This window comes from Enterococcus sp. DIV1283b (assembly GCF_051710965.1).
GTDB classification, from domain to species: domain Bacteria; phylum Bacillota; class Bacilli; order Lactobacillales; family Enterococcaceae; genus Enterococcus_B; species Enterococcus_B lactis.
Genome location: NZ_JBIOLR010000001.1, coordinates 1738774 through 1854116 on the forward strand (window position 1 = coordinate 1738774; position 115343 = coordinate 1854116).

Genomic DNA, 115343 nt, shown 5'->3' on the forward strand with positions numbered 1-115343 from the left:
TTTTTCTCCATGTCTGACTCTCCTTTTTATTTACATTGAAAGCAAATACATCGATTTTTGTTCGTGTTTTCACTTTGAATTTTAACAATCATCTTTTTAGAAATCAACATAAATATGTACATTAAAGGCATTAGATTCTTTTAATGTTCGTGTTTTGTTGCAAGTGTAAAAATCCCCTCATCAACAAGCGTTTACATTTATATATAATGATGGTATATTAAAATTAACTAAAAATTTGGATAACTGGATCGAGGAGGCACTTGCCGATGGAAGATGCAATAAAACAAGGTCAGCTTTTTTTATCAGAATTAACGGCTGAAGAACGTTCCTGTCTATATAATGATTTGTTGTCAATCAAAGACGTTTATTTATGCAATAAAGATACTAGTTTTTATACCTTTCGGAAAATCCGCCGAGCAGCTAAGCGTTGCGCTGAATGCCGTAAAAGGACTTTTAGTTATCGGACAGAACACAAAGGCGAACTTTTAATCAGTCAGATCCACGAGCAGAAACGTTTCAAAAATCACTATCGTATCCAGATCTTATTTAATGGACAAGAGATGGAATATACTTTTCTCGAAAATTTGCTGCAATATCTCCATAACCAGCATTTTAGTTATAATAGCCAAGCCATTTACGCTTAATTCCTCTATTTTTTGTATGTAAAGAGGTAGTCGCTTTTAAAATCAGGTTCCTATTATCGATAAGAAAACATAATAAACTAAAAGAAGCAGAACCGCTAACGGATCTGCTTCTTTTTTGGTTATTTTTACTATTCTATTTTAATTGAATTTTGCAACTCACTCTTCTTTATTCCAAACCTACTCGTTTGAATATCACGTCAACGTTTTTCAAATGATGATGATAATCAAAGGCATCGTCTATTTCTTCTTTAGATAATACCGATGTGATGGTTGGATCTTCTTCTAACAGTGGGCGGAACTGAACTTGATTGTCCCAAGCGTACGCAGTTTTTGGCTGAACAAGATCATAAGCTTCTTCTCTTGTCATTCCCTTATCGATCAATTTCAGCATAACGCGCTGGCTATAAATCAAACCAAATGTTGCAGACATATTCCGCTTCATGTTTTCAGGAAATACCGTTAGATTTTTAACGATATTGCCAAAACGATTTAACATGTAATTCAATAAAATCGTGGTATCAGGCAAGATGATTCGTTCTGCTGAAGAATGAGAAATATCTCTTTCATGCCATAATGTGACATTTTCATAGGCAGTGACCATGTGTCCGCGCACCACTCTGGCTAGACCAGCCATATTTTCTGAACCGATCGGATTCCTTTTGTGTGGCATAGCAGAAGAACCTTTTTGACCTTTCGCAAAAAACTCTTCTACTTCACGTGTTTCAGACTTTTGCAATCCGCGTATCTCTGTTGCAAAGCGTTCAATACTTGTAGCAATAAGCGCCATCGCTGAGAAATATTCAGCATGGAGATCCCGAGGGAGAACTTGAGTAGAGATTTCTTGCGGACGGATCCCCAATTGTTTACATACATACTCTTCAATAAATGGCGGGATATTTGCGAACGTCCCCACTGCTCCTGAGATTTTTCCTGCTTCTACTCCTTTTGCCGCATGTTCGAATCGTTCAATGTTCCGTTTCATTTCTGAATACCATGTAGCAAGTTTCAATCCAAAAGTAGTTGGTTCAGCATGGACACCGTGTGTTCGCCCCATCATCACTGTATATTTGTGTTCTTTTGCTTTTTCGCCAATGATTTCCGTAAAACGTTTCAAGTCTTCCCGTAAAATATCATTTGCTTGCTTGATGAGATAGCCATAAGCAGTATCTACGACATCCGTACTTGTTAGACCATAATGGACCCATTTTCTTTCTTCTCCCAATGTTTCAGAAACCGCTCGTGTAAAAGCAACGACATCATGGCGTGTTGATTTTTCGATTTCCAAGATCCGATCGATATCAAATGATGCATGCTCACGGATTTTTTTCACATCTTCTTGCGGGATTTCACCAAGTTCTGCCCAAGCTTCATCTGCTAAAATCTCGACTTCGAGCCACGCACGGTATTTGTTCTCTTCCGTCCAGATATTCCCCATTTCAGGGCGTGTATAACGTTCTAACATGTTTTTTCTCCTCTAATCCCAAATATTCGTTTGTTTGATTTCTTCCAGCGTTTGCTGGATGTCTTCTGTCAAGATAGTGATATGTCCCATCTTGCGACCTTTTTTCGCTTGTTTTTTTCCATAGAAATGGAATTGCCAGTCTGGCTTATTCTCAATCAAGCGATAGCTTTCCAACAGTTGTTCTCCCAAAACATTGACCATCACTGCATTGCTTGTCAGACGCACTTTTTCTCCTAACGGCCAGCCGCAAATACCTCGAATATGGGCATCGAACTGACTCATAGAACAAGCTTCGATAGAATAATGTCCAGAATTGTGAGGACGAGGGGCTAATTCATTCACATATAGCCCGCCTGTTTTTGTTAAAAACATTTCTACCCCTAAAGCACCTGAAAGGCTTACTGCTTCTGCAATCACACGGGCAATACGCTCAGCCTCTTCAATCACATCCTGAGCAATCGCGGCTGGAGCAATCGTTTCGTGCAGAATGTTGTTTCGATGGATGTTTTCCACGACCGGAAAAGTTGTGAAATCTCCTTGTCCATTTCCTGCCACCATGATCGAAATTTCTTTTTCAAATGGGATCCAAGCTTCTAAAACACAGGTTCCTTCTCTTAAAAGATCCATTGCTGGGGCCAAGTCTGCCCGACTTTTCAAAACATACTGCCCCTTGCCATCATAACCGCCTCGAGTGGTTTTCAAAACGCAGGGATAACCGATCCCGTCAATCGCATCTTGGATATCTGTCGGACTGACGATCGTTGCATAAGGAGCAATCACGATGTTGTTCGTTTCCAAAAAAGATTTTTCCAATAGGCGGTCTTGCGTAATCGCAAGCAAGTCTGTCCCTTGGGGAATAAATGACATGGGTAAGATCGCATTTAGCGCCTCTACACTGACATTTTCAAATTCATAGGTAATGACATCTGTTCTTCTAGCAAGCTCTTTCAGCGCAAAGGTGTCATCATAGACACTTTCAATGTGCCAATCTGCAACTTGTGCGGCTGGACAATCACTTACAGGATCCAGCACACCTACTTTAAAGCCCATTTCTTTTGCACTAATCGCCATCATACGACCTAATTGACCGCCGCCGACGATCCCGATCGTTGAACCAGGCAACAAAGGTTTAACCAAGTTGATCACTACTTTCTATAACAGTTTTAGCCAACATTGAACGTCTTTCAGCCAATTTAGCCTCCAATTCTAAATCATACATGGAAAGCATCTGTATCGCAAGTAGTCCAGCATTAATTGCTCCAGCTTTTCCGATTGCCGTAGTAGCCACAGGCACGCCTCCAGGCATTTGAACAATCGACAGAAGCGAATCTAAACCATTTAATGTTCGTGATTGGACCGGTACGCCGATAACCGGCAAAGTTGTTTTTGCCGCAACCATCCCCGGTAGATGGGCGGCTCCACCTGCTCCTGCAATAATGATTTTGATTCCTTTTTCTCGAGCGCTTTGTGCATATTCAAACATCAAATCTGGCGTGCGATGAGCAGAAACGACTTTTTTTTCATAAGACACACCGAATTCTTCCAATATTTGACATGCTTCTTTCATTGTTTCCCAATCTGAAGTACTCCCCATAATCACAGAGATTTTTGCTGTCATTGTTTTTCCTCCCAGTTTTTCTACACCCATATTTTAACAATCGTATTTTTTGATGTCAAAGAAATTTCGAATATTAATAAAGAAAATCATTTTATTGTTCGTATTTATCCAATACATAAAAAAGGACGTGACAAAAGTGATGTCACATCCTTTTTTAGTATAAATGGTATTCAATCAGCTGACCCTCGATATTCACTCAAAACGCTGGTTTCACAACTTTTCTTTTACTTCATTATTTTTTGAAGGCTTCTTCTACTATTTCTTCATCTTTTTTTAAACCATTAAAGATCAGATTCAATATGATAGCCGTAATACTACTCATTACGATGCCATTGCCAGTGAACATTTGCAATGTTTGAGGCATTTGACTGAATAACGTCGGCGTAATATTGAAACCTAGCCCAAATCCAACAGAAACAGCAACAATCAATAGATTTTTATCATTGCTGAAATCAACTTCCAACAGCATACGGATTCCTTGGACTGCCACCATCCCGAACATGACTAACATTCCTCCACCAAGTACCGGCTCAGGAATGATTTGTGCTAGCGCACCGATTTTAGGGAATAATCCTAAAACAATCAAGAAGAACGCAGAGAAGTAGATAGGTTTTCTCGTTTTGATACCCGAAAGTTGAACCAATCCGACATTTTGAGAAAAGCCTGTGTAAGGGAATGTATTAAAAATACCGCCTAAGATAACGGCAAGTCCTTCTGCACGATATCCTTTTTTCAATTCTTCTTCTCCAACATTCTTCCCAGTAATGTCACCAAGCGCAAAATATACACCCGTTGATTCTACCATGCTGACCATAGAAATGATGATCATCAGTAAAATCGACCATACATCAAAAGTTGGCTTACCAAAATAAAAGGGTTGTGGGACATGGAACAACGGTGCATCTCCAATCGCACTCAGATCGATCATTCCCATGAAAGCAGCTAAGATGCTTCCACCGACTAAACCAATCAATACCGCGATGGAACGAATGAACCCTTTTGCCAACATTTGCACACCTACAATGAGGAGAATCGTCACAAATGCAAGTAGTAGATTTGTTTTGTCACCAAAATCAGCCGCTGTTGCATTACCGCCACCCATTTTTTCAATTGCTACTGGAATCAATGTCAATCCAATAACGGTGATAACCGTCCCTGTTACTAAAGGCGGGAATAATTTCTTGATTTTAGAAAAGATACCTGAAACTAACACAACAAAGATACCTGAAGCGATAATAGATCCATAAATAGCTCCTACTCCTTCATTAGTTCCGATCAAGATCAGCGGAGCTACTGCTTGGATTGCACATCCCAAAACAACAGGCAAGCCAATTCCGAAAAATCGGTTAACGGTCAATTGCAATAATGTTGCTAATCCACACATAAAGATATCAATTGAAATCAAGTAAGTCATCTGTTCTTGATTAAAGCCTAGTCCTGTACCGATCAAAAGAGGCACCGCTACTGCTCCTGCATACATCGCTAACAGATGCTGCAGCCCTAAAACCGCGGCTTTTCCATTTTGTGTTTCTTTTTCCACGATTATGCGTCCTCCTCAAGAAACTCAACTTGTCCATTCGTCAAGGAAGCGATACGTGCAAGAGAAACGACTCTCAATCCCATTTCTTCAAGCAACTGACGTCCATCTTGGAAAGACTTTTCAATGACGATCCCGATTCCTTCTACTTGAGCTCCAGCTTGCTGGCATAATTCAATCAATCCTTTTGCCGCTTGTCCGTTTGCCAAGAAATCGTCAATAATCAATACTTTATCTTCTGAAGATAAGAATTTACGAGAAATAGAAATCGTACTTGTCACTTGTTTCGTAAAAGAATAAACAGAAGCCGTCAATAATTCTTCATCCATCGTCAAGCTTTTTGCTTTTCTGGCGAAGATCATTGGAACACCTAATTCTTTTGCAGCAAATAAAGCTGGTGCGATCCCAGAAGCTTCAATGGTCACAACTTTCGTGATTCCTTGTTCTTTAAATACTTCTGCAAACCGTTGTCCCATTTGTTCCATCAATACAGGGTCTACTTGGTGAGTGACGAAACTGTCGACTTTTAGTACGCCCTCGCCTAATATACGTCCGTCTTTTTGAATACGTTCAACTAATTCTTTCACTTTATTTGCTCCTTTATCATTTATTAATACCAAAAAACCGCTTTTGTGCAAAAACCTACTATGTTTCTGTTAAAGAAAAACACCCTCCACTTTATCATAAGAAAAGAAGGGTGAAATAGCCAATCTTTTACTTATAGTCCAGCATTTACGGTACTGGCTAGAAACTGTCATCCATATTATGACGATATATAAGTAGGTATGTAAAACTAATAATAGTGTAAAATCATTTTCTTGCAACTGTTTTGCACGTGAAGGCAGTTTGACATATTTGAATAAAGAATGTTGTTTCAAATATTGAAAATAGTCTAACACTACTTTCTGAAACTGACAACGTGGTTTACTTATTTTTTTGTAAAATCTAATGATTTTTAATGCATTACTCCTTTTTGTTCGGGTTTAAATAGTTATTTTTATTTTCACTTATCCAAAAATTCTATTCCACACAAAAAGGATTGTGAAAAAAAACGTGTCACAACCCTTTTTTCGAATAAACAGTGTTCCAAAGACAATCTACGGCAATAGCGCACAGATTTATAACGTACGGGAAATAATTTTCGTAAATTCCTTCTTATTCCTTGAAGCTGACAAGTTCATCAATCGCCACTGCTTTTCCTGAAGCAATAGAGTGGTTTGCTGCAATTCCTGTCAAGATCGACAGGATACCATCTACGTGAGTTGCTGCTCGATTCCACGGATCTTCTTCCTTTACTTCGCCAAACAGATCATCCAACAGACGTGGATCTCCTCCGCCATGTCCGCCTGCTTCTTGTTCAACGATTACCTCATAGGGTTCACCGAACATCGGATAGACCTGGATGGACTGAAGAACGGCTGCTCCCTCATCTTTTTTATCTCCACCAGCGTTGATATAGGACTTTTCGATCACTTTCATTTCGATCCGTCCTTTGCTGCCATTAAAAGAAACATTGAATCCTTCCCACGGCATATACGCATTTAGCGAATACGTCAATATCGTACCAGTCTCGTATTTGACCGTCACTCCTAATGTATCTTCAATAGCGATATCATCGGAAAATACACTGCGATCACGAATGTATCCACTGTCTTCTTCTGCTTCCAAATACATTTCTCGTAATTCCTCATTGGCTGATAGATCTATAGCAAATGGATCATTTTTGGCTAGTTTGCTTCCATAGCATCGACTGTAAAATGTTTCTACTCCGCGTTTTTCCGCATTATGCATTCCATAAAAATTCAATCCACCAAATGCGAATACCTTTTTTGGATGGCTACTCAACCAAAAGTTCACCAGATCAAAATGATGGGTAGATTTGTGCACGAGAAGTCCGCCACTATTGTGTTTATTTCGATGCCATCTTCTGAAATAATCTGCCCCGTGCTGCGTATTCAGCAACCATTCAAAGTGGATAGAGAAAACATCGCCGATTATGTCTTTTTCCAGCAGTTCCTTTATCTTCGTGTGATATGGCGCATAACGATAATTGAAAGTGACTCGCAGATTCCTTCCCGTTTGTTTTTGAACAGTTATTATTTCTTGCGCTTTTTCCTCATCGATAGTCAGAGGTTTTTCGCAAATAACATCATACCCTTTTCTCATTGCACGGATGATATAATCATGATGCGTTCGATCTACTGACGTAATAATGACTTCATCTGGCCGTACATCATCCAGTAGCTGTTCAAATTGCGATGGCATACATGTCTTTACTTTCTTCTGTCCATACTTGTTCACAAGTACTCGATTTGCATAATCCATTCTTGTTTGAGACACATCACAAAAACCGACCAGTTCACAAGTTTGATGATACGTAGAGGCAATTGCCTCATAAAAAAAGCGAGCTCTTCCGCCAAGACCGACTTGTACATATTTTTTCTTCATTTAAACTCATTCTCCTTTTCTTTTAACCAGCATGCTGTGACAAATGGCAGTCCAGGATACAGCAATGCAGCAAGTAAAAAATCATACTGTATACACCAATACAGCCCATACAAAAGACAGAAATACCACAGAAACCCTTTGACATTTCTTGACAACAGCCAGATATTCCTTTTGATCAAATAAATAAGACTATCTGCTTTCTCTTCTTTGCAGACATCAATTAGCGTACTAAAAAAACCATGGGATACAAAAAGCAACAGACACAATAGAAAAGGAATCAGATACCAAGCATCAGCCTTTTCTATGAACAAATACCAATCAGCTGCAAAAATAAGAACGAACAGCTGAAACAACGCAACAATGAAACATAACCTTTTGATTTTTTCTTTCCGCCAACCTACCTTCTTTTCCGCCAAATAATGGGCAGATAGATAATAAGCAGGATACATCATCAAAAAATAAATCAGATAGACAATAGGAGCAGAAAGCGTTAAGCCTAAAGTAAAAAAACATCCTAGGAAAAAAGCGAAAAGACCATGACTGATAAGACTGGTTAAAAAAATCCGACAGAAATAGTAGTTGATCTTGTAAAGAAACATCTCCTCTATTGGCTTTTTCATATTCAGCCTTTCAAGCCGCTTGTACTGATTCCTTGGACGAGATATTTATTGAAGAATAAGAAAATCAGAAAAACCGGCAGCAAAGACAGCGTAGACATCGCAAACATACTGGCGTAAGTCGTGCTAGATCCAGCATCTGCAAATAATTTGATGGCAATCGATACGGTATAAGATCTCGGCTTGTTCAAATAGATCAGCGGTCCCATAAAGTCATCCCATTTCCAATAAAACTGGATAATGATCGTGGTTATGATCGAAGGTTTTAGCAAAGGAAAAATAATTTTGGTAAAGACACTATATTTGCTGCATCCGTCAATAATCGCTGATTCATCTAACTCTTTAGGGATACCGACCATGAATTGCATGATCTGATAAATAAAAAATGCTTGTCCAAAAAAGTGCGGTAAGATCAGCGGCACATACGTACCAACTAAATTCAGCCGATTGTAAATAATAAACTGCGGAATCAAAATCACTTGTGCAGGAATCATCATCGTTACTAACATGACGACGAACCAGAACCTTTTTCCTTTGAAATCGATCCTCGATAATGCGTAAGCAATACAAGTCGAGCTCAACACTGTCCCGATCGTTGATACCGCAGAGATGACAAACGAATTCTTAAAGAACGTGAAAAATGAGATTCCAGCAAAACCTGCCCATCCTTCTGCGTAATTTTCCCATCGAAAAGTTTCTGGAATCAAATTCAGTGAACCACTTAGAATCTCTTGATCCGTTTTAAAAGAACCTGCGATCATCCACAAGACTGGATAAATCATGACTAGACCTAATAGCAAAATAAACCCGTACTGGAACCATTTCATTACTGTTTTATTCATTTTTTCCTCCTCCCGTTCACACAACGACCCATTTTTTTGATGATTTGAAAATCAGAAAGGTAACAGCGCCCATGATCAACAGCATGATCCACGAAATAGCACTAGCATACCCCATAGAATTAAAAGAGAATGCTTGGTTATACACATAAAGAGCATAAAAGTTCGTGGCATCATTCGGACCACCTTGGGTAATGATGAACGCTTGCGTGAAAGTCATAAACGCTGCAATCGTCTGCATGACCAAGTTATATAAAATGATTGGCGAAAGAAGAGGTAGCGTGATCTTGTAAAACGACTGCCATTTGTTCGCTCCATCGATCTCTGCCGCTTCATAATACGAGGCTGGGATCTCTTTGATACCTGCAGCAAAGATGATCATTGCCGAACCGAATTGCCAAGCAGACATCAAAACAAGAGGGATCATGACCAATTTTTGATCGCCAAACCAGGAAAGTGCTGGTGCGCCTAGTCGTTCTAGAAAAATATTCACTAACCCATTTTTAGAAAACAATTCCCGCCACACTAGAGCAATAGAAATACTGCCGCCAATCAAACTAGGTACATAATACAAAGAACGAAAGAAAGTCGTCCCTTTGATATTTCTCGTTAAAAGATAAGCAATCAATAGACCAAAGATCAGTTTCACAGGCACAGAGGCAAATACATAGAGAAAAGTAACTCGAATGGAGTTCAAAAAACGAGCATCACTTAGCATTTTTATATAATTATCCAAGCCGATCCATGAGACTGGATTCCCCAGACGATAATCGGTGAACGAATAATAAAGAGACAAGATCATCGGTATTACCGTTATCAATAGAAATCCTAGAATAAATGGAGAAGCAAATACGTAACCGACCACGTTATCTTGATTCATGAATCGTTTTAGTTTTTCTTTTTTCATGCTTTCCTCCTGTTACTATTCCAGAATGTTTGAAGCAAACTCATAAAGACTCTCTGCTGCTTCTTCTGCCGTCATTTCTTCATAGATAACTTTTTCTACTAAAAGATTGTATTGATCTTGGATTTCCGGATTTAAAGCGCTATCAAAAACGTTTACTTCACCGTTGTCCATATCGGAGATCATTTCTAAATAGTCGAATGTCGCTTGTAAAGTTGTATCATCTGTCTGAGCGAGTTGTTCTCGAATATTGGACATGATTGGTACACCGCGTTCTCCTTTTAAAATCTCATTGGCTTCTTCACTGTTTTGGAAGAAATCAATAAATTTAGCCGCTTCTTCTTTGTGCGCTGAATTTTTTGCCATACTCAGCATTTGCGAAGAACGTAAAGGAATACCAGATTCTCCATCTGATTTTCTGCGAGGGGGATTAATCAATCGAATTTCCATGTCTTCAGGAGCGCCTGACAAAATTTCTGTCAACTGGTTACTTGATAGAAAAACCATCGCTGCTTCGCTATCTCTAACTGCCTGAAAAGACAGATCTGTCGTACTTGCAGCTCCACCACCCGGTTCTGGATGGGCACCTTTATCTACCAGATTTTTACGCAGCTGGAAAAAATCTGGTAAATAGTCTGGATTTTCGAATCCTAAACTGTTAGATAAATCCTTCTGATTATAAAAATTCAATCCTTTTTCAACTTGCGGTATTTGAATAATACAGCCAGCTATAAAATCTTCGAACCTTGAAATAGCATAGATCCCTAATTCTTCAGTAATTTGATAGCTGATTTGCTCAAATTCTTCCCATGTCCAATTGGAAGCAGGTTCAGGGATACCTAATTGTTCAAATATATTTTTATTGTAAGCAATCGCAAACGAGTTCACCCCGTTGGACAGTCCAACTAATTGCCCGTCGTAAATCGTCGTTGCTAAATAGGATTCATCCGCATTAGAAACATCAATTATCCCTTGCTCCACATATTCATCTAATGGTTCGATCTGATTGATGTATTGAGGAAATTGATTGTTTAGTTGGAAAATGTCCCAGATATCATTTGATGCTGCTAGCGTACCTAATTTTGTGTAATATCCTTCATAATCATAGAATTCATACTCGATCGTTACATGAGGATTTTTTTCTTCGTAAAGCTCGATTACTTTTACCGTTGCATCGTGTCGAACTTGTGAACCCCACCAAGCCATGTTCAACGTGATTTTTTCGTCATCCTCTTGCCCACAAGCCGTCAAGAATAATAACATAACACTTAATGCTAAGATGATTCTCGTTCTTTTCTTCATTTCCTACACCTCTACTTCCATTGACATTTTTCAATATACTGTATTTTTATACAGAATATATTTATAAAACCATCTTTTTTAAAGGCGAATAAAAACCAAGGCTTGCCTTTTTGTTCTGCCTAGGATGAACAACTCAATACTTTCAAGGAAAATTAGATAGTGCTGATTCTTTTTCCATTGCTACAAATACTTCTTGCTTCAATGATGGGAGGATAATTGCGCAAAGAAAAAAGGATATCAGACAACCGTCCAATATCCTTGACATAGCTAAATAAGCGTGCCACTCTGCGTATATTATTCCCTAAAAAATCAGAAAAAATAACTAGTAATTCTGTATGAAATTAGGTACAATATACACGTCGATGCACAAGCATTGACTATGGCAACTTGATTGGTCAGTTCCCGCTGACTTTTCAAGCCCCGGTGATTTAGCTGCTACTAAATTGCCGGGTGCCTTTTTTAGTTTTTATTCGTTTTTCATTCTATAGAAAGCGCTTCAATAAATCAAGACATTTTTTTGACGTAAAGCTAATAATAACAACAGATTTCGACTATTTATATGTACATTACAGATAAAAAAACAAAAAAATCTTCTTTTATTTCTGAATTTCGAACAAATAGGACCAAGTATAAAAGAGGTCGTGAGCTTGCCGTTCAGCTCCGATTCACAAGGAACAATTTTAAAAAAACAGCTTCCCATGTTTGATGAATATTGTAACTTGTGACCGAGGAGTTGGTAGGAGAACACCGTTTATCCGGAAAAAGAGCGTGGGACAAAAGTAAATAACACTTTTGTCTCACGCTCTAAACACGTATAAACGGCGGAAGCAGAAGCAACTCCTTCTTACCTGTTATTCATGTTTCTTTTTTTCAGTTTCCCGATATTTTTCCATTTTACGACTAAAAAGCTCTCCGCTACTTGGCGGCGTATACGTGATGGCATTTGCTCCTGCTTGAATGGTCTCAGCAATACTATCTTCCGTTGGTCCGCCTGTCGCAATAATAGGAAGTTCAGGATACTTTTTATGAAAATGACGTACTGCTTCTGCAGTTTCTTTTCCCGCACTGATATTGATAATCGAAATACCAGCTGCTAACTTTTCATCAATTTCTGTATATTTCGATGTTACCGTACTGATAACTGGGATATCAACTACTCGACATACTTCTTTCACTGTCTCTAAAGGCGTAGGACCATTCAAAACGACCCCTAAAGAACCTTGCGCTTCTGCAAACATGCTCATGTAAGAAGAACGAGCACCTTGTGTCAATCCGCCTCCTACACCGGAAAAAACTGGAATATCAGCTGCCTCAATGATACTTTTAGTAATTGCTGGATGTGGTGTAAAAGGATACACAGCAATTACTGCATTCGCATTTGTATTTCGTATGATTGCGATATCCGTAGTAAAGATGATCGAACGAATCAATTTTCCAAATATCTTGATCCCGCTTGCTTCTAAAATGATTTCCGGTACTCTTACGATATCTTTTCTCAATTCCGTCATGATTTCCGGCGTAAATTGTTCTGCCATCAGCCACTTCTCCTTTGCTATCTCCGGTCATACTGATTCAACTGGTACGTCTCGATGACCTGGATGATTTTTTGCGCATAACCGGGGTCTGTCGCATAACCTGCATCTTGCAATGCTTGTGCGGCTTCCTGATAATTGGTGGCCGTAATCACTTTTTCATACAGTGCAGGATTCCAATCTACTCCTTGGACGAACAGTTGTGTATGGTCATCCATGGACTGTTCCCATGAATCATACACTTTGAAGTCTCCTTGGATAGTTATCCATTCTTCGTTAACAAATTCCTTTGTTTCTAGGCTTACTTTCTTCTGATCCCCATAAGCCTTGATCCCGAAAAGATTATTGTATTTGCTAGCCAAGGTACTTTTTCCCCAATTCGATTCTAATATAGCTTGTCCTAAAATGATACTAGGAAGCACTCCATAACCATCTTGTAGTTCTTGGGCATGTGGAACAAGCCGTTCAATAAATTGCTGATGGGATTGCGCTTCATTTTCTTGCTGATTATCAGTAAAAGGAGAAGACAGATTCTTCAAGGAAAAAACAAAGGCTAGGAGTATCACTACTACACCGGCAACCACTGCTGGCCAACGGATATTCTTGCGCTTTTGCTTTTTCCACTTTTTTTTCGCCATGATCAATTCCTACTTTTCATTTAATTCATTCAGATATTCTTCTAGCGTCAATTGGTGTTTGGTGATATACTCAGCATTTTCTTTACCGACATAACGTAAGTGCCAAGGTTCATATGTGATTTTAGTTATATCTTCGCGTCCTTTTGGATAACGAACGATAAATCCATACTGGGCAGCATGATCTGCGATCCATTTAGCTCCAGGCTGATCTCCGTAACTTGCATCCAATACAGTAGAAGGATAACTGTTGTACCAGTTTTGATCGACGACATCGACTGCCAGACCTGTGTGGTGTTCGCTGTATCCTGGCTCCGTAATCGTTTCTTTAGTGATTTTTGTCGCCTCCTCTTCTGATACACCTTGACGACTCATCACATCTTGGACATTTTGTTCGAAAACTTGTTGTTGGGATGATACAGACCGGTAAGCTGAGACCATAACTAACGGAAACCCAGCTGTTTCGGCAGCTTTAGCAAATGCTTCATATTCCGGAGCAATGCGTTTGTCGATCAAATATCCATTACTCAATGATGCCAATTGAGTAGACTCATCGATTTCTTTTTCTAATTTGTGATCTGGACCAACCAAAACTAGTTGCCAATCGTCTGTTTTAACATCTGGTAATTGTTTGGATGTACGATCTTGTGTTTCTTTGTCCTTTGCCTTGCTGCTTGTTGTTTGACTGTTTTTTTCTTTACTAGCAGTTGTTTTGGTGCTTGTTCGTTCGACCGTTTGATTGCCGGCTTGAACATGCGCGTCATCATCGCTAAAAATAACATAGCCCATTGCTGCGATCATAATCACAACTGCTCCAAATCCTAAAAATTTATTCACTTGAAAAATCCTTTCGTTGTTCTTCACGTTCCCCGTTCGTATCATGAACGTAAGTTTCTTCCAGATTTTCATTCACCCAATCAAGAAGTTCGATTTTTTCTCCTTCAATCTGTTTTTGAACATCTGCTGGCAAACGAAAATTCAAAATATCATCATAGCCCCATTCATCATATTGAATACTTACTTTCAAGTCAAGGTACCTACCAGCCTGCTGATTGTTTTTCAAAGGGATCAGCTCGACTTTTGCTGCTTTGCTGCTTAGCCATTTTTGCGCGATACGTGTTTTAATTTGTTTATACTCTGCAACAGCAATATTTCGTTTCTCGGGAAAAATAATCGTTTGACGCAAAATCTTTTGCGTAAGCATCCATTCATAATCAGTGAAAAGATTTTTTACTTTCTGCATCGCTTCAGAAGGCAAATTTTTCTCGCCATCTTTCCATTTTTGCCATTGTTCTGGGCTGATCAGCAAGTATTCATCTAAAAAGTTTTTTTCAGTTTCAAACTGTTCCAATAATACACTCATAATAAGATCAATATATACTTGATGCACGTTTATCCCCTCCTTTTAACTATTCTACTTAAGTTTTAGTCAAAAAGCACCTGTTAAATCGCTGCTTTCATTTTTTTTAATGTTTCAAGTCCTCTCCCCTTCATTCTTCGTGATTTTTGTTATAATAATAGACAGAAAAGAATCTCAATCCAACTATGAAGGAGCGTTTTCAGATGAAAAAATATCAATGGGGAATCGTTGGTCTAGGTACCATCGCACATGAGTTTGCCGAAAGCTTCAATCAAGAGACAAGTGAACTAACAGCGGTTGCTTCCAGAACTTCAGAAAAAGCGGAAAACTTCGCACACCGTTACAATATTCCAAAAGCTTACGGAAGCTATCAAGAAATGTTAGACGATGCTGAAATCGACATCATATACATTGCTGTACCAAATAAACAGCATATCGACCATATCTTGGCAGCATTGGAAGCAGGCAAACACGTCTTATGCGAAAAAGCCATCACGATGAACAAAAAAGAACTGGCTGATGCTATGCGTTTAGCAGAAGAAAAGAATCTGATTTTAGCAGAAGCCATGACCATCTTCAACATGCCGCTTTATCAGCAATTACACTCAATAATGGATACAGGAAAACTAGGGGCTTTAAAAATGATCCAAGCACCTTTCGGCAGTTATAAGGAACCAGATCCAGAAAACCGATTCTTCAATCCTGAATTAGCTGGTGGAGCTCTGTTGGATATCGGTACGTATGCGGTATCTTTTGCTCGTTTCTTTTTGAGTTCTCAGCCTGAAGTAGTTGCCTCTACAATGATCCCTTTTGAAACAGGCGTAGACGAGCAATCAGTCACTATTTTGCGCAACAAAGAAAATGAACTTGCTGCTGTCAGCTTGACTTTTCAGGCAAAAATGCCAAAAGTCGGTATCGTTGCCTTTGAAAACGGCTATGTGACGATTGCTGATTATCCTCGTGCTGATCGTGCGGAGATCCTATTTACAGACGGTACGAAGGAATTCATCGAAAGCGGGAGTACTTCTGAAGCCATGAATTACGAAATAAACAATATGGTACACATGATCGAAGGTGACTTGCCCAATCGTTCTCTCTTCTTGACAAAAGATGTCATCGACATCTTGGATCAAATGCAAGTTTTATGGAAAAATATGTAATTTTAAAAGGTCGTGAAAAAGCTGGTCTGCATCAAGTAATAAGAACAGCCAAACAAAAATAGCTCCTCCTATTTTTCGTTTGGCTGGACTTATTCCCGCAGATGCAAGCTTTTGAACACCGTTTAAAGAAGAGGTTGTGAAAAAGCCGCTTAGTTTCGAGTATTAAGAAAAATTTTGTGAAAATGGCTTTCCACATTTTTGCATAAATTTGGCTTAATACCGAGAAACTGGCTTTTGAACACCGTTTATACCAAGAGGTCGTGAGCCTGCCGTTCAGCTCCGAGTCGCAAGGAGCAATTTCAAAAAACAGCTTCTCATGTTTGTTGAATATTGTGACTTGTGACCGAGGAGTTGGCAGGAGAACACCGTTTAAGGAAGAGGTTGTGAAATCAGCTTTTTGACCTGAGTATTAGCTGAATTCAAAACCTCTAATTTTTGATTTTTTGTTGGGAGAATTCTGCCTTGATTTCAATAAAACTTTTAAAAGACTGCAAAAACTGGAACAATTCTGCTCGGTCCTCGAATTCAGGGCGGCTAGTCGGCAGAGGCATTTGCCGATACAATACATAAACTTCTTCAATACGTGCTAAGATTTGTCTGCCATCATTTGACTCTGAAAATGTTTCTGCCGTATAAATCAATAAACCGTAGATATGTTTTCCATAATAAGCGGGTTGTTGGATCCGCTCTAGATTTTCCAACATGTCTTTAATCACATTGACCTGTGCTCGTCTCATAGAGAAGTAAGTTTCATAGTATAGCGGCTGTCTGAGCCAGTAGTTTTCTTGATGTTCTCTGGCATCTTCTTGGCTTTCGCGAATGAATGTCAGCAAATGTTCGCATTTGATCTGCACATCTCCTTTATTTTCCGATAAAAGAAATTCTGCCATTTGTCTCAAGATATTCCGAAATTCTTTTTCGATCTGTATTTGGTTTTCCTTCAGCTGCTTCGTACGATCTGGCATATAGACATTCGCAAGCAAAGCAAATACTAATCCAATCGCCATTAATCCCGCTTCATTGCCGATCAGCTGCCAAGACATGTTTTCCTCCACTAAATAATGAGTAACCAAAACCGAATTTACGACGATTCCTTCAGTTAATTTGAAGCGAGAGGCAAGCGGGATGAACAGGAATAAAAAAAGACTGAAGCCAAAAATAGTATACCCAACAGCAAAAAAACTGAACAGCGCTGTTGCCGTAGCTAATATAAAGGCTGCGATTCGATTCATCCCTGTACGCAATGTAGAGCGTTTTGTATTTCCCACACTCAATAATGCAATGATTCCTGCAGCTGGCCAATACAATAGCGATAAGCTACCCGCTGTGACCATTGAAAAGAAGACACTGATCACCGTTTTGATTGTTCGCATTCCTATACGCATTTACTCCCCCCTTTTTCTGTTTTAATTATACTTGAATAATGAAAAACTAGCTATCAGACAAAAGTTTAGGTATGATGGTAAAAAGAACAAAAAGGAGAATCTCTATGCAATTTGGCCGTTTTCGACTAGGTATGCGTACGATCAAAAGTGCCTTAGCTGTTTTTTTATGTATCTTGTTTTTTCATTTGACTCAACGAGGAATCCCAATGATTGCTGCATTATCTGCTGTTTTTTCTTTGCGTCAGGACTTGACTACAACCGTTTCTTTTGGAAAATCTAGGATCATTGGCAACACATTAGGTGGTACACTAGCTATCATTTATTTTTTTGTCAAAAGCTATTTTCACAATGATTTTTTGGTAGAATTGATCCTGCTTCCTATTCTAGTAATTATTGTGATTGTCGTGTCAGACGGCATCAACAATAATTCCGGCATCATTTCCGCAATCGCTACGTTATTGCTGATCGCATTGAGTATCCCTCAAGGTGAATCTGCTTTGTACGCGATCCAACGAGTACTAGATACTTTTATAGGAACATTCATTGCAATCGGTATCAATTTCTTTCTTCGTCCGCCTGAAACAGAAAAGAAGGAAGAACTATCAGAAGATTTAGTCGAACTCCAAAAGAAAGAACAATTGCTGCGAACAAGTTTACAAGAGATAGAAGCTAAGATCCAAAAACAAAAGAAAAATAGCGAGGACTGATTTTCTTTTGAAATAACATAAAAAAATGGAGAGAAGAACTTGAAAAGTCTTCCTCCATTTTTTATTGATCGGTGAAGTATACTACTTTATTCTTCCTTCATCGAGTGTTGTTCTGCCTCTTTTGGTGCTTCATACATATTTACTTGGCTAGTAGTCCCACGTGTCGACAAATTCTCTACGATTTCCTTCAAGTCAAGTCCTGTTGTCGCTTTTAATGTTTCTTGAGTAGTAGAAAGCAAGTTTGTGGCATAATTTGTCACTCGGTTCGCTCCACTGGTTTCTCCTGAGCTGCTTCCTGTATCGACAACAGAGATTTTTTCGATATTTCCTAGCGGCTGTGCTGCTTCGCGCATCAATTGCGGTAGCATATCGATAACCATACTCAAGACAGCTGCTTCGCCATATTCCTTGAAGGCATTGGCAATTTTTTGTTTTGCTTCGGCTTCTGCTTTTCCTTTTGCTAATGCTGCTTCTGCTTCTGCCTGTCCAGCTAACCTTGTCTTATTGGCTTCCGCTTCTGCTAGTGCTTCCACACGGAAACGTTCGGCTTCTGCTTCGGTCACTTCTTTGACTTTTTGAGCTTGTGCTTCTTGTTCTTTAGCGTAACGATCGGCATCTGCTTTTTTCTTCACTTCCGAATCGTATTGCTTTTCTCGACGTGTAATTTCTTTTTCTTCCAATTCGATTTGTTTTTGACGCTCTATGATTTTGATTTGCATTTCTTGCTCGATTACTTGTTGTTGTGCTCTGGCGCTTTCCAAGTTGTAGGCCTGGTCTGCTTTCGCTTTAGCAACATCTTGTTCTTGTTTGTAGGTTGCTAGTTTCAATTCTTTTTCTTTCAATGATTCTGCGATTTCTGTTTGTCGTTGTAATTCAGCTGCTTGTGATTCTTTTTCTGCTTGAGCTTTTTTGATACGCGTTTCTTTTAAAGCTTCTGCTTCTGCTATATCTGCATCTCTTTTGACTTGGGCGATTCTTGGTTTCCCTAAAGAGTCAAGATAACCATTTTTGTCTCTGACCTCTTTGATAGTGAAAGAAACAATGATCAATCCCATTTTTGCAAGGTCTACAGAAGCGACTTCCTGTACGCTTTGACTGAACTTATCACGATTTTGGTAGATTTCTTCTACAGTCATAGAACCTAGAATCGAGCGTAAGTGACCTTCCAATACTTCTCTTGCTTCATTCTCCAATTCTTCTCTAGTCTTACCTAAAAACTGTTCTGCTGCTGTAGCAATCTCTTCTACAGAAGAACCAATTTTAATGATCGAAGTACCGTCACACATCACCGGTACGCCTTGTTCTGTATACACTTCTGGAGTAGAAACGTCCAATTTGCTGGATAATAGACTGATTCGATTCGAACGTTGGAAAACCGGCAAGACGAACGCTCCGCCTCCTCGCACGATTTTGATTTTGTTGTTACTTTCATCTTTGTGTACATTTTTGCTTCCTAAATAACTTCCACTGATGATCAACGCTTCATCTGGTTTTGCTGTTTGGTACTTCGCTACAAAGACGATCAGCAGCATCAGCAAAATCAACGCTGCGATTGCGATCGCGATAAAAACAACTGGTATTCCCATTTAACACACGCTCCTTTAAGCTTTTATCATGCTTTCATAAGGCATGACATAACAGATTCTTTCCTTGATCTCAATGATCAATACTTTCGTTCCCCGCTCCGCTATCTGTTCTTGGGGGCTGTAAAAACAAGCTGGACGACTAATGGAACCAGTAACACTTTTTAATTGGATTTCTCCCATGCCCCGTACAGGGATTGGTGTGATCACAACAGCTACTTGCCCTTCCAAAGTCTTTTCAGAAGACGACATCGTTGATTCGGCATGTTTCATCGGCATCAATAGATAGAAATTAAGCAAAAATACCAAAACTGTCGATATGGCTCCACTGGCAATAAATAAAAATAAAGAGGATTGATCCGTTAGACGCTCACCAAGAAAACCAAACAAACTTGTAAAAGTTAGCCAAGGGATAACAAGCATTGGATCAAGTGGGCCATCAAAGTCGAAGACATCTCCAAAAATAATCAAAAGAACTGCCAACCCCGCACAAATCAGCAATGTATACCAATAAATCGTCTCAAGTGCGATTCCCCCTATCATATACACGCCTCCTTCCATTTCTACGTCTATCATACCAATGTTTGAAAATTCTGTATAGCTTCTTTCACCGATTCAAAGGTATTTATTCATAGAAAGCTTCTATTTATCAATGCCAATTTGTTAATTTTCGTTTTTCATGTTAGAATTTTCACAATAAATTCTTTCGAGGTAGCCTATGTTTCCTTTCCTTAAGAAAAAACCATTAAAGCTCCAAAATACGATCATTCTTGTCGTTTGTTTCTCCACATTCGTTTCTTTGATTGTTTCTGCCATATTGATTAGGAATTTTATTCTTTCGATGAACCGATCTAGTGTGTCAGATAGAATCTCTAGCATCGCTAAAATCGTTGCCAGCGATAAACTCATCCAAAAAAAGCTTCAGACTGGTGATCCGACACATGTGATTCAAGGAATCACGAATGAAATCATGGTGGCATCGAATTTAGATTTTATTGTTGTCATGGACCCTGAAGGCATTCGGTATTCTCACGCAGATCCAAGTTACATCGGTCTTCCTTTCTCAAGTCATGAAGATGTGAAAAAAGTGATTGGAGGACAAGAATTTTTCTCTGAAAAAGAAGGAATGTTAGGGTTCGGCTTCCGCTATTTCGTCCCTATTTATTATGATCAAGAGATTATTGGTGCAGTTTGTGTTGGCTTGACGAACAACACGATCGACAATCAGGTCAAAGATGGACAAAAAATGATTGTTTTTTCATTAATCATCGGACTTAGCGTAGGCATCATAGGCGCCGTTTTTCTTGCCCAAAAAATGAAAAAAGTACTGCTTGGACTTGAACCACAAGAAATAGCGGAACAGTTAAGTGAAAAAACGATTATCGAAAATGAAGTAGATGAAGGAATACTGGCCATCTCTTCTGATAAAACTATCCTCTTGATCAATACACCTGCAAAAAATATTTTCTATCAAACAAAACGGCTGTCGGATTTCGAAGTAGGAAAAAAAATCAGCGATAATCTATATGACGTATTGTTTAAAGAGACAATCGAGCATCAAACGACTGTTCGGACTCAATCCATGTATTTAAATGGGATAGAAACTATTTCTAGCGTTACACCTCTTTTTAGCAATGACCGTTTTTTAGGAGCAGTCGCAACTTTACGAAATCGATCAGAAGTAATGAAATTAATGGAGGAGCTCGGAGGGACGAAACAATATATAAACTCTATGAGAGCTCAAACTCATGAATTTATGAATAAACTTCACGTCATTTCTGGCTTGATTGACTTGAAGAAGTATGAAGAAGTCACCCATTTTATCCAACAGCTAAATCAAAATTATAAAAAAGAGATTGGTCAAGTCTCAAATCTGATCAAAGTCCCTGCGATTGCCGGTTTTTTATTAGGCAAAATAAACGAAGCCAAAGAACAATCTGTTGAAATGTTGTTAGAAAGTGATTCTTTTATCCCTAAAATGGAGATGGACGACTCCATCCATTCACTTTTGCAAGTGTTAGGGAACTTACTTGATAATGCTAAAGAAGCCGTACTTCAAATGCCTGAAAGAAACGGACAGGTTCGGCTCCATTTAAACTATGACACAGAAGCGGAAGTATTCATCGTGACCGTCTGCGATGACGGTGTCGGAATATCAGAAGAAATCTCAGAAAAAATATTTACGCTAGGTTTTTCGACGAAAGGAATCAATCGTGGATATGGGTTGAATATCATCCATTCAATTGTCAAACGTCACGGTGGGATCTTAGAATTTTCCAAACAAACAAATGGCGGTACAATCGTCTATCTAGAATTACCAAAAAAGGAAGATCAAAATGATGACAAATGTCCTAATAATTGAAGATGATCCAATGGTTGCAGAATTGAATCGTACGTTTGTGGAAAGTATACCTAATATGAACGTAATCGAAAGTTTCAGAAATGTAGAAGAAGGAAAAAAATATTTCAGACAAAAAAACGCAGATCTGCTGTTGCTTGATGTATATATGCCTGGCGAAAGTGGTATCCATTTTTTATCTTGGCTGAGACAGCAAGGAAACGATATCCCAGTGATCTTGATAACCGCTGCAGATGATATCGAAACCATAAAAAATGTGATCCGATATGGTGCCTTAGATTATTTGATCAAACCCTTCACTTTGCAACGTTTCCAGTTGGCGATTGAAAAATACCTTGCTTTCTCTCAGACGATCCAAACGACTGAAAAAGCAGATCAGAAATTGATCGATCAAGTATTCAACCATACTACTCCCATTCATGAAGCACCTTCATTCATTGATTTGCCTAAAGGTCTGTCAAAACTGACTTTAAAAAAAATCAGTGCATCTATCCTAAAAGAAGAGACTATTTTTTCAACAAAAGAACTGGCTCAAAAAAGTGCACTTTCACGTATCTCCGTCAAGAAATATTTAAATTTTTTGGTGGAACAAGATATACTGAAGGAAAGAATCAGATATTTGGAGATTGGTCGACCACTAACCTGTTATGAATTGACAAAGAATGGGCGAAAAAAACTCACAGATTATTGTTAAGTCATCGAGTTATCTAATACTAAATAAAGGCTGTGACAAAAGTCTTGTCTACAGTCTGAAAGTAGAAAAGTATACCAGTATACTTTTCTACTTTTTTAATTAATTTTAAAAGAAGTGTGTTAACAAATTACTTTTATACTCCTTGATTTTAGGAAGTAATTGCTGAATGCTATGTCTAAAAGATTTATCTTCCTTTTTTCATATATCTTTTTAAGCCTAGAGACAACCAGGCGATCTGCATTTTCTATTCTGGCCATTTTAAAGGAGTATTATTGGCCCAAAAAGCCGGCCGATATAATGTCTGTTTGTTTTTTTACAAAAAAATCTAGGACCGACAGAAAATTCTATCAGTCCTAGAAATTATAGAGTCAGTATAACTCATTTGTTTAAAAAATATACCCGTGATACGAGGTTATATTACTAATGTTATATATCTTTATTCTACCTCAATTTCCCATGGTGGTAGAACGTCATATGGTAAAAACATCTAAATAATCCCCCTTTCAATTGTTTTATTTAGATATAGTATAATTTCTACCAACGTTATATAATAAAACGTGTACAAAAATGCGTCTAAGAAGGTGAAAGAACATGAATCAAGCTAATTTATTTAAAAAACTAAGGATAGAACGAGGATATACACAACAAAAACTATCCGAAGGTGTTAGTTCAAGAACTACTCTTTCTTCATTTGAGAACCGAGGTACAGAGTTGTCTAGTAATACCCTATTTCTATATTTGGACAAGATGAATATTAGACTAGAAGAATTTCAAATAATGTTAAACGATGGAGAGTTTACTAAAAAACGACAGTTGGCTTACCGCTTTTCAAAACAATATTATAAAGATGTCATAGATAATAATTTAATTGCTGAAATTGAAGAAATATACCAAGAAACACAAGATATTTACTATTATGTTCTATGGTTTGAAGCATTGACTATGTTAGATTTCAAAAAAGATAATTTTTCACCTAATAAATATAAAAAAGAAATCTCTATTATTTGTGACTACTTATTTAAAATTGAAAAATGGCAACATTTTGAACTAACAACTTTTATGAATTTAATGTTCGCATTTTCTGATGAAATGATTATTGCATTGTTTAATAGCTCCAAAGATATTATTTTAGCCAATTCCTCTAATCCTTATTACCAGTCCTTGATGACAAACTTCTTTTTAAATGGTACGGTACTTGGTTTTGAAAGACAGAACAAAGATATTATCAACTTATTTTTTAACGGATTAAAAAAAATTGCTGAGTTTCCCCAATGTATTTATGGAAGAATCATGGTTTTGTACTTTGAAAATCTCTTAGAAACTATTGAAGGGCATATTGATGTAAATTTTGATGATTTTTATTCACTTTTAAAGATATTGAAAATGGAAAAAAAGATTATCGAACTAAAAGAATTTCAACTTAAGATTCTACATAAGTACTAGTTTTTTCAGTTATGCCATTTAATTGTGGAAAGATAGAAATATTGTAACTCTATAATAAAAAAAACAAAAAGATAATAGTAGCCTGAATATGTGATGGTTTCAAACTGGAAGCTTCTGAAGTTGAAACTGTAATTGCTAAATAAAAAAGTTATAGTTTTAATATTTAGAAAATACATTAACTCTAAACTAGACTTAATATGCCTAGTTTTTTTGCTATATATACCCGTTTAATTAGAATAGATATTTATTATATTACATAATTAGAATACCCGTGACGCATTTTTGTTCATTTAATCCAACACATTTTCTTAGATAGTAAACTTAGTTTAACAAAATAAATGAAAGGAGTTATGAAAATGTAACCTTATACATGGTAAGTTAATCTGTTAGTGTAGCATTGTTGTAGCAAAATATAAAAAATATGGAGGAACAATAAAATGACAAAAATTTTTGAACTGAAAAAAGTTGTTAAAATAATGCTGGTTACTATTTTACTGGCATTAGCACTACCTGTAGCAAGTAATATTGTAAATGCTGAGGCGGTTAAACCAACAGAAGGAGTAGCAAGTAATGGTTCTAAAAAATTAAATACTTCTTTTGATAAAATGCAAAGTATCGCTAATCGTTCACAAGAAGTTACTGATCCAGCAATTGTTACAGCGACAAGAAATCTAGCAATGAATAAAATCAATAGCAAAAAAATAATTATTAATGGTGAAAATACTACTCTAGCTTGGAACGACTCAAAAGTGTTATCAATTGAGAAAGATGGTATGATATTCAAATCTATTTCTGTTCCAGTAGAAGGAGAAAAATATAGTTATTTTAGTAATTTAACAATAGTATTCGATAAGAATGAAAATGTAGTAACTTATTCTGAATCTTTAATCACAAAGAGCAAAAACAATAAGTTTGTTATTAGTTCTTATATCGAAGGTAATAAAACAAGTACCCAGCAAACAGACCTAGATTATGTAGATAATTCTGCGTTAGAAGAAGGTCTAGTTAGCCTTAAAGAAAATGTAAGAGAAAGTAGAGAAGTAAATGATAGAGGTATTGGAGCAATTGCTGGGTGCATAGCTGCAATTGCTGGTATAAATGCAACAGTTGCTTACTTAATTGCTGGAACTTGTATAGCTGCTTGTCCTGCTGTAGCACCTATTTGTGCTGCTTGTATTGCTGGTGTTTGTACGATAGGTGCTGCAGATATTGCTGGTGTTATAGCTTGTTTTAACTTATAAAAGGGAGTACGTTTATGATAGTGAAAAAAAAAAGTATTATTTTTATACTAACACTTACTATTTTAATAAGTAGTATACTATTTTTCTATTGTAATCAAAAAAATTTCGGACCTTTAGTTAACACAAACAATGAACAAATTCAAAAGTTAATTGATAATAAAGGCAGTGGCTATGTATATGTAGGTAGACCTTCATGTGAAGAATGTCAAAAGTTTCTTCCAAATTTAAAATCAGTGTTAAATAGTAGGAAAGAAACAATACTTTATTATGACACTGATAAAGCACGAAAAGAAGATCAAGATAAACTAGTGGAGGAATTAAATAATTTAGATATAAAAGTAGTACCAGCAATTCTTTATGTTGAAAAAGGAAAAGTTAGTAAAAAACAAGAAGGCACAATTAGTAAAAGCCAGATAGAAAAATTTTTATCTAATGGTTGAAATTGAAACTTTATTATATGGAGGCACTAGTTATGAAGAAAAAAGCATTTGGAGTGGGAATAGTCAATTTTTTATTAGCACTATTTATTTTAATCTCTAAATTTAATCACATGCACCCATTATATATTTTTATTATTGGATGGCTTCTTGTAAATACTATTTTTCTCTTTACTATTTCTGATAAAAGGAAATTCGAAAAAGACTAGTTATAGCCCGTTCCAAAGTTAGATTTTTAGCGTAACTTTGGGGCGGACTATATTTTTTTAGTTTCTACATTTTAGTTCGTTATATTACTACGATTCTATAATACTGTACATGTTATATACTTTAACTCATATTGCTGAATTATGTTCATTCTAAGTGACTCCATTTATATTCCTGGTAAAATTCGATATGACGTATTTCGTCGTAGTGAACTTTGTTTTTTCCAACATAGATCCCTAACTCATCACTACCTAATATCTTTCCAATAATATCACTTGGATAGTATCCTTCAGCATTTCGTTCTTCTTTTTGAATACATACAGACCTATTTTTTGTAACAGCAGCGTTTAGAATTTCCGCAACCTCTTCAGTTGTCATTTTCCTGGATCATTTGAGCCAGCTTCTTTCTCCGTTGACTTCTTGTTCCTTCAATCGTAAAAAGATTCAGTGATCGAGTCACTTTTAGGATCGATTCATCGATCGAGTAAATCAATAAATCTTCGTCTGCTACATATTTTCTAAAGATATTGTTTACCTGCATGTTTCGCTTAATATAGAGATTCATGCGTGGTGAGACGACATGTAACGTTTTAGGAAATGGCTGCGGTAGATCTCTTGGTCTACTGACATTAGAAATACCATATTTTTTCTTTGCAGCTGGTGAAGAAGCTAAAATCAACCCTGATCCTGTATTATCCGCTCGACTCATAACAACAAGTTCTGTTGTCAATGGATCTAAATTTCTCTCTACACACTCAACGCTTGAGTAAAAAGCTTTTCATATCGATTAAAAAGTAATCATTTACTGGCTCTTTTGAATAATCCATCATAAATAACACTCCATTCTTCTATATTATACAAACGTATATTCGCTTTTGTAAAGAAAAAGAAGAAAGATGTGTAAAAAAAGAAACAAGGTAGCTCTGCTACATTATTTCTTTTGCCTTGGATTATTCATCATAAAAAGTTCTTTGACTTCTCTATCAGTTGTTTTTCTTTTACGACAAATCTAGTTCCATATTTCTTTAAAATTATTCGTTGTTCCAACGTACATCGAATAATTCGTACTAGATACTTATTTCGTTTACGTCGTGCTAATATTTGTACTTCGAATGTACCTTTTACTTTTGAGTGGGTACAAAAATATATCTGTCCAATCTCAATATCCCAGTTGGTCCAAACTTCTTCAACTACAGGTTCTTCTGGTACGACTTCCTCCACTACCTCGGTGAGTAAGCTACCACGTGCTAAAATTTTAAAATCACTTTCTTTCAAAATTTTAGCCTGTTCTGCCGTACAATCTATTACTTCGACAAGAAAACCGCTGTACTTCATTCTCTCAATCACTTTAACGGTAAATACACCATTTATACCAGGTTGTTTATAGGAGTAAATATCTCCAACTTCAATAGTCTTCAACAAAACTCCCCACTTTCTTTATTCAGTAAATGAATGATTGTGTTGTAAAACTATTACAATTCTAGCACAATTAATGATCAATTTTGATAATTTTTATATTTTATGCTTGAAACTGGCAATACTTATTTTAATTTGCTGAATACAGTAACGAGAAAACTTGTAAAAGAACTTGTTCAACTAATCATGCACAAAACAAAGTTTAAACGCCTTAGAATCATTCTTAACTATCAGTTAGAATATATAAACTTTTGCCAGGGCGGATCATTACACCAAATTTACGTTTTTGTGCATCGACATATTCTAGAGTAACATTACTTATATCTAAAGATTCTAGATTTTTTAGGAGCAAACCTTTAAGTTGCTCTTTCCCCTATTCAAAACTCCCCACTGCTTTTTGACCCATCACAGACCAATTCTTATCTTCGACAACAAAAAATTGGTTCGCTTTTTCTTTTTTGCCTGTTAGTTGTTCCATGCCCAAAGAAAAACACAATAAAAAAATGCCTAGAGAAGTGCTAGACATTTCGAATAGACTAAATTTTTATATACTATAAGAAAGTGAATACAATAAAAAAGGGGATACTAAAAATTAAGGGGTATAAAAAATAATTTCGTTCATAGCTTCTAGATCCTGTTGATTGATTCGCACGCATTCTATCTCCCGAAACAGCCGTTCCAGATAACCCTATTCCAAACAATAAAGCTCCAATCCAAATATATTGCAATATATTTTTTTCTAGAAATATATTAAAAACAATTGCAATTATGCTCGCTATTAAGAAAGTCATCATATACTTTTTCAACTAGTATCCCACCTTTTTTTCTAGAATGGTGACACTGTAACGCTTACGTTATCAGAACTGCCATCCATAGTGTATGTTGCATATGTCGTTACTCCTAATGCTCCATAAATTGCCGATACTCTTTCTGCATCACTAATCCAACTTGGCTGATATGAAATCCATTGATAATTTGTTGCACCTGGATATTGATCCCTAGCTAAATTTACTGACCCTGACAACGGGTTCTGTCCTTGTTGACCATAATGAATTCTTCTACCACTCGTAGAGGCAAATTGTGAAGGATAGTATCTTCCTTCAGCAAAATTAATTCCATAATAGGTAACCCCACTGCTTCCAATTGTGTTATATTCATACGTTACTCTTGCGTCAACAACTCCTTTTGCCGTACCTGAACTATCTTCTAAAGAACCAGTTCCTCGTAGAAAATAATCATTTCTCTTTTTCATTACTTCATTTACAGACATAGAATATACAGCTGCGCTTTTTTCTTTTGTTACTTCTTTTGTATTTTTTAAAGCGTTGTTTTTTAATGAAGGTGTAGTTTTCTCTAACGAAATTAAAGTTTTTTGCTCACCATGTTCATCAACAACTGATTCAATCTTACTATTTTCAGAGTAAAAAATTTCGTTTGCTTTATTTTTAAAATTCGAATTTTCATTTACTTTATCAGCATTTACAGTACTTCCCATCCCGATTAAAGACCCTGATACTAAACCTACAGACAATAAACCATAAATAAATTTTGATTTCAAAATAATCCCTCCACCATAATTTTTTAAAACAAGAAAACGTTTTCTTTTAACAATGTAACATTTTTTTATTGTTATTTTTAAATTATTCACGTTATCTAATTTAACTCGTTTAAATTATTATCTAAAATTAAGGAATTCGGGATATATAACTTTTTTATATATAACTTAAAACTTTTACTACTAAGAATGCTTAAAATAATCATTCTAAGTAACTCCATTTTTTCTCCTGATCAAATTCAATATGACGTATTTGTGGACACTGGAATATCCGTACAGAAAATAGCAGTAAGAAAAATAAATTAGATTCTAAATACACATTTCTAAAACCTACTGCTATTTTCTGTTTAGTTGTTTCATATACCTCTAGCACCACGTAGCTGATATATAGCGTACAAAGGACATATAAACGAAAAGTTGCGATAAGACCTTTACTGAGCAGACAATTTTTCTTCTTTTTCCTATTTTTTGATTCTTTTTAGTGTAGACAGTGAAATATTGGTTTTCTTTTCTACTTCTCTCATGCTGTTTGTCTCCATTAATTCTAATGCATGTTTGTATCGATCATTTAAAACCCTTCTTAGACGTCCTTCTCGATAATTTTTATATTAATATAAATCTCCGTTTTTGTTTTTTTGTGACTTATGTTTTTTGTTAAAATAATAGCACACCACTCAAACCCTATGAATCTTTTCCAATATTCTTTTTGACAAAAAAGGCATGCAATTGCATGTCAGACTGTAGACAAAAGTCTTGTCACAGCCTTTTTTTCCGAATAAACGGTGTTCCAGAAGTAGCTTCTTCGAAAAATAAGCCGAAATTTCACAAAAATTTGAGAAGCAATTTTCGTAAATTCCTTCTTATTTCTTGAAGCTGACCACTTCTGTCACAACCTCTATTTTTAAACATATTAGTGATGAGTGCCCATGTTTCTTTACTTTAATTGACGCGCTTTAGGAAGAGATACCTCATTTTTCGTTTTTCCAGTTTCGATTATTTCGCGGAAGTTCTCGAAGCTTGTCGAAATCATATTTGACAATGCCTCATCTGTATTTGAACCTACATGAGGGGTTATAAGAACTCTAGGGTACAATTCTACTAGTTGCTGGATAGCAGGATCTGGAATCGTCTCCCATGGCTTGAAAGATCGGAAAAAGACATCTGTTTCATTTGCAAAAACATCGGTTGCAAAACCAGCTAAATGATTGCTTTTCAAAGCTCTTAAAATAGCTTCATTATCTTGAAGCTCTCCACGAGCCGTATTGATCAAGATACTGCCTCTTTTCATTTGAGCCAAAAATCCTTCATTGATCATTTGATCGTTTTCACCTGGGATATGAGGTACATGGATACTGACGATATCGCTTTTTGCTAACAATTCTTCGAGTGAGTGAAACGTCAATACTTTTTTAGCAGCTTCTGTCTGATGGATATCATAACCGATCACTTTGGCTCCTAGCCCCTTAAACAAAACCGCTTCCGTCAATCCTATTCTGCCTGTTCCTATGATACCTACTGTGCAATTTCTGATTTCACGGCTAAACATTTGTTCATCCACTCGAAAATCTTTGAAAGATGTTCGGATCGTCGTATACGCTGTATTTCTCAAAAGCATCATGGCAAAAGTCAAAGATAATTCTGCTATAGCATTTGGCGAATATGATGGTACACGGGCTACTGTCATACCAAAATCAGCTGCCGCTTGTAGATTGATATGATTGACTCCCACAGTCCGGGTAAAAACATAGCGAATCCCATATTTCTGCATTTTTGCAAGATTGATCTCATCTGCTATACAATTTCCTCTCAGCAGGACAGCATCATGGGCCTTAGCTGATTCAATATTGTCATGCGTCAGTAGTTCTTCATAAAGACTCAGTTCATAATGGTAAATATTCAATTGCTCAAAAAAATCGATCTCATTCGGACGAACACCATAACATGCGATTCTCATACTTTCCTCCTCCATTTCCTATCAAAACAAACCTATGCTGTGAATCATTTGCAATACAACGATCCATACAGGTGTCAGTACTACAGCAAAAATAGTTGACAGTAAGGATGCATTAGAGGCTAAAAGTGCCTCCCTATCAAAACTGATAGCATAGGCTGCTGCCACAGTTGCGGCTGGTGTAGCCATCATGATAACAATCGTTGCCAGTGCTTCAAAATTGACCGGTAGAATATTTGTTGCCGTCAAAACTGCTAAAATCACGATATTCAACGCAGGCACAAATACCACTTTGACTAAACTGTAATACCATGATGTTTTTTCAGAAGCAGCTTTTTTGAAACTTACTTCACCTAATGTTGCGCCGATTGCTAGCCATGCCAATGGCGAACTTAAACCAGCTAAATAATCCATTAGCTGAAATAGCCAAGGTGCTGTCTGGTCAATTCGCAAAAACGCTACTTGGCTTATCTCTCCTTCTGCACCTGTAACTGACACTTGTGGAAGATATCCTTGGAACAGCCAAATGAAAAGGCCGGCAAAAGTAGCGATGATGATTGGATTAACGAACATCGCTTTGATATTTTTGGCTTCCATCTTCAAGCCACTCATTTTTATGTATCCATAAGAATACAAAAAGATCCGATAACCAATGTTGAAAATCGAGGAATACATCACGCCGACCGGTCCATAAATCGCACTGACGATCGGTGTCCCGAAAAAGGTCGTAGAACCAAAGATTGTCAGGACACGCAACGTTGATTGCTTATCCCCTTTATAACTTAAGAAAAAAGGTCTTGAAACTAGAATAAGAATAATATAAATAACTAACCCCCAAATCAAGACATTGATTCCTTGCATCAATAGTTCTGTATTGATATCTTGCATGAAAGCTCGAAATGCAAGTGCTGGCAGAGCAACTGTTAAGACAACTTTCGATAGGATTTTTCCAACAGATTCAGAAAAAATTTCCTTTTTTCTACAAATAAACCCTAATAATATAATAAAAACTGTTGAAGTGATTGCACTAACAATCGACATATCTGTCAAAGTCGATCGGAAAATATCAAATAAATTCATCTTTTCCCTCCTATTAATGTTCATTTATTCACAATAAAAAATACTTTTATTTAGCTAATACGTATTAACATTTTTTATTTTATCTTTATATTGTTAACTATTGAACAATAAGGAATTAAAGAAACTTTTGAAACTTATGTAAAGTAATATTCGTTAGAACACAAAAAAACCTTAAAACCAAACTTGAGAAGTTTCGTTTTAAGGTTATCTTGGATTATATTATGCGTGGAAACGTTCCACTCCATCTAGATAAGTTGCTTCCAATGTCATATCAGGGTTCAATACGATAAAGTCTGCGTCGCGTCCTTGAGCGATTTTTCCACATGTGTCATCGATTTTACAGCTGATTGCTGGAATCAGACTAGCCATCATGACTGCTTGTTCTGGTGTTGCTAGTCCCCAATCCACGACATTCTTAATTGCTTCTTTCAATTTCAAGATACTTCCAGCTAAGTTGCCAGATTCCAAACGTGCCGTTCCTTCTTTTACTACTACCGGAAATTCACCTAAATTGTAATTTCCATCAGGCATCCCACCGGCCATCATACAGTCTGTAATTAAAGCGACATGCTCATGTCCTGCTTTTTCCATTAGGATTCCTGCCGCATTTGGATGTACATGATGTCCGTCACAAATCAATTCAGAAAAGACATGTTCTAAAGATAATAACGCACCCACCATACCTGGTTCGCGATGATTCAATCCGCGCATCCCATTGAAAGCATGGACAAACACGCTGGCACCTGCTTCAACAGCTTTTTGCGCTTCTTCTAGCGTAGCGTTACTGTGCCCTAGAGAAACAACTACTCCTTCTTCAGTCACTTGTTTGACAAACTCTTCTACGCCTTGACGTTCCGGTGCTAAAGCAATTTTTTTGATCAAACCGCCTGAAGCTTCTTGCCATTCATGGAAAGTATCCAAATCAGGATCACCGAAATAACTTGGGTTTTGTGCCCCTTTGTGTTCTTCTGTGAAGAAAGGACCTTCAAAATAGATTCCTTTGATTTTAGCTCCTGGTGCTTCCTGATACATTTTGCCGATTGTCTCAGCTACATCTTTTAAACGTTCTTTGCTTGACGTCAATGTTGTTGGTAAAAATGAAGTCACTCCACAAGATAATAGACCTTCAGACATCACTTTGATACCTTCTGCATCGTTGTCCATTACATCATGATTCATATAGCCGTGAATATGTGTATCTACCAAACCAGGAGCAATCCATTTGCCGCTTTGGTCAATGATGTTGACTTCTCCCTCAGGTAGTTCTTTGGTGTATTCACCAAAAAGTCCATCGGTAATTTCAAGATAGCCTGCATTTTTGACGCCTGACGCTAAAAAGAATTTGTCAGCATAGATAAAAGTTCTCATTCTATTCTCTCCCTTTGTTTTTCTACCTCTAAAGTACTCTTATTTAGAGAAGAAGTCAAGAATGGTCTACACCATTTATAGATTTTTTGAAATTTGTTTCACAGCTTGTGCCAATCCTTCATAAAACGCTGCTCTTTCTGGTTCTTCTTTACGCTTATATATCAAGCTCTTAAGCACAAATAAATCATTGAGATAATAGTAACTATTTTTCTCTTGAGCCCAATAGATTCCTTGGTTCACCTGCTCTAGTGCTTCGTCAATTTCATTTTGATGGAATAAGAAATTTCCATAATTATAAAAAATTTGCGAAAATTCACTTTTTGATCGTTCATCAGCTGATTGATGCAGCAGTTGGATGCTTCGACTCAAATAGTAGCGGGCTTCAGCAGTTTTTCCTGCCACACCATATATTTTTCCGATACAACTAATCAGTTGTATTTCTGTGTCAGAGACATGGATTCTTTCTTTTTGGCTAGAGTAGCTTAATGCTTCTTTTAAATAATAAAGAGACTGAGAAATATTTTGACGCAACGTGAATTCACAAACACCGAGATAATAATAATATCGTTGAAAGTCAGCTGCTTGATACAGATTCTCAGAAATATCAGAAGATTTTAGTACTTGTTCTAACTTGCGATAATCACGTTTTTGGAAACAACTATCCAACAGTTCAAATAATTTATCGTTTGTCCGAGTAGTTTTTCGAGAGAGATTCATCACATGATCAATCGTTACTCCTAGCCGTTGACAAATCTGCATCATCACCAATACATTCGGCAGTTCCTCATTATTTTCGATCCGGCTTAGTACACTTTGTGAACAAATATCTTGCGAAAGCATCTTTTGCGTCATTTTTTGTTCTTTTCGAATCTCTTTAATGATCGTGCCAAAGGACTCGATTAACGTTTCCATAAGTATCCTCCCCAAAATATGCGTATTCGCATTCTATCCGTATTTTACTTTAGGAAGTCGCAAACTTCAAGAAAAGACTTGCAACTAAATAATATGACTTTAGTTATTTAAGAGATCCCCATTAGAAAGAGAGCCTCAGTATATTTGTCTGTGGCTCTCTTGCTGGAAAATTTGCTTTTTTTAAAGTCACTTTTGTCGATATGTCGCTAAAAATTCTCTCATTTTCTTAGCCGTTTGTTTCAAATCATCCATTTTAGGAAGATAGACGATCCGAAAATGATCTGGCTGGTTCCAATTGAATCCGCCACCGTGTACGAGCAGAATATGATGTTCATGTAAAAAATCCAAGACGAATTTTTCATCATCCAAAATATTGAATCGTTTTGTATCGATTTTAGGGAATATATAAAAAGCAGCTTTTGGTTTTACAGCTGAAAGACCAGGAATATCATTGATTGCATTATAGATATATTCTCTTTGCTCATAGATCCTTCCGCCTGGCAGGAGCAGCTCATCAACACTTTGATAACCGCCTAGCGCCGTTTGGATGATTTGCTGAGACAAGACGTTGGAACACAAACGCATGGAAGACAACATATTCAGCCCTTCTATATAGCCTTTGACGTGTGATTTATCTCCGCTTAGGACCATCCAGCCGACTCGAAAGCCTGCCACACGATGAGACTTGGATAGACCGTTCAGCGTAACAACGAACAAATCAGGCGCTAATGTAGCAATCGGAATATGTTCTAGGCCATCCATCACTAAGCGGTCATAGATTTCATCAGAATAAATAATCAGGTTGTTTTGTCGGGCTACTTCAACGATTTCTTCTAATAATTCTTTTGGATAAAGTGCCCCAGTAGGATTATTAGGATTGATGATGACGATCGCTTTTGTCCGACTCGTTATTTTTGATTTGATATCATCAATATCAGGATACCATTCTGCCTCTTCATCGCAAATATAATGAACAGGTGTACCTCCAGCTAAAGAAATCGAGGCAGTCCACAACGGATAGTCCGGCATTGGAACCAGTACTTCATCTCCATTGTCTAGCAACCCTTGCATACACATCGTGATCAGTTCGCTGACTCCGTTTCCGGTATAGATATCATTGATCGTCACATTCGGAAAATGTTTCAGTTGGCAATATTGCTCAATTGCTTTTCTAGCAGAAAAAATTCCCTTGGAGTCTGAGTAGCCTTCCGAATCACGAGCATTCATGATCAAATCACGAATGACTTCGTTTGGTGCCTCGAATCCAAAAGGTGCGGGATTTCCTGTATTCAATTTTAAAATACTGATGCCCTCTTCTTGCATCCGCTCTGCTTCTTCTAGAACCGGACCGCGAACGTCGTAACTAACACCTTCTAATTTGTTGGATTTTTCAAATTCTCTCATCACTTAGCCAATCCCTCATTTCAAAAAGTTAGAACTTTCCAAATTTTTTGTTATTTACTATTTCAATATCATACTCCATCCTAGAAAAATTTGCCACTTATTTAGGAAAAACATAAGTATCAGAAAAACGCTGAGAAGCGCTGAGAACTTACTGGTCATGATAGTCATTCCATAGATTTGCTGCCCAATCCATTGCAATCCCACAAATAATTCCCAGCATCAACCCAAATAGAAAACGACCAAATGCAAGGCCAATCAATATGCCTAGGATCATCCCCAGTCCTGAAAATTCTCCGTCATATTTCTCCATCTTCATAAGACCTCCCACTTTTTGAGCTTGACAACTATGTAAAACCTCGCTATCATTATTGTGTTATTATTTATGCAGACGTGATGGAACGGCAGACATGCAAGATTGAGGGTCTTGTGAGCGTACGCTCGTGTGGGTTCAAATCCCATCGTCTGCATTTTTCTTTCAAAACAAGCGGCTAGGACATTTTTGTCTCAGCCGCTTTTCTTTTTCTCGTTCATTCTTTCATCTTATTGAACCTTTTTTCTTGGGTATAGACTTTTCTCATATTCTACCACAATTTTTGGTTTTCCTAACACATGATAAGATCTCACAACGAATTGTTTTCTATTATTGTAATATCCTGTAACAACTAGTTTCATCCCTTCGTCTACTTCAGCTAGGAAGTTCAAACTATGGGAAGCAATTAAACAATTGACCTCATTTAAGCTAAAACGAATCAGTGGTCTGGCGCTGATCTGCAACGTACGGATCTTATCTACTGTTCCATATTTTTTCTCCATTGCCTTCACCTCATTACTATTATACGAACATACATTCCCTTTTGTAAAGAGGAAACACTCTTTATCTTGCGATTTTTTATCCAACTATTTTTCTTAAAGAACATATAACTTTTCTTACAACGATGAAGGACCACTTATTAACAAAAAAGCGGCAACAGCATAAATTGCTGTCGCCGCATTGCTGATCAAGGGTTACTTATCGTAAAAGATTATTTACTCAAATGTTCTTCAACGATTTGTTGAGATTTATCAGCTGTATCTTCCACTTCGCCTTTTGCTTTTTCTAACTTTTGAATATATTGTTTCAAACTTGTGTTTTCAGCAGTTGCTTCGTCTAATTTTTTTTGCGTATCTGCTAACTGAGTTTCTAAATTTGCTTTTTCTTGTGTCAGTGTTGCGATTTGTTGGTTCAAACCATTTACAGTATTTTGTAATTCTGAAAGTTTTGCTTGTGCTTCTTGTAGTCTTGCAGTCCAATCTGCATTCAAACGATTGATTTCATCATTTTTTTGGTTGATTTCGTCTAGTTTCGCATTGATTTCATTTTGTTTGCTTTGTAGTTGTGCATCCTTGCTGACTAATTGACTTTCTAAGTTTTGTTTTTCTGCTGCCGATTGATTTTTTTGGTTTTCTAATTCATTTACTTTTGTTTGGTATTCTTGGACATCTGTCTTTGAATCTTGCAATGTCTGTTCTTTTTGTGCTAGTTGAGCGGTAAGATCTGTAATCGTTTGCTCTTTATCTGTCAACGTATGGTCAAGCTGTGTCAGATTCTCATTGATTATATCGATATCTGTCTCTCCACCCCACAAAATAATTTCATTTGCGTAACGCGTGCCTGTATAGCCAATTAGACATAGAAATGCAACCACGATCCCACCAGCAATAATTTTCTTTTTCATTATGTAGCTCCTTCATTTAATATTTTTACACACTAAAAGTAAGTGATTTCACATGCAATGTCAAGCACTTTTAAATTACAATTGTAATTTTAATAGAAACGCTATTAAATTCTCATTTAATCTTCCTTTTTTATGTATCTGAAAAAACTTTTCATAGAGAAAAATATACCTTAACACTTTCTTAAATATAGATGTATGGTAAAAATAAATGAAAAAAACTAGTTTTTCTTAAACGTAATCCTTTTCATTTCATAAATTACTGTGTTTATTACAAAAAACGTGGATTTGTCATAAATTGTCATGCTTCTTTTACCTATGAAATATTTTCACGTGTTAAAGTATTCCTCGTTGAACACAACAAATAAAACTTTTTAACGAATAAAGGAGATTTTTCATGACATCACTTAAAACTTTACTTTTTGGAACAACTTTGGCTGCCGGTGCTGCATTCTTCATGGGAACGACTGCTCATGCGGACGAAGCTTATACCGTTCAATCAGGTGATACTCTATCAACGATTTCTCAAAAATACGTTGGTGACAACTCCTTGGTCAATGCCATTGCAGAATCAAATTCAATTTCTGACATTAACCTGATCTACTCAGGACAACAATTAACGATTCCAACAGAAGGCTCTGCACAAGCAGCTGCTGAACCTCAAGCAGCCGTTCTAGAAGCACCAGTCCAAGCTGAACCTGTTCAAGCTGAACAACCTGTTGTACAAGAAACGGTTCAAACGGAAACACAAGCAGCACCTGTTGCTGAAACACAACCTGCTCCTGCTGCAACAGAAACAGCTGCGGCTCCAGCAAGCACAAGTTCTGCAAAAGAATGGATCGCACAAAAAGAATCAAGCGGTTCTTACACAGCAACGAACGGACGCTACATCGGACGTTACCAACTAGATTCTTCTTACTTAAATGGTGACTACTCTGCTGCGAACCAAGAAAAAGTGGCAGAACAATATGTTACTTCACGTTATGGTTCTTGGGAAGCTGCGAAAGCATTCTGGGAAGCAAACGGTTGGTACTAAGATTCATTTATTAATCGAACGGTTTACTTTTATACAAAGAAAGCCAAAAAGAGGTGCGACACTAGTTGTGTCACACCTCTTTTTTATTTACCTAATCTAATGAAACGTTCCAAGTTTTGATAAGTATTTTTCTTAACTTCTTCAACTGATAGCTCTTTGATTTCAGCGATTGTCTTTAACTGTTCTTCAAGCAGTGAGACATAATCTTTTTCTGAAAAACGATCCCCTAATGCCCACTCTGCTGCATGTAGTCCATCCGTTTCAATAAGTAGGTGGTCGATTGGGACTGTTTTAGCTAGTTGCCAGACTGCTGGGTTCTTTTTCAAATCAAGACCAATGCTGAAATAACAGCCTAAATCAATATAGTCTTGTTGATAGTCCAAAGAAGAATACCAATGAATCAAATAGTGATTAGGGTAAGCTTGGATATAGCTTAAGATCTCTTTTTCGCATCCTTTTGTATGCAGTACAACAGGTTTCTTATTTATGGCTGCAAAAGCAAGCTGTTGCTCAAACACCCTTTTTTGTGTAGGCAGCGGCACATTCGTCCAGATATTGTCTAACCCTATTTCACCGATGATCCTTGCTTTTTTCAAAAAAAGCTCAACTTGTGCAAACGTATAGCTATCCGCTTTCCAAGGATGGATACCGTAACTTAAGACTTGATTCTTGCTTGTTGCAAGCCGTCTGTTTTCCTCCCATTCTTCTGGCGAATCACAATTAATGATCGTCAAAATCGTGTGTTCCTGCTGAAGGAGCGCTAAACTCTGACTCCCATCTAAATGGCAATGAGCATCACTTAACATCTAATTCACCTGCCAATAACTGATAAATCGTTTGCTTCAACTTTGATTGCTGCAGTAGCCATTCACGTGACCGTCGTTTTTCAGGCACTTGAATCTCAGCAATCACATGTGCCGGACGGGCGGAAAGCACAAGAATCCTGTCTGATAAATAAATTGCTTCTTCAATATCATGTGTCACGAGCAAAGTAGTCCGCTTTGCTTTTTTAGGCAGTTTCAGCATCCAGTCTTGCATCTGCCCTCTAGTCATAGCATCTAACGCTCCAAATGGTTCATCAAGAAGCAAGTAAGAAGAAGGATTCATGATTGTTCGTAACAAGGCCGTTCGCTGCTTCATCCCGCCAGATAATTGTTCCGGCAAAAAATGTTCATAGCCGTTTAACCCAAAGATATCCAAATAATCCCTTACTTGTTCTTCATTGATTGCTAGATGATTGATTTTTTGATATAACGTAACGTTTTGATAGACGCTCAGCCAAGGAAGTAACATATCTTCTTGCGGCATATAACTAAATGCTGTATGGAGACCAGTTACTTTTTGATCGTCTACTTTGATCGTTCCAGAAGTCATAGGCTGGACTCCTGTTAAAGTTTTCAGCAATGTTGACTTACCGGCTCCGCTTGGCGCGACAATCGATGTAAAGGTATCTTTAGGGATAGTGAAATGGATGTCTTCTAATATTTTCAGGTTTTCAATGACTACATTCAAGTGGCTGATTTGGATTGACATATCTATCACTCCTATTTTATAAACTGATTAGTGAATAGTTCTTGCAAAGGTACATCTTGCTTGATCAATCCGTTTTCCTGCATAAAAGCTGTATAATTGCGCCAAACTTTTTCTTCCATCAATCCCCAATTCTCAGGATCATCCGTATAATTTTTTGACAAGAATGCTTGTGATTCTTCTAAAAATGTCCAATCATTTTCTTTTGCATATTTTTGCAACAGTTTAGCACTGTCATTTGGATCCTTAATAGCTTCCTGATAGCCTTTTTTCGTAGCATCCATAAAAGACTGTACCAATCCTGGATCATTTTTGATCAGTTGATCATTCGTAATAATTACCGGAGTATAGTAATCTAACCGTTCATCTAATTCTTTCAATGGGATATAGTTTAGTTCAATACCGGCTTCTTTTGCTTTGATCATATCCCAACCTTCAAAGTACCATTGGATATCTGAGGATTTTCCTAAGCTTTCTGGCCCTTCTCCATTGCTTCCTACCATTGTCAGTTTTGAAAAGTCACCGCCGTCTTTTTCCATCACAGCTTTTAAGACAGCTTCTTCACTTGGACTTTGCCAACCTGCATATGTTTTTCCTTCAAAATCTTTTGGTGAATGGATGTTACTGTCTGATAGGGTGGCGAATCCAGAAGTATTATGTTTGATCACTGTAGCAATTGCTTTGACTGGTATATTCTGTCCATCTGCGTGAGCATAAGTGACATCTTCTTGATAACTTACACCAAATTGTGCTTTGTCCGCACCTACTAGACCAATACTTGTCGAATTATCTCCTGGTTCGATGATTTGGACATTTAAACCAGCCTCTTTATAATAGCCTTTTTCTTTTGCTAGGTAGATGCCAGTATGATTAGTATTCGGTACATAATCCAAAACAAGTGTCACTTTTTTCAAATCCTTCGTTTCTTGTTTGCTACTTGTTTCCTTTGCAGTGCCACAAGCGGATAAAAGCAACAGTAGCGGTAATAAAAGCCATATTTTTTTCATTTGATCCCCTTCTCTTAAAAAATATAAAGCATACGATAATACCCTTTTTTCAATAATGAACAAGCGCCATTCAGCAATAAACTCAATAGAATGACACAAATGATCGCAGCAAAAACTTTATCGATCTGGTAGCTGTTTTTTACGCGTATCATGTAATACCCTAAGCCTGCTTGAGCGCTTAGCCATTCTCCAACGACTGCTCCGCTGACACAATAAGTAGCAGCCACTTTTAAACCGGAAAAGAAGCCGGATAAACCCGCTGGTATTTTATATATTCGATAAATCTTCCCTGTATCTGCCCCCATCGTTTTCAAAAAGATGATTTGCTCTTTTGATACTTTCCTCAATGTATCCGAAAAAGAAACTACGATCGGAAAATAGCTTATCAAGACAACAAGGATCACTTTTGGAAGCATACCGAAACCAAACCATAGGGTAAGTAATGGCCCTAACACCATGATTGGCAACATTTGAGAAATCACTAATAATGGATAAAAAGACATTTCTAAGAACTTCCAATAATCCATTGCCAAAGCAGTAATAAAAGAAAGAACGCTAGCTATTGCCAAACCAATCACTGCTTCATTTAATGTTGTGACAGAATGGGAAAGCAATACGTGTGCATCTGCTGCTAACGCAGAAAATACAGCAGCAGGTCCGGGTAAAATAAAAGCGGGTATTTTCCAAACTAAGACAACGATCTGCCAAATAATTAAAATGAATGCCATACTGACTGCTGGATAAAGATTTTTCTTCATTTAGACGCCTCCTTTCTTCTAATATGGATAACAAAAAACGCTTGAAATGGGCACGACATAGTAACCCGCTTCAAGCGTCTGCTATGTTTCTCCCTTCACCAGTATTAACTGACAGGTTCAATGGGTCTAAGTTCACAACTTACTCTCATGTCGTCTACGACATCCCCAGAAACAGGTATTCATTTTTTAAAGTGTAGCACAAGAAGGAAAAAGCAACAAGCGCTTTAGTTATCATGCTGATTATTTCAATAAATAGGAGAGATCACTTGCCAATGTCGGATACCCCATGATATAGCTATCCAACTCTTTTTTAGTCAATTTTTGATTGATGACTAGTGTCAAATCATCGATCAATTCGTCTGCTTGCTCGCTAATCACTGCAGCACCAATCAAATAATTTTGCTGGTCAAAGGTCAATTCAGCCTTAGCAACTGGTTCATTGACACGATGATAGGTGAACCAACTAGTAAGATCCATCTCCACCACTTGATCTGACGAAGAGACGTGACTTTTTGTAACTCCTACTTCAGCAAGTTTAGGACTAGCGTAGACGATCGTGGGTATAATCGGATATTTGATAGGGTCGCTTGTTGCATCCGTTATCCGCTTAGCTACATAATTTCCTTCAAAAGTGGCTACTGGTGTCAATTTGGGTGTTTTCCTTGAAACAATATCTCCACACGCAAAAATTTTTGGATTGCTCGTTTGCAAATAATCATTGACCTCAATCCCGTGTTTATCAAAGACGACATTCGCTTGTTCAAGTGCTAAAGATTCTGTATTCGGCTGTCTCCCAGTCGCACAAAAAATCATATCTGCTACTAATTCCGTCTCTTTTCCGACTAAACGATATCGAGTTCCTTCCGAGATGATCTTTTGGGTTTCAACATCAAAAGCAAACTGAATGCCAGATGCTTCCATTTGATGGACGGCTTCCTCTACCAAAGACGCCTCAAATTCTTTTAATGGTCGTTGATTATGATGGACAATGGTTACTTTACTCCCTACAGCATTGGCAATCGTAGCCAGTTCAAAAGCAATATATCCGCCGCCGATAAAAATAATTTCTTTAGGCAGTACAGGCAATGATAAAAAATCTGCACTAGTCTTCAAGTATTCCTTTACTTCCACTGGTAAGATCGTGGGTCTTTGTCCTGTTGCCAGAACAAAGTAATCTCCATGAAAAACTTCTTCATTGACTTCAATAGATGAGTCGTCTAAGAAACGAGCGGTCCCTGAAAGATGATCGATTCCAGCTTCTGCCAATTGTTTTTTCCGATTTTCTGGAACTGGATCTGTGAATGTGCGTTTGAATTTTTGGAGTTCTTCCCAATTAGCGGTTGGGATCTCGTTAAATCCTTTTCCATTCAATTGTTTTATCCGATTACGGGCTTCTACTGCACTCAACAAGACTTTTTTAGGATCACATCCACGGTTAGGACAAGTCCCGCCCCATAGATCTTCTTCGACCACTAGTACTGTTTTACCTGCTTCTTTCAATCCATAAGCAGCACTTAAGCCGCTCACACCTGAACCGATGACGATTGCCTCATATGTTTTCATTTTCTTCCTCCTCTCTACTTAAAAAAGTAAAGACTTCTTTACTTGTCAGTGAACCAATATTTTTTCCTTTTTCTACTATCACAATGTTTGGGTACACTGAAAGAAGTGAATACACTTCTTTCAGAGGCGTATCAAGGCAAACTTGTTGATGACTGTTTTTTGGTACTTCTTTTAAAAAATATCCATTGACGACTAAATCTTCGACTCGCCATTCTTTCGTCTGTTTCGGTTCATCAAAGAAATGCCGTACATATTCATTTTTAGGATTCATCAATAACTGTTCTGGTGTGTCGCATTGGATAATTTCTCCATCTTTCATAAACGCAATACGATCTCCTAGCTTGATTGCTTCTTCCATATTATGCGTAACGAAAACGATGGTCGTTCCCAGTTCTTCATGTAAAGATAAAACTAATTCTTGTAATGAATTTCTTGAAATAGGATCTAATGCGCTAAATGGCTCGTCCATCAAAATCACATCTGGGCTTGCAGCAATAGCTCGGATGATTCCGATTCGTTGCTGTTCTCCTCCAGACAACTCTCTAGGCATACGATCTCGATAAATATCAGGAGATAAGCCAACTTTTTGAAGAAGTTCATCTACACGGTCTGCTCTTTTCTGCTTTTCCCAACCTAACATTTCGGGGATGACTTCAATGTTTTGCTTGACTGTCATGGTCGGGAACAAAGCGATTTGCTGCAGCACATACCCCATATCCCACCGCATTTTCTGCAGATTATATTCATTTAACGATTTTCCTTTGAAGTAGATGTCTCCTGCTGATGGTTTAGATAATCCATTGATCATTTTCAAAGTAGTTGTTTTTCCACTACCAGAAGGCCCAACCAAAACAAAGATTTCTCCTTCGTTGATTGCAAGAGTTAGGTCATCAATGACATATTTTCCATCGTACTTTTTTTGCACATGTTTGAATTCGATTAATTTAGTCACTGATCTCCCTCCTTTAATAATCCTTCGTTTTCCAGGAAGGTTCGTGCTACTTCTGCCGGTTTTTTCTTTTCGACATTGACTTGATAGTTCATATCGATCATTTGATTTTCTGTTATTTTTCCGCTTAATTTATTCAGCGCTTCAACGATTTCAGGATGGTCCTTGGCGAAATCTGTTTTCATCAGTGGCGCGCCTTGATAAGCTGGGAATAGCCCTTGATCATCTTCTAGAGTGACTAGATCATACTCCTTGAGTTGGCTATCTGTGGAATAAGCATCCACAATATTGACATCTCCATTATTGATTGCTTGGTAACGCAAACTTGGTTCCATGCTTTGTACACTTGAAAAATTCAATCCATATGCTTTTTGAATTCCTTTATATCCATCGGAACGATCAATAAATTCCAGTGTGAATCCCGCTTTGATCTGATTAGAAACTGCTGCTAAATCGGAAATCTTTTTAAGTTGATGCTCGTCTGCAAAAGATTTCTTGACCGCCAAGGCATACGTATTTTGATAAGCCATTGGTTTCAATAATGTCATATCGAATTGTTTGTTCAATAATTCTTCTGCTTCGTCATATGTTTTTTCTTTTGTCAAATCAGCACTTTTCATTGCTTCAGGTACCTTCACCAAGCTTTCTAGGACAGTCCCTGTGAATTCAGGATAGATATCGATTTGCCCTTGATCCAAGGCATTGAACAAAAAACTAGTCTTGCCAAAATTCGGTTTTAATTCAACTTCTGTTTTTGTGTTGTCTTCAATCAATTCTTTGTACATTTGGATCAGGATTTCAGGTTCCGCTCCTAATTTTCCAGCAATCGTGATGGTTTCATTTTTAAACAAGGCAGACTGATATAAAGAAACGCCCCCAACTAAACACATCACGGCTGCTAAAGTAATGATAGAATATCGAGGTTTCTTATGCTGCAACCAGCGAATCAATCCGCTGAATATAATGGCAAGCAAGGCAGAACTGATTGCACCAATCAATGTCAAAACTGGTGTGTTGCGGTCGATACCTAATAAAATAAATGTTCCTAATCCACCTGCTCCGATCAATGCCGCCAAAGTAGCCGTACCGATGATCAAAACTAAGGCAGTTCGGATACCTGATATAATAACAGGCAATGCGATGGGAAGTTCTACTTTCAGCAAGCGTCTCATTCTGGACATACCAAATGCTACCGCCGCTTCTTCAATAGACGGGTCAATCTCAGCTAGACCAATATACGTGTTCTGGAAAATCGGAAGCAAAGCGTAAATAACAAGTGCAATCAATGCTGGAATAGTTCCGATCCCTACAAATGGGATAAGTAACCCTAATAAGGCAAGTGAAGGAATCGTTTGAAGCACACCCGTGATCTGCAATAAGACTTCTGCCATTTTTTTATGATTAGCTGCCCAAATCGCTAGAGGAATAGCAATCAGTGCTGCAATCAGCAAAGAAATGAGAGAAATAGACAGATGTTGAAATGCAGCTTCCAGCAACTCACCTTTTCTTTCACTTAATGTTTGTATAAAATTATTCATGCGACCTTCCTTTCTGTTATTCTTTAAGTATAAACATTTCTTTACATTTTCCCAACTAACTTGACTTGCCTTAACCCTACTAGGCGTCAGTAATTAATAGAAATATCACCTCTAAATATGCGGATAAAAAAAGAATCCGAGCAGCAAAATCGTATAGATTTATTGGTTTTCGTTTCTTCACAACGAAAATCCAATACATCTATACGAAATGATCACTCGGAATCAACCGTATCTTTTTTCATATACAACTTTTCTTTTAAATAAAAAGAAACAGCCAATAAAGTAGAAATCTCGTGGGGGAGAACACCTTTATTGGCCTGTTCAACAAGTATTATACTGCATCATGACACTTTTTTGCCAAAAATGTAAAAAACGGTTGTTTTGGCATCATAAACGTCTTGTTTTCTTATTTTTACTTATATCACCACTTTATTTTCTATCTCTTTCACTCCATAAAGCGGAATGAGTTCTTCTTTTGACTGATAATAAACAGCTTTTTCACGGTTCTTCATCAAAAAAAGAAAAATCTCTTTCATAGCAAGTGGTGCTTTGCCTTGTTCAAACACAAAGATGAATTGATACGATTCATTTATCTGGATTCTTGTCACAGGAATCAGTTTTTGGTCTTGAGCCAAAAAAACACCTTGATAATCTGTTTTTTTGGGTGATTTTGTAAGAATTGTCAATAAGTCTGCTGCTCGCATTTTTCCACTCCTTTTTGATAATTTGGAAGAAACAACCAAAAATAATTTTTTTTCATTTTCCTCTTGAAGAAAGAGTATAAGTCAGTATAATGAAGAGGTTGCTGAAAATTTTCAAAAGAAAAGAGGCTAGAAATGAAAAAATTAAATTTAATGACAGAATTGTGCGGAATCATTTTAGGCGCAGGGATCTATGGATTGGCTGTGACAGGCATCAATATTCCATCTAAACTGGCAGACGGTGGTGTTACTGGTATTGCTTTGCTCTTGCATAATCTTTTTGGATTCGCGCCTTCTATCACTTCGCTGCTTTTTAATTTACCTTTACTGCTTATCTCATTGTTTCTTTTTGGAAAACACGCTTTTCTTCGGACGATCGTCGGAACATTTGCGCTGGTTTTCTTTTTACATTTATGGGAAAGCCTTCATATACATTTTGCTGTAGATAGTCTACTGATCAATAGTTTGATGACCGGGATTCTTTCTGGCATTGGTTGCGGTCTCGTCTTTCGATTTGGCGGAAGCACAGGCGGAACAGATATCATTTATCAAGCCATTGAAAAATATTTTCATATTAAGATTGGCAAAAGTCTTTTCTTGATCACTTTTGGTATTTTAGTTGTCTCCTTGCTTTATTTGGATCTCACACATTTTCTGTATACATTGCTTAGCTGTTCTATTCTATCTTATACATTGAATAAAGTGAAGTATCTGGAAATTGGACCTGTTTTGCCCCAATTGGAAGCAAAACAGACCACAGAAACATTTGAACCACTTGATCCTCTTGAACAGTTAGAGCACTGATTCTTATTTTTACTATTTTATTCACTTTACTGAAAAATCATTATGTAAACCACAACGTATATTCTTTCAATAAAATTTTTTATAAAAATATGAAAACAGACTATTTTTGCAGACAATCTGTGAAAATAGTTTGTTTTTTACTCTTCACCCTTTCTCCTCTTGCTCACGGCAGAAAACATCAGCTAAGGAAAAAAAAGATTAGATTACGATATAATCTTTCGAGTAGAGTATAAAAAAAGAAACGCCGCAGCGTTTCCTTCCTCACTATAACATAATACAAGGTTGTCTTTGTCTTATTTAAAATAGCTATTCTCTCCTAAAGAATTTCCCTGATCGTCAATCAGCCCTTGCAGTGAACGTTCTAAGATACCATGGCTTTTTTTCGATTTTTTTTCTTCTGACTGCTTTGTTTCTTCTAATGTTTTTGTTCGATTGAACGTGCGTACAGACGGCTCATCATTTCTTTTTTCTTGATAAGGCGTTGGTTCTGTATCAAACAACAGATAAGAGTCATCTGTTTTTTTCATTGATTCAATCAAATGCTCTTCAGAAATTTTACTTTCTCTAGGGTCTGGAATAATGGATGCAGGTACATATTTAGGAACAAAATAAGAACGTTCCCGTACCTTTGTGTCCACAGATGAATTTCTCATAGTATTTCGAGACTCTGTCCTCGTTTCACTTTGCCTGACAGGACGAGAAGACTCACCAAAAAGTTTTTTCCGTCCAGTCGACGTGAGTTCTGATTGATGATGTCCAGTATAATCCGGTAATTTTTCTTTATGCTTTTCCAAATTTTCCTTACGCGGAGCTGACTTCAATCCATTTGTTGCACGGCGCTTGCGTCGGACCTGTTCAGTGTTTGTGTTCGTGAAATGGAATTCTTTCATTTGTTCAAACGGGTGCTGATTCTGTTCAGTCAAAAGATCTTCCTGTCCGTCAAATAATACCCGCTTCTTCTCGCTGGTTAATTTTACGCCTAACTCGTCATCGTACGCAGGAAAACGGAAATGTTTTCGTCTGATTTCTTTCATTCAAACCATCCTTCTCAAAAATGGAACTTTTCTCAATAATAGCACAGATTTTTTGTTTTCAGTAGCAATGCGCTGATTATTTTAAGAAAATAGCGATGAATTTCATAAATATATAAAAAGTAACGAGGCTTAATTTGTCGTTTCTCTGATGACTAGTTCAGGGAAAAAACGACGATAACCTTGACTTGCCCCTTTCTCTTCTATTTTTTTCAGCAACATTTCCCCGCATACTTCCCCCATACGGATAATATCTTGCTTGATCGTTGTCAATTTAGGCGAACTGATTTGGTCTAAAAACACACCATCAAAGCCGATCACACCAAATTCTTCCGGCAAGCGCCCACCAGCATTTACAATTCCTCTTACCGCTCCTAGTGCCAGTCGATCTGAGCTGCATACAAAACAAGTTTTATCGGTGAAACCTGCCCAGTTTTCTATCATATATCTTTCTACTTCTGTCGAATGATTTGGAAATCGCAAGATCTTACTTGGAAGATCAGCTTCCTTCATCACAGATAAGTAACCAGCTTCCCTTGAAAGCTCAAACGATTCGTCCACTTCGATCCCGATATAAATAATTGTTTGGTAATCTCTTTCTAAGGCATATTGCGTTGCTTTTGCTGTACCATATTCATTATCGCTGTCTACATAGTCATATCCTTCACAATTTTCTCCAAACAAAACAACTGGTTTTTCCAAGCGGTCAATCCAATCGAAGTCTTTTTTTCTGACACCTGTGATGATGTATCCATCACAAGAACCGACATCGAATGCGTCATTTGTAACTAGTTGGAGAGAATAATGCGCTTTTCCGATCCGTTTAGCGATCCCCATCAGCAAATTCATGTAATATGGCTCAGTGGTGTCGATTTCTTCCAGTATAAATAATTTGATGATCTGTGACCGATTCGTGACAAGTGCTTTTGCAGCAATATTTGGGCGGTAATCCAGTTCAGCCATTGCTGAGAAAACTAACTCTTTCAATTCATCCGTCACCTGTTCCGGATGATTGATGACTCGAGAAACCGTCATTTTTGAAACATTGGCACGTTTTGCAACATCTGCTAAAGTGGGCATGCTCTCTTCCTTTCTAACATGTTGTCGTTCTTACTACCAATTATACCAAATTTTCCTAACAGGGTTCATTATAGCCCAAAAGAAAAATCAGAAAATCTCCTATCCTCCTTAAGTGATTTTCCGATTCAGCTATTTCTATTTTTTTATCAAATTCTTTGCTAAAAAAGCGGAAGCTTCCTCCATCAGTGGTATTTGTACCATGTGTCGCTGTGTTTTGGAGGAACGAAAAACAATTTCTTTTCCGTAAGGCTCATGTCGGTTTTTTTCTACAAATATTTCCGTTTGTATATAAGGAATCTTTTCATCTGCTTGTCCATGCCAAAAGAACAGAGGGCGTCCAGCTAACTTTTCCGGCTGCAATGATAAATCATAACTCTTGACCCACGAGATCAAATCAAAATAGTCTTTTGGCAAGATATAATTGTATTCTGACGCTCTTCTTGCGATTTCTTTCCCATATTCCAGAGGTGCAGGAGAACCCATCAAACATACACCTGCTGCTATATGAGGATGCTTAGCTAGCAACGCGCATGTTGTCATTCCACCCATCGAAACCCCGCCAACTGCAAGCCGATCATGTAAAAGATCTCTTTTTTCTAAATGCTTGATAAGCGTGTCAAACTCAAACAAGTTCCCGTAGATACTATCCCAAAATGTATAGGATGGAATAGAAGAAATTGGCTGTTTGCGTTCCCCATGATTCATCGCATCTGGCAGGATCACACGAATACCTTGCTGTGCAATTTTCCTTCCTTGTGTCAAAACTAACTCCTTACTTGTCTGCCATCCGTGATAATAGATAACAACGGGAATCCGTTCTTCTCTTAATTCTTTCAGGACAACCTCTAACACTGGAATTTGATTGACAGAACGTTTCAATATAATTGGATTCAATGGTTACTCACCTATTTTCATTAAATTTCCTGATCGCCATAGCAACCATGATCCGACAGTCGTCTGGAACAGGTTCAGTATACCAAATAATATAAATGCAGGACTGAATGGCTCAGGAAATAAGAATAGGGAACAAAGCCCCACCACTCCTAATGCTAGCGAAAGGAGAGGATAAATAGAGAAATTCAAAAAACTGGCAACGCTACCGAAAATATTACCAATAAATAGTATCAAAAAGAAAAAAACGCTTAGAATCAAACCATCTGTCAGCGACATCTGAAAAACAATGTTCTCTACATCAATTGGCTGTTGAATCGCATAGACACCTAAGTATATACTGAGAAGGAGACTGAGCACGTGGCTGGCACAAAACACTCGATTGACCGTTTTCATTTTAATCACCTAACCTATCTTTATAATTCTATTATAATCATTTTATCATTTTTTGGTACCAATAAAGTTTCAATTTTTCTTCACTTACGATTTTTTTTGATATTGTTGTTATACAAATGAAAGGAGTTTTACAAATGATTGATCCTAAAATGTTGGGGATGATCTTCCTCATCAATTTTGCTTATATCACTTTGAACACGTTACGTTTTATGCTGACAATGAAAGGCTACCGGCTGATTGCTCCCCTTGTCAGTATGGTTGAGATCACGATCTATATCGTGGGGCTATCTCTTGTATTGGATCGTTTAGATAATCCGCTGAATTTGTTTGTCTATGCGTTAGGTTACGCAGTAGGTATCAGTGTTGGGATTTTGATTGAAGACAAGCTGGCATTAGGATACATCATGGTCACAACGATTTTGCCAGCAAATAGCGCGGAAGATAAAAGTTTGCCTGGTATACTGAGAGAACACGGTTACGGTGTGACACAAACTTCTGCAATGGGTCTAGAAGGCGAGCGACTGGTCCTGGAAATACTTTCTCCTAGAAAAAGCGAACGTGAACTGTATCGTCTGATCAAAGAAATTGAAGAGCGTGCTTTCATCATCTCATATGAACCAAAATATATTTCAGGTGGTTTTTGGACTAAAAAAGTAAGAAAAAGACAAGGAAAATAACTCACAAACTAAAAAACTGTCGAACATATAAATTAAATTTTAGATGTTCGACAGTTTTTATTTATAATTTTGATTAAAAAACATCGACATATACTCATTGATTTGTTATTATACTTTATATACTTATCAATTTAATTTGGAGATATTATGGAAATTCAACGTAAAACAACTAATTTTTTACATTTAGGCTCTTTTTTTGCAACTTTGACGATTTTATTTTTTCTATGTTATTCGTACGTTAAGACCTCACATGCGCCTTCTAGTGCATTAGGCTGGTTGCTTTTGGATCATTCTGATATTACAGAAACCGAAGAAAATCCGTTTTTTTTGATTCTATCTTCTCTATGCGGCTTGATGTTTTCTGTGTATTTCGGTGCCTATTTTTTTCATCGACATCCTGGTACGTTAAATGAAGCTTCAGGTGTATTGATTGCATTTAAAACGTTTTCTTTTTTAGCTATCCTTTTTTATTCGTTTAATCACAATACGCTTTTCTTCTTTATCATGAATGGTTTAGTCGTGATTTTATCTATTTTCACCTATTTTATTTTTTCACTAATTTTTAGCCAATTGAAATGTCCACTCTTCTTTCGATTAGTTCCTGTCACATGTTTTATCTACAGCTTGTTTTCCTTTTTTGTCCTTGCTTTGATACCATTGGCCAACCCTTCGACGATCCAAGTCGCAGGAAATCTGTTGGATATGCTCTTCATCGTCAGTCTAGGTGTATTTATGTGGCAAAGAAAAAAGAAACAAAATAAAAAGCATTTTGAAGCCTGACTATTACGACTTCATAAATGCTTTTTTAGTTTTAAACACTTCAATCTAAAAAAATACCCAAGATTGGATAGATGATTAATAATGACTTACCATTCGTTTCTGAGTGATTCTGGATCACCAAATGGACTTCCTAATCTAATCGGCTAGTTCTTCCCTTAGAATGCCATACTTGACTGAATCATAATATTGATTATTTAAAAACCTAACTTTTCTTATGACTCCTTCCTTTGTCATTCCACATTTCTCACCAATTTTTTGCATTCCTTTGTTTCCAGACCATGTAGTGAATCCAATATGTGGTAGATAGGCAAAATACTCAAATAATTCTTTTAACCATAAAGAAAGAGAAATACTTCCGATTCCCTTGCCCCAAATGCTAGAATCATATATCGAGATCCCAACTTCTAACCATTGTTTTAAATTAGAATCAGCCCAATAGGAAGTAACCAATCCTACTATCTTATGATCAAACATTATAGCCTTGCTCATTGGACTATTGATAAGTGATCGCCCATATCCTGTAGAAAATTCTGTCCATGTTTGTACTGGGTCTTTAAAATAGGGGCCGTTGAACTTCATCCATTCCAAATCTGCTTTTGGTCCAAAACTGATTTCCCAAATATCTCTCAAATCTTCTTCTGAAATTGTTTTTAAAGATACACTCTCTCGCATGTTATTCTCCTAAATTTATAGTTAGTCTACTGATCAATCAGAGGTCTCAATTGATCAACAATTATCTTTTTTTAACTTTTTTGCTTGTCGCTATAAGAACCTCTTTCAAAAAACTGTCAATTCTCATGTATTATAACACTTGTTATGATAACTGAAAAACATTTCCCGAATTTAAATAATAAAATAACCCTTATCACTTTTTCTGTGTAGAAATAGTAGCCTTCACCAATAACTCACATAAAAAATCAATTTGTTTGAATCAAAGTTAATTTCTTTTTTCACTTAAAAATATAACAAAATATAATTCATCTATACGAAAAACAATTTAAGTTGTATAGTAAGAAATAGTTATTCTAGAAACAAACATGTTCATCTATCACTTGGAGGGAAAATAATGAAAAAAGTAATCATAACTGGAGCAGCTGGTGGAATCGGCCAAGCACTTACGAATCGTTTGTTAAAGGCTGGTTATCAAGTTATTGCTGTTGATAATAATAAAGATAAGCTAGGGAATTTTTCTTCCCATCCAAATCTTACACTCGCTTGCGTTGATGTGACTGATTATCAAGCTGTAGAAAGTTTTTTTACAAACATTTCGGCTCAATCACTTTACGGCTTAGTTAATAATGCAGGTGTATACAATGCATTAAGTTTATTGGACTACGATGAATCTGCGATCGATCGAGTTTTACAAATAAATATTAAAGGTGCTACGATATTCTCAAAATTTTTCATTCAGCATCTTATAGATAAAGAAACTCAAGGGAGAATAATTAACATTTCTTCTATCTCTGGCCAAGAAGGTAGTTCAGATGCCTTATATGGTTTATCCAAAGCAGCTTTGCTTGGTTTGACTAAAAGCTTGGCTTTACGCTTTTCTCCACAAGTTTTAGTAAATGCTGTTGCTCCCACAATGGTAGATACAGAAATGATGGCTACCATTCCAGAATGGCGAAAGAAAGAATACCAGCAGCACCATCTAATCAAAGATCCAGTTTTACCGTCAGATGTTGCTGATACTGTCCATTTTTTACTTTCAGAGGAAAGTTCTCATTATACCGGTGCTACTTTCGACTTAAATAATGGCGGTTATTTACGTTAAAATAGTTGGTCTACTATAAGTCTATCTCAATGTACAGAACATGAAACGATCATACTGTTATCATTTGATCATTCATTTTACAGCAATAGTTGATGCTCTAGAAAATATTGTCTTAACCTGACTAAAAAGAGGTTGTGACCGAAGTGGTCAGCTTTAAGAAATAAGAAGGGACTGTGACAAGTCTTTTGTCACAGCCCCCTCTTATATGCTTACCTGTCATTTTCTTTTTAAATGGCCGATTTTTTATCTTTATATGGTAATAAAGTAATTTTTGTTAAGTAACTAGAAAATAATATTTGTTAACTAGAAATTGTTTGATTAATTAATCGTAAAAGTTCTTGGCTAGCTTCTTTAATCTTATTTTTAGCTAATATAGCTGAAACAACCGCAAATCCTTGGATGGGAAAGTCTTTAAAATACGGAATTGTTTGCTGGTTTATTCCACCAATTAATACAATAGGAATAGAAACTTTTTGACAAATCTTTTTTAGTTCATCATTTGTTACTTGAATCGCGTCTTCTTTAGTAGTTGTAGGAAACATTGCACCAATCCCTAGATAATCTGCACCGCCGTTTTCTGCTTCAATTGCTTCTTGAAGGGTTTGGACAGAAACACCGATTATTTTATCTTTTCCAATTAGTTTTCGAACGATTTCAATGGGCAAATCAGATTGACCAATATGAATCCCATCAGCGTCACACGCTAAAGCGATATCTACACGATCATTGATAATTAAAGGAATATTCTGGCTTTTTGTTAGTTGTTTGATTTCTAGAGCTTCCTCATAAAATGGGCCGGAATCCAATTCTTTTTCTCGAAGTTGTACTAAAGTAACACCACCTTCTATTGCTTGTTCAATTGCTTCAGTCAATGTATTGGTGCTGAATAAGTGTGGATCAGTTACTAAATACAAACGATAATCAATGTTTAGTTTCAAAATATTTACCTCGCTGTACTAGTTTCTGGTCGCTCATTTTACTGATTTCATCAATAAGATTCATTCGAAAGCTACTTGTTCCTAATTCTTTTGATTTTTCATAGGATAATTCACCTGCTATGCCCATTGCAATCACTGCACTTGTCGTTGATTCAAAAAGAGAATTAGGACAGCTACCGCAGAAACTCGCAATCAAAGAAGTCAACATGCAGCCAGTTCCTGTAATACGGCTCATTTCAGAACAACCATTTTTAACTTGAATGGTTTGAATACCATCAGAGACAATATCTGTTTTACCTGTAATGGCTGTAATACATTGATGAGAAGAAGCAAGTGATAAAGCAAGTTCCTCAACTTCGTTTTCTTTTCCTATATCCTCAAGTGAAGCATCCACACCTTTAGTGTTACTTTTCAATCCAGCTAAAAAACACATTTCAGATATATTTCCTCGAATAACTGAAAAATGAATATCATTTAATAGTTTTTTTACTGTTTCATTTCGAAATCGAGATGCTCCCGCTCCAACAGGGTCAAGTATGACTGGAATACCAAATTCATTCGCTTTTTTTCCTGCAAGAAGCATAGAGACAATTGTACGTTCATTTAATGTACCGATATTTAGAACTAATGCATTTGACATCGTAGTTATTTCAAGCACTTCCTGTGCATCATCTGCCATGATAGGAAAAGCACCAATTGCTAAGGTGATGTTAGCACAATCATTGACCGTTACATAGTTTGTTATGTGATGAATCAAAGGAGCGTTTAATCGAACTTTCTGGATGGCAGTTTGCATAAATGTATTCATTTGCTCATTCCTCCTTCAGACCGTTTTTATATAGTGAATAAAAATGATTGGTTGGGCCGTGACCTTGGCCAATTTCTAAGGAATGCTGAATTGCAGTCGTGATATATTTTTTTGCTTGTTGTATAGCTTGGTCCAACGATTTTCCCAAAGCTAGTTGAGCGGCGATAGCGGAAGAAAAGGTACAGCCTGTACCATGAGTATTTTTAGTATTGATTCGTTCAGACGTGTAGTAATAGTACTGTTTCCCATCAAAAAGAACATCAGTTGCTTCTCCTATTTTATGTCCGCCTTTAATAAGAACAGAAGTACCACAAGTTTCGTAAATGATCCGTCCAACTGATTCCATATCAGTTACTGATGAAATTGAGTACCTAGCTATTTTTTCAGCTTCTAGAATATTCGGTGTGATTAGGGTAGCTGAAGGAAGAACTGATTCAATCAGCGTATTAATTGCCTTTGGTTCCATTAGAGCATCCCCATTTTTAGCATACATCACTGGATCAACCACAATATTATGAGGGTGCCATTTTCTTAATCCGGCTGTAACAGCAAGCATTGTTTCCTCACAAGAGAGCATGCCAATTTTTACAGCTTCTGGGAAAATATCTTCAAAAACAGCATCCATTTGTTCATTAATAATTTGCGGTGAAATGTTTTGATAGGAAATGACTCTAGCCGTATTTTCAGCAACTACAGAAGTGATAACAGACATACCATAAATACCATGCGCCGAAAATGTTTTTAAATCGGCTTGTATACCAGCTCCCCCACTACAATCTGATCCTGCAATACTAAGTACTTTTTTCACTACTTTTCCCTCCTTAAAAAGTAAAAAGGCATTCTTCAAGTAAGAAGAATGCCTTTTGTATCAACAAAAAAGACATTTGCTCCCTACGCTGGTATCAACCAACAGGTTCAAAGGGTCAGGTTTTACCTTCTCAACGCCATAGCGTCCCCCTGCAAATCAAACATATTTAATTCTTATATCATTGTAGATGAAAAGGGTATCATTTTCAATAGGTTGATCAACTTAAAATGTATTTTATAAGTATAAACACCTGATTTTTGCTTACTGCTCTCTTAGATTCTACTCACCAAAGCTGTTCTATATTATTCTATATTGCTCCATATTCTTTGATATAAGAAAATGCATGCAGCATAAATTTCTTGCTCAGCTCAGAAAAGATTTGTCGTTTAAGAAAGGCCGTTTCCTCCATTGTCAATGAAGGATCCAATGTTGGAAATTCGATCTCAAGATTGTTTTTTTCGACAATAGGCAATACTAGTGTAAATGATTCTTCTTCCTTTATGGTATCCGTCACAAGTAGTGACTGATGGAAAATACTAGGCCGACGATTTTTATATTTATTTTTACGTATCCTGTCAACGATAACTTCTATTTGATCAAAAAAGTACGCTTCATTTACATCTCCAATAAGTTCGGCTAATTCTTTGAATGCCTTCGTTACAGGAAGCTGATTCTTTTGTATAAAAAAATAATTAGCCAACGTAAGCGGAAAGTGTTCTTTAGAGGAAAGTGTAATAAAACGGTACTTCTGATTTCCAGCAGTCGTTCTCAGCAATTCTGTCTCTCGGCTGTTTCTTACTCCATAAAAATACGCTTCTTTTCGTTCATCTTCAAAACAATACGCCCAAATAACTTCTCCCATCGCTAATTTTTGTTCAGCAACAGAGAGTCTCTTCAATTGGTCGGCTATGGTTTCAGCAGCCGAAGTGGCTTGTTGCAAGTAATCGTTGGGATCAAATATTGGAAAGTTCAAATGATATCTTCGTTCTTCTCTCTTGATTAATCCTGCATCGATCAATAAATCAAGAAAATGAGAAAATTTGTTTTGCGGAAATTCTTTTTTCAATTCTCTTAGAATCGTTTCTTTTTCTCGATGTTCATATAGATAATCGGTCAATAAAGAAAAAAGCGGATCACCGGTCAGTTTTTGATAAAAATTTTCCTTATTTTTTGAATAATAATAGTTCATATATGTTCTCTTTTCTATCCATTTTATTTTACTTAAAAGGCTTTTACATAAAAAGGAGGAAGAACAAGAGTCATGTTTGACTGTTATTCTCCTCCATTTCTTAGACTTTTAGTATGTTCTGTGTTTCTTTTTATTCAATCGCTTATCCCATTCACTTTGAATGCTTCATCCTACCATTTGATTAGCTGAATACAGCCGTCAACTGAGGTACGACTTGTTTTTTACGTGAAACGACACCTTTAAGCAAAGCTCGGTTATTGGTCAAAGTTGTTTGGAAAGCTTCTTCTACTTTTTCTTTACCTTTACCAGCAACAAGTAATTCTGAATCGCTGTCTAAGATATTTGTGACAACTAATACGAATAAATCGTAGCCATTTGCTTTCATTTCTTCTTCCATCGCTGCTTCTAGTTCTGCTTGTCGATCCATCACTTCATTCAGGTCCACTGTATTGACTTGAGCGATACGCACATTGGAACTGCCCATTGGGAAACTTTTTGCATCCAAATCAAGAAGGACCGCAGCTGATTTATCACTTAGATTCGTTCCGGCTTTCAACATTTCAAGACCATAGGCAGTTAGATCTACTTCAGCGATTGCTGCAAGTTCCTTTGCAGCTGCTTCGTCTTCAGGCGTACATGTTGGCGATTTGAATAACAATGTATCTGAAATGATAGCTGAAAGCATGATCCCAGCAATTTCTTTAGGGATCGTTACTTGGTTTTCTTTATATAGTTTTAAAATGATCGTACTTGTACATCCAACTGGTTCTGCACGATAGTACAATGGATTAGCTGTTTCAAAGTTTGCAATACGATGGTGGTCTACTACAGCCAAAATATTTACTTCGCTGATATCTGAAATACTTTGTTGGAATTCATTATGATCCACAAGCATGACATCGGCATTTTCTGCTTTAGCTGACTCTACTACTCGTGGTGCAGATAGTTGAAAGTGGTCTAATGCGTATTGTGTTTCTTCGTTAGGTGTACCTAAAGCAACTGCTTCTGTTTCGTTACCTAATTCATTTTGCAAGTGTGAAAAGGCAATGGCTGCCCCAATTGCATCTGTATCTGGATTTTGGTGACCAAAAACTAAAATTTTTGACATGTCATTCGCTCCTTTGTGATTTCTCCTATTTAATAATAGCAAAAAAACGGAAAGAAGCAATACTTAACTTCTTTCCGATGCGTTCTATCGCGTTAAATATTTTGTATACTCTTCTGTATGAAGCAATCGTTTAGCATTTTCGACACGTTCTTTTGTAGGTGGTTCGATCCCTTCTAATGGATATTTCAAACCAAGTGTTTCCCACTTGTATTTTCCCATCGTATGGTAAGGAAGGATCTCTACCCTGTCTACATTTGACAAGGTTTGGATAAAGTTGTCTAGTCGGATCAAATATTCATCATAATCACTTCGCTCAGGGACTAGTACATGGCGAATCCAAACCGGTTTGTTGATTTTTGACAAATATTGCGCCATTTCTAAAATATTTTCATTGTCCCAATGCGTTAGTTTTTTATGCTCTTCATTATCGATGTGTTTGATATCAAATAACAGTAAGTCTGTATACTTCATCAATTCTTGAAAACGAGAGAAGAAGGGTTCTTCATACGTAAAAGGTTTTCCGCATGTATCCAATGTAGTATGCATTTCCCGCTCTTTTGCTTTTTTAAACAGTTCGATCAAAAAATCGATCTGCAATAGAGGCTCTCCGCCACTAACAGTAATACCACCTTTATCTCCCCAGTAAGGTCTGAAGCGTTCCGCTTTATCTAAAAGTTCATCTGCTGAGTACTCTTTCCCTCCGCCAATATTCCAAGTATCAGGATTGTGACAGAATTGGCAACGCATGCGGCATCCTTGCATAAACACGACAAAGCGCAGTCCAGGGCCGTCTACTGAACCGAAAGTTTCGATAGAATGAACATAGCCGATTGTTTTTTCTTCCATTTAAATTCACATCTTTTCTTTGATTTCATTTTAAGTACAAGTTAGCTGTCGAAGCGAAGCTTTTTGAACAAAATTTTTCGCAATCACCGCTTCGTTATGTGTAAAATTTACAGGGACGGAACATACATGTCCTGCCCCTGTAAATCGTGTCTTTCAAATAAGCATACTGATCATTCGATTATGATGCGAAGGATATCTAACGATCTTTCGGCACTGAGTCGAAAGGCTGTTTCACAAACTTTTTACATTCTGTCGTGTGAAGTTCTCATCAAGACATCTAGTTGTTGTTCTCTTGTCAAGTCACGGAATTTAACTGCATAACCAGATACCCGGATCGTCAAGTTCGGATATTTCATTGGATTTTCCATTGCATCACGTAATAGATCATTACTGAATACATTGACATTCAAATGATAAGCGCCTTTTGAGAAGTATCCGTCTAAGACATTACGCAAGTTTTCGATTCTTGTATCTTGTTCTTTTCCAAGACCAGAAGGATTGATTGTTTGGGTATTTGAAATTCCATCCAATGCACAACCGTAATTCATTTTAGCTGTTGAGTTCAGGCTGGCTAATAACCCACTTTGTTCTGCATTGTAACTTGGGTTTGCTCCTGGCGCAAGTGGTTTTCCAGCTTCACGGCCATCAGGAGTATTTCCTGTATTTTTACCGTAAACAACATTTGAAGTAATCGTCAATAATGAAGTTGTTGGTTTTGAGTTGCGGTAAGTTTTATGACGTTTGATTTGTCCCATGAAGTATTCCAAGATCCATGAAACTAATTCATCTGCACGGTCATCATCATTTCCGTATTTAGGAAAGTCGCCATCTACTTCAAAATCAACTGCTATTCCTTTTTCATTACGGATTGCTTTTACTTTTGCATATTTGATGGCTGACAAGCTGTCTGCCGCATGAGAGATTCCAGCAATACCTGTAGCAAATGTGCGTTGCAAGTCAGAATCCATCAAGGCAAGCTGAGCTGCTTCATAAGAATACTTATCATGCATGTAATGAATGATGTTCAACGTATTGACATATAGTTCTGCTAACCAATCCATCATGTTCATGAAGTTATGTTTCACTTCTTCAAAATCTAGTACTTCTGATGTGATTGGACGATATTCTGGTCCAACTTGGGCGCCAGTCACTTCATCGACCCCACCATTGATAGCATATAATAGTGTTTTAGCCAAGTTAGCACGAGCACCAAAGAACTGCATGTCTTTTCCAACAACTGTTCCTGATACACAGCAAGCAATCGCACAATCATCAGAACCCCATTGTTCACGAAGCTGATTGTCATTCTCGAACTGAATCGAAGAACTTTCGATAGCGATTCGGCTCGCATATGTTCTGAATCCTTCTGGAAGGTGTTCAGAGTACAAAACAGTCAAGTTTGGTTCTGGTGAAGGTCCCATATTTGTCAATGTGTGAAGCAGACGGAAATCATTCTTCGTCACTAATGAACGACCATCTAAGCCCATACCAGCAATGGATAAAGTAGCCCAGATAGGGAATCCTGAGAATAATTGGTTGTATTCAGGTGTACGCGCGAATTTGACCATACGTAATTTCATTACTAAGTGATCGATCAATTCTTGCGCTTCTTTTTCTGTGATTACTCCATTATCCAAATCACGTTGGATATAGATATCAAGGAATGCTGAGATACGTCCGATTGACATCGCAGCGCCGTTTTGTGATTTGATTGCTGCTAAATAACCGAAGTATAACCATTGGACAGCTTCTTTTGCATTTGCAGCTGGTTTAGAGATATCATAGCCATATTTTGCAGCCATTTCTTTCATTTGTGCTAATGCACGATATTGTTCAGTGATTTCTTCACGTAAACGAATCACTTCTTCACTCATCGTATGATAACCAGTCATATCATGATCTTTTTTCTTTTGTTCCATCAAATAGTCGATTCCATACAATGCCACACGACGATAGTCGCCGATGATACGTCCGCGACCGTAAGCGTCTGGAAGCCCTGTAATGATTTTGTTTTTACGAGCTGCACGCATTTCAGCAGTATAAGCATCAAACACCCCTTGATTATGTGTTTTGCGCCAGTCAGTGAAAACATGTGTTAATTCATCGTTTGGTGTATAGCCATTGCTTTTCAGCGCATTGTTAGCCATATTGATTCCACCGAACGGCATGAATGCTTGTTTCAAAGGTTTGTCTGTCTGTAGACCGACGATTTTTTCCAAATCTTTATCCAAATAGCCTGCATCGTGGGAAGTAATGGTTGAAACGATTTCTGTGTCCATATCATAAACACCGTTACGTTCGAATTGGATATCATTCAGCTTTTGCAATTCATCCCATAATTTTTCTGTTGCTTCTGTTGGGCCTTCCAAAAAGCTGTCATCACCGCGATATTCAGTGTAGTTGTTTTGAATAAAGTCTCTAGTGTCTACGCCTTCTTTCCATTTGGTACCTTTAAATCCATTCCATTGCTCCATTGTATGGACCTCCTAAATTTCTGTTTTATGTAACAGTTTTTACGTGATTAGTATAACACAGCACCTTATCTTTGCAAGGGTTTTCTTGTTTTTTATTTAACAATTTTTATGTTTTATCTATGTATATTTCAAGTAACGTTGATATACCAATATTTAAGCATTGTGAACACTTTCATCTTTTTTTACAAACTGATGAAGTTTTATTAAAAAGGAATGAAAAAGAGGCACCATCTGTATTAATACAGATGGTGCCTCTTCACTAAAATACCATAACAGTTATGATTCGATGAAAATCTCAGGAGCATCGATAACTTCGATGACTTCTCCACCTTTTTTCTCGTCCATAGCAAATGAACCATTCGATGTTCGATCACCTATAGGAAAATCCGTTGGATCAATCGTTATTTGTTGTCCTTTTTGATTCATCAAGGTTATTTCTTTTGATCTTCCTTCCGACATATAGATAATACGGTGCGGATTTTTTTTCAGCTCACGCATGACCGTCACTCCCCGCTTCGCACGTGAAGTTTGACTGATTTCTTGAGCAAGCATGCGTTTCACGGCTCCTCGCTGAGTAACGATTACGATCGGCGTATCTCCCTCTGCTAACACAAGCAGCCCATTGACAATCCTATCTCCATCTTTCAAATTCATAGACTTCACTCCAGCTGCCTTTGCTCCAACAACGGGAACATCTGTTAAAGGATAGCGCAAGCCCATTCCTTGATGCGTTACTAAGAACACATCTAAGCCTGGCTGATCTTCTTTCAGATATACAGCAATAAGTTCATCTTCTTCCGCCTTTAGCTTCATACAGCTAAGCGGACGGCTCTTGTAGGTGCGCCATGGCTCGAACTCTGTCATTCGTGTTTGCTTGATCAATCCATTCTTGCTGATGAATACAAATGTTTTCTCTGCTTGGATTTTTTGATATGGGAAAACAGCTAAGATCGATTCATCTACAGACAGATTGGAGATTGTTTGAGAAATGTGTTCGCCAGCATCTTTCCATTTCAAATCGGGTAGTTCATGAACAGGACGGTAGATCACATTTGCTTTATTCGTAATCAGAAGAACATGGTCCAATGTGCTCAATTCACCTGAGTACAGCAAGTAGTCGCCTTCTCGCATCCCGATTTCTTCTGGTTTGGAAGCACTATAAGAACGAAGGCTTGTTCGCTTCACATAGCCTTCTCGCGTCACACTGACGATTACGTCTTCTTGCGCCACTAAAACTTGCGTATCGATTTTGATTTCTTCGATTTCGTCTTCGATTGTCGTCAGACGAGCGGAAGAGTAATTTTTTTTCACTTCCCGCAATTCTTTTTTCATAACAGAGAAAAGCTCTTTGTCGTTTGAAAGGATTTTATTCAACTCTGTGATTTGTGCAATCAAGCTTTCAGATTCCTTTTGAAGCTCTGTGATATCTGTGTTCGTCAAACGATATAGTTGCAATGTGACGATTGCTTCTGCTTGTTCTTCTGTAAATTGGAAGACGTCGACTAAATTCTTTTTGGCGTCTTTTTTGTCTTTACTTTCACGAATCGTTGCGATTACTTCATCCAGAATCGATAAAGCTTTCATCAGGCCTTCTACGATATGCTGTCTTTTTTGAGCTTTGGCTAAATCGAATTGGCTGCGTTTTGTTATGACTTGCTTTCGATGCTCGATATAACTTCTTAAAATGTCTTTCAGTCCAACTTGATGCGGAGTCATATGATCGATAGCGACCATATTGAAATTGTAATTGATCTGTAGCTCAGTGTTTTTGAACAAATAATTCAAAATTCCTTGAGCATTGGCGTCTTTTTTCAATTCAACGACAATTTGCAGACCAGTTCTATCACTTTCATCTCGTACTTCAGCTATTCCATCGATTTTCTTATTCAAACGGATCTCATCCATTTTTTTCACCAATGTCGCTTTATTTACTTCATATGGGATTTCAGTGATCACGATTTGCTGTTTATTGCCCTTCATTGCTTCTATCTTTGTTTTCGAACGAAGAATAACTTTTCCTCGCCCTGTTTCATAAGCTTTTTTGATTTCATCTTTTCCTTGCAAGATCCCTCCTGTTGGAAAGTCAGGTCCAGGAATATATTCCATCAATTTTTCAAGGCTCGCTTGTGGATGATCGATCATATAGATTGTGCCGTCGATCACTTCAGCTAAGTTATGAGTCGGGATTTCTGTCGCATATCCAGCAGATATACCTGTCGATCCATTGACTAGAAGGTTTGGGTATCGAGCTGGAAGGACTGTTGGTTCTTTTTCTGTATCATCAAAATTCCACACGAGATCGACTGTTTCTTTTTCGATATCTGCTAGCATCTCTCCACTTAACTTGGATAATCTGGCTTCAGTATAACGCATCGCAGCAGGTGGATCACCGTCCATACTCCCGTTATTCCCGTGCATTTCGATCAGTACTTCCCGCAACTTCCAATCTTGGCTCATTCGGACCATCGCTTCATAAATACTGCTGTCACCATGAGGATGATAATTCCCCATGATATTTCCGACAGATTTTGCTGATTTACGGAATCCTTTGTCATACGTATTGCCATCTTTGTTCATGGCAAATAATATCCGGCGTTGCACTGGTTTCAATCCATCACGGATATCAGGCAGTGCACGTTCTTGGATAATATATTTGGAATAACGTCCGAAGCGGTCACCCATCACTTCTTCTAAAGTTAATTCTTGTACTTCTTGTCGATTTTCCATCAGGTGACCTCCTATTCTACTTCAAATAACTGATTGTCTTCGTTTTTATCTGCTCGTTCTTCATCTAATAATTCATTAGAAACTGAAGGAGAGATTTCAGCATCCTCTTTTTTATCTAAGATACTGCCATCTTCTTCCAACGTAAATTGTACGTGATTTTCGATCCATTTTCTTCGAGGTTCTACTTTGTCACCCATTAGTGTGGTTACTCGACGCTCAGCTTGCGCAGCATCGTCGATACGAACGCGGATCAACGTACGGGAAGTTGGATCCATCGTTGTTTCCCACAATTGTTCTGCATTCATCTCTCCAAGTCCTTTATATCGCTGTAGCATATATCCTTTGCCGACTTTTTTAATCATTGATGCCAATTCGTCATCTGTCCACGCATATTCAATGACTTGCTTCTTCCCTTGTCCTTTGGATACTTTATATAAAGGCGGTAACGCGATATATACTTTCCCAGCTTCAATCAGCGGTTTCATATAACGATAAAAGAAAGTAAGCAGTAATACTTGAATATGGGCGCCGTCTGTATCCGCATCGGTCATGATGATTACTTTGTCGTAATTACAGTCTTCGATAGAAAATTCAGGGCCGACTCCTGCACCAATCGTATAGATCATCGTATTGATTTCTTCATTTTTCAAGATATCTTGCATTTTAGCTTTTTCGGTATTGATGACTTTTCCTCGTAAAGGTAGAATTGCTTGGAACTTTCTGTCTCTTCCTTGTTTAGCAGATCCGCCGGCAGAATCCCCTTCGACTAAATACAATTCATTTTTCTTAGGGTTTCGGGATTGTGCGGGTGTCAATTTTCCTGAAAGAAGAGATTCGCCTTTTTTACGCTTCTTCCCATTTCGGCTTTCTTCTCTGGCTTTACGTGCTGCTTCTCTCGCTTCTCTCGCTTTGATTGCTTTACGGACCAACATCTGGCTCATTTCGCTATTTTCCTGCAAATAAAAGCCCATTTGTTCACTGATGACGTTATCTACTACGGTACGAGCAACTGGCGTACCAAGTTTTTCTTTCGTTTGGCCTTCAAATTGCAGAAGATTTTCAGGTACACGGATAGAGAGAACAGCAGCTAATCCTTCTCTGAAATCACTACCTTCCAGATTCTTGTCCCGTTCTTTCAGCAAGCCGACTTTTCTCGCATATTCGTTATAAGATTTCGTCATTGCCGCTTTCATTCCAGCTTCATGGGTTCCACCATCTTTTGTTCGAACATTATTGACAAAAGATAAGACATTTTCTGAATACCCGTCATTGTATTGATAAGCGACCTCTACTTCGATACCTTCTTTTTCTCCTGAAAAATAAACGACCGGTGTCAATGTATCTTTTTCTTCATTCAGGTAATCAACAAATTCTTTGATTCCTTCTTCATAATGGAAAACTTCCTTGACTGGTTCTTCTCCCCGAAGATCAGAAAGTGAGATTTTAACGCCTTTTAGAAGAAAGGCAGATTCTCTTAACCGTTCGGCTAAAATTTCATATGAAAATTTCGTTGTACTGAATATCGTATCATCTGGTAAAAAATGGACAATCGTCCCGTTTGCTTTTTTTGTTTTTCCTATCTTTTTCAACGTACCGTCAGGTTTACCGCCGTTTTTAAATTTCTGCTGATACTCTACGCCATCTCTAACGATTGTTACAGTCAGCCATTTCGATAAGGCATTTACCACACTGGCTCCTACACCGTGAAGTCCACCAGAAGTTTTGTACCCTCCTTGGCCAAACTTTCCGCCAGCATGCAGCACAGTAAAAATCACTTCAACTGTAGGGATTCCGGAAGCATGCATCCCTACAGGCATCCCGCGTCCGCTATCTGCAACAGTTATACTATTGTCTTCATGGATGGTCACATCAATCTCACTGCCATATCCTGATAATGCTTCATCAACTGCATTATCGACGATTTCATAGACTAAATGATGCAAGCCTCGGCTGTCAGTGGATCCAATGTACATCCCTGGTCTTTTTCTAACTGCCTCTAATCCTTCCAATACTTGGATGGACGAGTCATTATATTCGTTGTTTACTTTTTTTGCCAAGGCAAACGCTCCTTCAATAATACTTTGCGGCAAAACCGCACCACGATTATCATACTAGAAAAGGTCGTGAAAAAAAAGAGGTTAGATGAGAAATCAATTTTAATTATCTCCTAACCGCTTTTTCGACATTCCTCTCTATCGATCATCTCTTCTTTGTGGTCATTTTTATTTTTGGTTTTCTTTCAACTTACCAAGTTCAATCTTGATACAACGATCCATTACGATGTCTGTGCGTCCTGCTTTTCTTAGCATCTCATCTGCTTCTTCGTTTTCGATCCCTAGTTGTGCCCAAAACACTTTAGCATCGGTTTTCAAAAAATCAGCTGCTACTTCAGGTAAAAATTCGCTCCGTCTAAATACATCTACGATATCGATTGGATCATCGATTTCTGTTAAATTTGCATAGACTTTCTCTCCTAGAATTTCTTCACCAGCCAATAATGGATTTACTGGTATGATTTTATATCCATTGTCTTGCAATACCTGTGCAACCATGTAACTTGTTCGCTCTGGTTTATTGCTCAAGCCTACGACGGCAATATTTTTTGCTTCTTTCAAATAGTTAAAAATCGTTTCTTGTGTTGGATTTTTTATAGACATTTCTGTCACCCCTTGCTTTTCTTTTTATTTCATCTATTATACTTCTATCTTTCATTTTTTCAATTGTTCCTGTTACCTATTCATGCTAAAATAAAGGATAGTTTTCAACTTGAGAGAGGGTAAAAAATGAAATTGATCTTATTACTTATTTTAGCATATCTTTTAGGTTCTATTCCTTCCGGTGTCTGGATCGGCAAATTGTTTTTCAAAAAAGATATCCGGCAACATGGGAGCGGTAATACTGGAACCACCAATACATTTCGAGTATTAGGCAAAACCGCCGGAATCGTTGTCCTTCTTATGGATATTTTAAAGGGTACATTGGCTACTTGTCTGCCGATGATTTTTCACCTTTCTGGGATTAACCCTCTTTGGTTTGGGGTATGTGCGATTCTTGGTCATACATTTCCGATATTTGCTGGGTTTAAAGGAGGAAAAGCTGTTGCGACAAGTGCAGGAATGCTTTTAGGATTTAATCCTGTATTTTTTGTTTATTCCTGTATCATTTTTATCGTTAGTCTATTTTGTACAAGTATGGTGAGTTTGAGCAGTATGATCAGTGCAGCGTTGATCACTTTATCCACGATCGTCCTTCCTTATGTAGCTCCTGTGATTTTGGCTAAGCCCAATTGGTTGCTGACGATCATTGCCTTTTTAGTCTCTTCCTTTATCTTCTATCGTCATAAAGACAATATCAAGCGTATCAGAAACCATACGGAAAGTCGAATCCCATTTGGTTTGAACAGTAGCAAGAAAAAATCCTGACACTTTTTCAGTCCAAAGAGATAAAACAGGAGTGTGACAAATCCATGTCACACTCCCTTTTTTCGAACAAACGGTGTTCCAGAAGCTGACCACTTCTGTCACAACCTCTTATTACTTGATGTAGAATAGCTTTTTTACACCCTCTTACTTCACTGTGATCGAATATTTTGTCTTGAAGATTTCATGGGCACCTAGTTGATTGATTCCTACTTTTTCCATCAAGTTTCCACTGCTATTCACCGTGTCAGCAATTCCACACCATGGTTCGATACACACGAAAGGGGCTTCTTTTGGATAAGGAGACCAGATTCCTACATAAGGCATATCTTTATAGCTTAAAGTTATGCTATGGTAAGATTTTTCACTCCGAATGGCGTACGCATTTAGTCCTCTTGTTTCAAAGACCAATGCATCTTGATCAAAAAGTTCACGATTCAAAGCCAGATTCGTATTTGTCTGTCCTAACGTCTTTTGATCCATATCAATGAATGGGCCTTTCAAAGGCAGGCGTAATCTTGATTTCAATGGAGAAAATGCTAGATAAAAGTCTTCGAATGACAATCCTTCTTCTAGAGGTACATTGAAAGCAGGATGTCCACCGATAGAAAAGAACATTTCTTCTTCACCTGTATTTGCTACTTGGTAATGGACCGTGATACCGTCTCCTCCTAATTCATAACTAATCACTAATTCAAAATCAAAAGGATATTTTTCTAATGTCTCCGGTGTACTCCGCAAGATGAAACTAGCCATTTCTTGTCCATGTTCAATGACTTCAAAATCCATATCTCGGGCAAATCCATGTTGTCCCATTTGATATGTTTTCCCTTGGTAAACATACTGGTCATCTTTTAAACGTCCAACAAAAGGGAATAAAACTGGTGCATGTCTGCCCCAATACGCTGGATCACCTTGCCAGATATACTCTAAACCGTGTTCTTTTGATTTTAAACTGATCAATTCCGCACCGTGTTCAGCGATTTCAGCGATCAGCTGGTCATTTTGAATAATAACAGTCATTGCCATTCCTCCAACTTCGACTTACTTTTTAAAATGGGAAGGCTGGAGCAAACATCTGTATCCGCCCCAGTCCCCTTGTTTCTAATAACTATGTTTTGCCAATTCGTCTTTAAAACGGGAATTCAATACTTTTAAATAAGTTCCCTTCATACCTAACGAGCGAGATTCAATGATTCCAGCTGATTCCAATTTTCGTAAAGCATTGACGATCACAGAACGAGTGATTCCGATGCTATCGGCGATATTAGAAGCAGTCAAACGTCCTTCATCTCCATCCAATGCTTCAAAAATGGCTTGTACAGCCTTTAACTCGCTGTAAGACAATGTGTTGATTGCCATTTGAACAGCCGTTGCACTCCGTACATCAGCTTCGATACTTCGAGACTTCTGATAAAGGATCTGCATACCGACAACCGTAGCTCCATATTCTGCTAAGACAAGATCGTCATCTGCAAACGATTGTTCCATGCGAGATAAAATAATCGTCCCCAGACGTTCGCCAGCTCCAAAGATTGGAACGACAGTCGTCAAACCAAATGGGTATTTTTCTCTTGACTCTACCGGAAACGCAGTAATATCACTTGTAATCGGGATATTAGCTTCAGTTTTCATCAGCTGTGCCACTGTATCAGTGTAAGATTCAGGGAATTGTTTCTCAACAAACATTGTTTTGATTCGTTCATTATTCACATCGTGGCGTTCATTATAACCTAGTAATACTCCGTCACTTCCTATGATATAGGTGTTGCTGTCAAGAATACCACCTAATGTGACAGCCATTTTATCGTAAGGCAAATCTGCTTGCATGTCAAAAGTATTCTTTTGCTGCAAAAGTGTGTTTATCTTGCGGGTTTTCGTTAGCAAGTCTGTCATTGTCGTCCTCCGATTTTATAAAATATAGCGACTTAAATCTTCATTTGCCGCAATTGAGCCAAGTTTGTCATCAACGTATGCTTCTGTAATCGTTATTTCACCCATTTGCATATCTGGTGCTTCAAATAATAGGTCTTCTAATAGTTTTTCCAAAATAGTATGCAGTCTACGTGCACCGATATTATCTGTGTCACGATTGACATCGAAAGCAATTTGAGCGATCCGTTCAATTGCTTCTTTTGTAAATGTAACTGACACATTTTCTGTACCAATCAATGCTACATATTGTTTTATTAAAGCATTATTCGGTTCAGTCAGAATTTTCACAAAATCTTCAGCTGTCAAATCATCTAATTCTACCCGTATTGGGAAGCGTCCTTGAAGTTCTGGAATTAGATCACTTGGTTTAGACAAATGGAAAGCTCCTGAAGCAATGAATAGGACGTGATCTGTTTGGATGATCCCGTATTTTGTGTTTACTTGTGAACCTTCGACAATTGGCAATATGTCTCTTTGGACGCCTTCTCTGGATACTTCTCCAGATTGCTGTGATTTAGAAGTAATCTTATCGATTTCATCGATAAAGATAATCCCGCTGTCTTCCGCTAATTTGATTGCCTCACTATGGATATCAGCATCCTTGACTAGTTTTGCTGATTCTTCTTTGATTAATAACTCTAAAGCTTCTTTGACTGTTACCGTCCGTTCCACTTTTTTCTTCGGTGTTAGAGCACCTAACGTTTCATTTAGGTCGATCCCCATTTGCTCCAATCCATTGTTCATCATTGGTGCAGGTTTCTTTTGATCTTCGACTTCAATGGTTACTTCACGATTGTCCAGTAATCCCTTTTGTAGTTGTTCCAAAACTGTACGGCGGTTGATCCGAATATCTTCTGTCACTTCTTCTTGTGGTTCAACGTTGTTTTGCTGACTAGCATTAAAAAGATTCATCATTTGTTCAAATTGATTAGTGGATTGTTTTTGTTCTTTTTTTATACCAGGCACTAAGATTTTTACCAAACGTTTTTCAGCATTTTTTTTAGCACTTGTGTATACACGGCTGTATTGCTCTTTTTCTACGATTTGGATCGCATTTTCTACTAAATCCCGGACCATTGATTCTACATCTCTTCCAACATAACCGACTTCAGTAAATTTTGTTGCTTCGACTTTGACAAATGGTGCATTGACGATTTTGGCCAAACGTCGCGCGATTTCTGTTTTACCGACCCCTGTAGGTCCGATCATCAGCATATTTTTAGGTGTAATATCTTGTTGCATTTTTTCATCTAACTGCAAACGGCGGTAGCGGTTACGCAAAGCGACGGCAACAGATTTTTTTGCTGCATGCTGTCCTACGATGTACTCGTCTAATTCACTTACGATTTGTCTTGGTGTTTGTTTCAATTCATACATATTTACTCACCTCTTACAGTTCTTCTACGATAATATTATGATTAGTAAAGATACAGATGTCTGCGGCAATATTTAACGCATTTTCTGCAATTTCTTTCGCGCTCATGTCATTTTGAGCATAATTTTTCATTGCTCGGGCTGCGGCCAACGCAAAATTCCCGCCTGATCCGATAGCTAAGATGCCATCATCTGGCGTAATCACTTCTCCTGTACCTGAAACAAGAAGCATTTCTTTATCATTCATTACGATCAGCATCGCTTCAAGTTTTTGCATAGATTGCTGTGTCCGCCATTCTTGAGCTAATTCAACAGCTGCACGTTGCAGATTTCCATTGTATTCGTTCAGTTTGCCTTCAAATTTTTCTTCTAAAGTAAACGCATCTGCGACACTTCCGGCGAAACCTACAACGACCTCTCTATTGTAGATACGTCGTACTTTCTTTGCTGTACCTTTCATGACAACAGATTCACCCATTGTTACTTGGCCATCTCCAGCCATGGCAAATTTTCCGTCTTTTTCGACAGCACAGATTGTGGTTGAATGAAATGGTGATTCGACCATGTTTGTTTCCTCCTAAATTTGTTCTTTTCCTTATTTTACGCTCTTGGATGGAATGAACGATAGTTTTTTTGTAAACTTTCTTTTGTTACATGGGCATAGATCTGGGTAGTTGATAAATTGGCATGTCCTAACAATTCTTGGACTGTCCGCAAATCTGCCCCATTATTTAATAAATGAGTGGCGAATGTATGGCGCAGCATGTGGGGATGGATATCGCTATCCAAGCTACTTTTTTTGATCATCTGATTCAAGACATATTCAATACCAGTAGGCGTGATTGGTTTTCCATGATGATTCACAAAAACAATATCATGCTCTTCGTGATATTTTGTCATCAATACCTGACGGCCTTCTGTGAAATATTCTTGTAGAGCATCTTGGGCAAAAGAACCTAGAGGCGCGTATCTCTCCTTGTTTCCTTTACCATGAATCAACATGACCTCTGAATCAAAATCAATGTCTGATACCAACAGATTACTACACTCGCTTAAACGGATACCAGATCCGTAAAGGACTTCCAGCAAAGCGCGGTTCCTCAAATCTAGAGGACTGTCTCCTGCTACGCTGTCAAAAAGTGCTTGCATTTCATTTTCATAAAAAAAGCGTGGCAATCTCAAATTTTTCTTTTTGAGATGAACGTAAGAAAATGGATTTTCTTTTATCACTTCTTCTTTGAGAAGGTACTGATAAAACGAACGTAGGCTAGCTATCTTGCGACTGATAGAATTTCTGCTATAGCTGGGGCGATGATCAGCTAATGCACTCAAATAGACACGAACCGTAAAGTATTCCGCCTTCAGCAGATCAGCGTCTCCAGATTCCTCCAAGAAATGTTTAAAATGGAGAATATCTTCTTCATATGCTTCTTTCGTTTTTTCTGAATATCCTCTTTCGACAATCAAATAACGCAAAAATTTTTGTTCCCACGTGGCTTCCGTCATTTTCTCACCTTCCTTTTGTCCCAGAGAATAATTTAGCACAGCGTCTACAAAAAGACAAATAAATTGTCAGAATTTAACCAATATTTCTAAGTTTGTTCACAATTAATGCAATTCCTCACATTTTGTTTGAGAAATCCTTAAGAAAAACGCAAGAAAAAGAGCGAGACTATCCGTCTCACCCTCTTCATCGAGTTTGCTCACTCATTTGGGACTGCTGTTTTTTCTAATTCTTTTTTTATTGTCTCATTCGCTTTTAAAGCGCGTTGGGCAATTGCTTCATATCTTGCTTTTTTGTCTCGTATGCGTTCTGGCAATTCAGGAAACAGACCGTAGTTGGCATTCATTGGCTGGAAATGTTTTCCTTCCGCATGAGTAATGTAGTAAGCCATGCTCCCAATAGCTGTTTCTTGTGGAAACTCGACTGGTTCCATTTCTTTTGCTAAGCGTGCGGCATTGATTCCAGCAAGTAATCCGCTTGCTGCACTTTCAACATAGCCTTCTACACCAGTCATCTGACCTGCAAAGAACAAATCTTCGCGTTTCGTTGATTGATACGTCGGTTTCAGTAATTCTGGCGAATTCATAAAGCTATTTCGGTGCATAACACCATAGCGAACGAATTCAGCATTTTCCAATCCAGGAATCATCCGAAAAACACGTTTTTGCTCGCCCCATTTCAAGTGAGTTTGGAAGCCCACGATGTTGTATAAAGAAGCTGCAGCATTGTCTTGACGTAGCTGGATAACAGCATAAGGACGTTTGCCAGTTTTAGGATCTTCCAATCCAACTGGTTTCATAGGACCAAAAAGCATTGTTTTGAATCCACGCTGTGCCATTACTTCGATTGGCATACATCCTTCAAAATATTTTTCTTTTTCAAAAGATTTAAGTTCTGCCACTTCGGCATTGATTAGTGCCTCATGGAAAGCTTTGAATTCCTCTTCTGTCATCGGACAGTTCAAGTAAGCTGCTTCTCCTTTGTCATAGCGGGACTTCAAATATACTTTATCCATATCGATCGTAGCTTTGTCTACGATCGGTGCAGCTGCGTCATAGAAATAAAAACCATCTGAACCATTGAATGCTTTGATGCTTTCTGCCAATGGATGAGAAGTCAACGGTCCTGTTGCTACTACGGTGATTCCTTCTGGTATTTCAGTAATTTCTTCGTTTATCACTGTTACTAATGGATGCTCTTTGACTTTTCGGGTAATCGTTTCAGAAAAAGAATCTCGGTCAACAGCTAAAGCACCACCAGCTGGCACTGCTGTTTCATCTGCTGAAGTGATTACTACTGAATTCAATCGGCGCATTTCTTCTTTCAATAATCCTACTGCGTTAGCCAAACTGTTTCCTCTTAGTGAATTGGAACATACTAGTTCAGCAAAATTACTTGTGTGATGCGCCTCAGTCGATTTGACTGGACGCATTTCATATAAACGGACAGGTACTCCTGCTTGTGCGATCTGCCAAGCAGCTTCACTTCCGGCAAGTCCTGCTCCAACAACATTTACCATTTTCAATGAAAGAACCTCTTTTCTATTATTTTTGGATGTCTTCTTCGTAGTCTCCATTTACACAGACTACTTGTTTGCCACCTTTGACTTTCTTCTCAACCAGATATCCGTCACATTTTGGACAATTTCTGCCCACTGGTTTATCCCAAGAAGTGAATTCACATTCTGGGAAACGAGAACAACCGTAGAACAGTCTGTTTTTCTTAGATTTTCGTTCGATGACTTGCCCTTCATGACATACTGGACAAGTCACACCGATTTCTTTTACGATCGGTTTGGTATTCCGACAATCAGGAAAATTGCTACAAGCATAAAACTTCCCGTATTTCCCTAACTTTATCACCATCGGATGTCCACAGACATCACAATCGAATCCTGCTGGTTCATCTTTGATTTGGATTTTTTCGATTTTTTCTTCCGCATTCGTCAGTTCTTTTTCAAACGGTTTATAGAAACGATCGACTACTTTGACCCACGCTTCCGTGCCTTCTTCGATTTTATCCAAATCTCCTTCCATTTCTGCTGTGAAATGGATATCGACGATTTGAGGGAAGAATTCACAGATCAGCGAATTGACAATCTCTCCTAATTCTGTCGGCTCAAATCTTTTTTGTGTCAATTTTACATAGTAGCGTCTTTGGATCGTATCAAGTGTTGGTGCATAAGTGGAAGGTCGCCCTACCCCGTTTTCTTCTAGCGCACGAATCAACGTAGCCTCACTGAAACGTGCAGGTGGTTGAGTAAAATGCTGTTTTGGTTCAATATCAACAGATTGGACGACATCGCCTTCTTCAAGTTCTGGAAGAATATTTTCTTTCTCTTCTTTGCCGTCATCTCTACCTTCCACATACACTTGCATGAATCCTTTGAATTTGATTTTTGAACCGTTCGCAATGAAGATCACACCATTTTGTTCTAATGTTACTTTCATCGTATCTAAAATAGCCGGTGTCATCTGACTAGCCACAAAACGTGACCAGATCAATGTATAAAGTTTCAATTGATCTTTATCTAAATATTGTTTGAGTTCATCTGGTGTACGAAGCACACTCGTTGGTCGCACAGCTTCATGGGCATCTTGTGCGCCTTGAGCATTTTTGATCTTTCGGTGATCATGTCTAGAAAATTCTTTTCCATACGTATCTTCAATAAATGCTGCGGCCTCTGCTTTTGCTGTATCGGCAATCCGGGTAGAATCAGTACGCATGTATGTAATCAAGCCGACTGTTCCTTGTTTACCCAAAGTGATTCCTTCATATAACTGTTGTGCTACCATCATGGTTTTTCTTGTTCGAAAGTTTAATTTACGGGCAGCTTCCTGTTGCAGGCTACTTGTAGTGAAAGGATTCGCAGGGTTTCTTTTGCGCTCTTTCTTTTCTACTTTTTTAACTTCGAAGTCTGTTCCATCAATTCTAGCAGTGACTTCTTTTACACTTTGTGCATCTGGTAATTTCTTTTTCTTACCGTCGATTCCCCAGAAATTTGCTTTGAATTTCTTGCGAGCTTTTTTAAAATTACCGTCGATGCTCCAATATTCTTCTGGAACAAATTCTCGGATCTCTTTTTCACGGTCAATAATAATTTTTAAAGCGACAGATTGGACACGTCCTGCACTTAACCCTTTCTTGACTTTGCGCCAAAGAATAGGGCTGATCGAATAACCAACGATTCTGTCTAAGGTACGACGAGCTTGCTGTGCATCTACTAAATCTACATCGATTGTTCTTGGTTCCTTAAAGGCTGCTTTGACTGCATCTTTTGTGATTTCATTGAAGACCACCCGATTTTTTTCTTTCAGATCCAACCCAAGTAGGTACGCTAAATGCCAAGCAATCGCTTCTCCTTCTCTATCCGGGTCACTTGCCAAGTAAACTTTTTGAGCTTTTTTTGCTGCGGCTTTCAGGCTTTTGATGACATCGCCTTTTCCGCGTATAGAAATATAATGGGGTTCATAATTGTTTTCAAAATCGATACCCATTTTACTTTTCGGTAAATCTCTTATATGACCAACACTGGCCATTACTTTATAGTTTCGTCCAAGATATTTCTCAATCGTCTTGGCTTTTGCAGGTGATTCTACAATCACTAAATATTTATACGCCATTACTGAATGGACTCCTTTCCATTGTCGTGTTCCTACTATTTAAAAGAGGATTCATACAAATCGTAGCTAATCATATCCATTCAGAAAACGTTTGTCAAGAAAAGCAAATGAAAAGTATGATGTTATTCTTTAAATTCTGCCAAGATATCTTCACCCGAAACCGCGCAAACTGCACCGTCTTGGATCAAATGATGACATCCGGTAGAATGTTCTGTTAAAATATTTCCTGGAACAGAAAAAACTGTTCTTCCAAGATCCAATGCTTGCTGTGCTGTTATCAGAGAGCCGCTTTTTTTCTTGGCTTCAAAGACACATGTTCCTTTAGACAAAGCTGCGATAATACGATTTCTCATTGGAAAACGATGCTTTTTCGGGCCGGATTGAGGAGGATATTCACTCAAAAGAAGATGATCATTTGCAATCACCTCTTGCAAGTCACGATTTTCAGCAGGATAGACTTGCTCTATCCCTGTTCCAATGACCGCGATTGTCCGTCCACCATGAGAGATTGCTGCTCGGTGACTGTATGTATCTATCCCTTTCGCGCAGCCGCTGACGATCACATATCCAGCTTCTACCACTGGCCTTAGTAAATAATACACTGTTTTTTTGGCTAAAGCAGAAGTACGTCTTCCACCAACAACGCTTAACATATTACAAGAAAGTAAAGATAGGTCACCACTGTAAAACAGGACAATTGGCGGATAGGTCAAGTGAAGCAACTGAGGGGGATAGTTGGGATCAAAGCAAGTAATAAACGACTGTTTCGATTGGATTTTGCCCCAATTATTGTGGATTTCTTGCCAACTTGTGCGGAACAGCTCCCGATGTGCGGTGATTTTTCCTATCTTAACGATGTCTTCAAATCCGATTTCTTTGTAAGGATACTGCATTATCCAGTTAGCAAGTGCCCATTTCCCTTGGCTACTGATTCCTTTTGCGTAAGCAAGTTTCAATAAATTCTCTTCTATTTGATACATCATAAAACCGCCTTTCGTCTCTCTTTTTAATAAGATACGTAAAAGCGGCTGTTTTTTATTGTAAATATTTTTTTACAGGTGCAAAACTTTTGCGATGGATTGGCGTAATCCCTTGTCTTTCAAGTCCTTCTAAGTGTTCCTTTGTTCCATAGCCTGCATTATGCGAGAAACCATACCCAGGATAAAGCATGTCATATTCTTTCATCAATTGATCCCGATATACTTTAGCAATGATACTTGCAGCCGCAATCGACACAGATCGTGCATCCCCTTTGATTATTTTTTCCTGCTGTATAGGCAAATCCAAGGTCATCGCATCGATCAACAAGTAGCTTGGTGCAATAGACAAGTTTTCTACTGCTTGGATCATCGCCAATTTACTTGCTTCATAAATATTCACTTCATCGATTGTCTGCTGATCAATGATTCCGATCCCGATGGCCAAAGCTTTTTCTTGAATTTGTTGAGAAAGAAGTTCTCGTTTTTTCTCTGATAACTGTTTTGAATCATTCAGCCCTAATATGATCTCATTTTTCGGCAAGATAACTGCAGCTGCCACGACAGGTCCAGCTAACGGTCCTCTTCCTACTTCATCAATGCCGGCAATCCATTGGTGACCTTGTGCGTACCCTTGTTTTTCAAAGCAAAACATTTCTTCATATTTTTCCTTGATCAATGCCTCTTTTTTCAATCGTCGTTCAAAAGAAACTAGCGCTTGCTGTACGCCTTTGCGTGGATCGTTTCTCAATGATTCTAGTGTAGGATCATCTGTTTTCTGTATGCTTTTCAATCGTTCTTTGATACTTTGGATGGATTCAGTCATCGCTTTTTTGCTCCATTTCTTCGCAACGATCCAATGTGTATCGACCAAGTTTTCCTTGACGGATATCATGCACGACTAATTCGCTGCCGCGATCATAGTCTTCTTTATACCCACGTTTTGCTGTGATATCCATCAGCAATTCCGGTGCCAATTTTTCTTCTTGCTCGATTGGCAAACCATAACGATCGCTGATTCTTCCTGAATAATATCGGGCAAAAAAATCCAATCCGTAAATCGCCAAATCATCTAAATGGACAAGTTGGTCTTTGATGGCGCCTGTCAGCGCTAGTTTTTTGCCGATTTCTTCATCTTCAAATTTGGGCCATAAAATCCCTGGTGTGTCTAACAATTCCAACTCGTTACCCAAACGAAGCCACTGCTGACCTTTTGTTACACCTGGTTTATTTCCTGTCTGAGCAATTTTTTTGCCTACTAGTCGATTCATCAACGTAGACTTTCCAACATTCGGAATACCCAACACCATTGCCCGAATAGCGCGAGGCTTGATCCCGCGAGCAGCGTCTCTTGCTCGTTTTTCTTTCAACGCTTCTTTAGCTGCAGGTACTAGCCCTTTGATTCCTTTACTTTCTTGTGCCGTGATAGCTAACGCAAGGTGGCCTTGCTTACGAAAATATTCTTGCCACAGCTTTGTCTGTTGTGGATCTGCCAGATCCGCTTTATTCAACAAAACAAGCCGAGGCTTTTGCTGAATGATCTGATCTAGCATTGGATTACGAGAAGATAAAGGTAAACGTGCATCTACCAATTCAAATACGATGTCCACATATTTCATTTTTTCAGAAACTTCTCGTCGGGCTTTTGCCATGTGTCCTGGAAACCATTGGATGGTCATTGTTCTCTCCATTCCTTTCATATCGGAATATTCTCCGACTTTACTTGTTTTTTATTTTTCAATATATATTCACTTTTTTCTATTATAAAAAAATCCTATCTATTAGTTAAGTGAAAGTGAACCAGTCCTCATTCTATCACATCTTCTCTTTTTTGATGATGTAAATTTTTTATTTTGATCTCTGTATACGAGCCTAATTTTTTGACAGCGTTTCCTAAATAAGAGATGATAGACGGACAAAGCAGAAAGGAGACGAAACAAATGAATAGTATGGTTTTTGTTAATTTTCCTGTTGCCGATGTCAATCGTTCCGTTGCTTTTTATGAAAAGCTTGGGTTTAAAAAAAATGAAGAATTCTCTACTGAAGAAGCTAGTTCAATGGTGTGGGATGACACTTTTTGGGTGATGCTCCTCTCTCATGATTTTTATAAAAAATTTATAAAAGATAAAGAAATAGCCGATAATAAAAAAACAAGTGGCGCTTTGATTTCGTTTAGTATGGACAACGCGGATAAAGTAAAAAAATTCGCTCAAACTGCAAAAGAAAATGGTGGTACTTTCCACGAAGTCGATATGGGAATACCTGAAGAAGAAATGTTTTCATTAGAAGTCCAAGATTTGGATGGAAACACATTAGAACCCGTATGGATGAAGATGTAAGCAGATAAAGAAACTGACATTTTTATAACAAAAAAATAGAGATGGATGATACGATAAGTATTCTCCACCTCTATTTTTTTCGATCGTACAATTGCCTTTTTTACAGTTTATAAAAGCAGTCTTCTTCTCCTTTTATTAGTCGTTGGATGGTCATTTTTGTAAATTACAAAGGTGTCATGACACATCAGCGATTTTATGGTATCCTTTTCTTATTAACTGACAAAGGAGAGAATATTTTGAACACTTTGATTGCAAAAGACGTTTTTAGATTGCCCGAAATGAATGCAAGATTGTTATCGACTTCTGCCCTTTTATTAGCCCTTGATGTCATCTTATACAAGATAGCGATTGGTCCTGCTTATTTTCAAGTCACATTCGGATTTTTAAGTATGGCGCTTATGGGTTATCTATATGGGCCGATTTGGGCTGGTTTGCTTGAAATGTTGTCGAACACTTTGAATTTCACAATATTTGGTTCAGGTACATTTCAAGCTGCTTTTCTTATCACAGCATTCCTTGGTGGGTTTATCAATGGCTTATTTTTATATCATAAAAAGATAAATCTGCTTTCCGTCATCGCCGCCCAACTATTGATTATGATTCCAGTGAGCCTCTTTATCAATTCTTGGCTGATGTCTGTTTTGTTTGGTGCAGATTTCAAAGTGATTTTTCTAGGTAGGGTTATCAGGAATATGATCCAGATTCCTATTCAAATAACGGTTGTTTATTCATTTATCAAAGCTTTAGAGGCTAGAAAAGTGTTTAAACGAGCTGTTTGATTTTATGTACTAAGGCAATAAGCTGATTTTGGACCAAACAATAAAGAGGTTGTGACAAAAGAATGGTCACAACCTCTTTATTGTTTCTCACTGGATCCATTTTATTTCATCAAGCGGATAATAAACGAATCTTGCTTTACCTAAAATATCCGTTTTATTGATCGTACCAAATGAGCGGCTATCTTTTGAAACTCTTCGATTATCTCCAAGTACAAAATAACTATCTTCGGGAAGCTTCGATTGTCCCGTCAGTTCTTGTAGTGTGAAGTCCGTCGTATAGGATGCATTTGCATGATCTGACTTCATGTTTTTAGTTAGATAAGGCTCCTTCACTACTTTTCCATTGATCTTCAATTGATCATTTTGGTAGCTGACGTTTTCTCCTGGAAGCCCAATCACTCGTTTGATATAAATCGTCCCATCTGCTAATTGAAAAACAACAATATCAAATCGTCTGATCTCCGAAAATTTTTCCATCACAACCATGTCGCCTTGTTTCAAGACATTTTCCATTGAATTGCCTTCTACTGGTACAGGGATGAACAAAAATCCCCGCAACATAAACGCAATGAATACAGAAACAAGTAAGTATTTGAATATAAGCCAGAAGCGATCAATATAGCGTTGTTTTTTTGTCAATCTCTATCAATCCATCCCTCGTTTTTTCATTCTTTCTTTATTATAAGAAAAATATCAAAAAAATGCGACTAGATAGCTGAAATAAAAATAATTCTTTCTATCAAGCTGTTGGACAAAAAACGCTTGGATCATAAATGGAAAGTCAATTTTTATAAGTCATGATTGTTCTCTAAATATTTTTCCCAGGCTTCGTCAAAAATATCCATGGATGGCAAATAGTCGACATTCAATTCTAGATAACTAGAAATTTCTTCGTAGCTAGAGCTATGCTTAGGGAATTGGATATCTTTACCGGCTTCTGTAGCAAAAATAGATAAAGTATCGTGTACACCACCGCCTCGCAGTGTCATTAAATAGTGAAAAAAGCTTCGATTCACCCTTCGTTCCTCCAATTTTCTTCAATAAAGGCAGCCCGGCGTGCATGGTTTCTTTTAAAATTTTCAGGATGCTTTTTATAATACTCTTGATGGTCTTCTTCTGCTAGATAAAATGGTTGGGCTGGTTCGATTTTCGTAACGATTGGCTGTTCGAAACGTCCACTTTCAGCTAACTGTTTCTTACTTTTTTCAGCAATGATCCGTTGTTCTTCTGTCAAATAAAAGATGACCGGACGGTAATTGTCGCCGCGATCCTCAAATTGTCCGAAAGCATCAGTCGGATCCGTTTGCTGCCAGTAAAGTTCTACTAACTGTTCATATGAAATCAATGTTGGATCATAGATAATCTCCACGGCTTCTGTATGTCCAGTCGTTTGGCTTTTTACTTGTTCATAAGTTGGATCTGGTACATGTCCTCCAGTATATCCTGACATCACTGTATGAATACCAGGAAGCGTATCGAAAGGTTGGATCATACACCAGAAGCAGCCTCCTGCAAATATTGCTCGTTCCATTATTATTCCTCCTCTAATACTATTCATTTGATGTTTTTTTGTTCTCTTTTGTCTTGCTTTCAGTACTGCTGTTGCTAGTTTTGTTTGTATTTGAGTTATTTGAAGCATCAGAGGTATCTTTTGGCAAATATAGACTAAATCGGATGTCATCATTTACTAAGTCGATTTTATCTGCTTTAATATACATCCCGTTTTGCATTCGGAATTGATCCAATCTAAGCATGATAGTCAAATCATCTGTATTAACTTCGATCCAATCTGGCAATTTATAGTTTCTCTTGATCATATTCATCACATCTTTAATTGGCAAACTTAATGTTCCAATAGAAAGACTTCTAGCTTTTAGTTGGACATTTCCATTTTCCATCACATAAGGATCAAAATATAAATAGAAATTGATAGGAAACCCTAATACTTCGAAAGTACCATTGAGCAGTGCTTCATTTTCCAAATAGAATTTATATTCGATATCACTATCTTTTTGATACTCACTAAGGAAAAAGCTAATGATTTGATTGACTTTTTCTTTATTTGAATTGATCGTGAGGACAGGATCGCCTTGCCTTTCCGTGAGGGCAGGTATTTCTGGGAGTTCTGGTTCCCGATTAGCAAAAATACGGCTACCTAAAAATACTGTCGAACCGAGTACTACCCCAAGAAGGATAAGAAAGGCGACTTTCCAGTAATTCGTTTTCTTTGCTTTGTTTGAAGTTGCTCCAGATCTTGTTTTCATGTTTTTTTAATCGTCCTCCTTCTCTAGCCATTGGTTTTGTGTCTCGATCAGCTGATCTCTCACTGCATTTGCCATCAATTGATAACCTAAATTATTCGGATGGAAATGATCTTCTTCGTAAAGCACATTGTTTTTGATGCCATTTAGATTTTCTGTCGTGCTAGTTGTTTGATCTGTGCCTTCTTCTGTGACACCTACTTCTTGATTCAATCCTTGATAAAGCAAGTCGTTGATTGGGATAAAGTAGCAGTTCGGCATTTTTTTCGTCACCGTTTCTGTTCCTTTGTTCCAATTATTAACGATGGTCTGCATGTCAGTGATTTCAGGAAAGTTCAAATAAAATGGATTGTAGATGCCTAAAATATAAATTGGCGCGGTTTTATTGAGGGATCGAAATTCTTCCAATAGTTCTGTGACATTTTCCTGATAGTTTTTCAGCGGTTTTTTAAAGGAATTGACCGTTAACCCGAATAAATTATTTTGGATAACTTTCATCAAATCATTTCCGCCAACAGTCAGCGTGATAAAATCAGCTGTTTTGATATTGTTTCGAATTTCTTCTTTTGTTTTTACTCGCTTTAAGATCTGGTCACTTCGTTCACCATTTACACCATAGTTTTCTGTTTCAACCGCAGTCAAATTATAACGGTCTTTTAGATCATTTGCGACAAGGGGAACGAAGCCTCCTTGTTTGGTTTGATCTCCTACTCCTTCAGTCAGCGAATCCCCGATAGCTATGTAGTGAAGTTTTTCTTTTTTATTTGGATCTTCTCTCACAGTAGTTACTGGTTTCATTAGAGGGCCAGCTTTCGGTATGGAAGCAGCTAGACCTGCATAGATGATGATCGCAATTAATAATGGGAACAAAACGAGGATCAAATGTCGTTTCGTTAATTTCATCTTTTCACCTCTTGTATTCGATTGGTCTAATGTTATCAAAAATTTTATCAAAAAGGTAGTCTTTATGAAAAAAGAAAATAATTATTTTCCTATTTTTACAAAGAAAAAGAGAATAAGCTAAAAGCCTTGCAGGCTGAGGGCTTATCCTCTCTTTGACTAGTCTACGTAATACATGATTGCAAACGCGTCTTTACCAGTATGCGTAGCGATAACCGGATTCGTATGCAGTACAGAGATATGCATATCAGGAAACAATTCTTGCAGACCTTCTTTGAATTCTTGTGCCAGTTCTTTTGCATCCGCATGTGAGATGCCGATTTGCCGCACATTTGGCAATTCTTTCAGTTCGTTTTTCAAATTATTGAACCATTTGTCGAACGTTTTCTTTCCTCGCCCCTTCGTTACAGGGATCAATTCAGAGTGGGCGAAATTCATCACCACGCGTATGTTCAAAACACTAGACAATAAACCAGTCGTCCGGCTGATTCTTCCACCTTTTACCAAGTTGTCTAGTGTGGAAATTCCGATGTATAATTTTGTATTATCTTGTACTTTTTTGACTTCTTCAAGGATTTCCTCTACTGATTTACCTTCTTTTGCTAATTCAGCTGCTCGAATTACCTGAAACGATAAACCTTGGTCAGTGGTATCACTGTCGATAACCGTTACTTTTGTTTTTGTTAAATTACTAGCTTGTCTTGCTGCTTCTACTGTTCCACTCAAGCCTTTTGTCATGTGGATCGAAATCACTTCACTGCCGTCTTCTCCTAACTCATCATACATTGAGATGAATTCTCCAATCGGTGGTTGGCTGGTTTTTGGCAGATTTTTTGCTTTCGCCATCATTTCCATAAATCTTTCACCGTCTAATTGGTCATCATCCGCATATACTGTTCCGTCAATCATGATGGATAGCGGCATGACACGAATGCCTAAAGCGTCGCGTATGTTTTTTTCCATCGTACATGAAGAATCTGTTACGATTTTTACGTTTGTCATTATTTTCTCTCTCTCTTTCTTTAACAAGATGCCTTATTCATGTTAAACTACATGTAAGACAAATTCTATTTTTAGTATAACAGACAAATAATGATTTTTCATTAATTACACCTAGTAAAGGAGCCGTTTTCATGGAAAAAACGAAATTTAATCGAACGTATGAAATATTAAATGAAGTGTTTAATGCAGTTACCCATGGAATTGGGACTGGATTGAGTATCGCAGGACTAGTGATTCTTTTGGTAAAGGGTGTCCACTTACATTCCTCTCTCCATATTGTCTCTTATGCTATCTATGGATCGATGATGATTCTTTTATTTTTAACGTCTACTTTGTTTCATTCATTGATTTTTACAAAAGCAAAAAAGGTGTTCCAAGTATTTGATCATAGTTCGATTTTTCTTTTGATTGCAGGAAGTTATACTCCTTTTTGTTTGCTGAGTATCCGAGGATGGCTAGGTTGGACTTTATTTGTATTGATCTGGTTGTTTGCGATTCTTGGCATTATATATAAAGCGTTGACGTTGCATAAACGGGAGAGAGTATCAAAAATATCTACGATCATCTATATTTTTATGGGGTGGCTCTGTGTCGTAGCTGCTGTTCCTCTTTATCACTCTCTTGGAATGACTGGTGTTATTTTGATGGTGGCAGGCGGCCTTTCTTACACGATAGGCGCATTCTTTTATAGTTTGAATTCTATCCGCTATATGCATGTTGTTTGGCATTTGTTTGTTATGTTAGGTGCAGGTTTTATGTACTTCTCTGTTTTATTCTTTACTTAATAAAAAAAGCTATTGATGGGTCAGCTCTAAATAAAAGCTGTTCCATCAATAGTTTTTTTATCGTCTATTCGCCTGTCCCTTTTTTTAAAGGATTCTCATTACGCTGATACGTTTCAAATTGATGCGGGTAACGATTTTTTTCGTCTATTTCTCCTTGACTCGTATTGATCAGTGACCAATCAGACCAGTCAACAGGTGGAAAATAAGCATCTCCATCAAATACATGATGGATGACTGTCCGGTATAATATCGTACAAAATGGTAGAAATTCTTGATAAACAGCTGAACCTCCCGCGATGAAAAAAATACCGTCTGTTTCTTTTTCCAAGGCAAGCACTTCTTCTACACTATGCATAACATGCACGCCTTCTGCCGTATAGGAAGGATCTCTAGTCAAAACAATCGTTTGACGATTCGGCAACGGACGGCTGCCCATCCCTTCGAAAGTTTTACGTCCCATCACTAATGTATTTGCTTCTGTCATTTGTTTAAAGAATTTCAGATCATTTGGCAAACGCCAAGGAAGACGGTCTTCTTTTCCAATCAATCCGTTTTCGTCCTGTGCCCAAATTGCAGCTAACATTTTCTCATCCTTTCTGATTTTAAACAGCGATAGGCGCTTTGATCGTTGGATGGGGGTCATATCCTTCTAACTGGATATCTTCCATCTCAAAATCAAATACTGACTGCTTTTCCTGATTCAAAGCTAAAGTTGGAAATGCGCGTACTTCTCGGCTTAATTGTTCTTTCATTTGTTCGATATGGTTGATATAAAGATGAGCATCTCCTAACGTGTGAACAAATTCTCCCACCTCTAAACCTGTTTCATGTGCAATCAAGTGAGTCAACAACGCATAACTTGCAATATTGAACGGAACACCTAGAAAGACATCCCCGCTACGTTGATACAATTGGCAGCTTAACCGTCCCTCTTGCACATAAAATTGAAACATCGTATGGCAAGGAGGCAAAGCCATGCTAGGAACATCTTCTGGATTCCATGCAGAGACAATCAATCTTCTAGAATCAGGTGTCTTTTTGATTGCTTCGATCACTTCTTTGATTTGATCGATAAAACCGCCGTCTTTTGTCTCCCAGTGCCGCCATTGATAACCGTAGATGTGACCAAGATCACCGTATTTCTCAGCAAAGGAATCATCTGTTAGGATCTTTTCACAAAAAAGTTTGCTCTGCTTTTTGTATTCTTCATTGAATTCAGGATCTGTCAAACTTCTATGTCCAAAATCAGTCATATTTGGTCCGTTATAATCTGTACTTTTGATATAGCGTTCAAATGCCCACTCATCCCAAATATGGTTTTTATTTTGTAATAGATAGCGGATGTTCGTATCTCCTTTTAAAAACCAAAGCAGTTCGCTTTTGATCAAGCCAAAAGGTACTCGTTTCGTTGTTAACAAAGGAAACCCTTTTTGCAGATCAAACCGCATTTGGTACCCGAATAAACTTAACGTGCCCGTGCCTGTTCTGTCTTCTTTACGATGTCCTTCTTCCAACAATTTTCTTCCTAAGTCAAGATACGCTTGTTCCATCCCTTTTCCTCCTAATCTTCTGCCCATTCACTCAAATATTCCCAACGTGCCATTTTTTCTTCAAGTTGTGCTTCTGTCTCAGATACATCGTTTTGCAATTCCTGTAACCGAGTGAAATCATCTCCTTGATGATTCATCTCTTCTTGGAGCAATGAGATTTTTTCTTCAAGTTCTGCAATATCCTCTTCAATCGTTTCCCATTCTTTTTGCTCCATATAAGACAATTTTTTCTTTCCAGCAGGTTCCTTGCTCTGTGTTTTTGGCTTCACTTTTTCCGCAGGCTGCTGGAGTTCTTTTTGCTTCAGCAAATAACTGGACATGTTTCCATAATAAAGTTCTTGTTTTCCGTTTCCTTGGAATACCAATAGCTTATCTGCTACCTTATCCAAGAAATAACGGTCATGGGAAACAGTGATCACAGCACCTGGGAAACTTCTGAAATAGTCTTCCAAAATCGTCAATGTTGCTATGTCCAAATCATTGGTCGGTTCATCCAATAATAACACATTGGGTTGTTGGATCAGCAGTTTCAACAAAAACAATCGCCGTCTTTCTCCGCCCGAAAGTTTGCCAATCAGTGTCCCATGCATAAATCTCGGAAATAAAAATCGTTCAAGTAATTCTGCTACCCCGATTTGACTGCCATCAGCCGTTTTTGCTTCTTCAGCGGCTTCTTGCAAGTAAGCAATCATCCGTTTATCTGGTGCCATTTCTTCATTTTCTTGTGTATAATACGCAAGCCGAACCGTTTCACCGATAGAAATTGTACCGCTATCCAGAGGAATTCTGCCAGCTAGAATATTAAGCAATGTCGATTTCCCTGCCCCATTTTTACCAGTAATTCCTAGCCTTTCCCGAGATTGAATCAGCAAATCTAAATGTTCTAGCAGTGTTTGGTCATTTACACGGTAACTGCCATCTTTGATTTCCAGTACTTTTTTTCCTAAACGTTGTGTCGCTAGATTCAATTCTAAGTCATCTTCTTGATTTACTTGATATAAATTCTCCTTTAGATCTTCGAAACGGTTGATTCGTGCTTGCTGCTTGGTACCGCGAGCCTGCACTCCTGCCCTCATCCATGCTAGTTCTTGCTTATAAAGTCGCTTGCGCTTTTCTTCTTGTTCTACTTCTACACGATCACGTTCTGCTTTTTCTAAGACGTAAGCTTCATAATTTCCTTTGTACTCGTATAATTTTCCAAATGAAAGTTCGAAGATTCGGTTTGCTACTCGATCTAGAAAATAACGATCGTGGGTAACCATCAATAGGGCGCCACGGTATTGTTTCAAATAGTTTTCCAACCACTCGATTGCTTGATAATCCAAATGGTTTGTTGGCTCATCTAGTAATAGTAAATCGGGTTCATCAATCAGCACTTGAGCTAAACTAACGCGTTTTTTCTGACCACCCGATAGCGTATTGATTTTTTTATCTAGTTCACTGATTCCTAATTTTTTCAAAATAATCTTCGCATTGGTATCTGTGGTCCAAGCATCTTCTTTATTCATTTGTTCTTCTGCTTTAGCATAACGTTTTTGCACATTAGGGTCTTCTCCATTTTCCCCTAATTCGATCAATGCTTCCTCATATGCTCGAACAGTTTGGATCAAGGGACTGTTTCCCTGAAAGACTGCTTGGAGAACAGTTAGTTCATCGGAAAATTGAGCTGCTTGAGAAAGATAACCTATACGGTAATCAGTTGGATAAAACACTGTTTGCCGATCGCCATCGCCGCTATCGATACCAGCAATAATATTTAAGAGACTTGTTTTACCCGTCCCGTTCGTCCCAATCAACCCGATACGGTCTTTTTCGTGGATCAAAAAAGAAATCTGGTCAAACAAATCTTTTTCACCATAAGTTTTTTTGAGGTCAGTTACTTTTAATTCTTTCAACGTGTTCCCTCCTTATCTTGGATATTGTATCATAAAAATAGTGAACTTCAGGAAAAATTTTTTCGAATTTGTTCTTTTTGTGTTCCAAAAAAAGAACAGGACCGATCCGATCCTGTTCTGACATGTTTTGTTTTTATCGTTCTTGAAAATCTATTTTTTTATTTCGTTGTGCTCGATTTTTTTGACTTTGCTCGAAACGCAAATCGGAAAGAAAAGTTATCTGACGGTTTGTTCATCGTATAAGATTCTAACAAATTGATATTCCTACGGTAGCTATTCGCAGAAAACGTCGTGATTTTCTCAGCAACTTCGTATTCATCAATGATTTTTCTTTCAAGATAATAACCTCTCAGCATTTTTTTCGTAAACAGGCTATCTTGCTGGATCATCCACGAAGAAATCAAATTCCCCGAGCTCATTTTTATTCCCTCAAGTTTGCGTTGCTGGATAAAAAATTGAAGCATCGTTTCATCATAAATATCAGTCAAGTTATCTAAACTTTCAATAATCAATTGGGTATTTTTTTGATATGTCTCCCTGATTTCTTGGATATCTTCATCACTAATAAATGTCTGACGATCCGCATACCTTCTTTGCCAAAACATTTTTGGATGGAGAACGATTCGCATCAACCTACGGACAACAATGAACCAAAAGCCGATAAAAGATAAAAATTGACTGGTGATCGAATGTTCGAACCGGGAAAGAAAACGGGAATAAAAGCGATAACCATTAGAAGAAAGTTTACCCGAACGATAACTTTCATCTAATCCGTCGCGTTCGATCGACAAAATCAGCGCTTGTATTTCTTGTACTTCTTGCTTTTCATCATCGGTTAAATCTTCCAAGTACAGATCACGTATCCGTTCCTGGTAATTTTCTATCACTGCTTCAGTGGCTAAAAATTCTTTTGTATCACGATCAATTTCCTTTATTTCTTTTCGCAAAACTTCAACGACCTCTTCTAAGATCATCAAAGCATTCAAATCCGTGCTTTTCGCTTCCTCTGTTTCCGTCAGCATAGGCAAGACAATGATCCCTATGACCAAAGTCACTAAGATGACACCGGCTGTCAGAAACAAAAGTAAAGATCGCTGGTAAAACATCATATTATTGATTGAAAAGGGCAAAATAAAGATCGTAGCCAAACTGACTGTTCCCTTTACACCTCCAAATGTCAAAATCAAGATCTCGTTCAACTGTTTTTTGAACTTTTTACTGCCATCTTTGAATACATAAAAAAGACTGATGGAAATGAATCTAATCACAAAAAGCATAATAGAGATCAATACGATAATCGCTAACAAAAGACCGTTTGGATATAAACCGTCTCCCCATACCGGCGAGAATACTTGTGTCAGTTCGATTCCTAAAAATATAAACACTAATGCATTCAGTGTAAAAGCAATAGTTGTCCATGTACTGTGGGACAAACTCGACAACTCTGCATCAAACACGGTGATTTTCCTAAAACCAGAAGCTTGGAGAATACCTGCTGCCACTGCAGCAATGATCCCAGATACATCAAATGCCTCTGCCAATACATAGGCTAGAAAAGGAAGCAAAAGTTCGATCAGCAGATACCCTGTGACATCTTGTGCCGATGCTTTTTCAATCAAATTGATTATTTTTTGTTTGAACCAGACAAGCAAAAAACCGATCAAAGCTCCACCAATACTGGAGACCACTAAACTCATCCCAGCATTTACTGCGGAAAAAGAACCGGTGATCAGCGCACCAAGAGCAAACTGGAAGGCAGTAACACCAGATGCATCATTCAACAGGCCTTCTCCTTCTAAAATATGCATTGCTTTCTTAGGGATATTCACCCGTCCAGAAAGCGAACTGACTGCTACCGCATCTGTCGGACCTAACGCTGCCCCAAAAGCAAAGCAGGCAGCAAGAGGGACACTTGGCAACAGGAATGACAACGTCGCACCTACGCCGACAAGGGTCAAAATGACTCCGCCAAATGCCAAGAACAGAATCGTCCCGAAATTTTTGAGAATCGAAGAAATATCTGCTTTTTCTCCTTCTCTAAATAATAATGGTGCAATGATCATAACCAAGAACAATTCAGGTTCAAAATCAACTGATTGTCCCCACTCTGTCAGACCTAATACCACTCCAAGGAAAATTTGAATCAGTGGAGCTGGGATCATTGGCAAAATGCGGCTAGCTATGTTCGATAAGGTGATCGTTACTGCAAATACAATAACTAACTCAGCAAATTCCATCGTCCATCCCCTTTATTTTTTATTTTGTGTAAGCATTTTTAAAAATTGTTCTTTTTTCTTTAAAATTTTGGTTTCAACTACTTCAACTTGTGTTTGATTTCCCTCTAATTCACACTGTACACGTTTTGACTCCAAACGAAGCAGATCATGTTTCAGACGTTCCAACTGACGATACATCAATATATTTCTTTTACGCAACTTACAAAGTATTTGACGGCGGTCATCCATCGAAAGGGCGCCATAGCGATCATGCAACAGTTTTTTTTGTTGTTCAAAACTTTCTCTCATTTTCTAGATCTCCTATACACAAACTTCCATCATTATAGCAAAGTTCTCTTTGAATGAAAAATATTTCATTGTTTCATCGGTTATTGCTAGTTAGAAATTTCCATAAATTTTTCAACGCCTCATTCTATTCCAAATAGTCTCAGATATCAAGTAAAACTTAAGAAAGATAAAAGTTTCTAACAAAAATAATGTTTGTTTTTTATCATATCCTCCTTGTTCCTTTGTCACAACAAAAAAAAGACTGTGACAAAAGTCTTGTCACAGCCCCTTATTCTGAATAAATGGTGTTCTAGAGACAGCCTATCAGCCATAAGGCACGATTTTGTAAAATATGGGAAGCTATTTTTCAACATCACTTCTTATCGCTCTTGCCGTTACTCGTCGCAATTTTTTTGTTAGAGTTCTCATCATCACTCAAGGCTGAATGTCTCTTTCACAACCTCATTTTTGCGTAAAATCAATTTATTCGAAAAATTCTCCGTATACATCTTCTACACGTTGATCTGGGTTGATCACGATGTACAAATTACCTGTTTTTTCGCTGATTTTTGTAGATTGGTATTGATTGTCTAATCCTTCTGTTCCTTTATCTAGATATGGGAAGTATACAAGATCAGGTGTTCCATTGCGGTAAAGGATTTCCATTCGTTCGATATCTTCGTATTTCAATGCACGATTAAACATGCCCATTTCCAGTCCACCTAAGTTGATATCATGTGTCGCAACTGCATCCCCTTCATGGAAGATTTCGATTTTAAATCCGGCACATGGATGGATTTCAACAAATTCACTGCCATTGATCCGTCCAAAACTTGTTGTGATTTGTTTGATCCAAAGATCGCCGATGTGACGGCGGTTAATCGTCCATGTTTCTCCATTTCTAAAATAAAATTTTAGCGCTGTCATTTCTTTACTCATTAAAAAGACTCCTTTATGATGTAATTTATTCTTGTACTTCCTCAGTTTAGCACAAATTTATGTAAGTGGTCACATTTTATGTTTTTTCTTCTAATGACGTATCTGCCCAGTTTAAGTAGCTAGCCAAGCTGAGCAGATACAGTCTAGCGTTTTTTAAATCAATTTTTCTTTCGATAAAAAATCCAAAACCTGTTTTTTATCATTTTCTATTCTTTGTTCTACGACAGCTTTTTCAGCTGATTGCAAAGCTTCACTAACCCACTTACCAGGTTTTTTTCCACTTTCTTCCAGCAAGATTTTACCATCTACAGCTAATTCGCTTAATGACTTGATAGGTAAACGATCATAGGATTCTTCTACGACATCCATCTGTGGTGTTTCATCAAAATAAGTCATTAATTCTTCTACTTGCAATGCATGGTCTTTGCCTAAGAAATATAATTCGAACGGTTCTAAAACTCCAGTTTTTCGTTGACGCAGTCCTTGAACAAGTGCTTGGACATCCTTGATCATTTGATTGGAACACTTCCACGATTTCAAAAAGGAGCGGATTTCATTTTCTTTTAGATCCAGTTGACTGATTAATAATGTCCATGCTTGACTCTCTTCTTTCAATGGAACGGAAGGTAATTCAGCAAAACGTAAAAGTGCTTCACCTTCTTCTCTCAAACCAGGGCAGCAAATATAACATTCTGTTTCAATGAATGCATGGATTCCTGCAGACCGTTCATTTCCCAAAAGCATCTTGATGAATTCCACATTTATGCGTTCTACAGATATTTTGCCTAATAGCTCGTGGTTTTCTTTGATGGCGTAGAAGGTTTCTTCCTCTAATTTGAATCCTAATTGACTGACAAAACGCAACCCGCGCATCATTCGCAAGGCATCTTCATGGAACCGCTCATGAGGATTGCCTACAGCTCGCAAGATTTGTTCTTCTAAATCTTGCAGACCATCGAACAAATCGATGATTTCGCCGTCTTCTTTCAAAGCAAAGGCATTGATTGTAAAATCTCTTCGTTTTAAGTCTTCTTCCAACGAACGAACGAATTCTACATAATCTGGTCTACGGTAGTCCTGATAAGTTGACTCCGTCCGAAATGTGGTGATTTCATATTGTTCATTGTTTTCTAATACCAATACAGTCCCGTGTTCGATCCCGATATCTATCGTTTTTGGAAAAAGCTGTTTGATTTCTTCTGGAAATGCGCTTGTTGCGATATCCACATCATGGATCGGCTGGTTCAGCAAGATATCACGAACACTTCCACCTACAAAATAAGCTTCATATCCTGCATTTTCTAATTTTTTCAGAACTGGAATTGCCTTTTGGTATTCCAGAGGTAATTGTTTTAATTTCATTTTTCCAACCTTTCCTGTGTGTTTCTTGTACTGAGATAAGTACTCAGTTGCATGATGCCTGATTGATACGTCCGTTTTAGCGGCTTCAAAGCACAAACCACTTCATCTTTTTTACTTGTCCTTCCGTTCAAAGCGGTTATGGTCTCTGTGATTGAATTTTTCCATATTTTTTTCAAAAACATCAGTTAAGTCGATATTCAATGAATTAGCCATGATCATCGTAACGAATAAAACATCTCCAAGTTCTTCTGCTACCGAGTTATCTGGTTCCGAAGCTTTTTTGCTTTTTTCTCCATAAGTGTGGTTGACTTCTCTGGCCAATTCACCTACTTCTTCCGTTAATCGAGCCAGCTGAGCTAATGGAGAGAAATACCCGACCTTGAATTGTTGGATATACTCATCTACTTCCTGCTGCATACTGTATAAAGAACGTTTTTCATCCATCTTTTTCCCTCCAAAACTATCTTACCAAAACTTTAACGCAAATCCTAGATAAGAGCAATTGAGAAAATCGAATTTCCATGCTACATTTAGGAAGGAATTTCTAAATGGAGATTCTGTGAAAATACATAATTGAAAGCTGGGATTCATATGGCCACACGGAAAACAGTAAAAGAAGTACTTTTTATTATTATAGGAACGAGTATTTACGCATTTGGACTTGTTTATTTGAACATCGCTAATCACTTAGCAGAAGGGGGCGTCTCAGGGATCACCTTGATCTTGAGAGCTTTATTCGGAATTGATCCAGCTTATACGACTTTATTAATCAATATCCCGTTGATTTTACTAGGGGGAAAGATTCTGGGAAAACGTTCTTTAGCCTATACTGTTCTAGGTACACTCTCTTTGTCATTCTTTTTATGGATCTGGCAACGGGTTCCGCTAGAAATCAATTTACAGCATGATCTACTGATCGTTTCTCTACTTGCGGGTTTGGTTGCAGGGGTAGGAAGCGGGATCGTCTATCGGATGGGTGGAACAACAGGCGGAAGCGATATCATCGCTCGGATTTTAGAACAAAATTACGGCATCTCCATGGGGCGTTCCCTATTGGCATTCGATATCATCGTCTTGCTTGCTTCCTTAACCTATATCGACTTGAAACGCATGATGTATACGTTGATCGTTTCCTATGTTTTCAGTCGCGTAATTGATTCAATCTTGGATGGTGGGTATTCTGCAAAAGGTCTGCTTGTCGTCTCCAACAAAAGTGAAGAAATTGCACCGCTGCTGATGACCGGTCTGCAAAGAGGTGTCACCTTCCTCTCTGGCGAAGGCGCATTCTCTGGAAATTCAAAAAAGATCATCTACATGGTCGTTAGTTCTAGTGAATTAACGGAAGCCAAGAGAATCGTCCACGAGATTGACGAAAAAGCTTTTCTGTCGATCATTAATGTGCATGAAGTTGAAGGGCAAGGGTTTACCTATTTGAAGCCACAAACAAGATTACTGAAAAAACGATAAAAAAGACAAGGGGTAGCTGTGAGGAAAGATTCCAAATCCAGCTATCCCTTGTCTTTTTTGGTATGATTCATTTTTAGCTAATTATTATGTTCACTTACTCGATTATTTTTCTTTTGCGTCTGCAAAAGGATTTTTCGGTTGACTTCATCAGACAATTTCAAAAATGCATCCCTGTCTCCATCTTCTAGCGCTTGATCGATTTGAGCATAAAGCATATTTAGTTTTGCTGCTTCTTCTTTTTCTTGAAAATATCGCTCGATCAATTCAGTATCTTCTTCACTGACAGAAGCATCCCAAGAAGAAAATGGATTATCTTCTAAGATCGATAGATATTCTCTTGTCTGCCAAGCATTCTCAAATAGACATTCCACATATAAAGGTTTCTTCCAATTCAATCGGATCTCATGAAAAATCTGATCTGTATCCGTAAATTCTTTTCCCTGCAAAAACAATTTCATTGGTTCCCCTTCAACAGATAGATCACTGATTTGCAGACCTCGATCCGCAAAATTTGCCCCTTCTACAAAGTGGACATTACTTAAAATTGCTTCATGATTGGCAAGATAATTCAAGATCCAAAAAACTTCTCTTCGGCTAAAAGATACATGATTGACCATCCACGTTAAAAAATTCTTCTTTTCCCGTACATCAATTAGCATTTTTCTCACCTCTCTGTTAGATCATCTAATAATGACAGTGCCTCCGTATCTCCTGGTTCAAGTTTTAAATAATGAATCAATAATTCTTGTGCTCTTTTTAGCTGTCCTTCTTCTCTTAAGAAAAAGGCATATTCTTTCAAGAAATCTGGTTCATGAGATAGTTCATGATAAGCTTGTTCATAGTGTACAGCTGCAACGGTGAAGTCTTCTAATTCATTATAAGCATGCGCTAGATTCCATTCCGCATACGGATTAGCAGTTTCTTCCATCTGATTGATCACTTGTATCACATCTTCATATCTTTCATCATCCAAGTAAAGATTGCTTAAAGTAAGTAATGTTTCATCTTGTTTGTCTCCTACTTCTAAAGCTTTCAGCAAGTGTTCCTCTGCTCGCTGTTTGTCGTGCAGACGAAAAGCATTTTCAGAGGCTAGATGATAAAGTTCAACTTGGTAAGGATTTTCTTTGATTCCTTCTTCTAACACTGTTTGCGCTTCTTCAACCATTTCTTCTTCTTGAAGAGCTTGTCCTAGATATAGATATAATGATTGATAATGTGGATTAACTTCTCGAAGCTCTTCCAGATAGTTGATTGCTTGCTGATTTTCTTTTAATTGGAGATTCGTAAAAGCTAGCTGGAACAGTCGATCATCTGTCTTTTCTTCTTTCAATGCTTCTTCTAAAGGTGCGATAGCTGCTTCAAATTCACCTTGCATGCTTAAGGATTGCCCTAAACGTTCTTGCATCGAGATTCCTGACATCTCGTTTATCCCACTTGCCAACAATGTTTCATAAATCACTGCTGCCTCTTTGAAACGATCGACTGAAAAATACAATTCAGCTAGTGCAAACTGGATCAATGGTTCATCCGGTAGCAACCCTGCCGCTTCTTTCAATTTTGCTTCACTCACTTCAGGAATCCCGATGACTTGGTACAAATCAGCTATCGCCAATAAACTTTGCGGATAGTAATCACTTTCCTTATCCACTTTTTCCAAGTATTCAAAAGCTAGGTCGATCTCATTGTCTTCGATTGCAATTTCTGCTAGCGGGATGTTTAGTCCGTCATTTTCTGGATATTGGTTGATCAATTGTTCAAAAATCTGTTTTGCCTCGATCAAAAAGCCAATAGCTAGCAATTCTTCCCCTAGTTCAGCTAATATATCTGCTGGATCTTCTTTTAATGCTTTTTCTAAAAAGAGTTGTGCTTGTGCCAGATCTTCATCTGATAAAGCTTGCAACATTTTTTCGCTATTTGTATTCATTTCAATTCCCTCTTATCTCGCTGACGATTTGTTGAAATACCGTCATTGTTCTCAACAATTCTTTTTCGTTTGGTCGTTGGTATCCGTCTATTATACCTATTTTTTCTAAAACAAGTATTTTTTTGCTTTTTTCTGCCAAGAAAAGGACTTTTTCCAAATACTCCATCTTTGAAATCTGTTCCAACCATTGGATAGGATAGCCAAGCAAGTCTAGCCATACAAAAAAATTTTTTAGTTGGAAATCAAAAGGATAGGCTTGGAGATTCCACACGAAATGAAACATCATCCCTAAAAATTTTTTCATACTAGCAGAAAGCAAGTGCCCATTTTCAGTCAGATAAAAAGCTTGTTCAAACAGTTTACCATAATTTGACAGATTTTCTGCCTCTAATTGATAAAAATAAATCATTTCTTCGATCATCCCGGCAAATGGCCGGGTCGTTAATTGCTTTTTATTTGGATAGTTTTTATACAAGTTTTGTAAAAAACGGTGATCACAAATCATTCCGCAACAGATAAAAGTCAAAAAGTCAATCTGTTTTCCGTCCACTTGCCGCTCGCTGATCGTTTGATCATAAACGATGCGTTCTGGCATGTTGATGGTTTGCAGCACTACACGATTCGGTAGCTGCAAAATCGTTCGCTGTGGGGTTAATGCTCGGCTCAGCGAACGGATCGACACAGGAATCAGCCAAAGTGATGAATCAAGGATTGTATGTTTTTGAAAAAAACCTGCCAGATCCATGATCCCTTCATTTCCAAATCCGATAACAAACATGGATTGATTTTCGGGATAGCGTTTGGTGAAATCAAGCAAGTTCTTCAATTCTGTTAAATGATTGCATTGAGTATTGGCACAAATGTACCAGTCATTATTTGCCTGATTTGCAAATAATGGGTTGATCTTATCTGCAAACAAATCATAATAACGCTGATTCGTTAAAAACAAGATGGGTTGATCGATTGAAAGTGCTCTTAGTTGACTGACAAGCGTTTCTCCGTAGAACACTTTCGTCAATGCTTCTTCTACTTGATAATCAAGTTCCATGCGCATCCCTCCTCTTCTTATTTTTATTTTACCATTAGTAAGCAAAATCTAGAAAAGATAAGGGCAAAGTCCACCTCTTAACTTGGAAATAAATAAAAATTAAATAAAATACATGAGTTTTTTATGTATGACATGCGGATTCGAAATTTTTGTCTCTTAATTGACTTTTTCTGCTAGGAAATAAAAAGAAAAGTACTTGTAGCCCTAGAGCCACAAGCACTTTTTTACTGTCTTATTTAACAGCGTCTTTTAATGCTTTACCTGGTTTGAATGCAGGTACTTTGCTAGCTGGAATTTCGATTTCTTCACCAGTTTGTGGGTTGCGACCTTTGCGAGCTGCGCGTTCGCGAACTTCAAAGTTACCAAAACCGATTAATTGAACTTTTTCGCCGTTAGCTAAAGCATCTTGAATAGTTGAAAATACAGCATCTACTGCTGCAGTTGCATCTTTTTTAGTTAAATCAGTAGCTGAAGCAACTTTTTCGATTAATTCTGCTTTGTTTGCCATGGATAGATTCACCTCCTCCACAAGAGATATGATAGAAATATCATTTAGTTAAAACTTTCTGAGTGGTCCAGAAGTTTAAAAAGAAATATTGATTAACTTCAATATTCTGTTATCACGATATCATATGAACCGCTTAATAGCAAGGTTTTTACCAATTTTCATATGCTTTTTTTAGTCATAGAAACGTAACACTCAAAACTGTCTTTTTCTTTTGAAAAAAAAACGTTGATATGGTAAAATGCCTATTTTCTTCTACGAGGGATGATTCGAATGGATGTCCCTTCAAAAGTAAATGCTTTTCTGATTTGATTTTCTAAGAAACGCTCATAAGAAAAGTGCATCAATTCCTCTTCATTGACAAAAACAACAAATGTAGGCGGTTTGACAGCGACTTGTGTAGCATAAAAGATCTTCAGCCGTTTTCCTTTATCTGTCGGTGTTGGATTGATGGCTACAGCATCCATAATGATATCATTCAAAACAGCAGAAGAGATACGAAGATTCTGGTTCATACTTACTTGTTCGATCATTTCAGGAAGACGTTCCAACCGTTGTTTAGTCACTGCAGAAACAAAGACGATCGGTGCGTAATCTAAATATCGGAATTCATCACGGATCTCTTGTTCGAAATCACGCATCGTATTGGTTTCTTTCTTCACAAGGTCCCATTTATTCACAACGATAATGACCCCACGACCAGCTTCATGAGCGTAACCCGCTACTCGCTTGTCTTGTTCTCGAATCCCTTCTTCCGCGTTCAGTACCATCAAAACGATGTCAGAACGGTCGATCGCACGCATCGCACGCATCACGCTGTATTTCTCAGTATTTTCATATACTTTTCCGCGTTTACGCATGCCGGCTGTATCGATCATCAAGAATTTCTGTCCACTTTCAGAAACAAAGTGAGTATCGATTGCATCCCGTGTCGTTCCTTCAATATCTGAAACAATCACCCGTTCTTCTCCTAAAATAGCGTTGATCAAAGAAGATTTACCAACATTTGGGCGACCAATCAAACTAAACTTGATCGTATCGTCCTCCTCTTCTTCAGTCTCTTCAGAGAAATACTTCACTGCTTCATCTAAAATATCGCCAATTCCTAGTCCGTGGCTTCCTGAAACAGGATAAGGATCGCCTAGTCCTAAAGAATAAAATTCATAGATATCATTTCTCATTTCTGGATTATCTACTTTATTGACTGCTAAAATCACTGGTTTATTACTTCTGTATAAAATTTTCGCAACCATCTCATCTGCGTCTGTCACGCCTTCGCGTCCGCTGACTACACAGATGATCACATCTGCTTCTTCAATCGCGATTTCTGCTTGATGTTTGATCTGATCCATAAAAGGTTCATCACCAAGATCAATTCCGCCTGTGTCGATCACGCTAAATTCTCGACCTAACCATTCGCCTTTTGCATAAATACGATCACGAGTTACTCCAGGAGTATCTTCGACAATCGAGATACGCTCACCAGCGATGCGGTTAAAAATCGTAGACTTACCGACGTTCGGGCGGCCAACGATTGCAATTGTTGGATTTGCCATATTATTTCCTCCTCACAAGTTTCCAATCTCACTTAGTTTAACGAATGCAATGCCAACTTTCAAGCATAGATTGTCAATTAAACGAAGTATTTTTATTCCTTTGTGAAATACTCGCCGCTTTTCAAAAGAAAAACTGAGACAAAAGCAGCTGCTTTCATCTCAGTCACAGATACAAAATCAATTATTTTTCAGAATCATCGGTTGCTTTTTCTTCTACTTCTTCTTTCAACGCATCCCCTAAAATGTCTCCCATAGTGAATCCAGTATTTTCTTCTGGTAATTCATAAGACTCCACATTTTTTGGTTCTTCTTCTGAAGCTGGTTTTTCTTCTAAAGCTTTGATGCTCAATGCAATACGATGTTCTTCTGGATGGATCTCCAATACTTTCACTTTCACTTCGTCGCCTTCATGAAGTACTTCGTGAGGTGTGGCGATATGTTTATGTGAGATTTGAGAGATGTGGACTAGCCCTTCTACTCCAGGGAATACTTCAACAAAGGCACCGAAACTTGTTAGACGTTTAACAGTTCCGTCCAATACTGCTCCAACTGGGGCTTTTGTATCGATTTCTGACCAAGGTCCAGGCTGTGTATCTTTGATTGACAAGGAAACACGTTCTTGTTCAGGGTTGATAGACAACACTTTGACGTTTACTTCGTCATTAACAGCTAACACATCACTTGGTTTTGCTACATGACTATGAGAAATCTCTGAGACATGGACTAGACCGTCAATTCCGCCTAGGTCGACAAATGCCCCGAAATCAGTAAGACGTGCGACACGTCCGCTGAGAACATCTCCCTCATGAATCGTTGAAAGGATTTCTTTTTTCTTTTCTTCTCTTTCATTTTCAACTACCGCTTTGTGCGATAAGATCAAACGATTTTCTGATGGTTCGATTTCAATGATTTTAAAGCTCAATGTTTTGCCTTTATAATCTGAAAAGTCCGCAACAAAATGATCTTCCACCATTGATGCGGGGACAAAGCCACGCACACCGACGTCAACGACTAAACCGCCTTTGACAACATTTGTAACAGGTGCTTCAATTACCTTGCCGTCTTGGAAATCTCTTTCGATGTCTTCCCAAACTTTTTTAGCATCTAAACGGCGTTTTGAAAGTAGATAGCTGCCGTTTTCTTTATCTTTGCCGATCGTACTGATAACGACTAAGTCTAATACATCGCCGACTTTCACTACTTCGTTGATATCTTCTACTGGTAAAGTTGATAATTCTTTTGCCGGAACGACGCCTTCAACTCCGGCCCCTTCGATTCCGACAATTACTTGTTTGTCTTCGATAACCAAAACTTCGCCCTTAACAACATCGCCAACTTTTACTTCTTGGACGCTTTTCATTGCGTCTTCCATTGACTGGTTGTTCTCTTGATTTTGATCAAATTCTGTCATAACACTTGTCCTCCTAACCAACATTCTGCCGTAAGTACGGTACTGTTTTTAGTTTAATTGATTATTCAAAAAAAATAAAGCGATTTCGTTCGTTTTCCTTGAAAAAACAATTGTTTTTCAGTTTTTTTCTTCATTTAAAAAAGAAGATATCCCTTTTCCAAAACGACGGCTTTTATCGCTGCAACGACTTCTGGAATGGATTTGCCGGTAGTATCGATACGAACAGCGTCCTCTGCTTGCTGCAGCGGAGAAACTTCCCTTGTTGAATCATAATGGTCTCTTGCCTGTATCTCTTTTGTTAATGTTTCAAGATCAGTTGGGATCCCTTTTTCTTGGTTCTCTTTGAATCGTCTTTCTGCACGCTCACTTACGCTTGCTACTAAAAAGATTTTCACTTCTGCATTCGGCAATACAGCTGTCCCGATGTCTCTTCCGTCCATCACAACGCCACCGCGTTCGCCTATTTTCCGTTGGATAGCAACTAGTTCTTCTCTGACTTTCCCATGAGCAGAGACTTCAGAAACAGCTTTTGTGACATCAGGCTGACGGATTTCTAGTGTGACGTCTTTTGATGCTGTGAATACATGCTGCCCATCTTCTTGTTGTGAAAAAGAGATAGGATACTTTTTGATCAGTGAAACTAGTCCTTCCTCATCTGAAAAAGATACATTGTTCGTAATAGCTAGATAAGTCACTGCGCGATACATGGCACCGGTATCCGTATAAATATAATTCAATTCTTTTGCTAAGATTTTGGCAACGGTGCTTTTTCCTGATGAAGCAGGTCCGTCGATCGCAATACTGATTTGTGTCATGATATAACTCCTTTTTCTCAAAAAAAAAGCCGCAAAGCGCGGCTATTATTATTTAATTCTTAATTCTTGACCAGGGTAAAGCATAAAGTTGTTTGGATCTAAGCCATTCAATTCAAACAATTGGTCAGTGGTGATTCCTGCACGCTCAGCCACTTGTTTTGGACCTTCGCCTGCTTGAACAGTCGTTGTCGTACCGGCTACAGCTGAGGAAGAAGGTGTTGTTTCTGCTGCATTGCTGCTTGAATCCCCTGCTTGATAAGTTGTGTCACTTGAGGAAGAAGGTGTTGTCTCTGCTGCAATACTGCTTTCTGACGTTACCCCTGTATCTTGAGAAACAGTAGATTCTTCCGCCATTGTACTAGATTCTACTGTTGAAGTCTCAGTTGACTCCTCTTTTGTTGTACTTGTGGAACTTTCTACTACTGATGTCGAAGTTTCAGAAGAAGATGCTGCTGTTGCATTGTTGCTTGATCCGTTTCTGATCCAGAAATAAGCACCTGCTGGAATAGCGATACATAAGACTAGTAAAATCAAAAATAGCGAAAGAAATAATGTATTTCCTTTCTTTTGTTGTCTCTGAGAACTTCTTGATGAAACCTCATCATCTGTATCATAGATTGGTTGTTCCCATGGTTCTTGTGTTTCGTTATTTTCTGTAGATTGATGTCTATCTTTTCTGCTCACTGTTTTACCTCCTAAACTCTATCGTGTGTATTATACCATAGGAAAAAGTGTCTTGTCCTAAAAAATCAATGTTCCATGTTTTTTTTAAATAAATTTAGTAAAATCGATTCCCAATGAAGCGGTTCAGTCTTAGAAAAAGCCTTTTTCTTTGGTAGAAGTTCTACTTTTGCGCCATCAATATCACAACAATTCTGTGGCTTTTCGGAAAGTTCTTCCCCAAAATAAGCCAAGATGAATCTTCTGCGGCAGTCTTCTTCATGGATATAACGAAGCATCTGCTGCAGGCGGAATTCTTTTTCTTTTTCCTGACGTTTGAGCCGTTCCACCCAATTTTCTGGTTTTTCAGACTGCTGGATCAACTCCATCCATTTTTTTTGCAGCTCATCAAATGGCGCTTGCTCTGCTGCATATTCCAAATAAAGCTCAAAACTTTGTCGCTGTTCTCTAGAAAGTTGATTAAAGAAATAATGAATACGTTCATCTCCACTTTGATATAAAAGGATTGCTGCACTTTCTTCCTGATCTCTGCCTGCTCGACCGATTTCTTGTACATAGTTTTCCAGACTGTCTGGCAAATCGTAATGGATCACATAACGAATATCAGATTTATCGATCCCCATACCAAATGCGTTTGTAGCAATGAGAAACTGCAGCTGATTTTTTACAAACTGTTGCTGAAGCTGTCTTCTTTGAGCTGCATCAAGGCCACCGTGATAATATCCAACTGAAAAGCGCTCCCTGAATAAATGATACAAACGTTCGACTTCTTTTTTTGTTGCACAATAAATAATTGCCGCACCCTGTGCATTTTCCATGAATTGTTCAAGTTCTTGTTCTTTTTGCTGCGTTTTTCGAACAAAAAGCGAGATGTTTTGTCGATTGACTGATTGTCTAACCTCTTTTGGCTGTCGATCAAATAGCACCTGACGTATATCTTTCGCTACTAAATCTGTCGCTGTCGCGGTTAGAGCCAATGTGACCGGGTTTCCTAAATGCTCGCGGATTTTTCCTAACTGTTGATATTCTGGCCGAAAATCAACTCCCCATTGTGATACACAATGTGCCTCATCCACTACATATAGCGCTATATCCTGTTTTTTCAGCTGCTCTAAAAGAGAAGGGTTAGTCAACATTTCCGGACTCAAAAATAAAAATTTATATTGCGACAGATGACGGAGAACGTATCCTCTTTCAGCTCGCGAAAGCAAGCTATTGAAAGCAGCTACTCGTTTTTCCCCTCGTTTTTGCAGTTGTGTCACTTGATCTTCCATGAGAGAAAGTAGCGGTGACACGATGAGGACCATCCCATCCGTTAAATACCCTGTTAATTGATAGCACAGGCTTTTCCCCGTTCCTGTAGGCAAAATAGCGAGAGTATCTTCTCCATCAAGCAACGCCTGAATAATTTCTTCTTGGCCGGGTCGAAATGAATCGAATCCAAAATATTTTTTTAATTCATTTATTAACATTCTGTATCGCTTCCTTTCTCAATAGATAGATTTGATACAAACGAAATTCTCCATAATCTAATTGTCCATCTACATTCCATTCGCTGAAGCGCCACTCTCGCACGGAATCCTTATTTGGTTCCAATCGTTCGACCGTTTCTTGAGAGAGAATCCGCTCGTATGGAAAATCATCAAAAAACAAGGCCCACTCAATAAGATGATCTGTTACCGTCCCTTTTTTTAAATGACGGATTGCCATGATCTGGTCAATTGTCTGACCATTCATAAACATCTGCTTGGTGATCATCATGCTTTGATTGAAATTTTGCTGTAATAACGGATCAATCAACACATACCATAGCGAATCTGGCCGTTCTTCTATTTGTGCGAGCAAAAGATGGATGCATCTGCTTTGTTGTAAATAAACAGCTGACTCATCATTGGTTTTTGCTAGCTGATACGGCAGAAGTCCTGTTTGATCATTTCCAGAGAATTGGTTAGCTAAAAAATCGGCTGCTCCTTCTGGTATCTCCGAAAACAGCTGCGCTAAACTTTCATACGCGCTATCAATCAAAATTCCACGTGGCAATCTGCTTCCACTAAGCCATTTTTTCAGTTGGAAAGTATAAAAAGGACTTGTCTCTGCTGGAAGATAATCTTGGTTCCCAGATGCCAGATTAGAAATCACTTGAACAGCAAATTTGATGAGCCGCCAACTAGTTTCCCCAGTTCGTCCATATCGGTCAAAACGCAAACCAGTATATTCTGTGTGAAGTTCAGACAACCTATCTGCTCCTGCAGACGTTAATTTTGCTTCATTTTCATTTATTTCGATCCAGCCTTGCTGTGCAAGTTTTTGCATAATCTGATAAAACTTGTCCTGTTTCAATTCTGGAAAACTATTATGAGCAAATAAAAGTTCGTGAGTAAATCCGAAAATAAGTACTGAAGTCGTTCGTTTTCCCACAAGGAGCTGGTAAAGAGAGCTGACTCGCAGCTTGTTTCTTGATGAAAATAGCGATAAAATAAAAACAATCATATTATTCTCCTTAAGTTAGGATGGTTAGAAATGTCACTACTATGTAAACTTGTACCTGAACGCTGTATTGCATGCGGTCTTTGCCAAATCGAAGCGCCGGATATTTTCGATTATGATGAAGAAGGAATCGTTTTATTTGCCCAAGAACCAGAGGCTCATCAACAGTTCGTCATGCCGGAAGAAGAAGCGTATGTAAGAAAAGCGTATCAAAAATGTCCAGTTCGGGCGATTTTATTAGAAAACAAAATTTAAGTCAAACTAAGCTTTAAAAATGAACACTAGATTTTCTAAACTTGAAAATAAGCCGGGATCTGTTTCTCCCATTCCGTGAAATCCCGACTTATTTTGAAAGTTATATTTACTATCTATTTATTTGACTTGTTTTTTCATAGACTCTATAGGACCCATTTCGGTTATTTCAACTTTTTCAGCCAGTTTTCCAGTGTATTGACAATCACAGTTTGCTGTTCTGAGTTAGAAATTTCTGCCTCTCCATCTCCTTTTTGCTCACCATAGCTACCAAAGCCTCCATGGTTCCCGCCGTTGATTGATACATGCTCTGTTCTTTCCGGTAAGTACTGCTTGGCTTCTTCATAAGCTTTCTGATTCAATACTTTATCTTTAGTTGCTGTAATTGATAAAATTGGGACAGCTGATTCTTTCAATGTTCCTTTTTTATCGGGATAGCTTGCCATGAAGAATACCCCTTTTAAATGACTGTCTGAATGATTCTTATTCGCATATCGACTTGCCATGACACCGCCTAAAGAGTGACCACCGATCACATAATCGGAATCTGGAAAATCTTCTTTGATTTTATCCGCTTTGTTTCCACCTATCACTGCTAGATCAAGAGGCATTTTGACAATAGCAACTGAGTAGCCGTTTTTTGCTAAATCTTGCGCCCAAATACTATAACTTTCTGGGTCTACGAGAGCACCAGGATAAAAAATAAGTAATGGAGACTTTGCCTGATTCTTTTTCTCTCCTTCAAAAAACAAGTAATCTTCTTTGTTTCTTCCTTCTTTTACCACCTTTTGTGCTTCTGACGATGGTTCGTACGTATTTTGCTGTATATAGTAATAACCGCCTCCGCCAAGTAATCCTAAAATAATGACTAAGCCAATTAGTATTCGTCTAAATATTTTCAATTTCTCCCACCTTTTCTATCTGAGTTTATACCTTCTTCTCAATCAAGTATGATTATACCTTAAAAAAAATAAGAGAAAAATGCAAACTTTCCAGCACCAAATAAAAAAGACGGAATATCCATTCGAATATCCGCCTTTTTTATATGATTATTTTTTATTTAGCGCACAAACGATACACTGCTTCTGCATAAATTTCCATTGCTTTATACATACTGCTTAATTCCCATCGTTCATTTGCCTGATGCATGAAGTCTGGAGTATCAGGGAACATCGCACCGAATGCCACACACTGGTTCATCGTACGGGCAAACGTAGCGCCACCTGATACAAATGGTTCAGTCATGTCTCCAGTAATCTCGCGATATGTTCCCAATAGGTTTTTCACTAATTCACTGTCCAATGGCACGTATAATGAATCTAGGAAGTCAAACTCTTCATAAGACAACTCATATTTTTCTACTGTTTTAGTTAATTTAGCTACTAAATCCTCTTTTTTGAATGTCACAGGAATTCTCATATCTACACCGATTTTTGTTTGTTCTGGTGTGATTTCCAAACTTGCAAAGTTCATCGTTAACTCACCAGATTGTTCATCTTCTGTCTTGCCCACGACTGCTTCACCAGTTGCATTTTCTTGAACTAATTTTCCTAAGAAATTGATTGGGCCAAAATCGAATACTTCTGAAAGAGCGATTGCCAGACGAGAAATAGCATTCACTCCTTGTGCGGCATCTTTCGCGTGGATACTTTTACCAAGAACGACGATTCCTTCGCCTTGTTCTTCGAAATCAAATCCGTGTTTTTTCAATACTTCTTTTACTTCAGAAATCTTTTCACCAGAATAAGGAGCTGCATCAGGAACAACATTCAGCGCTCCGCCAGCTTTTACAGAAAAATCGTTCGTTCCAGGGCCTGTCAAGTAAGCTTGTAGTAAGCCTTTTTCCGCATAAATTAAAGGGAATTCAGCGTCTGGCGCAAATCCTTGCGTAATGCCTTCTTCTTTCTCGTTATATTTTTCTAAACAACGCCACAAATTTTCTTCATCTGTACCAAAGATAAAACGAATACGTGTTTTGAATTCCACGCCAGCGTCTATCAAAGCTTTTACAGCATACATTGCTGCAATGGAAGGACCTTTGTCATCTTGAGAGCCGCGACCAACTAACCAGCCGTCTTTTACGGTTGGATCGAATGGTTTCGTTTCCCAATTGTTTTCGTCGCCTGCCGGAACAACGTCCATATGACACAAGATACCGAATAATTCATCTCCTGAGCCAATCTCTGAATAACCGTAATAGCCTTCTGGATCTTTAAATGTTCTAAATCCTAGCTTTTCACTGATTTCCAATACTTTGTCCAAAGCTTCAATCACTTTTTTACCGAAGGGGTGTCCTTGCCCTGAATCTGCTTCATCTAGTACGGAAGGGATTCGGATCAATTCGCTCAATGATTCTAATGCTTGTTCATGATGTTGTTCTGTCACAAATTGTTTCATGATTTTAACCTCCTAATATGTTAAAAAGGGTTATGTCAAATGCCTCCGACACAACCTCTTCTTCTCTAATAATGACGTTTTAAGCCTGCTCCATCAGCAAGCAGAATGTTCTTAACAAATGATGAAAGAAAAAACACTCACTGAATGGAGCAATCGACTTATCCACGTGCTTATCGATAGCCGTATATCGGTTTCTTCACTCTTATGATAGACCTTGTACCTGTATTTGTCTAGGTTTAGAACATTGCTGCTACACCTAGGATCACACAGATGGCTACAAATAATATCGCAATTAATTTACCAGTAAATTTCCACCATACTGAAACATCGAAACGAGCAATCGCTACAGCACCCATTACGATAGCAGATGTTGGCGTAATCAAGTTTACTAAGCCAGACGCAGATTGATAAGCAGTGATAACTAAATCCTTCCCTACACCGGCAAATTCACCCATAGGTCCCATGATTCCCATTGTTGCAGCAGCTAAGCCAGAAGTTGAAGGAATCAAGAATGACATAGGAATATAGAAAATAAATGTAATGATGATGAATACACTTGAAGATAGTGAACTTAATCCTTGTTCGCCCCAGTGTAAGATAGTGTCTGTAATCAGCCCGTTGTTCATAACCACTTGGATACCACGAGCAACAGCTACTACGATAGCTACACCAATCAAGTCAGAAGCACCAGCTAAAAATTCAGAGACGAATTCAGATTCTTTCATACCATACGTGATTGCTACGACGATTGACATGACTAAGAACAACATAGTAATTTCTGGGAAGTACCAGTCACCTAGCGGAAGCATGCTTTTACCTAAAACAGTTCCTAGTACCGGAAGATTGGTTAACCAGTTTGTCAATGATTCAAAAATTGTGAAATTCGCATTCAAGGTTGTCCAAGGAATCAAACTGATAATCATGATACCAAAAGTAATGAAGAACAATACATTTACATGTTTTTGTTTTTTCGTGATTACTTCTTGGCGACCGATTGCTTCGATATCGAAATGTTTCATATCTTCTTTACGTTGATTGTATACTAATGATTTTGTTGGATCTTTTTCGATTTTTGATGCATAGCGATACACATATACAATAGAAATAGCTAACAAAATAACGAACATCAAGAATCGAAGACCAATACCTTCACCCATCGAAATCCCAACAGCTTGTGAAGCTACGCCTGTTGCGAAAGGATTGACCGTTGAAGCTAAACAGCCTACTTGAGACCCTACTAATACGATGGCTACTGCTACCACTGTATCAAAGCCTACTGCCATCATAACTGGGATCAGTAAAGCATAGAACGGAATCGTTTCTTCCGCCATTCCGTAAGTAGATCCGCCTAATGCAAATAACAGCATCAATACTGGAATAAGCATTTTTTCTTTTCCTTTGAATTTCTTCACAACTGAAGCGATTCCGGCATCTAGTGCACCTGTTTTGTTGATAATACCTAAAAATCCACCAACAACTAAAATGAAGAAAGAGATTGGGATTGCAGCAGGTGTTTCTTTAGTTAGCTCCCCCGCTGGTACACCTAGCATCCCATTGATTGGCGCCATGAAAATATCCCACAGCCCTTGAGGATTTTGTTGTACTCGTTCATATGATCCAGCGACAATGTTGCCTGCATCGTCTACACTATAGTGCCCAGCTGGTATAAACCAAGTAAGTACAGCGATTACTGCAATAATAATGAATAAGACCGTATACGCTGAAGGCATTTGAAATTTTTTCTTCTTTGTTTGTTCCATCTTCTTCTTCCTTTCTTTTCCGTTAGAGACATCATTTTTGGCTCTAATGTTATTTTATCAAAAAGAGTATCAGAACAAAAATAATAACACGCATTTTATAAAACTTTTGTTCAAAAAGTTCGTTTTTTCCTATTTTCTCCTCCTTTTTTCAGGTTTTTAAAGCTTTCTTCATTTTCATTGTAGCGTTTCCTTTTTTATATAAACAAACATTTCCGTCTTTTGAAAGGAGAAGAATTTCACATTCTAAAAAATCTGATTGATTTTTATGCATAAATAAAAAAAATACTCAAAACAAACAAATAAAACGTTTACAATATTGCATGTATTGTATTTTTTTCCAAAAAAAAAGATCAAGAAATTTCTTGATCTTTTTGACATTTATTTAACTGCTGTATGACGTTGTTCCAACTGATGTTGTTTTCGACTTAACCATGGAAGAAGTTGCGCATGTAGCACTAAAAAGACAGCACTCACGATGAATCCTTTGATCAAGTTGAAAGGAACAATCCCAATCAATACATAATTTGCTAAAGACATCCCCAACATCTGTGTCGCGTTCAGTCCTAAAAACATTAAGTAAAGAGGCGTAATAACGAAATAATTCGCGATACTCATGAAAATAGTCAGAGCAATCGTTCCTGTAATCACACCTAAAAATTTATTTCTTCCTTTATGCTGTTTCTTTACACTAAAGAAGTAATAAATCGGAAAGGTAAAGATCGTTGTTGATAAGAAACTAGCTGTGTCTCCCACTAGGTTATCTGGAGAAAAACCTGTAGTCAGCAGATGTAATACTGAACGCAAGAACGCTGTAGCTACTCCGGCCGCTGGACCGAATAAGAACATACTGATCAATACCGGGATATCACTAAAATCAATCTTCAAAAAACTAAAAGCCGGCATGATCGGAAAAGCAAAATACTGTAAAACTAATGCGATCGCAGCAAACATCGCTACTGCAACCATTTTCTGTACACGGGTGTTCTTCATTTGAAATCCTCCTGTTAGGACTCCTCTTCAGCGAACTTTTTGACGTTTCTCTCCAAATGAAAAAACTCTATTTTCCAGGGAAAATAGAGTTAGAGTTATTTGATCAAGTGTGCGTCAAATAAGCCCTATCTTCTTTATCCAGACTGTACTGTCGGTATCGGAATTTCACCGATTCAGCTATTTTTTGCAAAATAGGTCGTGGACTATAACCACCGGTCGGGAATTTCACCCTGCCCCTGAAGACGAACCTTATATAATTTTTGTTTACATGTTCATTATACATATCTCTTCAAAAAACGCAACATTTAACACTTATAAAAAGTAAGTGTTTATTTTGAATGATTCAATAAGCTGCTGACTTCTTTTTTGTTCAGTTCACGATAATCCCCAGGGCGTAGACCTTGTAATGTCAAATCACCGTATTTTTCACGTTTCAACTTTTGCACAGGGAGCCCAACTGCTTGAAGCATATTTTTCACTTGATGATTCCGTCCTTCGTGGATCGTCAATTCCACGATACTGTGATTTGTCTTAGGATCCACTGATAAAATTTGGAATTTAGCTGGAGACGTTTTTCGTCCTTCGATCTTTATTCCTTTTGCCAAAGGTGCAAGCATCGATTTTGTCGCAATCCCTTTTACTTTTGCGACATAAACTTTATCCACTTCATGTTTTGGATGTGTCAGGCGCTGGGCAAAATCTCCATCATTTGTCAGCAGTAAGATGCCCGAAGTATCGTAATCCAGTCGACCCACGGGGTAAATTCGTTCTTTTACCATCGGCAGAAGGTCCGTAACGACTTTTCTTCCTTTGTCATCTGCTACAGCAGAAATGACTCCTTTAGGTTTATACAATAAATAATAACCGTATTCTTCTTGATAAATTGGCACTTCATCCACTTCCACAGTGTCATGTTTTCCAACTTTTATCCCTAATTCTCTTACAACTTGTCCGTTTACTTTTACACGTCCTGCAAGGATAAATTCTTCTGCTTTTCGACGGGAAGTGATGCCAGCGTGGGCAATTACTTTTTGTAATCTCTCCATTTACAATTGTTCTCCTTTATTCATTCCATCAAAGAATAGATCTGGTGACACATCTTCTTCAAGTGAAATTTCCATTTCTTGTGTATCAGGCAGTTCCTCTAATGATTTCAGCCCAAAATAATCCAAGAAGTAACCAGTTGTTCCATATAATATTGGTCGACCTGGTCCTTCTACTCTGCCTTTTTCTTCAATCAGTTTATGAGCAGCCAGACGCTGTACCGCTCCTGAAACCTGAACGCCTCGAATCTGCTCGATCTCAGCTCGTGTGATTGGTTGTTTATAGGCAATGATTGCTAAAGTCTCGACAGCGGCTTGAGATAACGTGTTCGATGTTCCTTGCGCATATCGCTTGAGCAATGGCGCTAGCTCTTTTTTAGTCGTTAATACATAATGGCTTTCCGTTTCAAAAATATGCAAAGCTGAATGCGGATTTTGAGCGTAAGAGTCTCTTAATTCTTTCACTAAATTTGCGACTTCTGCTTCACTGAGATTCAACAGTCCGCTTAATTCTTCATTACTGATTCCTTCCTCGCCAACAATAAAAAGAAGGGCTTCAAGTTCACTTAATTTCGTCATGTTCGGTATCTCCTACTGCTGGATAAAGCATAATTGATTCATAATTTTCTTTTTGTTGCGCAATAATCTGTCCTTTTTTCATCAACTCTAGCAAAGCCATAAAAGTAGTCACAACTTCACTTTTGGAAGGCGACTCAAAAAAAGAGTCGAAGGTACAGCCATGCGTATTTCTTTTTATACGCTCTTCGATAAAGATCATTCGTTCTTCGATCGTTGTATCATCGGGCGTGATCGTTTTTTCCATTTTTTTAGAAAATTTCTTACGTTCTAAAATTTTCTGCATGGCACGGATCAGATCGATTTTTTTGACTTGTCCTCGCTTCAACGGTTTTTCAACATCCGCCAATCCATCGATGTTCATAGGGTCTTTTGTGTAATAAAGACTTCGTTCCTCTGCTTTTTCTGTTAATTTTTCAGCCGCATACTTATACTTACGGTATTCTAAAAGCTGAGTGACCAATTCTTCTCGAGGATCTTCTTCCCATAGTTCTTCATCATCTGTAACAAACTCTTGGATAGGGAGCAACGTCTTACTTTTGATTGCCATCAATGTAGCAGCCATCACTAGGTATTCTCCTGCAACAGCTAGCTCTAGTGTTTTCATTGTATGGATATAATTCATATATTGCTCTGTGATCGTAGCGATTGGTATATCATATATATCGATTTCCATTTGCTGAATCAGATGAAGCAGCAGATCGAGAGGTCCCTCGAATACATCTAATTTAATATTGATCTCCGTCAACTCATTCACTCTTTCTTCTTTTTCTTTGCTAGCCACTTTCCAATATAAGGCTCTGTGATTTCAGTTGCACGGATGGAGACATCCGGATACTTTTCTTGTAATTCATCTAACATTTGAAAGCCCATATTCTCACCGCGATAAGATGGATTCAAAGAAATGTCATGGATGATCAGCTGATCGTTCGTTGCCCAATAAACACCAATGATCCCTTGAATGTTGGTCGAACCTTCCGGCGTAAAGAAAAAAAGTTCATAATCATCTTCAGATTCGTACGTATCTATCTCCTTCAACAAAGAAGACTTACCTGTCAGCTTCTTATGGAAACTCAACAGTCCCATAGCAATTTTACGGTTTTCTTTTCGGTAATGTGTTAACATCTTCTCACCTTCCTATGACTAAGCCCTTGGAAAATGCTGCTTATAAACATCTGTCATCCTTTTTTTCGTGATATGTGTATAAATCTGTGTCGTAGAGATATCCGCGTGACCTAACAATTCCTGTACTGTCCGCAAATCTGCTCCGTTTTCTAGCAAGTGGGTGGCGAAGCTGTGCCGCAGCGTATGCGGCGTTACTTCTTTGTAAATCCCAGCCTCTCTTACTAGCTGTTTCAGATTTTTCCAGATTCCTTGCCGGGAAAGACCTTTTCCATGATTATTGACAAATACATGCATTTCAGATGCGTCCTTTACAAGTAACGGACGTGCTTCGTCTAAGTAGCGTTCCAGCCATTGGATCGCATAATCACCTAAAGGAATAATCCGCTCTTTATCTCCTTTACCGACTGTCTGTACCAGTCCAAGAGAAAGATGAAGATCTCCCAATTTCAATCCAATCAATTCACTGACGCGCATCCCAGTAGCATACATGACTTCTAAGATTGCACGATCTCTTATTCCTAACGTTTTTGTCGTATCAGGTGCTTCAATCAGCTTTTCTACTTCTGCCAGCGTCAATGTACTTGGTAATTTCTGCGCTTTCTTTGGCGTATCGATATGCTGCATTGGATCATGATCCGTGATACGCTCTTGTCGTAAAAACTGATGGAATCTTCTGAGGCTTGAGATCATCCGCGTAACGGTTGCTGTCGCTTTTTTTTCTTCATGCAGTTTTTCCAGAAAACGGATGACTAAAAAACGATCGACATCTTGCCATGAAGCAACTTTCTGCTCTTCTAGAAAATGCAAGTATTGTTCCAAATCAAGTTCATAGCTTTGACGTGTATTGGCGGATAATCCCCGTTCAATATTCAAGTAGTGGAGATAATCGTTGATTTGCTCTTTCATAATAATCCCCCTCATGCCTCTCTATCATATCAGATACCGCTTCATTCTGATAGTCTTTTTCCATAATCTGAGCAAAGAAAAAGCCGTCTAGACACTCAGACGGACTGGTTTCTTTTTTCTTTTTCATAACATTCCTGACAGATTCCATGGAACGTCAGCCGATGATCTTTTACTAAAAAATGATAACGTTCTTCTACTACTTGCTCCACTTCAAGTAAAAGATCCTCTTCTACTTCCTCGATCGTGCCGCAGTTCAAGCATAGTAAATGATGATGGAAATGTTTGGCGCCTTCTTTTCTCAAATCATAACGGGCTAATCCATCATTA

General features: G+C 37.9%; 116 protein-coding genes, 1 tRNA gene, 3 pseudogenes and 4 riboswitches (2 of these 124 only partly in view). Of the genes and pseudogenes, 21 read left to right on the forward strand and 99 right to left on the reverse strand.

The window, feature by feature from the left end:
• Positions 1-11, reverse strand: partial view of a phosphoribosylaminoimidazolesuccinocarboxamide synthase gene (gene purC, locus IGJ53_RS08515; RefSeq protein WP_002374406.1) — the 5' end (the start) only. Its footprint begins 718 nt before the window's first position; the window shows 11 of its 729 coding nt (coding positions 1-11); the start codon lies at positions 9-11; its stop codon lies off the left edge, out of view.
• Between the two features lie 255 nt (positions 12-266).
• Here purC and IGJ53_RS08520 point away from each other — a divergent pair, with 255 nt between their 5' ends.
• Positions 267-644, forward strand: a complete 378-nt coding sequence (locus IGJ53_RS08520) for a hypothetical protein (protein WP_010732725.1) — start codon at positions 267-269, stop codon at positions 642-644.
• Positions 645-810: 166 nt separating this feature from the next.
• Here the strand turns inward: IGJ53_RS08520 and purB are convergent, their stop codons facing one another.
• The 14 genes from purB to IGJ53_RS08590 all read right to left on the reverse strand — a co-directional run bounded on the left by purB (position 811) and on the right by IGJ53_RS08590 (position 14928).
• Positions 811-2106, reverse strand: coding sequence for an adenylosuccinate lyase (purB, locus tag IGJ53_RS08525; protein ID WP_002306865.1), 1296 nt, complete (start codon positions 2104-2106; stop codon positions 811-813).
• A 12-nt stretch (positions 2107-2118) separates the two neighbouring features.
• Entirely contained in the window at positions 2119-3243 is a 1125-nt protein-coding gene (purK, locus tag IGJ53_RS08530; protein WP_002315161.1) for a 5-(carboxyamino)imidazole ribonucleotide synthase, read from the reverse strand.
• A complete protein-coding gene (gene purE, locus IGJ53_RS08535) occupies positions 3236-3724 on the reverse strand; it encodes a 5-(carboxyamino)imidazole ribonucleotide mutase (RefSeq protein WP_002315162.1) in 489 nt (162 codons plus the stop codon). Before purE ends, purK begins: the two co-directional genes overlap by 8 nt.
• Positions 3725-3956: 232 nt before the next feature.
• Positions 3957-5264 carry a nucleobase:cation symporter-2 family protein gene (locus IGJ53_RS08540; protein ID WP_002292241.1) on the reverse strand — a complete coding sequence of 436 codons (1308 nt, stop codon included), beginning with the start codon at positions 5262-5264 and terminating at the stop codon, positions 3957-3959.
• A 2-nt stretch (positions 5265-5266) separates the two neighbouring features.
• Positions 5267-5848: a xanthine phosphoribosyltransferase gene (locus IGJ53_RS08545; RefSeq protein ID WP_002292242.1), complete on the reverse strand. Its 582-nt coding sequence runs from the start codon at positions 5846-5848 to the stop codon at positions 5267-5269.
• A 114-nt stretch (positions 5849-5962) separates the two neighbouring features.
• Positions 5963-6060, reverse strand: a riboswitch (purine riboswitch).
• A gap of 356 nt (positions 6061-6416) precedes the next feature.
• Complete coding sequence (locus IGJ53_RS08550; protein ID WP_259742407.1) at positions 6417-7709, reverse strand: Gfo/Idh/MocA family protein; 1293 nt, start codon at positions 7707-7709, stop codon at positions 6417-6419.
• The gene (locus IGJ53_RS08555; RefSeq protein WP_010732727.1) at positions 7706-8329 is read right to left on the reverse strand and encodes a hypothetical protein; all 624 of its coding nucleotides are present in this window, start codon (positions 8327-8329) and stop codon (positions 7706-7708) included. Before IGJ53_RS08555 ends, IGJ53_RS08550 begins: the two co-directional genes overlap by 4 nt.
• A gap of 2 nt (positions 8330-8331) precedes the next feature.
• On the reverse strand, positions 8332-9168 hold the full coding sequence (locus IGJ53_RS08560; protein WP_002292245.1) for a carbohydrate ABC transporter permease: 837 nt from the start codon (positions 9166-9168) through the stop codon (positions 8332-8334).
• Positions 9169-9184: 16 nt separating this feature from the next.
• Entirely contained in the window at positions 9185-10072 is an 888-nt protein-coding gene (locus IGJ53_RS08565; protein ID WP_002313850.1) for a carbohydrate ABC transporter permease, read from the reverse strand.
• A gap of 15 nt (positions 10073-10087) precedes the next feature.
• Complete coding sequence (locus IGJ53_RS08570) at positions 10088-11371, reverse strand: ABC transporter substrate-binding protein (RefSeq protein WP_438750053.1); 1284 nt, start codon at positions 11369-11371, stop codon at positions 10088-10090.
• Positions 11372-12222: 851 nt separating this feature from the next.
• A complete protein-coding gene (locus IGJ53_RS08575) occupies positions 12223-12906 on the reverse strand; it encodes a hydrolase (protein WP_259742405.1) in 684 nt (227 codons plus the stop codon).
• A gap of 17 nt (positions 12907-12923) precedes the next feature.
• Positions 12924-13541, reverse strand: coding sequence for a glycoside hydrolase family 73 protein (locus IGJ53_RS08580; RefSeq protein WP_002315168.1), 618 nt, complete (start codon positions 13539-13541; stop codon positions 12924-12926).
• Positions 13542-13550: 9 nt separating this feature from the next.
• Entirely contained in the window at positions 13551-14375 is an 825-nt protein-coding gene (locus tag IGJ53_RS08585) for a M15 family metallopeptidase (RefSeq protein WP_002374382.1), read from the reverse strand.
• Entirely contained in the window at positions 14368-14928 is a 561-nt protein-coding gene (locus IGJ53_RS08590; protein ID WP_002293272.1) for a hypothetical protein, read from the reverse strand. The genes IGJ53_RS08585 and IGJ53_RS08590 overlap by 8 nt, the downstream gene beginning before the upstream one ends.
• Before the next feature lie 173 nt (positions 14929-15101).
• Between IGJ53_RS08590 and IGJ53_RS08595 the strand changes: the two genes are divergently transcribed.
• Complete coding sequence (locus IGJ53_RS08595) at positions 15102-16058, forward strand: Gfo/Idh/MocA family protein (protein ID WP_259742404.1); 957 nt, start codon at positions 15102-15104, stop codon at positions 16056-16058.
• A gap of 428 nt (positions 16059-16486) precedes the next feature.
• Here IGJ53_RS08595 and IGJ53_RS08600 read toward each other — a convergent pair whose 3' ends face one another.
• Positions 16487-17443: an aromatic acid exporter family protein gene (locus tag IGJ53_RS08600; RefSeq protein ID WP_010732730.1), complete on the reverse strand. Its 957-nt coding sequence runs from the start codon at positions 17441-17443 to the stop codon at positions 16487-16489.
• A 104-nt stretch (positions 17444-17547) separates the two neighbouring features.
• Here IGJ53_RS08600 and IGJ53_RS08605 point away from each other — a divergent pair, with 104 nt between their 5' ends.
• Positions 17548-18150: an FUSC family protein gene (locus tag IGJ53_RS08605; RefSeq protein WP_010732731.1), complete on the forward strand. Its 603-nt coding sequence runs from the start codon at positions 17548-17550 to the stop codon at positions 18148-18150.
• Positions 18151-18236: 86 nt separating this feature from the next.
• Here the strand turns inward: IGJ53_RS08605 and IGJ53_RS08610 are convergent, their stop codons facing one another.
• Both IGJ53_RS08610 and IGJ53_RS08615 read right to left on the reverse strand, forming a co-directional pair.
• Positions 18237-19736, reverse strand: a complete 1500-nt coding sequence (locus tag IGJ53_RS08610) for a flotillin family protein (protein WP_010732732.1) — start codon at positions 19734-19736, stop codon at positions 18237-18239.
• Between the two features lie 15 nt (positions 19737-19751).
• Positions 19752-20276: an NfeD family protein gene (locus tag IGJ53_RS08615; protein WP_010732733.1), complete on the reverse strand. Its 525-nt coding sequence runs from the start codon at positions 20274-20276 to the stop codon at positions 19752-19754.
• Positions 20277-20451: 175 nt separating this feature from the next.
• Here IGJ53_RS08615 and IGJ53_RS08620 point away from each other — a divergent pair, with 175 nt between their 5' ends.
• The 6 genes from IGJ53_RS08620 to IGJ53_RS08645 all read left to right on the forward strand — a co-directional run bounded on the left by IGJ53_RS08620 (position 20452) and on the right by IGJ53_RS08645 (position 26116).
• Complete coding sequence (locus IGJ53_RS08620; RefSeq protein ID WP_086323296.1) at positions 20452-22095, forward strand: ATP-binding protein; 1644 nt, start codon at positions 20452-20454, stop codon at positions 22093-22095.
• Entirely contained in the window at positions 22070-22786 is a 717-nt protein-coding gene (locus tag IGJ53_RS08625) for a response regulator (RefSeq protein WP_010732735.1), read from the forward strand. Before IGJ53_RS08620 ends, IGJ53_RS08625 begins: the two co-directional genes overlap by 26 nt.
• Before the next feature lie 591 nt (positions 22787-23377).
• Positions 23378-24229: an Rgg/GadR/MutR family transcriptional regulator gene (locus IGJ53_RS08630; protein ID WP_259742265.1), complete on the forward strand. Its 852-nt coding sequence runs from the start codon at positions 23378-23380 to the stop codon at positions 24227-24229.
• Between the two features lie 437 nt (positions 24230-24666).
• Complete coding sequence (locus IGJ53_RS08635) at positions 24667-25470, forward strand: hypothetical protein (RefSeq protein ID WP_010732737.1); 804 nt, start codon at positions 24667-24669, stop codon at positions 25468-25470.
• Positions 25471-25484: 14 nt separating this feature from the next.
• Positions 25485-25910, forward strand: coding sequence for a thioredoxin family protein (locus tag IGJ53_RS08640; protein WP_010732738.1), 426 nt, complete (start codon positions 25485-25487; stop codon positions 25908-25910).
• Positions 25911-25942: 32 nt separating this feature from the next.
• Positions 25943-26116, forward strand: a complete 174-nt coding sequence (locus IGJ53_RS08645) for a hypothetical protein (protein WP_010732739.1) — start codon at positions 25943-25945, stop codon at positions 26114-26116.
• A gap of 145 nt (positions 26117-26261) precedes the next feature.
• On the opposite strand, the pseudogene IGJ53_RS08650 reads toward IGJ53_RS08645, so the two are convergent.
• The 12 genes and pseudogenes from IGJ53_RS08650 to IGJ53_RS08705 all read right to left on the reverse strand — a co-directional run.
• Positions 26262-26495: pseudogene (locus tag IGJ53_RS08650) on the reverse strand (hypothetical protein); the annotation flags it as partial.
• A pseudogene (locus tag IGJ53_RS08655) lies at positions 26491-26944 on the reverse strand (type VI secretion protein ImpB); the annotation flags it as partial. The pseudogenes IGJ53_RS08655 and IGJ53_RS08650, both read right to left, overlap by 5 nt.
• 127 nt (positions 26945-27071) lie before the next feature.
• The gene (locus IGJ53_RS08660) at positions 27072-27533 is read right to left on the reverse strand and encodes a hypothetical protein (RefSeq protein WP_438750060.1); all 462 of its coding nucleotides are present in this window, start codon (positions 27531-27533) and stop codon (positions 27072-27074) included.
• Between the two features lie 548 nt (positions 27534-28081).
• Positions 28082-28336, reverse strand: coding sequence for a hypothetical protein (locus tag IGJ53_RS08665; RefSeq protein ID WP_010732743.1), 255 nt, complete (start codon positions 28334-28336; stop codon positions 28082-28084).
• A 20-nt stretch (positions 28337-28356) separates the two neighbouring features.
• The gene (locus IGJ53_RS08670) at positions 28357-29088 is read right to left on the reverse strand and encodes a hypothetical protein (RefSeq protein ID WP_010732744.1); all 732 of its coding nucleotides are present in this window, start codon (positions 29086-29088) and stop codon (positions 28357-28359) included.
• A gap of 458 nt (positions 29089-29546) precedes the next feature.
• A pseudogene (locus tag IGJ53_RS08675) lies at positions 29547-29690 on the reverse strand (recombinase family protein); the annotation flags it as partial.
• A gap of 329 nt (positions 29691-30019) precedes the next feature.
• Positions 30020-31039: a 2-hydroxyacid dehydrogenase gene (locus tag IGJ53_RS08680; RefSeq protein WP_010732746.1), complete on the reverse strand. Its 1020-nt coding sequence runs from the start codon at positions 31037-31039 to the stop codon at positions 30020-30022.
• Positions 31040-31060: 21 nt separating this feature from the next.
• The gene (locus IGJ53_RS08685; RefSeq protein WP_438750062.1) at positions 31061-32116 is read right to left on the reverse strand and encodes an AEC family transporter; all 1056 of its coding nucleotides are present in this window, start codon (positions 32114-32116) and stop codon (positions 31061-31063) included.
• 219 nt (positions 32117-32335) lie between these two features.
• The gene (gene nagA, locus IGJ53_RS08690) at positions 32336-33484 is read right to left on the reverse strand and encodes an N-acetylglucosamine-6-phosphate deacetylase (RefSeq protein WP_002292705.1); all 1149 of its coding nucleotides are present in this window, start codon (positions 33482-33484) and stop codon (positions 32336-32338) included.
• Positions 33485-33559: 75 nt separating this feature from the next.
• Complete coding sequence (locus IGJ53_RS08695; protein ID WP_010732748.1) at positions 33560-34396, reverse strand: helix-turn-helix domain-containing protein; 837 nt, start codon at positions 34394-34396, stop codon at positions 33560-33562.
• A gap of 186 nt (positions 34397-34582) precedes the next feature.
• Entirely contained in the window at positions 34583-35800 is a 1218-nt protein-coding gene (locus IGJ53_RS08700; protein WP_042956915.1) for a pyridoxal phosphate-dependent aminotransferase, read from the reverse strand.
• 148 nt (positions 35801-35948) lie between these two features.
• Positions 35949-36110, reverse strand: coding sequence for a hypothetical protein (locus tag IGJ53_RS08705; protein ID WP_002335007.1), 162 nt, complete (start codon positions 36108-36110; stop codon positions 35949-35951).
• A 74-nt stretch (positions 36111-36184) separates the two neighbouring features.
• On the opposite strand from IGJ53_RS08705, the gene IGJ53_RS08710 reads away from it, so the two are divergent.
• A tRNA-Leu gene (locus IGJ53_RS08710) sits at positions 36185-36267 on the forward strand.
• Between the two features lie 73 nt (positions 36268-36340).
• On the opposite strand, the gene IGJ53_RS08715 is transcribed toward IGJ53_RS08710, so the two are convergent.
• Together IGJ53_RS08715 and IGJ53_RS08720 are read right to left on the reverse strand one after the other, a co-directional pair.
• Positions 36341-36613: a hypothetical protein gene (locus IGJ53_RS08715; protein WP_002374356.1), complete on the reverse strand. Its 273-nt coding sequence runs from the start codon at positions 36611-36613 to the stop codon at positions 36341-36343.
• Between the two features lie 209 nt (positions 36614-36822).
• The gene (locus IGJ53_RS08720) at positions 36823-37515 is read right to left on the reverse strand and encodes a DNA-directed RNA polymerase subunit omega (RefSeq protein ID WP_438750065.1); all 693 of its coding nucleotides are present in this window, start codon (positions 37513-37515) and stop codon (positions 36823-36825) included.
• Positions 37516-37909: 394 nt separating this feature from the next.
• Between IGJ53_RS08720 and IGJ53_RS08725 the strand changes: the two genes are divergently transcribed.
• The gene (locus IGJ53_RS08725; protein WP_010732751.1) at positions 37910-38548 is read left to right on the forward strand and encodes a LysM peptidoglycan-binding domain-containing protein; all 639 of its coding nucleotides are present in this window, start codon (positions 37910-37912) and stop codon (positions 38546-38548) included.
• Positions 38549-38631: 83 nt separating this feature from the next.
• Here IGJ53_RS08725 and IGJ53_RS08730 read toward each other — a convergent pair whose 3' ends face one another.
• The 8 genes from IGJ53_RS08730 to IGJ53_RS08765 all read right to left on the reverse strand — a co-directional run bounded on the left by IGJ53_RS08730 (position 38632) and on the right by IGJ53_RS08765 (position 46597).
• Entirely contained in the window at positions 38632-39354 is a 723-nt protein-coding gene (locus IGJ53_RS08730) for a TatD family hydrolase (RefSeq protein ID WP_010732752.1), read from the reverse strand.
• Positions 39344-40081, reverse strand: coding sequence for an ABC transporter ATP-binding protein (locus tag IGJ53_RS08735; protein ID WP_010732753.1), 738 nt, complete (start codon positions 40079-40081; stop codon positions 39344-39346). Before IGJ53_RS08735 ends, IGJ53_RS08730 begins: the two co-directional genes overlap by 11 nt.
• Before the next feature lie 11 nt (positions 40082-40092).
• Positions 40093-41085 carry an ABC transporter substrate-binding protein gene (locus tag IGJ53_RS08740; protein WP_010732754.1) on the reverse strand — a complete coding sequence of 331 codons (993 nt, stop codon included), beginning with the start codon at positions 41083-41085 and terminating at the stop codon, positions 40093-40095.
• A gap of 14 nt (positions 41086-41099) precedes the next feature.
• Entirely contained in the window at positions 41100-41843 is a 744-nt protein-coding gene (locus IGJ53_RS08745; RefSeq protein ID WP_010732755.1) for an ABC transporter permease, read from the reverse strand.
• 73 nt (positions 41844-41916) lie between these two features.
• A riboswitch (TPP riboswitch) is annotated at positions 41917-42021 on the reverse strand.
• A 62-nt stretch (positions 42022-42083) separates the two neighbouring features.
• On the reverse strand, positions 42084-43406 hold the full coding sequence (locus IGJ53_RS08750) for a dihydrolipoyl dehydrogenase family protein (RefSeq protein ID WP_438750069.1): 1323 nt from the start codon (positions 43404-43406) through the stop codon (positions 42084-42086).
• Positions 43393-44358 (reverse strand): ABC transporter ATP-binding protein, encoded by a 966-nt coding sequence (locus tag IGJ53_RS08755; RefSeq protein ID WP_259741752.1) that lies wholly within the window; start codon positions 44356-44358, stop codon positions 43393-43395. Before IGJ53_RS08755 ends, IGJ53_RS08750 begins: the two co-directional genes overlap by 14 nt.
• Complete coding sequence (locus tag IGJ53_RS08760) at positions 44355-45893, reverse strand: ABC transporter permease/substrate-binding protein (RefSeq protein WP_010732758.1); 1539 nt, start codon at positions 45891-45893, stop codon at positions 44355-44357. Before IGJ53_RS08760 ends, IGJ53_RS08755 begins: the two co-directional genes overlap by 4 nt.
• A 416-nt stretch (positions 45894-46309) precedes the next feature.
• Complete coding sequence (locus IGJ53_RS08765) at positions 46310-46597, reverse strand: hypothetical protein (RefSeq protein ID WP_002309528.1); 288 nt, start codon at positions 46595-46597, stop codon at positions 46310-46312.
• Between the two features lie 132 nt (positions 46598-46729).
• On the opposite strand from IGJ53_RS08765, the gene IGJ53_RS08770 reads away from it, so the two are divergent.
• The gene (locus IGJ53_RS08770) at positions 46730-47398 is read left to right on the forward strand and encodes a YitT family protein (RefSeq protein WP_010732760.1); all 669 of its coding nucleotides are present in this window, start codon (positions 46730-46732) and stop codon (positions 47396-47398) included.
• A gap of 293 nt (positions 47399-47691) precedes the next feature.
• Here the strand turns inward: IGJ53_RS08770 and IGJ53_RS08775 are convergent, their stop codons facing one another.
• From IGJ53_RS08775 to IGJ53_RS08790, 4 genes are all read right to left on the reverse strand, one after another.
• Positions 47692-48432, reverse strand: a complete 741-nt coding sequence (locus IGJ53_RS08775; RefSeq protein ID WP_002372330.1) for a hypothetical protein — start codon at positions 48430-48432, stop codon at positions 47692-47694.
• A 129-nt stretch (positions 48433-48561) separates the two neighbouring features.
• Positions 48562-49509, reverse strand: coding sequence for a LacI family DNA-binding transcriptional regulator (locus IGJ53_RS08780; RefSeq protein WP_002309535.1), 948 nt, complete (start codon positions 49507-49509; stop codon positions 48562-48564).
• 135 nt (positions 49510-49644) lie between these two features.
• Positions 49645-50403 (reverse strand): alpha/beta fold hydrolase, encoded by a 759-nt coding sequence (locus IGJ53_RS08785; RefSeq protein ID WP_010732761.1) that lies wholly within the window; start codon positions 50401-50403, stop codon positions 49645-49647.
• A gap of 3 nt (positions 50404-50406) precedes the next feature.
• Entirely contained in the window at positions 50407-50796 is a 390-nt protein-coding gene (locus IGJ53_RS08790) for a hypothetical protein (protein WP_002290241.1), read from the reverse strand.
• 134 nt (positions 50797-50930) lie between these two features.
• On the opposite strand from IGJ53_RS08790, the gene IGJ53_RS08795 reads away from it, so the two are divergent.
• A complete protein-coding gene (locus IGJ53_RS08795) occupies positions 50931-51473 on the forward strand; it encodes a DUF2179 domain-containing protein (RefSeq protein ID WP_002289260.1) in 543 nt (180 codons plus the stop codon).
• A 147-nt stretch (positions 51474-51620) separates the two neighbouring features.
• Entirely contained in the window at positions 51621-52253 is a 633-nt protein-coding gene (locus IGJ53_RS08800; RefSeq protein WP_002372322.1) for a hypothetical protein, read from the forward strand.
• Positions 52254-52388: 135 nt separating this feature from the next.
• Here the strand turns inward: IGJ53_RS08800 and IGJ53_RS08805 are convergent, their stop codons facing one another.
• Positions 52389-52925: a GNAT family N-acetyltransferase gene (locus IGJ53_RS08805; protein ID WP_002372320.1), complete on the reverse strand. Its 537-nt coding sequence runs from the start codon at positions 52923-52925 to the stop codon at positions 52389-52391.
• A 394-nt stretch (positions 52926-53319) separates the two neighbouring features.
• Here IGJ53_RS08805 and IGJ53_RS08810 point away from each other — a divergent pair, with 394 nt between their 5' ends.
• Positions 53320-54027, forward strand: coding sequence for an SDR family NAD(P)-dependent oxidoreductase (locus IGJ53_RS08810; RefSeq protein WP_002372319.1), 708 nt, complete (start codon positions 53320-53322; stop codon positions 54025-54027).
• 299 nt (positions 54028-54326) lie between these two features.
• Here IGJ53_RS08810 and thiE read toward each other — a convergent pair whose 3' ends face one another.
• The 10 genes from thiE to IGJ53_RS08860 all read right to left on the reverse strand — a co-directional run bounded on the left by thiE (position 54327) and on the right by IGJ53_RS08860 (position 67582).
• A complete protein-coding gene (gene thiE, locus IGJ53_RS08815; protein WP_259741751.1) occupies positions 54327-54965 on the reverse strand; it encodes a thiamine phosphate synthase in 639 nt (212 codons plus the stop codon).
• Positions 54949-55773: a hydroxyethylthiazole kinase gene (gene thiM, locus IGJ53_RS08820; protein ID WP_010732764.1), complete on the reverse strand. Its 825-nt coding sequence runs from the start codon at positions 55771-55773 to the stop codon at positions 54949-54951. Before thiM ends, thiE begins: the two co-directional genes overlap by 17 nt.
• A gap of 4 nt (positions 55774-55777) precedes the next feature.
• A complete protein-coding gene (gene thiD, locus IGJ53_RS08825; RefSeq protein ID WP_010732765.1) occupies positions 55778-56581 on the reverse strand; it encodes a bifunctional hydroxymethylpyrimidine kinase/phosphomethylpyrimidine kinase in 804 nt (267 codons plus the stop codon).
• 63 nt (positions 56582-56644) lie between these two features.
• A riboswitch (TPP riboswitch) is annotated at positions 56645-56742 on the reverse strand.
• A 146-nt stretch (positions 56743-56888) separates the two neighbouring features.
• On the reverse strand, positions 56889-57770 hold the full coding sequence (locus IGJ53_RS08830) for a DUF1803 domain-containing protein (RefSeq protein ID WP_010732766.1): 882 nt from the start codon (positions 57768-57770) through the stop codon (positions 56889-56891).
• A gap of 181 nt (positions 57771-57951) precedes the next feature.
• Positions 57952-58878 (reverse strand): manganese-dependent inorganic pyrophosphatase, encoded by a 927-nt coding sequence (locus tag IGJ53_RS08835; protein WP_002372303.1) that lies wholly within the window; start codon positions 58876-58878, stop codon positions 57952-57954.
• Positions 58879-58962: 84 nt separating this feature from the next.
• Entirely contained in the window at positions 58963-59724 is a 762-nt protein-coding gene (pflA, locus tag IGJ53_RS08840) for a pyruvate formate-lyase-activating protein (RefSeq protein WP_002290235.1), read from the reverse strand.
• Positions 59725-59966: 242 nt separating this feature from the next.
• A complete protein-coding gene (gene pflB, locus IGJ53_RS08845) occupies positions 59967-62198 on the reverse strand; it encodes a formate C-acetyltransferase (protein ID WP_002372302.1) in 2232 nt (743 codons plus the stop codon).
• 276 nt (positions 62199-62474) lie between these two features.
• On the reverse strand, positions 62475-64925 hold the full coding sequence (parC, locus tag IGJ53_RS08850; protein ID WP_010732767.1) for a DNA topoisomerase IV subunit A: 2451 nt from the start codon (positions 64923-64925) through the stop codon (positions 62475-62477).
• 11 nt (positions 64926-64936) lie between these two features.
• Entirely contained in the window at positions 64937-66982 is a 2046-nt protein-coding gene (parE, locus tag IGJ53_RS08855) for a DNA topoisomerase IV subunit B (RefSeq protein ID WP_259741750.1), read from the reverse strand.
• A gap of 165 nt (positions 66983-67147) precedes the next feature.
• Positions 67148-67582: a CoA-binding protein gene (locus IGJ53_RS08860; RefSeq protein ID WP_010732768.1), complete on the reverse strand. Its 435-nt coding sequence runs from the start codon at positions 67580-67582 to the stop codon at positions 67148-67150.
• A 126-nt stretch (positions 67583-67708) separates the two neighbouring features.
• On the opposite strand from IGJ53_RS08860, the gene plsY reads away from it, so the two are divergent.
• Positions 67709-68347 carry a glycerol-3-phosphate 1-O-acyltransferase PlsY gene (gene plsY, locus IGJ53_RS08865; RefSeq protein ID WP_010732769.1) on the forward strand — a complete coding sequence of 213 codons (639 nt, stop codon included), beginning with the start codon at positions 67709-67711 and terminating at the stop codon, positions 68345-68347.
• A gap of 144 nt (positions 68348-68491) precedes the next feature.
• On the opposite strand, the gene IGJ53_RS08870 is transcribed toward plsY, so the two are convergent.
• The 10 genes from IGJ53_RS08870 to ylqF all read right to left on the reverse strand — a co-directional run bounded on the left by IGJ53_RS08870 (position 68492) and on the right by ylqF (position 79436).
• Positions 68492-69367, reverse strand: coding sequence for an aldose 1-epimerase family protein (locus tag IGJ53_RS08870; protein ID WP_002290227.1), 876 nt, complete (start codon positions 69365-69367; stop codon positions 68492-68494).
• A gap of 81 nt (positions 69368-69448) precedes the next feature.
• Entirely contained in the window at positions 69449-70240 is a 792-nt protein-coding gene (codY, locus tag IGJ53_RS08875; protein WP_002290223.1) for a GTP-sensing pleiotropic transcriptional regulator CodY, read from the reverse strand.
• 15 nt (positions 70241-70255) lie between these two features.
• On the reverse strand, positions 70256-71656 hold the full coding sequence (gene hslU / locus IGJ53_RS08880; RefSeq protein WP_259741749.1) for an ATP-dependent protease ATPase subunit HslU: 1401 nt from the start codon (positions 71654-71656) through the stop codon (positions 70256-70258).
• A 13-nt stretch (positions 71657-71669) separates the two neighbouring features.
• On the reverse strand, positions 71670-72218 hold the full coding sequence (hslV, locus tag IGJ53_RS08885; protein WP_438750081.1) for an HslVU peptidase proteolytic subunit: 549 nt from the start codon (positions 72216-72218) through the stop codon (positions 71670-71672).
• A 35-nt stretch (positions 72219-72253) separates the two neighbouring features.
• Positions 72254-73159, reverse strand: a complete 906-nt coding sequence (xerC, locus tag IGJ53_RS08890; RefSeq protein WP_002290220.1) for a tyrosine recombinase XerC — start codon at positions 73157-73159, stop codon at positions 72254-72256.
• 197 nt (positions 73160-73356) lie between these two features.
• Complete coding sequence (gene trmFO, locus IGJ53_RS08895) at positions 73357-74733, reverse strand: FADH(2)-oxidizing methylenetetrahydrofolate--tRNA-(uracil(54)-C(5))-methyltransferase TrmFO (RefSeq protein WP_002372288.1); 1377 nt, start codon at positions 74731-74733, stop codon at positions 73357-73359.
• Positions 74702-76780: a type I DNA topoisomerase gene (gene topA / locus IGJ53_RS08900; RefSeq protein WP_002288411.1), complete on the reverse strand. Its 2079-nt coding sequence runs from the start codon at positions 76778-76780 to the stop codon at positions 74702-74704. Before topA ends, trmFO begins: the two co-directional genes overlap by 32 nt.
• Before the next feature lie 122 nt (positions 76781-76902).
• Positions 76903-77760 (reverse strand): DNA-processing protein DprA, encoded by an 858-nt coding sequence (gene dprA / locus IGJ53_RS08905; protein ID WP_010732771.1) that lies wholly within the window; start codon positions 77758-77760, stop codon positions 76903-76905.
• A 55-nt stretch (positions 77761-77815) separates the two neighbouring features.
• The gene (locus IGJ53_RS08910; protein ID WP_010732772.1) at positions 77816-78583 is read right to left on the reverse strand and encodes a ribonuclease HII; all 768 of its coding nucleotides are present in this window, start codon (positions 78581-78583) and stop codon (positions 77816-77818) included.
• Positions 78576-79436, reverse strand: coding sequence for a ribosome biogenesis GTPase YlqF (gene ylqF / locus IGJ53_RS08915; RefSeq protein WP_002309567.1), 861 nt, complete (start codon positions 79434-79436; stop codon positions 78576-78578). The genes IGJ53_RS08910 and ylqF overlap by 8 nt, the downstream gene beginning before the upstream one ends.
• A 261-nt stretch (positions 79437-79697) precedes the next feature.
• Here ylqF and IGJ53_RS08920 point away from each other — a divergent pair, with 261 nt between their 5' ends.
• Positions 79698-80096 (forward strand): VOC family protein, encoded by a 399-nt coding sequence (locus IGJ53_RS08920; protein WP_010732773.1) that lies wholly within the window; start codon positions 79698-79700, stop codon positions 80094-80096.
• A gap of 236 nt (positions 80097-80332) precedes the next feature.
• Complete coding sequence (locus IGJ53_RS08925; RefSeq protein ID WP_038398837.1) at positions 80333-80875, forward strand: folate family ECF transporter S component; 543 nt, start codon at positions 80333-80335, stop codon at positions 80873-80875.
• A gap of 87 nt (positions 80876-80962) precedes the next feature.
• On the opposite strand, the gene lepB is transcribed toward IGJ53_RS08925, so the two are convergent.
• The 6 genes from lepB to IGJ53_RS08955 all read right to left on the reverse strand — a co-directional run bounded on the left by lepB (position 80963) and on the right by IGJ53_RS08955 (position 85038).
• A complete protein-coding gene (gene lepB, locus IGJ53_RS08930; RefSeq protein ID WP_002290203.1) occupies positions 80963-81514 on the reverse strand; it encodes a signal peptidase I in 552 nt (183 codons plus the stop codon).
• A 149-nt stretch (positions 81515-81663) separates the two neighbouring features.
• A complete protein-coding gene (locus tag IGJ53_RS08935; RefSeq protein WP_002290200.1) occupies positions 81664-81891 on the reverse strand; it encodes a YozE family protein in 228 nt (75 codons plus the stop codon).
• Positions 81888-82406, reverse strand: coding sequence for a peptide-methionine (S)-S-oxide reductase MsrA (gene msrA, locus IGJ53_RS08940; RefSeq protein ID WP_002288397.1), 519 nt, complete (start codon positions 82404-82406; stop codon positions 81888-81890). Before msrA ends, IGJ53_RS08935 begins: the two co-directional genes overlap by 4 nt.
• A gap of 19 nt (positions 82407-82425) precedes the next feature.
• On the reverse strand, positions 82426-83139 hold the full coding sequence (locus IGJ53_RS08945) for a YpmS family protein (protein ID WP_010732777.1): 714 nt from the start codon (positions 83137-83139) through the stop codon (positions 82426-82428).
• Positions 83140-83145: 6 nt separating this feature from the next.
• Positions 83146-84039 carry an SGNH/GDSL hydrolase family protein gene (locus tag IGJ53_RS08950; RefSeq protein ID WP_010732778.1) on the reverse strand — a complete coding sequence of 298 codons (894 nt, stop codon included), beginning with the start codon at positions 84037-84039 and terminating at the stop codon, positions 83146-83148.
• Positions 84040-84195: 156 nt separating this feature from the next.
• Positions 84196-85038 carry a DegV family protein gene (locus IGJ53_RS08955; protein ID WP_438750085.1) on the reverse strand — a complete coding sequence of 281 codons (843 nt, stop codon included), beginning with the start codon at positions 85036-85038 and terminating at the stop codon, positions 84196-84198.
• A 131-nt stretch (positions 85039-85169) separates the two neighbouring features.
• On the opposite strand from IGJ53_RS08955, the gene trhA reads away from it, so the two are divergent.
• Positions 85170-85823, forward strand: coding sequence for a PAQR family membrane homeostasis protein TrhA (gene trhA / locus IGJ53_RS08960; protein ID WP_010732779.1), 654 nt, complete (start codon positions 85170-85172; stop codon positions 85821-85823).
• Between the two features lie 64 nt (positions 85824-85887).
• On the opposite strand, the gene IGJ53_RS08965 is transcribed toward trhA, so the two are convergent.
• The 8 genes from IGJ53_RS08965 to IGJ53_RS09000 form a co-directional block, all read right to left on the reverse strand.
• Entirely contained in the window at positions 85888-86406 is a 519-nt protein-coding gene (locus tag IGJ53_RS08965) for a dihydrofolate reductase (RefSeq protein ID WP_002290193.1), read from the reverse strand.
• A 19-nt stretch (positions 86407-86425) separates the two neighbouring features.
• Entirely contained in the window at positions 86426-87373 is a 948-nt protein-coding gene (locus IGJ53_RS08970) for a thymidylate synthase (RefSeq protein WP_259741746.1), read from the reverse strand.
• Between the two features lie 11 nt (positions 87374-87384).
• Positions 87385-89268, reverse strand: coding sequence for an ABC-F family ATP-binding cassette domain-containing protein (locus tag IGJ53_RS08975; RefSeq protein WP_259741745.1), 1884 nt, complete (start codon positions 89266-89268; stop codon positions 87385-87387).
• 158 nt (positions 89269-89426) lie between these two features.
• Entirely contained in the window at positions 89427-91505 is a 2079-nt protein-coding gene (locus IGJ53_RS08980) for a cation:proton antiporter (protein WP_010732782.1), read from the reverse strand.
• A 12-nt stretch (positions 91506-91517) separates the two neighbouring features.
• Entirely contained in the window at positions 91518-91793 is a 276-nt protein-coding gene (locus tag IGJ53_RS08985) for a hypothetical protein (RefSeq protein ID WP_002290188.1), read from the reverse strand.
• A 462-nt stretch (positions 91794-92255) separates the two neighbouring features.
• Positions 92256-92711: a hypothetical protein gene (locus IGJ53_RS08990; RefSeq protein ID WP_002290187.1), complete on the reverse strand. Its 456-nt coding sequence runs from the start codon at positions 92709-92711 to the stop codon at positions 92256-92258.
• 153 nt (positions 92712-92864) lie between these two features.
• Complete coding sequence (locus IGJ53_RS08995) at positions 92865-94073, reverse strand: CCA tRNA nucleotidyltransferase (RefSeq protein WP_010732783.1); 1209 nt, start codon at positions 94071-94073, stop codon at positions 92865-92867.
• Positions 94074-94184: 111 nt separating this feature from the next.
• Positions 94185-94517 (reverse strand): nucleotide pyrophosphohydrolase, encoded by a 333-nt coding sequence (locus tag IGJ53_RS09000; RefSeq protein ID WP_002335599.1) that lies wholly within the window; start codon positions 94515-94517, stop codon positions 94185-94187.
• Positions 94518-94664: 147 nt separating this feature from the next.
• On the opposite strand from IGJ53_RS09000, the gene IGJ53_RS09005 reads away from it, so the two are divergent.
• A complete protein-coding gene (locus IGJ53_RS09005; RefSeq protein WP_002290183.1) occupies positions 94665-95540 on the forward strand; it encodes a YitT family protein in 876 nt (291 codons plus the stop codon).
• A 77-nt stretch (positions 95541-95617) separates the two neighbouring features.
• Here IGJ53_RS09005 and IGJ53_RS09010 read toward each other — a convergent pair whose 3' ends face one another.
• The 10 genes from IGJ53_RS09010 to IGJ53_RS09055 form a co-directional block, all read right to left on the reverse strand.
• On the reverse strand, positions 95618-96199 hold the full coding sequence (locus IGJ53_RS09010) for a ReoY family proteolytic degradation factor (protein ID WP_002335598.1): 582 nt from the start codon (positions 96197-96199) through the stop codon (positions 95618-95620).
• 5 nt (positions 96200-96204) lie between these two features.
• On the reverse strand, positions 96205-97464 hold the full coding sequence (locus IGJ53_RS09015; RefSeq protein ID WP_259741744.1) for a tetratricopeptide repeat protein: 1260 nt from the start codon (positions 97462-97464) through the stop codon (positions 96205-96207).
• 1 nt (position 97465) lies between these two features.
• Entirely contained in the window at positions 97466-98512 is a 1047-nt protein-coding gene (locus tag IGJ53_RS09020; RefSeq protein WP_002309590.1) for a hypothetical protein, read from the reverse strand.
• Positions 98513-98744: 232 nt separating this feature from the next.
• Positions 98745-99020: an HU family DNA-binding protein gene (locus IGJ53_RS09025; RefSeq protein ID WP_002290178.1), complete on the reverse strand. Its 276-nt coding sequence runs from the start codon at positions 99018-99020 to the stop codon at positions 98745-98747.
• Positions 99021-99262: 242 nt separating this feature from the next.
• A complete protein-coding gene (gene der / locus IGJ53_RS09030; RefSeq protein ID WP_010732785.1) occupies positions 99263-100573 on the reverse strand; it encodes a ribosome biogenesis GTPase Der in 1311 nt (436 codons plus the stop codon).
• A gap of 181 nt (positions 100574-100754) precedes the next feature.
• Entirely contained in the window at positions 100755-101984 is a 1230-nt protein-coding gene (rpsA, locus tag IGJ53_RS09035) for a 30S ribosomal protein S1 (protein ID WP_002290176.1), read from the reverse strand.
• A gap of 134 nt (positions 101985-102118) precedes the next feature.
• Positions 102119-102799: a (d)CMP kinase gene (gene cmk / locus IGJ53_RS09040; RefSeq protein WP_002309595.1), complete on the reverse strand. Its 681-nt coding sequence runs from the start codon at positions 102797-102799 to the stop codon at positions 102119-102121.
• A gap of 48 nt (positions 102800-102847) precedes the next feature.
• A complete protein-coding gene (locus IGJ53_RS09045; protein WP_002315217.1) occupies positions 102848-103483 on the reverse strand; it encodes an SAG1386/EF1546 family surface-associated protein in 636 nt (211 codons plus the stop codon).
• A 65-nt stretch (positions 103484-103548) separates the two neighbouring features.
• On the reverse strand, positions 103549-104952 hold the full coding sequence (locus IGJ53_RS09050) for a RecQ family ATP-dependent DNA helicase (protein ID WP_010732786.1): 1404 nt from the start codon (positions 104950-104952) through the stop codon (positions 103549-103551).
• On the reverse strand, positions 104939-105970 hold the full coding sequence (locus tag IGJ53_RS09055; RefSeq protein ID WP_010732787.1) for a helix-turn-helix domain-containing protein: 1032 nt from the start codon (positions 105968-105970) through the stop codon (positions 104939-104941). Before IGJ53_RS09055 ends, IGJ53_RS09050 begins: the two co-directional genes overlap by 14 nt.
• A gap of 30 nt (positions 105971-106000) precedes the next feature.
• Here IGJ53_RS09055 and IGJ53_RS09060 point away from each other — a divergent pair, with 30 nt between their 5' ends.
• On the forward strand, positions 106001-106222 hold the full coding sequence (locus tag IGJ53_RS09060; RefSeq protein WP_002309599.1) for a ferredoxin: 222 nt from the start codon (positions 106001-106003) through the stop codon (positions 106220-106222).
• A gap of 161 nt (positions 106223-106383) precedes the next feature.
• Here the strand turns inward: IGJ53_RS09060 and IGJ53_RS09065 are convergent, their stop codons facing one another.
• The 10 genes from IGJ53_RS09065 to fur form a co-directional block, all read right to left on the reverse strand.
• Positions 106384-107121 (reverse strand): alpha/beta hydrolase, encoded by a 738-nt coding sequence (locus IGJ53_RS09065; RefSeq protein ID WP_010732788.1) that lies wholly within the window; start codon positions 107119-107121, stop codon positions 106384-106386.
• Positions 107122-107275: 154 nt separating this feature from the next.
• The gene (locus IGJ53_RS09070; RefSeq protein WP_438750096.1) at positions 107276-108616 is read right to left on the reverse strand and encodes a M20 family metallopeptidase; all 1341 of its coding nucleotides are present in this window, start codon (positions 108614-108616) and stop codon (positions 107276-107278) included.
• Positions 108617-108852: 236 nt separating this feature from the next.
• Complete coding sequence (locus IGJ53_RS09075) at positions 108853-110376, reverse strand: YfcC family protein (protein WP_002290168.1); 1524 nt, start codon at positions 110374-110376, stop codon at positions 108853-108855.
• A 378-nt stretch (positions 110377-110754) separates the two neighbouring features.
• Positions 110755-111366: an ECF transporter S component gene (locus IGJ53_RS09080; RefSeq protein ID WP_002309605.1), complete on the reverse strand. Its 612-nt coding sequence runs from the start codon at positions 111364-111366 to the stop codon at positions 110755-110757.
• 123 nt (positions 111367-111489) lie between these two features.
• Positions 111490-111614, reverse strand: a riboswitch (FMN riboswitch).
• 81 nt (positions 111615-111695) lie between these two features.
• Entirely contained in the window at positions 111696-112412 is a 717-nt protein-coding gene (locus IGJ53_RS09085) for a pseudouridine synthase (protein WP_002313886.1), read from the reverse strand.
• The gene (gene scpB, locus IGJ53_RS09090) at positions 112413-112988 is read right to left on the reverse strand and encodes an SMC-Scp complex subunit ScpB (protein WP_002309607.1); all 576 of its coding nucleotides are present in this window, start codon (positions 112986-112988) and stop codon (positions 112413-112415) included. It abuts the gene before it with no gap.
• Positions 112972-113742 carry a segregation/condensation protein A gene (locus IGJ53_RS09095; protein WP_311135311.1) on the reverse strand — a complete coding sequence of 257 codons (771 nt, stop codon included), beginning with the start codon at positions 113740-113742 and terminating at the stop codon, positions 112972-112974. Before IGJ53_RS09095 ends, scpB begins: the two co-directional genes overlap by 17 nt.
• Positions 113739-114110 (reverse strand): GNAT family N-acetyltransferase, encoded by a 372-nt coding sequence (locus IGJ53_RS09100; protein ID WP_002290158.1) that lies wholly within the window; start codon positions 114108-114110, stop codon positions 113739-113741. The genes IGJ53_RS09095 and IGJ53_RS09100 overlap by 4 nt, the downstream gene beginning before the upstream one ends.
• 18 nt (positions 114111-114128) lie before the next feature.
• The gene (gene xerD, locus IGJ53_RS09105) at positions 114129-115016 is read right to left on the reverse strand and encodes a site-specific tyrosine recombinase XerD (RefSeq protein ID WP_259741742.1); all 888 of its coding nucleotides are present in this window, start codon (positions 115014-115016) and stop codon (positions 114129-114131) included.
• A 95-nt stretch (positions 115017-115111) separates the two neighbouring features.
• On the reverse strand, positions 115112-115343 hold the 3' portion of the coding sequence (fur, locus tag IGJ53_RS09110; protein WP_002290152.1) for a ferric iron uptake transcriptional regulator. It continues 242 nt past the right edge of the window; the window shows 232 of its 474 coding nt (coding positions 243-474); the start codon falls outside the window, past its right edge; the stop codon is at positions 115112-115114.

Bases quoted from the DNA above. Each gene is read 5' to 3' on its own strand.
- IGJ53_RS08520 (WP_010732725.1), top strand. From the start codon at position 267: ATGGAAGATGCAATAAAACAAGGTCAGCTTTTTTTATCAGAATTAACG.
- purB (WP_002306865.1), bottom strand. From the start codon at position 2,106: ATGTTAGAACGTTATACACGCCCTGAAATGGGGAATATCTGGACGGAA.
- purE (WP_002315162.1), bottom strand. From the start codon at position 3,724: ATGACAGCAAAAATCTCTGTGATTATGGGGAGTACTTCAGATTGGGAA.
- IGJ53_RS08550 (WP_259742407.1), bottom strand. From the start codon at position 7,709: ATGAAGAAAAAATATGTACAAGTCGGTCTTGGCGGAAGAGCTCGCTTT.
- IGJ53_RS08555 (WP_010732727.1), bottom strand. From the start codon at position 8,329: ATGAAAAAGCCAATAGAGGAGATGTTTCTTTACAAGATCAACTACTAT.
- IGJ53_RS08560 (WP_002292245.1), bottom strand. From the start codon at position 9,168: ATGAATAAAACAGTAATGAAATGGTTCCAGTACGGGTTTATTTTGCTA.
- IGJ53_RS08565 (WP_002313850.1), bottom strand. From the start codon at position 10,072: ATGAAAAAAGAAAAACTAAAACGATTCATGAATCAAGATAACGTGGTC.
- IGJ53_RS08570 (WP_438750053.1), bottom strand. From the start codon at position 11,371: ATGAAGAAAAGAACGAGAATCATCTTAGCATTAAGTGTTATGTTATTA.
- IGJ53_RS08575 (WP_259742405.1), bottom strand. From the start codon at position 12,906: ATGGCAGAACAATTTACGCCGGAAATCATGACGGAATTGAGAAAAGAT.
- IGJ53_RS08580 (WP_002315168.1), bottom strand. From the start codon at position 13,541: ATGGCGAAAAAAAAGTGGAAAAAGCAAAAGCGCAAGAATATCCGTTGG.
- IGJ53_RS08595 (WP_259742404.1), top strand. From the start codon at position 15,102: ATGAAAAAATATCAATGGGGAATCGTTGGTCTAGGTACCATCGCACAT.
- IGJ53_RS08600 (WP_010732730.1), bottom strand. From the start codon at position 17,443: ATGCGTATAGGAATGCGAACAATCAAAACGGTGATCAGTGTCTTCTTT.
- IGJ53_RS08605 (WP_010732731.1), top strand. From the start codon at position 17,548: ATGCAATTTGGCCGTTTTCGACTAGGTATGCGTACGATCAAAAGTGCC.
- IGJ53_RS08610 (WP_010732732.1), bottom strand. From the start codon at position 19,736: ATGGGAATACCAGTTGTTTTTATCGCGATCGCAATCGCAGCGTTGATT.
- IGJ53_RS08615 (WP_010732733.1), bottom strand. From the start codon at position 20,276: ATGATAGGGGGAATCGCACTTGAGACGATTTATTGGTATACATTGCTG.
- IGJ53_RS08620 (WP_086323296.1), top strand. From the start codon at position 20,452: ATGTTTCCTTTCCTTAAGAAAAAACCATTAAAGCTCCAAAATACGATC.
- IGJ53_RS08625 (WP_010732735.1), top strand. From the start codon at position 22,070: ATGATGACAAATGTCCTAATAATTGAAGATGATCCAATGGTTGCAGAA.
- IGJ53_RS08630 (WP_259742265.1), top strand. From the start codon at position 23,378: ATGAATCAAGCTAATTTATTTAAAAAACTAAGGATAGAACGAGGATAT.
- IGJ53_RS08635 (WP_010732737.1), top strand. From the start codon at position 24,667: ATGACAAAAATTTTTGAACTGAAAAAAGTTGTTAAAATAATGCTGGTT.
- IGJ53_RS08640 (WP_010732738.1), top strand. From the start codon at position 25,485: ATGATAGTGAAAAAAAAAAGTATTATTTTTATACTAACACTTACTATT.
- IGJ53_RS08645 (WP_010732739.1), top strand. From the start codon at position 25,943: ATGAAGAAAAAAGCATTTGGAGTGGGAATAGTCAATTTTTTATTAGCA.
- IGJ53_RS08680 (WP_010732746.1), bottom strand. From the start codon at position 31,039: ATGAGAATCGCATGTTATGGTGTTCGTCCGAATGAGATCGATTTTTTT.
- IGJ53_RS08685 (WP_438750062.1), bottom strand. From the start codon at position 32,116: ATGAATTTATTTGATATTTTCCGATCGACTTTGACAGATATGTCGATT.
- nagA (WP_002292705.1), bottom strand. From the start codon at position 33,484: ATGAGAACTTTTATCTATGCTGACAAATTCTTTTTAGCGTCAGGCGTC.
- IGJ53_RS08695 (WP_010732748.1), bottom strand. From the start codon at position 34,396: ATGGAAACGTTAATCGAGTCCTTTGGCACGATCATTAAAGAGATTCGA.
- IGJ53_RS08700 (WP_042956915.1), bottom strand. From the start codon at position 35,800: ATGAGAGAATTTGAAAAATCCAACAAATTAGAAGGTGTTAGTTACGAC.
- IGJ53_RS08705 (WP_002335007.1), bottom strand. From the start codon at position 36,110: ATGGAGAAATATGACGGAGAATTTTCAGGACTGGGGATGATCCTAGGC.
- IGJ53_RS08715 (WP_002374356.1), bottom strand. From the start codon at position 36,613: ATGGAGAAAAAATATGGAACAGTAGATAAGATCCGTACGTTGCAGATC.
- IGJ53_RS08720 (WP_438750065.1), bottom strand. From the start codon at position 37,515: ATGAAAAAGAAAATTATTGCTGGTGGGATCGTGGTTGCATTTCTATGT.
- IGJ53_RS08725 (WP_010732751.1), top strand. From the start codon at position 37,910: ATGACATCACTTAAAACTTTACTTTTTGGAACAACTTTGGCTGCCGGT.
- IGJ53_RS08730 (WP_010732752.1), bottom strand. From the start codon at position 39,354: ATGTTAAGTGATGCTCATTGCCATTTAGATGGGAGTCAGAGTTTAGCG.
- IGJ53_RS08735 (WP_010732753.1), bottom strand. From the start codon at position 40,081: ATGTCAATCCAAATCAGCCACTTGAATGTAGTCATTGAAAACCTGAAA.
- IGJ53_RS08740 (WP_010732754.1), bottom strand. From the start codon at position 41,085: ATGAAAAAAATATGGCTTTTATTACCGCTACTGTTGCTTTTATCCGCT.
- IGJ53_RS08745 (WP_010732755.1), bottom strand. From the start codon at position 41,843: ATGAAGAAAAATCTTTATCCAGCAGTCAGTATGGCATTCATTTTAATT.
- IGJ53_RS08750 (WP_438750069.1), bottom strand. From the start codon at position 43,406: ATGAAAACATATGAGGCAATCGTCATCGGTTCAGGTGTGAGCGGCTTA.
- IGJ53_RS08760 (WP_010732758.1), bottom strand. From the start codon at position 45,893: ATGAATAATTTTATACAAACATTAAGTGAAAGAAAAGGTGAGTTGCTG.
- IGJ53_RS08765 (WP_002309528.1), bottom strand. From the start codon at position 46,597: ATGCGAGCAGCAGACTTATTGACAATTCTTACAAAATCACCCAAAAAA.
- IGJ53_RS08770 (WP_010732760.1), top strand. From the start codon at position 46,730: ATGAAAAAATTAAATTTAATGACAGAATTGTGCGGAATCATTTTAGGC.
- IGJ53_RS08775 (WP_002372330.1), bottom strand. From the start codon at position 48,432: ATGAAAGAAATCAGACGAAAACATTTCCGTTTTCCTGCGTACGATGAC.
- IGJ53_RS08780 (WP_002309535.1), bottom strand. From the start codon at position 49,509: ATGCCCACTTTAGCAGATGTTGCAAAACGTGCCAATGTTTCAAAAATG.
- IGJ53_RS08790 (WP_002290241.1), bottom strand. From the start codon at position 50,796: ATGAAAACGGTCAATCGAGTGTTTTGTGCCAGCCACGTGCTCAGTCTC.
- IGJ53_RS08795 (WP_002289260.1), top strand. From the start codon at position 50,931: ATGATTGATCCTAAAATGTTGGGGATGATCTTCCTCATCAATTTTGCT.
- IGJ53_RS08800 (WP_002372322.1), top strand. From the start codon at position 51,621: ATGGAAATTCAACGTAAAACAACTAATTTTTTACATTTAGGCTCTTTT.
- IGJ53_RS08805 (WP_002372320.1), bottom strand. From the start codon at position 52,925: ATGCGAGAGAGTGTATCTTTAAAAACAATTTCAGAAGAAGATTTGAGA.
- IGJ53_RS08810 (WP_002372319.1), top strand. From the start codon at position 53,320: ATGAAAAAAGTAATCATAACTGGAGCAGCTGGTGGAATCGGCCAAGCA.
- thiM (WP_010732764.1), bottom strand. From the start codon at position 55,773: ATGAATACATTTATGCAAACTGCCATCCAGAAAGTTCGATTAAACGCT.
- IGJ53_RS08830 (WP_010732766.1), bottom strand. From the start codon at position 57,770: ATGAACTATTATTATTCAAAAAATAAGGAAAATTTTTATCAAAAACTG.
- IGJ53_RS08835 (WP_002372303.1), bottom strand. From the start codon at position 58,878: ATGTCAAAAATTTTAGTTTTTGGTCACCAAAATCCAGATACAGATGCA.
- pflA (WP_002290235.1), bottom strand. From the start codon at position 59,724: ATGGAAGAAAAAACAATCGGCTATGTTCATTCTATCGAAACTTTCGGT.
- pflB (WP_002372302.1), bottom strand. From the start codon at position 62,198: ATGGAGCAATGGAATGGATTTAAAGGTACCAAATGGAAAGAAGGCGTA.
- parC (WP_010732767.1), bottom strand. From the start codon at position 64,925: ATGGAAAATCGACAAGAAGTACAAGAATTAACTTTAGAAGAAGTGATG.
- IGJ53_RS08860 (WP_010732768.1), bottom strand. From the start codon at position 67,582: ATGTCTATAAAAAATCCAACACAAGAAACGATTTTTAACTATTTGAAA.
- plsY (WP_010732769.1), top strand. From the start codon at position 67,709: ATGAAATTGATCTTATTACTTATTTTAGCATATCTTTTAGGTTCTATT.
- IGJ53_RS08870 (WP_002290227.1), bottom strand. From the start codon at position 69,367: ATGACTGTTATTATTCAAAATGACCAGCTGATCGCTGAAATCGCTGAA.
- codY (WP_002290223.1), bottom strand. From the start codon at position 70,240: ATGACAGACTTGCTAACGAAAACCCGCAAGATAAACACACTTTTGCAG.
- hslU (WP_259741749.1), bottom strand. From the start codon at position 71,656: ATGTATGAATTGAAACAAACACCAAGACAAATCGTAAGTGAATTAGAC.
- hslV (WP_438750081.1), bottom strand. From the start codon at position 72,218: ATGGTCGAATCACCATTTCATTCAACCACAATCTGTGCTGTCGAAAAA.
- xerC (WP_002290220.1), bottom strand. From the start codon at position 73,159: ATGACGGAAGCCACGTGGGAACAAAAATTTTTGCGTTATTTGATTGTC.
- trmFO (WP_002372288.1), bottom strand. From the start codon at position 74,733: ATGGAGACTACGAAGAAGACATCCAAAAATAATAGAAAAGAGGTTCTT.
- topA (WP_002288411.1), bottom strand. From the start codon at position 76,780: ATGGCGTATAAATATTTAGTGATTGTAGAATCACCTGCAAAAGCCAAG.
- dprA (WP_010732771.1), bottom strand. From the start codon at position 77,760: ATGTATCAAATAGAAGAGAATTTATTGAAACTTGCTTACGCAAAAGGA.
- IGJ53_RS08910 (WP_010732772.1), bottom strand. From the start codon at position 78,583: ATGACTGAATCCATCCAAAGTATCAAAGAACGATTGAAAAGCATACAG.
- ylqF (WP_002309567.1), bottom strand. From the start codon at position 79,436: ATGACCATCCAATGGTTTCCAGGACACATGGCAAAAGCCCGACGAGAA.
- IGJ53_RS08920 (WP_010732773.1), top strand. From the start codon at position 79,698: ATGAATAGTATGGTTTTTGTTAATTTTCCTGTTGCCGATGTCAATCGT.
- msrA (WP_002288397.1), bottom strand. From the start codon at position 82,406: ATGGAACGAGCAATATTTGCAGGAGGCTGCTTCTGGTGTATGATCCAA.
- IGJ53_RS08945 (WP_010732777.1), bottom strand. From the start codon at position 83,139: ATGAAAACAAGATCTGGAGCAACTTCAAACAAAGCAAAGAAAACGAAT.
- IGJ53_RS08950 (WP_010732778.1), bottom strand. From the start codon at position 84,039: ATGAAATTAACGAAACGACATTTGATCCTCGTTTTGTTCCCATTATTA.
- IGJ53_RS08955 (WP_438750085.1), bottom strand. From the start codon at position 85,038: ATGACAAACGTAAAAATCGTAACAGATTCTTCATGTACGATGGAAAAA.
- trhA (WP_010732779.1), top strand. From the start codon at position 85,170: ATGGAAAAAACGAAATTTAATCGAACGTATGAAATATTAAATGAAGTG.
- IGJ53_RS08965 (WP_002290193.1), bottom strand. From the start codon at position 86,406: ATGTTAGCTGCAATTTGGGCACAGGACGAAAACGGATTGATTGGAAAA.
- IGJ53_RS08970 (WP_259741746.1), bottom strand. From the start codon at position 87,373: ATGGAACAAGCGTATCTTGACTTAGGAAGAAAATTGTTGGAAGAAGGA.
- IGJ53_RS08980 (WP_010732782.1), bottom strand. From the start codon at position 91,505: ATGGAATTTGCTGAGTTAGTTATTGTATTTGCAGTAACGATCACCTTA.
- IGJ53_RS08985 (WP_002290188.1), bottom strand. From the start codon at position 91,793: ATGAGAGAAAGTTTTGAACAACAAAAAAAACTGTTGCATGATCGCTAT.
- IGJ53_RS08990 (WP_002290187.1), bottom strand. From the start codon at position 92,711: ATGAGTAAAGAAATGACAGCGCTAAAATTTTATTTTAGAAATGGAGAA.
- IGJ53_RS08995 (WP_010732783.1), bottom strand. From the start codon at position 94,073: ATGAAATTAAAACAATTACCTCTGGAATACCAAAAGGCAATTCCAGTT.
- IGJ53_RS09000 (WP_002335599.1), bottom strand. From the start codon at position 94,517: ATGGATGAAAAACGTTCTTTATACAGTATGCAGCAGGAAGTAGATGAG.
- IGJ53_RS09005 (WP_002290183.1), top strand. From the start codon at position 94,665: ATGGCCACACGGAAAACAGTAAAAGAAGTACTTTTTATTATTATAGGA.
- IGJ53_RS09010 (WP_002335598.1), bottom strand. From the start codon at position 96,199: ATGCTAATTGATGTACGGGAAAAGAAGAATTTTTTAACGTGGATGGTC.
- IGJ53_RS09015 (WP_259741744.1), bottom strand. From the start codon at position 97,464: ATGAATACAAATAGCGAAAAAATGTTGCAAGCTTTATCAGATGAAGAT.
- IGJ53_RS09020 (WP_002309590.1), bottom strand. From the start codon at position 98,512: ATGGAACTTGATTATCAAGTAGAAGAAGCATTGACGAAAGTGTTCTAC.
- IGJ53_RS09025 (WP_002290178.1), bottom strand. From the start codon at position 99,020: ATGGCAAACAAAGCAGAATTAATCGAAAAAGTTGCTTCAGCTACTGAT.
- der (WP_010732785.1), bottom strand. From the start codon at position 100,573: ATGGCAAATCCAACAATTGCAATCGTTGGCCGCCCGAACGTCGGTAAG.
- rpsA (WP_002290176.1), bottom strand. From the start codon at position 101,984: ATGACAGAATTTGATCAAAATCAAGAGAACAACCAGTCAATGGAAGAC.
- cmk (WP_002309595.1), bottom strand. From the start codon at position 102,799: ATGACACAAATCAGTATTGCGATCGACGGACCTGCTTCATCAGGAAAA.
- IGJ53_RS09050 (WP_010732786.1), bottom strand. From the start codon at position 104,952: ATGTTAATAAATGAATTAAAAAAATATTTTGGATTCGATTCATTTCGA.
- IGJ53_RS09055 (WP_010732787.1), bottom strand. From the start codon at position 105,970: ATGATTGTTTTTATTTTATCGCTATTTTCATCAAGAAACAAGCTGCGA.
- IGJ53_RS09060 (WP_002309599.1), top strand. From the start codon at position 106,001: ATGTCACTACTATGTAAACTTGTACCTGAACGCTGTATTGCATGCGGT.
- IGJ53_RS09070 (WP_438750096.1), bottom strand. From the start codon at position 108,616: ATGAAACAATTTGTGACAGAACAACATCATGAACAAGCATTAGAATCA.
- IGJ53_RS09075 (WP_002290168.1), bottom strand. From the start codon at position 110,376: ATGGAACAAACAAAGAAGAAAAAATTTCAAATGCCTTCAGCGTATACG.
- IGJ53_RS09080 (WP_002309605.1), bottom strand. From the start codon at position 111,366: ATGAAGAACACCCGTGTACAGAAAATGGTTGCAGTAGCGATGTTTGCT.
- IGJ53_RS09085 (WP_002313886.1), bottom strand. From the start codon at position 112,412: ATGGAGAGATTACAAAAAGTAATTGCCCACGCTGGCATCACTTCCCGT.
- scpB (WP_002309607.1), bottom strand. From the start codon at position 112,988: ATGACGAAATTAAGTGAACTTGAAGCCCTTCTTTTTATTGTTGGCGAG.
- IGJ53_RS09100 (WP_002290158.1), bottom strand. From the start codon at position 114,110: ATGTTAACACATTACCGAAAAGAAAACCGTAAAATTGCTATGGGACTG.
- xerD (WP_259741742.1), bottom strand. From the start codon at position 115,016: ATGAAAGAGCAAATCAACGATTATCTCCACTACTTGAATATTGAACGG.